This is a genomic window from Ruegeria sp. CDSC045 (genome assembly GCF_059610725.1).
In genome coordinates this window covers 168,980-268,119 of record NZ_JBXWOE010000004.1, presented here as the reverse complement: position 1 = coordinate 268,119, position 99,140 = coordinate 168,980, and the positions used below count along the sequence as shown (strand labels likewise).

Genomic DNA, 99,140 nt, shown 5'->3' with positions numbered 1-99,140 from the left:
AGTACCCTGCAAATCAGGGCGTTTTGTGGTTTAGGTAACAATAAGCAGGGTCCAAAAGCCATGCCAAGAAATCGTTTGATTGTCGGCGGCAATGTAGTGGTTTTTTACGCCTGAAGCGAACGGCAGAAATGCGGGCTGCGACCGCAGTATCATTATCGTATGCTGTATGTCCGGAAAGGGCCGTGATCCGCGCGCATAGTCCTCGCCGCCAATATGCTGCGGCGACACCGGGGGCTGCAAGAAGCCTAGACTGTCCAGACATCATCGAAGAGAGGTCGCCCGCTTTGTGGATTATGGGCGATAGACGCTTAAGAAGATCCGCTGTATCAAGTTTCTAAGGCTGCTCAAAATTGGACCAGTCATGCCCGTCACTTCGGCTCACGCTTCCTCACCGTAGAGATAGAGCTTTTCACCTGACAGGATCGCAAAGTGCAGATCCTCAAAATCCTTTGGCGACATATCCCCCCAATTAGGCGTTTCAACGACCTGCATCTGGCCAATACGTTGGCCAATTTGACTGAGGGTTTTTGCTTGTCCGCATCGTTGGGCGTCGTAGCTTTTGAGCAGGTCAGGTAAATCTTTGGCTGCGCCCGCAAGCATTTCCAGCGCCAGCGCGTCTTCTAATGCCTTTGTAGCCCCGCTTGCGGTGTGCGGGCGGGTCATTGTTCCTGCATCGCCAATCAGCAGCGTTCTTTTGCTGACATAGGTATCGACGATGCTGTCATAGATCGGCTGTATCGACACGTCTTTGTGGCGGGTTTGGGCGAGGAGGCTGCGAATGGCGGGTGGAAAGTGATCGTTCAACAGCATCTGAAGCTCGGCGAACGCCGCCATCGTGACACTGCCTGGGGGAATAGATTCGACGCCGTTCAACGGTTGTGCTTCAGGACAGGATGCGTACACCGCCCAATTCACACGGCGTTGCCCGGTCGCGGCGCTGCCGTCAAAATTCGGGATCATGTAAAGGACTCCGTGTCCGCCCGAAAAAGGGACAGTCAACCAGGCCGTCTCTTTGTCGATCGCCTCAATCAAATGGGTGTCGGCACACTCTGCCTCAGGATAGTTCCCGCGCCACAGCACATAGCCTGCGTAGTCCGTTTCGATGTGGGGATGCATCTTTTGGCGCACCGCAGAGTTGTATCCATCCGCGCCTATGAGAAGATCAAAGTCACGCGTCTCACCGTCCTGGAGGGTCACTGTGACTCCATTTGCAGTCTCTGCGAAATCCAAGAGCATCTTGCCCTCGTGATAGATGTCATCGGAGACTGTTTCCCGCAGCGCACGCCACAGGTTCCCCCAGTTATTGGCGAAGGCGGGGGTCGCTTGGGTCCACAAGCGCTTTCCGTCACGACTTCCATCGGGAAACTGCCACCAACGCGATTTCATCTCGCAACTTGGGAAATTCTTAGGAAGATATCCCTTGTCCATAAGCGTGGCGCGTAGAGGGCTCGGAATGCCGATGCCGGACCCGCGGTCCATCAGCCCTTTTGAGGATCGTTCGAACACGTCCACATTGCAGCCAGCTCGGGTCAACGCTGTTGCTGCGGCGCAGCCTGCGATGCTGCCACCGATCACACCAACTTGCAAACCTTCCAGACTCATGCATTCCTCCCAAGTCGAATTCACATAACTTTATCTTGTATATTTAATTATACAATGTAAAATAAAGAAATGCACAAACCCACTATGCGATCGAAAAAACCAAACAAACGCCGTGACTTAACGGTGGGCAAAATTGTTGAAGCGTCCCTTGTCGTTTTGAAGTCAAGCGACCCATCTGCACTTACAATGCGGCGCGTGGCAGAAGAATGCGGTGTTTCAGCCATGGCGATCTATCATCATATCGACGACAAGAACCAACTCGCCACCCTCGCAGTTGATAGCCTCTTTCTTGCAGCCGCGCAGGGTCTGCGAATAGGGGAAGATTGGAGAGACCGCTTACTCGATTTTTTGGAGGAGGTTCGAAAGCGGCTATTGGAAACACCTGGTGCGGGCATGATCTTTGTCCGCCAGGCTATCATCGGCCCCGGAACCGCTACCACGACAGAGCTGATGTTTGAATGTCTCAGGGCGGGTGGGTTCAGCGGTAGGGCCATCGCCGAAGCGAGTGACGCAATTACCATGCTACTCATCGGATCGATCGCCAACGATCTCACCCGGCCACCGCAGATACGTGAGGAGTTGGGCAAGCAACTCGCGCCCGAGGATACCCCGATATTACAAAAGAACATGCAAACCTATGCAACCAGAGACGGCGGCGAACGGTTCATGCTTGCTATAGGCTGGATTCTTGATGGGGTCACTCAAGCGGATGCAACAGGATCCAGAACCAAAACCTTATAAGCCGATCTTGATCTTTGGTTTTTGGTCGGCAACTCCGTTCTTCACACCTTAGACCGACCTGTGCTCTCAGCGTGTCCCGTGAATGTCCGGAATGCGGGCTGCGACCGCAGCATGTCGGTTGGCTGCTGGATGTCGGCTCTGGGCCGAGTCTGCTTGCGCAATGCACATAGTTGTTTCGGCGGGTTCGTTCATTGCTTCGCGTTCTCAAATTACTCAGTCATTCTTGTTTGGCCTGAACATCCAAATATCGGATTAGAACTCTTGGGATGGACGGCTAATACCTACTGTGATCCTATGCTGTCGCAGTTCATGGGCATTCAATGCGATCAGCTTCGTATATTGTAGGTATTTTGGTAGCCATTGCCGCCAGCATTGGCCTTTATTTGGTTTCTTACCAGTACTTCGTTTCGGAGGAGCTTTCGAAAGCTCAGGGCCGGCTCTCTCTCTACCAAAGTTCGGTAAACAGCGAACTCGAACGATTTTCCCACCTCACATATGTGCTGTCACAGGATTCCTTTGTAATTGGAACAGCCGAAGGAGACGGCACCGGAGCTTTAAACCGACGCCTTGAGGATTTTGCGGAGCGGGCGGAGCTGGATGCTATCTACCTGATGGACGAAGACGGGATCACGATTTCCGCATCGAACTACCGCAACACAGAGAGCTTTGTTGGCCAGAACTACGCTTTCCGCCCGTATTTCCAAAGTGCCATTTCTGGCAAACAGGGCCGCTTCTATGCCATCGGGGCGACGACTGGTCTGCCAGGATACTTCATCGCCAACGCAGTGCTTGACGACCAGGGAGATTCAACTGGCGTCATAGCGATTAAGATCGATTTCTCTAATCTTCAGGATAGTTGGAAAAACTCGGGCGAACAGGTTCTTTTGGCCAATGAAGACGGTGTCGTTCTGCTTTCTTCGAACTCGGATTGGCAATATCGCGCGTTGACGCCATTGTCAGAACCACAGCGAGAGCGAATTCGAAACGCCCGGCAGTTTCCGGGGCAAGCCTTAGATGCGTTGGATTGGGTTGAGTTGCCGGGAGATCAGGCCAGAATTGCGGGGACGAAGCGCTTGCATCTTGCAGCAACGGATTTGCCTCATGGCTGGTCGCTTCACTATTTTGCAAGTGACGATCAGGCTGTAGCGCGCAGTTGGCTTGTAACTGCAGTTTTTGTCCTCTTGGCGGGGCTCACATTTATCTTCTTCCAGATACAACGTGCGAGACGTGTAAGCGCTGCCTTGGCGCGGTCCGAAGAGGAAGAAGCAATGCTGCGCGAAGCAAATGAAAGGCTTGCCATCGAAATCGACGACCGCAAAACCGCCGAGCGGAGCCTCAAACGCACCCAGGGCGAGTTGGAGCGCGCAAGCCGACTGGCCGCTCTTGGGCAACTATCCGCGTCGGTCACGCATGAGCTTGGCCAGCCCATCGCGGCGATGCGCAATCATCTGGTGGCTGCAGAGATTTCATCTTCCGGTGAAACCAAGCTGCCACAAAAAATCGGCAACCTGGTTGACAGAATGGAAGGGATCACACGCCAGTTACGGTTTTTTGCACGGTCGGAGAGTGAGGCGTTCGACGACGTAGACTTATGCACTTCGGTTAATGCCGCGTTGGCTCTGGTTGCCCCAAACATCGAACAGGGCAAGGTGAAAATCTCAATTGATGCGTCGACTGGTCCGGCGTTTATCCGGGGCAGTGCCCTGCGGATCGAACAGGTCATCACAAATCTTTTGCGCAATGCCATAGATGCTACGGATGAAGCGGATGCGCCTGAAATCCATATCGCTGTCATGGCTTCTGATGATGAGGTCGTGTTGGAAATTCAGGACAACGGTCACGGGTTGGGCGAGGCAACGCTGGCAGAGTTGCAAGAGCCATTTGTAACCACAAGAGAGAGCGGGAGAGGCATGGGCTTGGGACTGGCCATTTCCACCAGCATTGTCAAAGATCACGATGGCACAATGACGGCCCGAAATCGAAATGGCGGCGGAACAATTTTCCGTGTCACCTTCCCGATAGCCTCAAATACTGAAGAAACGGACGAATGACCCAGCAGCAACCCTTCAAAGTCTTGGTCGTTGACGATGACAAATCAATGCGACAGTCCCTTGTTGAGTTGCTCGAAGCCGCCGACTGGACTGTCAGCGCCTTGCCACGTGCGACTCAGGTGACGGAGCATCTGGCTAACGCCTCGCCCGATGTCATTCTGTCCGATGTGCGTATGCCCGGCATGTCGGGACTTGAATTGCTGGCCAGCCTGGACAGGCATGTGGCGCCTCCGGTCGTACTGATTTCGGCGCATGGTGACATCCCGATGGCCGTTCAGGCCATACAGGACGGGGCGTATGGGTTCATCGAAAAGCCATATGAACCACGGCGATTGCTTACGGTGCTGAGGCACGCGGCTGAACAAAACCGAATGCGAAAAAGCAATGCCCGCCTCAAAGACCGGCTGTTCAAACTGTCAGGCCTTGACCGCATCCTGCTGGGACAAACAGACGCCATTACAGACTTGCGACAAGATGTACTTGATCTTGCTGATACTTCGGTTGCGGTTTTGTTGCAGGGGGATACCGGCACCGGGAAAGAGCTGGTTGCCCATGCTTTACATGATTTGGGTCGCTCGCCGGAGGCACCGTTTCTGGCGTTGAATTGCGCCGCATTGTCTGCCGATACGTTTGAAGCGGAAATGTTCGGCGTCGCGGGTGAATCCGACGGAAGGCTTGTGGCGGCATCGGGTGGGACCTTGTTTCTGGATGAAATCTGCTCGTGCCCACCAGCGGCGCAGGCCAAGCTACTGAGGGTCATCGAAGATCAGCAGGTGCTGCCGGTGGGGGCTGTGTCGCCAGTGCCAGTAAGCTTCAGGGTCGTGTCAGCAACCAACGAGGACATTGTATTGGCAGCCGAGGAAGGCCGCCTGCGTAAGGACCTTTTGTTTCGACTGAATACTGTTGTCCTGTCTTTACCTCCGCTACGTCAAAGACGGGATGATCTGGTTCTGTTGGCAACGCATTTCTTGAACGAATACGCGCAGATTTATGAGATAGACGCACCAGAACTCGATCAGGACGATTTGGCTGCTCTGCTTGCACATGATTGGCCCGGCAATGTGCGTGAATTGCGCCATGTCTGCGAACGGCGCATTTTGGCGGCCCGGCGCGGAGGAGGGTCAGTGGCGCAGGCGATCCAAAGCGATCAGCATTTCGACGATGTGCCGGATACGCTACGCGAAGCGGTTGCTGCTTTTGAACGCGAGCTCATCGGCAAAGCCGTCAAGGCGCATAAAGGCCGCATGGATGCCGCCGCCGAAGCGCTTGGGATTGGCCGCCGGACGCTCAACGAAAAGATTGTTAAACTTGGTCTCGATAAAGAGGCGCTGTTGTAGGAGAAATCACTCTGCGGATATCCGCAGGGACTCCGAAACTTCACGCGCATTTTCCTTCATAGGCAGGCTGCCGTGCATCCTGAATACTCTGCCCAAACACATTGCGTGATCTGGGAGGAGCCATTATGCGCAAACATCTTAACCGGGCGGCCATTGCCGCCCTGTCGCTGACCGTTGCATCCGAGGCACTGGCTGTCGAATGGAACGTATCCCTGTGGGGCAAGCGTCGTGCTTTCACAGAGCATGTCGAAAAGCTGGCTGAACTGGTGAACGAAAAGACCAACGGGGAGTTTACCCTGAACATCAGTTATGGTGGCCTGTCGAAGAACAAAGAAAACCTCGATGGGATTTCGATTGGCGCGTTTGAAATGGCCCAGTTCTGCGCTGGCTATCACCGCGACAAGAACCCCTCGATCACTGTCTTGGAACTGCCGTTTCTGGGCGTGACATCCCTTGAACAGGAAATTGACCTGTCGATGGCCGTTTATCAACATCCAGCCGTTGTCGAGGATCTGGCCCGCTGGGACGCGACTCTGCTGATGCCGTCTCCGCTACCGCAGTACAACCTTGTCGGGGTAGGTGACGCGCCGAAATCTCTGACCGATTTTGAAGGTCTGAGTGTGCGCGCCACCGGCGGTATCGGTAAAGCGATGGAGACGGTCGGCGCAGTTCCGACTTCGATGTCCGCATCCGAAGTACGTCAGGCAATGGACAGCGGCATCGTCAAAGCCGTCAGCTTTGCACCACACGCCCATATGTCCTTTGGCACTATTGAGAACGGTACGTGGTGGACGACGAACCTGAACCCCGGAACAGTCAACTGCCCGGTCGTCGTGAATACTCTGGCACTGGAAGATCTGTCCGATGAACATCGTAAAGCTCTGCTGGGGTCGATAGACGAAGCGCTGGATCACTACGTTTCCCAATACCAGACCAAAACGATGGAAGCTTGGGGCCCCGAGCTGGATCAACGCGGCATCGAACGGGTCACATTCAGCGATGAAGAAATCGCGGCATTCAAAGAGGCCGCCGCCGCACCCGCAGCAGAAGCCTGGATTGCGGAAAACACCGAACGCGGTCTTCCGGCGCAAGAGCTCTATGACCTCGTGACCGGCAAGATCGCCAACGGTAGCTAATCCACTCACCACCCGACGTCGGCCAAGCTGGCGTCGGGTGCCTATTCCCCTGATAGCGGAGCACAACGATGGCCGGGTCATCCCTGGTGCTGTCCGACGACAGCCGTCTCAGCATTCTCGATCAACATCTCTACAAACTGGAGAGCTTTCTGGCTTTGATCAGCGGTCTTGCGGTTTTCTCTCTGATGGTCATGGCCGTTGTCTCCGTCGGTGGTCGGAACATCGCCAATGCGCCGCTTCCCGGGTATGTCGACTGGATTGAACAGGCCATGCCGTTGATTGCCTTCATGGGGATATCTTATGCGCAGCGCGATGGCGGCCACATCCGAATGGACATGTTCGTTGGTGCACTTAAAGGCCGAACGCTCTATATCGTTGAATTCGTGACAACCGCCGTCATTCTGGCGCTGATCGTCTTGCTGATCTGGGGGAGCTGGGCGCACTTCGCGCGCAGTTTCGACTATGGTGCCCCACTGTGGAGCCGCGACAGTTCCATTGACATCAGTATCCCGCTGTGGCCCGCCAAGCTGTTGGCACCCGTCGCCTTCAGCGTGCTTTGCATAAGGCTCTTTCTGCAGCTCTGTGCCTACGGTCGTGCGATTCGCCATCCTGACCAGCCGCCTATCGCCGTCCCGTTGATTCCCGATGCCGCCACCCAGGCTGCAATGGAAGCCGAGCATGTCTCGGGCCACGACAACTGAGGTAAATTCTGATGGAACCCATTGAAATTGGTCTGATCGTCTCGGGCGGAATGCTTGTTCTTGTGGTGCTGGGTATGCGCGTGGCATTTGCTGCCGCAACGGCCGGAATGGTTGGCCTGATCTGGATCTTCTGGGCCAAGTTTGGGTACGACCCGGCGCGGTTCGGCAAGGCTGTGACTGTGGCCGTCAAAACAGCGGGGCAGGTGCCGCATTCCAAGATTTCGAGCCAGGCGCTGAGCCTTATCCCGACCTTCATCCTGATTGGCTACCTCGCCTATTACGCGGGCCTGACCAAAGCACTGTTCGAGGCCGCCAAGCGATGGCTGGCATGGGTTCCTGGCGGGCTGGCGGTGTCGACCGTCTTTGCCACCGCCGGGTTCGCTGCGGTTTCAGGAGCCTCGGTTGCCACATCCGCCGTTTTCGCCCGCATCGCCATCCCCGAGATGCTGAAGATCGGCTACGACAAGCGCTTTGCTGCAGGTGTCGTCGCTGCAGGCGGCACATTGGCGTCGCTCATCCCTCCCTCGGCTATTCTGGTCATCTACGCGATCATCGTGGAGCAAGACGTGGGCAAACTGCTTTTAGCCGGTTTCATTCCGGGCATGTTCTCTGCTTTGATCTATGGCTTGCTGATCATTGGCATGGCTGTTGTGATCAAAGACTTTGGCCCCCCAGTCTCAGGCTTTACATGGAAAGAGCGTTTCATGTCTCTTCCGCCTGCATTGCCTATCTTGTTTGTCGTCGTGACGATTATCTTCTTTGTCTACAACCCATTCGGAGGCGATGCTTGGGGCACGCCAACCGAGGGTGGTGCAATCGGTGCTTTCGTTGTCTTTCTGATGGCTCTTTACCAAGGCATGCGCTGGTCTGAGCTGAAAGACGCGTTGCTGGAGACAGCCAAGCTGAGCGTCATGATCTTTACCATCATCTGGGGCGTGTTAGTTTACGTCCGGTTCTTGGGTTTTGCCGAACTACCCATCGCGTTCTCCGACTGGATCACCTCGCTTGAGATGTCGCCAATGCTGATCTTGGTCTGCATCCTTCTGGCTTATGCCGTTCTGGGCATGTTCATGGATGCGATCGGAATGTTGTTGCTGACGTTGCCGGTTGTTTATCCCGCAGTCATGGCGCTGAACGGTGGCGAGGCCGTAAGCGCAGCCGACAGTACCTTCGGTATGTCCGGACCGATGTGTGCCATCTGGTTCGGTATTCTGGTCGTAAAAATGGCCGAATTCTGCCTGATCACCCCACCTATCGGGCTGAATTGCTTTGTAGTGGCTGGCGTGCGTGATGACCTAAGCGTTCAGGATGTTTTTAAAGGTGTAACGCCTTTCTTTCTGGCGGATGCAGCGACGATCGCAATGCTCGTTGCGTTCCCTGCTATCGTCCTGTGGCTTCCTGGACAGGTTTGAATTGCAGGGGATGATTTTTGAGCGCGGTTTGCCGGTGCGGCTTAGACAAAGATGCAAGATGCGTGCCATTCATGAATAAGCAACGGCGACCAAAAGCATAGATAGCTGGCGTCATTATCTGTTCAGTCGTGTAAAGGCGTGTCGACTGATTTGGGCCGTCCGCATGATCAGCTATTGGTGGGGCAGGGGACCTTTCTGCAACGGCACCGGAGCCTGTTGTGAGTCCAAAGCAGAATCTTGAGAGATAGTGGAAAGAGCACTCCGCCGTCACCACGGCGAAGTGCTGAATAGTGTGTGTCTAGCTGCCGTTCGTCGAGCGTGCGAAATCCTGTAGAACGGTAACTCACGGTCTGCAGGGCTAAGCCGCCACTCGCCGCACCGTCCACTAAGAAGCGCTGCGCGAACTTTGCGGACCCTGGAACAGCCTTTGACACAACAATTTGGAACGTCGCAGTTAACCGCGTGCACACCAGCATTGATTTCGAAAAGGTCCCAATGCCATCATCTTCTAAAAGTGGGAGGGGATTAGATGTGGAAACCAATCATATTAGCTTTTTTGATTGTCGTGACTGGTGCCGCAGCGGCTATGTCGCACGATGTGCGGGATCCAGCGACTTTGCAAAAACCGCTTATTCAGGACTTGCTAACCGAGTCGCTCAAAAGCACTGAGGGCTTGGAGGTTGTCGTGAGCCATGTTGCCCTACCACCAAACCTCACTTTACCAATGCATTGGCATCCCGGTGAAGAATTTGCCTACATTCTGCAGGGCAGCGTCACCCTCATCCTAGACGGCGAAGGCGAACAAGAAGCTTTTTCAGGTGACGTAGGCGTCGTTCCGTTGAAAAAAGTGCACACCGCTCGCTCAGGGGACGAAGGGGCAACCATTTTGGTGTTCCGTGTCCATGAGGAGGGCCAGCCAGGCAGAGTTTTGGTCAGCGACTGATTTTCAAGACAAAGGCGAAATATCCTTTACCGAATGCATGGTTGTCGGAACCGGGGGGGGTGCCGTTTGCCTTCACACTTGCAACCCTGCTTTTTTCCACCCGCTGCGCCAGCGATCAGCGCAGGTTGGAATAGAGAATAATGGTAAACGTGTTGTCTCGGTTATCGAAGCCGCATTCGGAGCGATCTCGTTCAATTTGACAGCCGCTGTTTTTGCCGCATCTATGTCATCGAGCTCAGCGAGCGAGGCAATCAGCATCAGGTGGCTCATCAGGAAGGTTGCACGCACAGACAAGGCTTCGCGACAGGCCTGCGCGGCTTCCTCATAACGTCCCAAGTGAAACAAGGCGGCACCCTGTCCCATGAAAGCGGCGTGCCGCAATGGATCACCCGGGCTGAGTTCGACAGACCGGACTGCATGTTCCAGCGCCTTGTCAGGGCGATTCAGCAAATAAAGATTTGCAGCGGCGAGCATGTGGACCGTCGCCGCGTTGGGATTTTCCGACAATGCTTCCTTAAAGGCTGTCCGCGCGCGGGACAGGTCCTGTGCCAGCATAGAGATCGAATGTGCGGCATAAGCCTTTGCAATGCCGTCCGCGCGATCGCTCCGCAGCACCTGCTCTGCGGCCGCGACAGCTGACTTGGGTCCCTGATCTACAGGCTCCAAACCTTGCACAAGACGTTGGATATGAAGCCATGCTAGCAAGCCCGCTGCGGAGGCGTATTCCGGATCTCGATCCAAAGCCAGTTTTGTTAGTCGTATTGCCTCTATGTTGTCTTGGTCAGTCAGCAAGTGGAAATGTGATAATGCTCGGAGGTAGAGCTCGTATGCCTGTAAGTCCTTGGTGGGCTTTGCACGCGCACGATTTGTTTCAGCGTGCCGCACCGATGGTTCAATAGCTGTAACTACGTCTTCGGTGACTTGATCTTGAAGATCAAAGATGTCGTCGAGCACACCGTCAAAGCGGTCCGCCCACAAATGGCTCCCATTTTCGGTATCTATGAGCTGTCCCGTGATGCGGACGCGCTGCCCGGAACGCCGAACGGAGCCTTCCAGTACATACCGAACCCCTAGGTCGCGGCCCACGTCGCGGATGTCCGTGCTTTTCCCCTTATAAGCAAAAGAAGAGTTTCGTGCGACGACCATCAACCAACGAAACCGAGATAGCTCAGTTATGATGTCTTCCGTTATGCCATCGGCAAAGAACTCCTGCTCCGGATCACCCGACATATTGTCGAATGGGAGCACTGCGATTCCTGGCCTCACATCCGCTTTGATCGCGAGATTGGCTTTCGTACCCTTTGGCCAACACCAGATTCCAACATGCCGCGTGATGTTTTTCAGTTCGGTTTGCTCTCCGCCGTCGAATAATCCCGCATCGTTACGGTCAAGGCTGTTATGTGACGTATCCGAAAAGAGCACTTGTCCCGGCTTCGCGAGAGCCTCCAGACGCGCCGCAACATTGATGCCGTCGCCGAAAATGTCATCGCCATCGGTTACCACTTCCCCTGTGTGAACCCCGATGCGCAGTTTGATGTGGTCAGGTTTGAGGGCGGACTGAACTGCAATCGCGCAAGCTGCTGCTTCAGATGGTGATTGAAACTCGACGATCCAGCCGTCACCCATGCTTTTGATCAGTGAACCATTGGTATCTTCCACGATCGGGAGAAACGTGTCCTCACGGAAGGTCTTTAATGCAGCGACTGTGCCAGTACGGTCCTGATCCATCAGCGCGGAATAGCCCACAATGTCGGCGGCCAATACCGTCGTGAGACGTCTTCCCATTCACCCCTCCTCTTTGCAATGAAGTTAGCTCGGTGGGTTGCTTCTGTCAGCCCATTCGTCAGATTTTGAAAAGCCTTAATGAATAGAAAGCATAGGTACAGGCATACACGCACAACTAAAAAGGTAATGCTCAAATACCTGTCGCGCATTCAGCAAACGGTCACCTTCATATCCGCGGAGTTAGTTACTTGCGTTTCTTTAGCTGCCAATGTTCGTGGCAAAGCAATTCCGCTTTGGGCTCAAGGCAGACGTTCCTCTAAACTCGTTGAACGTCTGCTGAGCGGGACGAAGCTGCCGTTTGCGCTTGAAAGATCAATGTCCGCTCAGCAAATGGCCACACCTGCTGACGACATCTTCTTTTCAGCGCTTTCCGTCGGTGCGGCTGCGAGCGCCCCCTCTTTCACGACGGTGACGTCATAGCCTCGTTTTCTGGCCGCCAGCGCCGTCTTTTGCACACAATAATTCAAGTCCAAACCAACAAGGCGCAGCCTGCCGACGTCGTAACTCTCTAAAAGAGCATCCAGTTCGCCCATTTCGAATGCGTCCTGCACGCGCTTAACAAGCACATGGTCGGGTAGAGATGTAAAAACCTCGGCAATTTCGGTCCCGTCGCTGCCCTCTATCGCCTGCCCTTTCATCAAGAGTTTTGCCACTGCCTTGGTTGAAGGGATCGACCATTCCTGACGCACGGCGATGACGGGATGGCCTTGCGCTTTCGCAGCTTCTACTTCCGAAAGAATGACACCTGCGGCGGCTTCTTTTGCGGCGTTCGAGTACGGACCGCGCTCCCAGAATACCGACTGTAGATCAATCAGCAGTAGTGCTGATCCATTCCGGTCCGATATCGTTTCTCCTACACTGACCGCGCCAATGCGTCTTATACCGTTGGCGAGCCAGAGAATTAGGAGCAAGACCGCGGTGGCCAAGATAACACCGAAAGTCATTCGCTCTCTCCCGCTTGGGTTTTTAGTCTGTCCGTCACTGTGAGCACGACCTCAAGCGCCGTGGAAATGCTCTCACTGCGTAGGTTCGCACCAACCCTCTCCATAAGCTTCATTTCGTTCGAAATGATCTCTTCAATGAGGGTGCGACCGTGATCGGTCAACGTCAGGACAGGAGACCGCTTGTGGCGAGGATTTGGGCGGTGCTCGACCAGACCTGAGGCCAGCGTCTCATTGCACATGATCTGAACGTATTGCCGTTTGATTTCGAGTCTTGCCGCAATCTCTGGGACGGTCTGCTCTCCGTATTTGTCCAGCATCTCCAGAACGGCGCGCATCCGGACTGTTAGGTTGGTTCCGACCAAGCCCGTTTCAACGCAGGCTTCTGCGGCCTGCATCAAGGGGCGTGACATCCAAATCAGTTGGTGAAGTTGTTCTGCCTTCATAACGACATTATACATGTCATTTTGACAAGTGCAATGTCATCTCTAAAAAGCTGACATTAGTACATCGTGCAGCATCCGGTAAGTCTGGGCTCAAAACGGAAATCCCTTTTCGGGAGCACTGCAATCTTTCTTTAATTCTAGATTTATTCCTGAACCAACTGCCTCCACTACTACTACTGCAGTTGCAAAATATCCGGGACGCAGAGTTTTCTTTTGGCAGGCATTTTGTCTGCACCATCTGATCGTTTCAGTCGCTTCGGGCCGTCCTTGACCTTGATTTTCGGCTTAGCTAGCGGGCCTTTTAGAGTCACTGGCCAGGGGCTTTTCGAAAGAGGTTCGCCAATCTTGCGGGGCTGTAGATCTAAATCCAAGACCTTGCCAGCCACATCGACCCCGCCAAAAACGACAACTTGGACATGATCCGTTTCCAAGGTGGTTTGTTTCGTCGAAATACTTCCATTGGAGATACTAATCGGCGCGCGCAAGCATACGATCGGAGCAACCTTTTGTTTTTCTTTGGTAAACACCCAAGGTAGCACACCCAGCCCCGCCAAATCCAAAAGCTGGGTCTCGATCGAGCCATCACGCAATGAAACTGTGGCGTTGCCGTTCATGCTGTTGGCAAAGTGCTTGGGTGAATCGGTTCCTCCTGACACCGAAAAATCTGCATAGATCGTACCGCTTGCACCTTTTTTGAAGTTCAGACCGTGAAGAATATCATCCAGCTGCCAGCCGCCTGCCTTGCCGGTCAACGTGAGCAGGTGCGCGTCGTTCGATAGATCCATTTGCCCGCTGACGTCGAAATGAGCGCCACCGTATTCAAATTTCAAAGGTCCGGCCTTAAGCTCATTTTTGTTAAGCGTCAGTTCGCTCTGCAAATTGCTAATGCCTTTGGCGCCCTCTATGTGCCGAAGGTCAATGTCGACATCCATATCCATACCGGACAAAAGAACTGAACGCCCTATTGGTTTAAGCGTAACATTTCTCAAAGGGCCAGTGTCATCTGCTTCTTGATTGACGTCTTCCTCGTCGAGCCCCGTACCGCCTAGCTTCCGCAACTGTGCGGCGGCCTGAATGATAGTTCGAATATGATCTATCTTTATCAAGTCACTCTCTATGGAACCTTTCAGCACAGGATCACTTGTTGCATCATCAAGATCGGCGACAATTTCCAGGACAGATTCAGAAACCTCGACATTGGCACTCGCGTTCCAATCGGTGCCTTCGCTAGCGAGGTCAATCTCAAGGCGAGCCCGCCCGGTTTCCACGCGATCAAGCGATAGTGCCTCCAAAAGGTCTGCACCTGATGGGACTTCAACATCAATTGCCAAATCCAGGTCCTCGAATTTGAGTACATTCTTGACAGTGCCATGTACTTCGAGGTTCCAGACTTCCGTTTCGCTTGTCCTGCCATCCAAATTCGTCAGCGATAGCTGATTGATGTCGCCATTCAAATGAAAGTCGCCGGAAAATCTGCCGAGTTGGTCGTCCGGTCCTAACAGTTCTGGTGAGATCAAACTGCTTGCCGGAATATCCATTAGACCTTCTGCTGATATTCCTTGTAACTGCAGCGCGTCATCGACCGAACCGTCCAAAATGATAAACGGATCAGCCGGGTTCCCAATTCTCAAGTTGATGCTTCCGACCCTTAAGGCGCCCTCTGGTGTTCTGGAAAGTTCGGAGAACTTGATCGGAGGCGGACCCTCGCCAGACGTGTCCAATGTGAATCCGTTGGTCTTAATGACCATTTGCCGCTGCGGAATCTGCCCGGGGACGCTGTCGATAACCATGTCGACCGCGATAAGTTGAAGATCATACCGCGATGCGGCTGTGCCCGGTTCAGCATCTTCAGGGTACAACCGAATGCGGGTTGTCAGCGATACGTCTTCCGGGTTCCCCAATTCTCCGATTTGTCCTGTCAGCGAGAGGCTTTGCCCGCCATCCAACTCCGTCAAAACACTTAGATCATCAATCCGAGCAACGCCGTCGACCGAATTGAATGTTGCACTAATACTCCCTGAACCTTCCAGGACACGGTCAAGCTTCAGGATCTCGAGAAGCTGGCCAAGTTCTACAACCTCTAGGGTCGTCTTCACTTGCAGCCCGTCTTCTATGGGGGATTCCTCTGCGGTAATCGAAATCTGTTCGAAGTTCACCGCTACCTGAAACGGGTCTTCCGCAGGGAATGTCGCGTTCAGATCAAACCTCTCTCCATTTAGCGAACCGGCCCCAACTGCGGTCGCAACGTCGGTTTCCGTATCGCGTTTTAGAAGCAGCTCAGAAAGCTTCAGATCCAGCTCAAGCCCGTTTAGATCATTTCGGTAGAAAACGGTGATATCGGTCAGGTCAATTTTATGGTCCGTTAGAACTCCAGCCAAAGGCATTTTAGGAGACTTAGCAGCTTGCCCGGCTTCTACATCTGATTGGGAAAGGGACTGCCAGTTTCCGACGCCGTCTTTGCCTGTGATCAGGTTCAGGTGAACGCCCGAGAGAGAAAGGTTGCTCAGCGATAGATTACTGTTCCAGAGGTCGCGCGTGGAAATTTCGAACTCTATTTCGTCGATTGCTGCCAGATTCTCGTTCGCTCTCCGCGAACCGGGTAGTACCAGCCCCGCCGCTGACACCTGCAAGTGCCGGCCAAGGCCTAGACGCACTTCATCCTCTATGATGACGTCCTGACCAAGTTTCTTGGAGATCAGGTTTTCAACGAAGGTGGTCCTTACAGAAGAAAACAACGTAGAAGACAGGAAAAGCCAAGCTGCTAACACAGCCACAAACGCGACAGCGCAACAAACAAATACACCTTTTGCAACGTACCGCACGCTTTTCTCCTAATGTTCCGATTCATACCTTGGGCAACCTAAACCATTTATTTGTTAGGTTAATGGATTATATGGTCGGTAAATTTCCCGACCTCTGAATGATCTTGACCGTACAGCTGATAACTCTCGCTGATTTGGTCGGACAGCTAAATCACGGGTAGATGACAAAATAACTTTTGTACCGCTGACCCAGCTTCCAATCAGCTGGCTTGAAGCGAGTTTGACCGACCAGAACTGGACACGTTGCAGGGGTTGCGACTTCAGCGGCTCGACGCATTCCCAAGCTATTGGCAGCCAGATTTCTTCGATTTCCCACATTTATCTAATTACTGTTATATGTGAATTCTTCAAACGACGAGGACAGGATGAACTCACTAACTAGAATAACACGTGGGATAGGTGTCGCTTTCAAAGACGGTAGAGTGAAAGGCATTCTTGCCTTCACGGTTGGAATGATTTTATGGGCCTCGGTCTTTTACCACTTTGTCGAGGGTTGGAGTTGGCTCGACTCAATCTACTTTTCTGTAGTGACAATTTCGACCGTAGGGTTTGGTGACTTCTCACCTGAAACCGCGGCAGGGAAGATCTTCACAATGATTTACATCATCGTGGGCCTCGGTGTCTTCGTGACCGCGGCGACCACAGTGGCAGATACAATCTTGTCCCAAGACGACAAAAAAGCGGACTAATAGACTACACTCAAATGAGCCAAACCGAGTTCCTGAACAGGCATTGGCCCGTCTGTGCATCTCAAGCCGCGGCCTGGATTCATTTGCGCCTTCAAGCTGATAGATGATCACTAAAACTCAAAAAAATATACATATTATGTTTTTTGAGTATAACATTCAAAAAAATAAATGGAGGGATGGAATGGAAAAGACACAGGACGCAAAGATTGTCGATCTAGCGATACGATTGCTCTTTCTCGGACTTTTCCTCTACAGCGCTCTGGTCATGGTGGCCCCGCTTGCAAGCGTGGTTATCTGGGCAACTATCCTCTGTGTGGCGCTTTACCCGGCATTTGATTGGCTGCAGTCCAAGCTGGGAGGTCGGAAAAAGCTTGCAACGACGATCTTGGTTTTGTTGGGCCTTGTTTTGACCCTCGGGCCTGTCGCAACTGCGGTGTCTGGTGCTGCAGAACTAGGGGCTGAATTCGCGGAACAAGCTGACAAGGGTGAGTTGAAAGTCCCCCCTGCGCCCGAGGGCCTCAAGGAATTGCCATTGGTTGGAGACAAAATTTCCGATGTCTGGGGGATGTTTGAGCGCAATCTTGACGGCGCGCTTACGAAATATGGCGCGCAAATCCTTGAGATCACCAAGTCGCTGTTTGGAAAGGTGTTGGGCATCGGCATCGGGCTTCTTGGCTTAGCTCTGTCCGTATTGATTATGGGGGCGTTGTTCAGCCCCGGGCCAAATATGGTCCAGGGTCTTCAGCGCTTTGCCAACCGTGTTTTCGCTCCGCGCGGTGGAGAATTCGTAACACTGGCAGGCGCAACAATTCGGAACGTTACAAAAGGCGTGATTGGCGTAGCTGCCATTCAAGCGGTCTGCGTTTGGATACTGTTGGCTTTGTTTGGGATTTCTTCGGCCGCCACGTTGGCATTCATCTGCCTGATACTCTCGATTATCCAAATCGGGCCCGGATTGGTTCTTATACCGGTAATTATCTACGCATGGAGTTCCATGTCCGGCGGAACTGCTTTGATCTTCACCATACTGGCTGTTCCCGTCACTATAATGGACAGTTTCCTAAGACCCGTGTTCATCTCAAAAGGCCTCGAGACTCCTATGTTGGTCATCCTCATCGGTGTTCTCGGAGGTATGATGGCGTACGGTTTGATCGGTGTCTTTATGGGGCCGGTTCTCTTTGCTGTCTTCTATGAGCTGTTCAAGGTTTGGATTGATACCTCGCCCGAAGCCGAGGGCGTTGCTGATGGTACGACGAAATGAGGAAAACGATATGGACAACCCTGGCTGTCATTCTGATTTTCCTTGTCTGGTATTTGGTCGCTGATCGGAAAACGCCATTTACCGGGAACGCCAGAGTAAAAGCCGTGGCGACTCAGATCGTCCCTCAGGTGACTGGCACCGTGACTGAAGTATTGGTCGAAAATGGTCAGATTGTCTCGGCCGGAGATGTCCTTGTCCGGATCGATGCGCGACCCTACGAGATTCAGCGCGACAAAGCGGAAGCTGATCTCGAAGCAGCCACTCAAGAAGTCGGCGCATCTTCGGCAGAAGTAAGAGCGGCACAAGCCAAACTAGCAAGGGCGCAGAGCGATCTGGATACGATGCGCATTCAAACAGAACGCGTATTTGCGCTCGAAAAGAAAGGGTTGATTGCCGTCTCAAAGGCCGATGATGCGCGAGGGCAACTGGCAGAGTCCGAGGCAAACTATGAGAACGCAAAAGCAGATCTGGAAAAAGCAAAACAGAGACTTGGTGACGACGGAATCGAAAACCCGAAAATCCAGCGCGCGTTGGCCGCCTTGGCGGATGCAGAGCTTAACCTTGAGTGGACTGAGTTGCGCGCTCCGGCGACAGGTGTCATCTCTAATTTGCTGATAGCCCCCGGAACATATGCGCGATCCGGTCAGGATCTGTTGACGTTTCTGGACGCAACTGACGTCTGGATTGAGGCGTATTTTTCCGAGAACAACCTAGGAAGAGCCTCGATAGGGTCTCCGGTTGATGTAGTGTTGGACATGCATCCAGGTCAGGTTATTCCGGGCGTCATTGAGAGCTTTAGTTCGGCGGTTTCCCTAAGCGGCGGTGATGTGCCTGGGCAATTGGCGAGCCCGCCAAGCACCAAAGGTTTTTTACGAGAGCCTGAGAGATTCCCAGTCAGGATCGTTTTACCCGGCTATGAAGCCGGAAGCACCGAAGATGACCTTCGCTTTCAACTGAATGGGCAAGCCGATGTGATCATGTACCTAAGCGACAACTCGTTGCTGAACCTCGTAGGTCGCACCTACATCCGCGTGGTTTCAATTCTGTCCTATGCGTACTGAGGACCAACGCTCTGTCACCCGGCTTGCGCTGGGTGTTACCGGCGTCTTTTCATTGGGCCTATTTCTTGGGTGGCCGCTCGCCGTCGTCGGGGCGGTGTTCGCCGCCCTTTTTCTGCAAGCACCTGCCGCATTGCCTTTGGCCGCATTTGCTAAGCTCTTTGTCTTCTCTATTGGATTGATGTTCATTTCGTTCCTGATGTCGTCAATCTTCTCACCATATCCGCTTGTATTTCTGATGCTGGTGGCGATTGGAATAATCCTGTCTTTCATGTGGTCAGTTTCCGGCGCCGGAGTATTACCCGGTGTCATAGCTCTCATGGGGGCATTGATGATCCCAAACTTGGTTCTGCAATCCCAGGATCTGGCCTTGGTGCTTGTGTATTGGATACCTTTGAATCTGCTGTTTGCGGGCTTCGTATCGACGCTAATGTTCGCGCTGATCCCCGCCGAACCTCAAACAGCGGCCCAGAAGAAGGCCGCATCGTCGCCGAACTTCGACCCACATCGCCGAATAGTCAGGATGTCGCTTGTAACAGTGCCGTTTGCCTTGGCGTTTTTTGTTTCCGGCGCATCTGCACTACTTGTTTTGTTTTTTGTCGCCCTGCTGAGCCAGCAACTTGCGGCAATGCCCGCTGCAGGCAAAACAGTTGCAAAAGCAATGCTGACGGCAAACCTTCTTGGGGCGGCAGTATCCATCATTTGCTATGAGATAAACGTAATAGCTCCGGTTATTCTAACGCCCATTCTGCTGTGTTTTTTCTTTTGCCTGACACTCGGAGCACTCGGTAAATCTCAAGCCCCACTCGCCGCCGCTGCCGGCTCTGCTATTACAACGGCTCTGATTGTATACGGCGGGTCGGTTGCGCCGTTTTCAGACGAGGCTGACGTCAAGAGCATCATTCGAGTTTTGCAAGTTGCCAGCGCCGCCTTCTTTGTAATCATCGCATATGTCGTGGTAGATGAATTCTGGCCGGAAAAAGAGCGCCAGGCGGCTCAATGAAGTTAGTTGCAACAAGGCTTGGCGCTGAAACCGACAGTGTTCTCAACTTGACCAATTCTACTTAGGGTCAGGATTCATAACCAGTACATAACGGTTGCCTCGAGTGCGAAGGCTGAGAGGAAGACCTTGGGACTACGGTCATAGCGTGTCGCCACGCGCCTCCAATCCTTGAGCCTGCCGAACATGATCTCGATCCGGTTGCGACGTTGTACTTTCGCTTATCGTATTTGACCGGTGTCTTGCGTTGCATACGGCCTGGGATGCAGGCGCGTATCCTTTTGTCTTTTAGCGCTTCACGGAACCAGTCGGCGTCATAGCCGCGATCCCCGAGCAGCCAATCCACGTTTAATATGCTGCTGAGCAGAGCCCGAGCATCGATGTAATCGCTGACTTGCCCGGCAGCAACAAACAGGTTGAGCGGGCGACCTTAGCTATCACAAATAGCATGCAGCTTGGTATTCATGCCGCCTTGGTTCTGCCAATCAGGCGGCCACGCCCCTCTTTTTGACGCCCAAGCTGGACGCCGTGCGATGGGCTTTTAGATATGTGGCGTCGATCATGACCATCTTCTTTTCACCGTGCTCGGCAGTCAGACCAGCCTTCATCCGTGCGAAGATGCCTTTCTCGCTCCAACGCTTCCACCGGCTGTAGAGCGTCTTTTGAGGTCCGGATTCCCAGGGCACATCTCGCCAACGCAACCCATTGCGATTGATGAAGATAATCCCGCTTAGCACCCTTCTATCATCGACCCGTGGCCTACCGTGCGACTTCGGGAAGAAAGGGGAAAGCTTGGCCATCTGCTCGTCTGTCAGCCAATAAAGGTCGCTCATGTCATCGCTCCGTTTTTGGAGCTGTGAATCACGCAGCGCAGCGAAAATCAATGCATCCTGAGCCTAACATAGATCCAAGCGAAAGCTTCCTTCGCACCAAAAGTCAATTCATGGCAAGCGTTGTTGAATGGCCGCTAACCGAGACTGTGAATGCTTTTTATGCGAGAGTAGCGAACGGCGGGTAGGCTCGCATCAACGAAACTGCAAATTCCTGTCTTGAAGGTCCGCTTTGGGCTGCTAGCGGCCTATCATGCTTGCTGCGGAGAATGGCAACACTGAGCCCAAGGTGTTCATGTTGCAATAGGAATGAGCGGCAGCGACAAATCAGGGTACAGACATCAACGTTGTGAGTAGCGGTTCGTTTTGACCATGCGACGTGCTGATGTCACGCAGCGAACGTAGCCTCACCGCGATCTTGGAGATCGTTAGGCTTCTTGGTCGCTTTGTCTGCAAATTCAGGCGATGTTCAATGTCCCGAATTGGTTTTCGCTATATTGCAAAGCAGATCAACATGTTGATCCAACCAATCTTCGTCCAGTGCCTCGTGACGTATGAGTTTGCGGAAATAAGGTGCAGCGACTGCTAGTTCTATGAGTTGGTCAACCGGGACGTCAGCGGTGATCTCACCGCGGCCTATTGCGGCTGCAAATACTGCTTCAACACTTGCGAATCTGTCTTTCATAAATTCAGTGATCACCAACCTCGCTTCTGCATCGTTGGACGCAGCAGCGACCACCTGAGGCGCGATTTGGCCCCATGGTGTGTCATTCAAGGCTCCCATCAGTACACCGAGTAGCCAGCGCAGGTCAGATCGTAGCGGGCCATCGGTTTTGGGCGGTATGTTCGGCGGTGTTGCGATGCGCCTGAACGCTGCATCACGCAGACTACGCGCATCTGGCCAGTGTCTGTAAAGTGTGCTGCGCGAAATGCCAGTTGCCTTCGATACCGAGCCATGAGTTACGTGCAGCACGCCCTCATCCATTAGTATCTTTTGCGCAGCATCAAGCGCGGTCTGTCGTGTGGCGATCAGCCTAGGATCTTCTTTCAATCACCCCTCCTATAGAACATTTTGTTGCATAGTAGAACATTTTGTCCTAAAAGTATGGCAAGCTAAAACTAAATCCCAAAATTCAATTTCGCAAACACGTCTTGTCAAAATGGGAGCGTATCAATGTTCAAAGTGGCAGCAACCCCGCTGGCGGTAATCTTATCGATGGGCGCGACAACCGCATTGTCCGAGAGTGGCACTTACGAGCTGGATCCTGGACACAGCCAGGTATTGTTTAGCTACGCCCACATCGGGTTCTCAGAAACATTTGGAATGTTCTCAGGTTTTAGCGGTGAGATAGAGTTCAACGAAGATGATCCGTCGGCCTCATCTGTCACAGTGTCTATGCCTGTAAAATCCATGATCACGGGCTGGGATGCCCGTTTGCAACACTTCATGTCCGATGACTTTTTTAGCGCGAGTGACAGTGACGTGGTCACATTCGCCTCAACCAGCATTGAAGTGACCGGGGACAACACCGCGAATATTTCTGGCGACCTTACCATGAATGGCGTCACCAAACCTGTTGTTCTGGAAACAACGCTTAACAAGTCAGCGCCATACCCGTTTGGCCCAAAAGAGGGCACGCCAACCTTGGGGCTGGCAGCCACGGCGACTATCGTGCGGTCAGAATTCGGACTTGGGGCGTTTGCACCTGCGGTGAGCGACGAAATAGAGCTCTTGATCAATATCGAAGCGTTAAAGGCTGAATGATGTGTGCAAGTGCGCTGAAACTGCTCGGAGCGCTCTTTCTTAACTTTTGACGGGGTCGCCAACAATATGGATATTTTCCCGAAAATATTTGCTGTTGTCGCAGTAGCGGCGGTCACGAGCCCTTTGGCATATGCGCAAGAGTACGCGTTCCCGGAGCGCACCTCGCCCCGTCCGGAAACAACAAGCGGCGTACCGCATACTCAGATTGGTGTCGAAATTGATGCCGATTTGTCCCAGCTATTGCTGGAGCGAGTTGCGCAATTCCCAGGGGTCACACTTGGCCCCACACGCATATCACTACCTGGCGCGATTGGCTTTCAGCTTGATCCCGGCATGTTGTTGTCTCGACCGAGCTCTATCGTCGGTGGGTTTGAGTTTGCGCATATGCATCCTGATGGCAGCTTGCACGCTTCGCTCGACCCAGCATTGGCGCGAAAAGCAATTGAGGCTGGCTGGGCCGTAGCTCACCCTTGGGCTGATCAACGCCCCGGATGGAGCGGCTTTGTCATGATCTATACTCCAACCACACCAGAAGAGTTGGAATTCGTCATCGATCTGGTCGAAAGTTCGTACACCTTCATCACCGGCAACACCTTGGGTTAAACCTGTTTTGCCCGAAAGTGTGCGGTGGCGCCTGCTTCCTTAAAGAGTGCTGTTTCAGCTTGCTTGCTTTTCACGGTCAATTTCTTTCTTACATTCTTGCCGTGGCGAAGCGCTCGGAGCGTGCGTTCAAACCTTCAGCACCAATAGTAACTCCCGTCCCGCGCAGTTGAATTTGCAAAGCTCAGTGGCAAATGCCCGCTTTGGGCTGCGACCAACTAATTGAACTGATCGCAGAGAATGGCGTATCTGCGCCCAAAGCGACCATTCCGGTATCTAATTACAAAGTGGGTGTTCATGTCTTTGGGCTCACTTCACGGGTTTTTCGGTGAACCGGCGAACTGCGAGGACCGAAGCAGCATAATCCCCCAATGAAATCCCTCTGAAAGCAAAAGCCGCCGGTTTATTGCGTGCTCGGACGTCGACTTTGCCAGCGACCAATTCCGTCAAGTCGCCAGCAATTTGCTCGTATGGCAACATCGGCTTGTCGCTTTCCAGCTCCTGCAAACGGTCGTCGACAATTACCGTTTTGAAACCAATCATGTGCGCCGGCACCCACGGGATGCACGCATCAGTTATGGTGGCGAAGGCAGTCGGCTTCAGCCATCGGGCATCCAAGAAGGGTTCAATGGAGTAGTCCAACGTTATCGATGTCACTATCAGATCGGCATCACTCAAGGCGTCCTTGGCATCGGCGCATGTTTCAGCTTCGAGACCCATGCCCCTAGCATAACGACAAAGCTTGTCGGCATTCTCTTTACCTCGCCCGAACACGCGGATTCGTTTCAAGGGAAACAGTTCTGAAAACGCAGCTAGATGGGAGTGAGCCTGCACGCCCGCGCCCACAAAAGCCACTGTCTCGGCATGAGGGTCAGCAAGCCGACGCGCTGCCACCACTGACAGAGCCGCAGTTCTGTTTGCCGTAATCCAATTCGCTCCCAAGACCGCGCGAAGCAGTCCGGTTTGCGCATCCATAACCATGATGGCACCGTTTATCGCGGGAAGACCCCTCGCCGGATTTTCCGGACACACTGTAACCTGCTTGGTCACGATGAATCCATCATCTCCCATTGCCAATGTAGACATTGCGTAGCGCCCATCGCCGGGCAAAATGACTGTCTTGGGAGAAGTGTGAAGCTTTCCGTCTGCCTTGGCTATTAAAGCAGCCTCGATGGCATCGGCAACTTCCAAAGGTTGGATGCCTAAACCCCCGAGGTCGTCGTCAGACAGATAAATTAAGGCGTTCTCAGAAGTCACAGAGTCCCTCACTTAAGCAATTTGGCTTTTTGACTGAATACATTGTCTTCGGCAGTTCTTCCTATCGGTTTACCTTCACAGAAGTATTTTGGCTGTAACTTTTGATCGCCCTATCCAATGCGCAGAAAAAAAGTGCCTTCATTTTTCTGAAAATGTGAACCCAGTCGAACGCCTGCTTCGTCCATTAGGCCGACTTTGTGCGGTCTGAACCAACCCGATGACCTACTGAGATCGTCAGACGACAGGTTCGGGCCCATTGGTAGTTAAAGTTGCGAATTGTTCAAACGACACTTTGCAGATCAGATTCCGGGCGACTTCAGGTCGGGATCACAATCCGACACAACAACCCACCCAGCGATTCAGAGCGGTCCAGATCTAGTCTGGAATCGTAGGCTTTCAGTAAGTCGACCGCGATCGCCAGCCCAAGCCCGCTACCAACGACCGAGGTGTCCAGTCGTCCGCCGGATCGCAAGGCTTCGCGGTGGGCGTCTTCTGGAATTCCGGGACCGTCATCCTCGATACTGATTTCGATACATTTCTGCTTACGTTTCGCGGTCAGCCGTACCGCGCTTCGACACCATTTGACCGCATTGTCCAGAAGGTTGCCCAAAATCTCTTCTATGTCCTGCGTATCCATGCGCACCCAAAGACCCGGATCGCCATCGATCTGCAGCGATTTACCTTCGCGGTCCGCCATGGCCGAGAACAGCCGCGCCAGGCGCTTGATGGAGTTAGACAGATCGGTCCGCGAATGGGTCAGGTCAGCAGCGTTCAAAGCCCGCAGCCTGGCCAGAGATCGACCAAGTTGAGCATCGATCCTGTCCAGCGCCTCTTGTGCGGTATCTGTCACCGCTCCGGCGTTGGACAATGTCACAAGTTCATTGCGCAATATGGCTGTAGGAGTTTTCAATGCGTGTGCCAGATCTGCGGCCTGGCGGCGCGAACCCGAGACAATCTCGCGGTTCCGACGCAACAGCTGGTTCAGGTCCTCGACCAATGGCGAGACCTCTTCGGGGTAATCTGTTGGCCTAAGGTCTTCGTCTTGATCCCAGCGATGGGCCACATCCGTACGCAGCTTTCGCAATGGTCCCAGAACAACTGAAATCAGAAACAACGAGCCGGCTAAACCGATCAGGCCAACTAGGCCAAACACCGGCAGCAGGCTTTTCTGCGCCGCGCGCCGCTCGGCCACGAGTTGAGCCTGACTTTCGGCGACGCTGACGCCCCATACCGTGCCATCTTCATAAGTGATCTTCTGAAAAGCGCTGCGCAGCACTTCATTCTCCGGGCCGCTTGTGTCCCAGAGTGTGGGGAAATCGGGAATGCCGGGGGGTTCCGCGATGACCTCATCAAACAGCGAGCGAGAGGTGAAGACCACACCGTCGGCGCTGCTGACCTGCCAGTACCGTCCGGAATAGGGGGTGCCATAAGCCGGGTCAAATATCAGATCCCGTAGGGCATCCGGGTTTTCGGTTGTGACATTCAGCCCGACAACCAGCTGTGTGTGACGATCCAGCAGCGCAGAGTCGAACCGGTTGGACACCCGTGCATCAATGTATGAGAAAACCGCCAGTGTGCCTACGCCCACAGACACTGCCCCAGATGCAATTCCCCCCAGCAATGCCCGTTGTCGCAGCGATAACATCAGGCCGAATCGATCATATATCCACGACCCCGAACCGTTGTGATCAGGTCAGTGCCAAGCTTCTTGCGCAGACGGGTAACAAATACGGCGATAGTGTTCGAATCCCGGTCTCCATCGTATTCATAGATATGCTCTGAAAGTTCTGATCGTGAAATCATCCGACCAGAATTATGCGCCAGATAAGTCAGCACCGCGATTTCTTGAGCAGTCAGGTCAACCGGCACGCCATCGGCTGTCACCCGGCCGTTACGGGTATCCAGAATGACGTTTCCCATTTCAATCACGGGATTTAGCTGTCCACTTTGCCGTCGCAGGATGGCGCGAACACGCGCGGCCAGTTCGGGCATGTGGAACGGTTTGGTCATATAGTCATCTGCGCCCGCATCCAGGCCGTCGACCCTTTCGCTCCAGCCATCGCGGGCAGTCAGAATCAGCACCGGTGTTTTGACACCCTCGTTGCGCCATTCGCGCAGAATCGAAATGCCGTCGCGCTCTGGAAGGCCGAGGTCAAGGATGATCATGTCATATGGTTCGGTCGCACCCAGATGCAGGGCGTCGAGCCCACTATTGGCGACATCCACAACGCGGCCTTCTGCGTTCAGGAGTTTTTTGATCTGTTCGCAGAGGTGCGGTTCGTCTTCTGCCAGCAATACTCTCATACTTAAGGACTATAGGCGAGCAAATGGAAGTATAACCATTACTTTTTGCCCCCGCCGTTACCTCCGCCATTACCACCGGAGTTACCGCCGCCGTTGCCACCGGAATTACCGCCACCGTTACCACCGGAATTACCGCCACCGTTACCACCGGAATTACCACCACCATTGCCACCGGAGTTACCGCCGCTGTTGCCTTTGTTTGCAGATTTCCCCTGCGAAGCGCCCTTGCCGGATTTACCCGGCGCAGCGCGGGCAGCTTCAGAAATCTGGCGGCCAACAACGGATCGGTTGGACACAACAACACCCGTCTGAGCGTTGACGATGACACTGACGATTTTACCATCCGGTTTCTTGACGAGAATACGGTAATATAGCCTGTCAGCCTGAAAGGCTCGCGCGTCAACTGGCGTTCCACCAAAAGCCTTTTCAACGCCTTTGATTACTTTTTTCAAACGAATGGCACTGCCTGAGGTTGTCGCCTTGCGCAACTCGGATTGCGTCAACTCACGTGCAGCAGCCTGTCCCTCTCCGGGGTGGAGAAAGGCAAGTAGACAGGCAATGGCAATAAGCTTTTTCATCCTTGTCACTCATTACTGCGAAAACGCCGGCTCAATCTACCGATTTCTATGTGAACCTACGGTGAACAGCCAGTTACGCGTGGGTTCAACGATGATGGGTTTAGATCAGGGGTGTCGGATTCTGTTTTCGACACCCAGTTTTTGCGTCTGCTCGCCGCTGATTACCGTGACAGACGAGAATCGCACCTGATGAACGAGGACCATTATGAACACCAAACCGATCAACCTGCTAAAAGCCTCTGCTATTGCCATCGCCCTGCTGGGCTCGACCGCGATTGTCGGAGCTGTCGCGTTTCCTGATGCTGCTTATGCCAAAGGAGGCAACGGCGGCGGTAACGGAAACGGCGGCGGCAATGGCAATGGCAATGGCGGTGGAAACGGCAATGGTGGTGGAAACGGTAATGGCGGATCTGGTGCGTCCATTAGCGATAGTGATAAAGCGGCCGGAAAATCTAACCGGAAATCTTCCAACGCTGGTAAGTCAAAGTCATCGGGAAAAAACAAGTTTTCCTTGAAAGACCTGTTTGGGGGCAAAAAGACCAAAGCCAAAACCGCAGCCGTAAAGACCGTACGCAAAAGTCAACCAGTGGATCAGGTGACCAAAGCAATTCGCCCCGCCCCGAAACCAAAAGGGTACAAGATGGCGGATCTGCTGGGCGTGCACCCATCTGAACTAGGCGCACTGAACGCCGCCAACGCTAATGAGAATGCTCTCAAGAACGCCTCTCCTAATTCCCGTGTGGGCCGCATCGCCGCATTTCGTGACGCAGTTCTGGCCGGAGATGAATTGCGCGAGGAGCTTGCGGAAACACAGGCACAGCTGGATGGCATGACCCCGCCGGACCGCCCGGTCTCTGAGATCGAAGAGGACCTTGATGCGGCTCTGACAGATGTTCAGGACAAACAGGATCGCGTGAACGAGCTTGAGGACGCTCTTGCCGATGCCGGGGGCACAGATCCGGATATAGAAGCAGAGCTTAAGGACGCCAATGACGAACTTCAGGGAGCCCTCGATACGGCCGAAGACCTAGGCGCCGAACGGCAGGCTGCGGTCGACTACAACGATACGGTGGCAGAAGTCGATGCGCTGACTGAGGCTGTAGAAAATCAACCGCAGACCGAGCGTGAAGCGTTGGAGGCTGCCGCCAACAAGCCTGTGACGGATGAGGTCGAAGCTGCCGTAAAAACTCTGCTTGGTCTTGATAGCTGATTGCTGATTGTCCAATCAATCACCAGGTCAAATAGACCCGAGCCAGCAGGCATAACAACATCACAAATAAAAAAACCCGCTCCGATCCGGAGCGGGTTTCACTACATCCCAGACAACACCACGTGACTTGGGATATACGCAGACGTTCTGTTGAGAGATCAGACGCCTCGTTTCGCCTCTTTTAGCCGCTCTTTGTTGAATAGTTCAGACAGTGCATTTTCGATAGGAGGGAAGCGACCGTTGCTCGAATTCGTGATGCTTGACAATTCACCGCCTGAGACGGTGCGCGAGGATTGCATTGCTGTAGGAATGCTAGGCGCACCCTCATTGGCAGTATTGATCATGCTGTTCCCCTTCAGTGCATCCGGGCACGCATTGATCGGCCCTGAGTAAGGAAGTATGAACGATAACGGTTGAACACTCTGAGAATACATTGTTCACGTTCGGTTAATGTTGTTGCGTATGAGTGGACAAACTGGGGGGGCATTGACCGCCATATAAGAAAATGCTGCCATTTTGGTTTTATTTCCCGATGGCAGCTTTGTCCGTATAGCCACTGTCCAAAGCTCCACAACACTGCATCTTGGATTAAGGGTCTGCTTCAAGTGCATTGCCGCCGTTTGTAGGGCTTGTTGATGCAAGCGCGGAGAAGGTCTGCCGTGTGGCCTTACTGCCAAGCAGCCTGTGGCACGGCGATTAGAGGCCATCGGTTTGGATGCACGTTGTCAACAAGATTGGGCGGCAACTTTATTGGGATTCGCGCGGCAATTCACTGGGAATACGCAGAGCAGGCAGAAAAAGGCCTGAAAAGGGCGTTGGATCGTGAAGAACACCACAAACGGAAGCAAAATCGCGAGTATCAATCTCATCTTAAATGACCTTCTGATAGTTGGACCGCTATGTTCGCACGAACATGGGCGTTGTTGCATATCTCTCGCAGCGAGGGATTCACAACGCGAATCCATAAGGTTAAACGGTGTGGATGAGTAAGCCATCTTCCGCCCGTTAACGCGTCACGAATTGGTCCGACTACAATGCTGCGCTTAAGGAGCGCGGCTCATTTCTTGTCTGGCTGGACAAGGACATGACCTGGCTCGCGGCGCACGAAGGTCGGCCTTGTCACAGCCGGTCTTTTCGAATGCGGCGATCCAATTCTGCCTGTCGATCAAGGTGCTATTCAAGCTGCCGCTGAGACAGACAGCGGGGGTGACCGCCGGCGTTGATCAGCTTCGTTTCGTAGCCGGCTTCTCTGACTACATCGTTGATAAAATACGCAATCTTAGCCGTTTGGCCTTCTAGGGTACCGTAGGCAATCAGCACAGTCATTCCGATCCTCCTGCAAATTGGTTCGAAAAACGCACCAACTATGTCGAAACAGCTCGTTTCGGCCCTTGATCCCAATCAAAAGTGCCTGTCTTGCCAAGTTATTTGGGCGCGGGTGAGGCACCCATTGGCTGGCTTATGCGGTTTTGGAAAGCGCGAAAGCTAAAGTTAACCAGAATGCACTGCGTATGGTCATTGCGCCGACCGTTCGCCATTCAAACGGCGTTCCACTAAGTGCCACTAGTATCAGAACAACGAACACCAATAGTGTAGATAGGCCAAGCAACCAGGCAATTCGTTGTGCCCAGATTGTGGATTTATGGAGCGCGAAAGCGCCTAGCAAATAGATAAATCCAGCCAGAAAATTGAACCAAAGCACGAATAGAACTGCATCTCCGACTGCAGCTCTGGCAGCAGCCCCCCCAAACAGGGCTGTTCCTCCTGAGAAAATGGTAAGGAGACCAAAGAGTAATGCGGCTATCGTAACTGGGCGAACCCAAGGCGGAGAGGAAGGCATCTTTGTATTCCCAGAAATAAGATTGAAACTCATGTCGTGGGCAATCTGCCGTCCTTGCCAAACGAAATGAAACGCACGTCCCTAATAGCAAATCTTCTCGCCATTTCCCTTGATCTTTATCATTGGGCTTAACTTGATACCCTTTGAAAAAATGCAGCGTCTGCGCGAGGTTTTTCGCAATAATTATGCGCTCTTGCCCCTTTGGGATGACCCGTTTGCAACTCCTAACATTTTTCAAAATTGGTTCAGTTACCGTGTATCTTCTGGAAATAGACGGACGACTACGCTCGAACCTGCAGTGAAAAGTGTTGATTTGAGTCAAAGTTAACTACTGCAAGCTCGCCCATACTAACTCCTCACTAAGGAGGGAGTGCAACATGTTCAAAAAGATCGTAGTTGGCTTGGATGGATCTGAGGCGTCAGAAGCAGCTCTGCGCGTTGCCTGTGATATTTCAAGCAAATATGGCTCCCAAATTCACCTTGTTCATACACCTCAGCCCCAAACCGTGGCGTTCGCAATGGGCGCATTGGCTGGCTATCACGCCGTCACGACAATGCCTTCAGACGAAGAGGTGCAGCAGGCAGCAAACAAGATTATTTCCTCTGGTAGAGAGATCGCCGAAGAGTACAATCAGACGGTTTCGCAAACGTATACCCAACGCGGTGATCCCGTCGACCAGATCATCGCATGTGCCGAGCAATGCAAAGCTGACCTGATTGTGACGGGCCGCCGTGGATTGGGAAGCATTAGTAGCCTAATTCAAGGGAGCACCTCTCTAGGCATCAGTCGGAATGCCACTTGTGCTGTTTTAACCGTTGCCTGAATTTCAAACTTGGCCCCAATCGGCGCTAAACGATGAGGATCGAAAAGTTCTGCGTTGAGATCTCGCGAAAGCGGAAGCTGAAGTAGACCTCATGGGTACCTATGGCCATGACCGCGCGCCAAACTGTGTTAGGTGGAACTATCCGAACTCAGAGGGAACAGATAGCCTTCCGGTTTTATTTGCGCGTTAGTTCAAGGTCAGAAGACAGGCTTAAACTACCTGCTACGTAAACTCGTGCCAACTCTGGAGCGCCACATGAACCCCCCGGCCCTGTTCGATGCTCATAAACCCGCTGAAATTGCAACGTTAGTTGAGACTGCCGGGGTCGCAAAGGCAAAGCTGCCACTAGCACCCATGTTCGTTCTTGCGATGCTGGCTGGAGCATTCATAGGGTTTGGCGCAGCGGCCTATACGATGGCGGTCACGGGGGCAGACAGCGCTTCAGGGCCGATCCGCGTTCTGGGAGGAGCAGTGTTTTCCCTGGGCCTTATCCTGGTGATCACAGGTGGTGCGGAACTGTTCACCGGCAATGTCCTGATGGTGATAGCAGCGGTCGATCGCAAGATACCGCTGCGGCTGCTTTTCCGAAGCTGGGGCATCGTCTACGTTGGTAACTTCGTGGGTGCCGTTGGGCTTGCATTAGCTTTCGCCCTGACCGGCTTGCTTGATGGGCCGATGGGTAGCACTGCCATAAGGGTAGCCGATGCCAAAGCGGGGTTGGAACCGATGGAGGCTTTCGCCCGCGGCGCATTGTGCAACGGGCTGGTTTGCCTTGCCGTATGGCTGTCCTTCGCCGCCCGCAGCGTCGCTGGAAAAATTCTAGCGGTCTTGTGGCCCGTCTCTGCATTTGTGCTGCTGGGGCTCGAGCATTCGATTGCGAACATGTATTTCTTCCCGCAGGGCTGGGCTGCGGGAGCAACTGTGCCGGTTTTCGCAGCGGCGGCCAATCTGCTATGGGTCACTCTGGGTAACATTGTCGGCGGGGCGGGAGGAGTTGCCTTGGCCTATTGGTTTGCTTATCTTGGCGGATCCAAACGGTAAGATCCGCTTCTTCGATTTCAGCACCCGCCCGAGAGAAATGATCGGAAACAGTTGGTTCTGAAAGCGTTGTCTAATAGCGCACTGGCTGAAGACGGCGCCGGGAATTGGGCCGCTCATTTCCACTGTGCAAGTCGTCCTCTCGATCCCGATCTGAATCCTTCGCGAACCTCTAACTTTATTGATCCCTGTCAAGATTGGCAAAGGTATGATGTGATAAAGTTGAGGCTGAAATTGGGGGGCTATCATGGAAAAATTAGTCGAGATTGGACGAACATTCGTTCAGGCAATGCGTGATCGCAGAGGTCTTGCAAACGTTGGTGAAATGTATGCCGAAAACGCTCAATCTATTGAGGCGGTTGTGCCTCCGGTTCGACAGTTTCGCATCACCAAGGGCCGGGATGCTATCAAGGGAAAAAGAGAGGACTGGCTGGCAGCTCATGAAATCGTCGAATTCGACGTGGATGGCCCCTATGTTCATCCCCCAAACCGCTTCGGTGTACGATATAAGGTTAACGTAACGCAGAAGGCTACAGGGCAACACATGACCTTGAGCGAGATCGCAGTCTATTCGGTAGCAGATGGAAAAATTGTACTTGAAGAGTTCTTCATGTTGCCGAAGTAGGAAAGACAGCCAGCAACGCTGACGCAGTGTTGGTTTTATCTGCACGTTGGAAGCGTGACTCGTAAGAGCTTTGACACGACAGATGGACAACTGGGCATTTATTTCGACTACGGGATGCTTGCCCTTGCGCATCATTGCGACCAATTCGGCGCAGCCGTCATAAAGAGTCACACCCCGAAAGCCTCATTGGGCCATGGATGTGGGTCAACAACCAGACCTGTGCCTCAATTTCGTACCCGATAAGCACTTGGACAATCATCAGATAGAACCTGTTTGATCCAACTCAAGGCATCACTTCGAGAGCGAGCTAAATTAGAATAGAAAATTAACTAATGTGCGCGGGGCCATGAGAAAGAACGTACGCGCAATTCTGATCGCCATAGCGCTCCTACTTGCAGGTGCAGCTGTTTATTTTTTCGTCGCAGAAGACAGTGATGAATTGCCGGCTGGGTTTGTACAGGGCAATGGGCGGATCGAGGCTGAACAAGTAGAAATCGCTCCAACCTTTGCCGGGCGCGTTGCTCGGGTCATAGCAGCAGAGGGCAGCCTGGTTGCTTCGGGTGAACTGCTGGTTGAAATGGATACAGATGAATTATCTGCAGCCCTTGACCGTGCCAGTGCCCAGGTTGCGCTGGCGCGCCAAACCAAGGCCGAAGCCGAAGCCGTGGTCATCCAGCGAGAAAGCCAGCAGCGTCGCGCTTCGCAGGAGCTTGACCGGGCCAAGGCGTTGCTGGCCGGTCAGAATATCTCGATGACTGTCTTTGAGGATCGTGAAACCGCGTTTCAGGTTGCGGATGCCGTGCTGGGCGCGGCCAAGGCCCGGGTTGCAACGGCGGATAGCCAGATTGCCGCCGCAGAGGCCGAGGTGCGCCGGATTGCGGCACAAATAGAGGATGGTTCTCTCATCGCTCCCATGCCGGGGCGTATTCTGTATCGACTGGCCGAGCCCGGCGAGGTCGTTGGAGCGGGCGAACCGATCTTGACGTTACTCAGTTTGGAAAACGTCTATATGGAGGTCTTCCTGCCTGCACGCGAAGCGGGACTATTGCCCATCGGTGCCGAGGCGCGCATCGTGCTTGATGCGTTGCCGGAATTTGCCATCCCAGCAACCGTAACCTTCGTCTCTCCCGAAGCTCAATTCACTCCCAAGCAGGTAGAAACTTTGAGCGAACGGGAGCAGCTGGTTTTTCGCGTTCGGGTTCGCATTCCCAGGGATTTGGTTACGGCGCGGATAGAGCATGTGAAGACCGGCCTTCGCGGCATTGCAGTGATCCGACTTACTTCCGATGGCGCGTGGCCAGACGATCTGGATAGACGAATTCCACCCGAGCTGTTCGAATGAGCGCCGAGGGGGGCTCATCGGGTTTCTGCATCAACGGTGTCAGACACACGTACCGACAGCATGTTGCGTTGGATAACCTTTCGCTGGTTCTGCCAACTGGCCAGCTTATCGGATTGATCGGGCCGGACGGGGTTGGCAAGTCAACGCTGCTGGGATTGATTACCGGCGCAAAGCAACTTCAGTCCGGGGAAATTGATGTTCTCGGGGGATCGATAGGTGACCACGCGCACCGTCACCGCGTGTGCCCGGCGATCGCATTTATGCCGCAGGGATTGGGCCGCAACTTATACGCGGAACTGTCTGTGCGTGAGAATCTCGAGTTCTTTTCACGTCTTTTCGGACAGGGGCAACAGGAACGTGAAATCAGGATCGCGGCCTTGCTGTCAGCGACCGGACTTGCGCCCTTTTCGGACCGGCTTATGGGCAAACTTTCGGGCGGAATGAAGCAGAAACTTGGACTGTGTTGTGCGCTGATCCACGACCCTAAGTTTCTGGTACTGGACGAACCGACGACCGGAATTGATCCCCTGTCGCGGCGCCAATTCTGGGCGCTGATAGACGCGGTCCGAGAAGAAACGCCCGGTCTCTCCATACTGGTTTCAACGGCCTATATGGAGGAAGCCGAACAATTCGATTTTATCGTAGCGATGGATGCCGGTCGGGTGATATTTCACGGCCCCCCTGCCAAGCTGAAGGGTAAAGCCCGGGATCTTGAAACATCTTACAGGCAGCTACAGGCGCGAGGAGAACCCCGGTTTGTGCCGAACAAGGTACCCATGCATCATCAAGGTGCAGACCCGGTGATCACGGCGCGTGGGTTGACCCGGCGCTTTGGCGATTTTACTGCCGTCGACAACGTCGAATTCTCGATCCACCGAGGCGAAATCTTTGGCTTCCTCGGATCAAACGGCTGCGGCAAGTCAACCACCATGAAAATGCTGACAGGTCTTCTGCCAGCAAGTGAGGGAGAGGCGCTGCTGTTCGGCAGAACGGTGGATGCGCGCGATCTAAGGATGCGCTGCGAGATCGGGTATATGAGCCAGGCATTCTCGCTTTATGGCGAGCTGACCGTTCAACAAAACCTCCAGTTGCACGCCCGCATCTTTGCGATCAAGGATCGTGTGGAACGCATTGATGAATTGGCCGAACGTTTCGGCCTGAAGGCACATATGGGCACGCTGGCGTCGGCGCTTCCGCTGGGTATCAAGCAGCGTCTTTCCCTTGCCGTCGCCGTGATCCACAGGCCTCGGGTGTTGATCCTGGATGAGCCAACCTCGGGCGTGGACCCCGAGGCGCGCGACTCGTTTTGGGCGCTGTTAATCGAGCTGTCGCGAGACGATGATGTAACGATTTTCGTCTCGACACATTTCATGACCGAAGCGGAGCGCTGTGATCGCGTTTCTTTCATGCATGCAGGCCGGGTATTAGCTGAAGGTACACCAGATGAGTTGATCGCAACGGCGCAGTCGGACAGTCTGGAAGGTGCGTTCATCGCTGTCCTGGAGGCCGTCGAGCCGCCCGCGCCGGTAGCAGCACCCAATGTTTCGGTTGATGCTGTCAACCCGGGCGCTGCCGGAAGTATCGGGCGCATACTGGCCTATGCACGGCGCGAAACAACCGAGGTTCTGCGCGATCGCGTCCGTTTGGCTTTTGCTTTCCTTGGCTCGGTGATCCTGATGTTGGTCTTTTGCTATGGGATCACTCTGGACATAGAAGACCTGGATTTCGCGGTACTCGACCTGTCTCAATCGCCTGAGAGTCGTACCTATATCGCCGAGATTTCTGGTTCGCGCTATTTCAACCCCACGGCGCCACTGGCCAGTTTTGAAGACGGCCGCGAGCGGTTGGCCAAAGGAGACATCTCGCTGGTTGTCGAACTTCCACCCGATTTTGGTCGCAAGCTGCGCGCCGGCGAGCCAACTGAAGTCTTGGCAATTGTGGACGGTGCGATACCGTTCAAGGGTGAGACAATAGAGGGCTATGTGGCCGGGCTTCACAGTACGTTTCTGGAAGTACTGGCCCGCCAAAGTGGTGAGCAGTCGGTCGAAATCGCCCGCATCGAACCGCGCTTCCGATATAATCAAAGCTTTGAAAGTATCGCTGCAATGGCCCCTGCCATGCCTGCGATCCTGTTGATAATGCTGCCGGCCGTTTTGATGGCAGTTAGTGTCGCGCGGGAGAAAGAGTTGGGCACGATCACCAATTTCTACGCAACGCCAACGACGCGGCTCGAATTTCTGGTTGGCAAACAGATCCCCTACATTGCGATAGCGTTCGTCAATTTCCTACTTTTGGCAGCGATGACGATCTTCATTTTTGGCGTGCCCCTAAAAGGAAATCCGGTGCCTCTTGCAATTGGTGCTTTCCTATATGTTTGGGCAACCACATCTTATGGACTGCTTATTGCGACCATAACGTCGAGCCAGGTGGCCGCAACTTTTGCCACCGCTATCGCGTCGGTGGTGCCGACCATTCAATTCTCCGGGCTGCTACAACCGATCTCGACGTTGGAAGGCGGCGCCCAGACAATTGGATCGCTCTGGCCTTCATCCTATTTCCTGCATCTAAACGTCGGCGCGTTCACCAAAGGTCTTAGCTGGGATGCACTTGCCCCCGACCTTCTGGCCCTAGCCTGTTTCGGGCCTGCGCTAACCTTGATCGCTGCACTGTTACTCCGAGCGCAGGAGAAGTGAATGCAACGATTGTCCCGCATATTCTGGCTTGGTTTGAAAGAAATGATGAGCCTCCGGCGCGACTGGGTGATGATGGCGCTGCTTGTCTGGTCATTCACGCTGGCGCCCGTAATGGAGGCTACGGGCGTTTCAAACTCGGTCAACAATGCATCCATTGCATTTGCCGACGAGGATGGCTCGCCGCTTTCGCGCTCGCTTGCCTCAGCGTTTTTTCCGCCTGAATTCCAACCCGTTGTCCAGATCGCACCGGGCACCGGGGCCGAAAAGATGGATGCAGGGCATTTCCTGTTTGTAGTCGCAGTACCACCAGGGTTCGAGAAAGATGTTCGAGCCAGGCGCGCGCCAGAAATACAGGTTTTGATCGATGCGACAGCGATGGAGCAGGCCGGAATTGGAGCGAACTACATCATCAATATCTTGAGCGCCGAGATCCGGCGCTTTGCCATCGGAGCAGAATTGTTAGACCCGCCCCCCATCGATATCATTGTGCGCAGCGCATTTAATCCAAACCGCGACACTGTTCGTTTCGCCGGTATCGTCGCGTTGATCGGCCAGATCATGTGGCTGACCACAATCCTTACCGGTGCTGCCATGATCCGTGAGCGCGAGCATGGAACAATCGAACACCTGCTGGCGATGCCGCTTACCCCATTTGACATTGCGGTCGCCAAGATCTGGGCAAACGCTGCGGTGGTTCTGGTAGCGACCGCCCTATCGCTGACCTTTGTTATGCAAGACTTCCTGGGGATCAGCATCGCGGGATCGAAGGTGTTGTTTTTAATTGGCACAGCTCTCTTTCTCTTCACGGCGACGGCGCTTGGGGTGTTTCTTGCGACGATTGCGCGTTCAATGGCTCAATTCGCACTTTTGGTTATGCTGACGGTGCTTCCAATGTTGATGCTGTCAGGAGGAGAGACGCCAATCGAAGGGCAGCCCGGCTGGCTTCAGATTGGAACATCTATCCTCCCATCCCGCCACTACATGTCAGCCAGTCAGTCCATCATTTTCAAAGGTGCCGGGATCGAGACGGTCTGGGCAGAGTTTGTATGGATGGCGTGCTTGGGCGCGATCCTTCTGGCAACAAGTCTGCTGCTTTTTAGACGCTCGGTTGCGCAAGAGACCTAAATAAGTTTTTGCACCTGAGCCAAACTAGGCGGCTGACAGAGCACCCGCTTGCGTAAGATCAATGGCCGCGCCCGTAATTTGGCATAATACTGCCTCGCCGGTATAGCACTAAAGGAGGAGGTTCAGGCGCTTGAAGGCAAACAGACCCAGCAAAACATCCAAATCAAGGACCATCAATTGACACTACGTGGCCAGAAGAAGATCACGCACGTTCACCATGATCGGGTCAACATGTATAGAAGGCCGGTCGGTCATTGGACCTCTCCTGATAGCATCACCTATTTGCAATTAACTCGACGGTAACAATTAACCGCCGGAGAACCGCGCCCGGGCATATTCTGATTGTGTGCTTTATTGCCAAACGTGGAAGTTTCGAGGTTGCCCATGATAGAGTGGGTATAGCGCTATTAAACAGAGATGGGCCATGCGGACACCGGACCAAGGCGACACAGGAGTTGATACAGGTAATGTCCGTGCATTCCTGGAGAGCTTGACCGGCCCGTCTCGTGGGACTGTAGTCTGGCTTGCTGACAACGCTGTGTCAGCCTCGGTTAGTCCGGACCGTACCTTGAGGCTGAGACCGAAAGAAGATGTGCCAGCTTATGACGAAGACATTGCGACTCTTCAGTGGTCAAATGACGGGTACACGTTAAACGCGTTGTCTGATCGGAATATCTGGGTCAATGGTCACAAGGTCGCTTCGGCTGACCTCAGGCACGGCGACATGATCGAATTCGGCGAAAAAGGCCCGATGTCCCGCTACAGGGTGTGCGACCACTCATTCCCTGCACATCGCACGGTCGAGGATATCCTAAGCGACGCGTACGCATATGCGAGAACAAGCCGTCGACCCTTTCCAAGAAAAATTTCCGGTGCACTGCGCGACAGTGGGCGTCGGCTAGCATCACAAACCACAATTCTCTTCAGGATCACCGTTATTGGCGCAATCCTTCTGATCGCCGTATTTGGGTATTTACTGTTTCAGAACGACAGGAAGCTGGCGGACAGCCTGGAACGAGAATCCCATAAGATCGAAGCGGTTGCCGTTATGCTGGCACAGACCCGGGAAGACTCGTTGAAGCCAGAGGATTTGGGTGCACTCAAAGATGCTTTCGAAAGTCAGGTGCTGTCCACTGAGCAGCGTCTTGGCACGCTGGAGGAACGCGCAGGCGCATCAACGCGGATTATCACAGCCTCTACACGTTCCGTCGCGTTCGTCCAGGGCGCCTATGGATTGCGGCAGATCAAAAGCGGGAAATTGCTGCGGCATGTGGTTGGCCCCGATGGAAAGAATCTGCAAACGCCATTTGGACAACCGTGGCTCGAACCAGATGCGATGGGCGAACCTGCTGAGTTTCAGTTTACCGGAACCGGGTTTCTTCTACAGGACCCGCCTCTGTTGGTGACCAACCGTCATGTCGCCTTGCCCTGGACCACTGGCGACCGTGCACAAGCCCTTCAGGCCGCAGCGCTGGAGGCCGAGATGCTGAGTTTGCTGGTCTATTTGCCTGATCAAACTGTGCCAATTAAGGCTGTCTTGCATAAAGCAAGCGAAACCGCAGATCTGGCGCTTCTCTCTATCGACGCCACACGCGTTCGGGGTCTTGGGCTGTTACTTGCAGATGAGCCACCGCGAGCGGGAGAGGAAGTTTTCCTGCTTGGATATCCAACCGGCCTGAAGGCTCTTATCGCGCAGGCCGGTCCGGGCTTTCTGAAAACGCTAGAGAATAAAGGCGCCGTGGATTTCTGGACAATTGCGACCCATCTTTCGGAACAAAATAAAATCCGACCCCTGGCCAGCCGGGGAATCGTAGCCCAGACCAGTCCCGGCGCCATTGTTTATGATGCAGAGACCACAACTGGAGGAAGCGGGGGACCTGCGTTGAACCGAAACGGTAAGGTGGTTGCGATCAACGCCGCGATCTTACCCGAGTTTGGTGGTTCGAATATTGGCGTTCCGGTGTCGCACCTCAAGAAACTTCTCAATGAAAGCGACTGATCCGCGTATTCATTCGCCTGTCCGATATGGTGAATTTTGCACAAGAAAAACCATAATCAGTGGGACTATAGCAGAGATCAGGCCCACGGTAATCAGCAAATTCCCCAAGTGGCTATAGTCAGCGATGGATGCAACTGAACCCGTTCTGGGTTCGGTCACGACACGAGTCACGACAAATACCTGGTTTAGGTATTTCGTGCCCAAGCTACTTGCCGACAATGCCATGTTGGTGAAAGACGCCATGACAGCAAAAAAGGTCGCCTTGAGATGTGTCGGGGCGTTGCGTGCGATCCAGGCCAGCATCGGGACCATCGCGATCTGACCCAGCGGTGACTCGACGGCTGTGTCGAGTATGGCGATGAACCTTGCATCCACAACCCCGCCTGTGTGCGCGGCCGTCCATTCATGCACTCCGTAGTACAAAGCAAGGTTAGGCAGGGCCAGCACTCCGGCGGCAATGGTGAGCAGTACCACCACCTGCGCGATGGAACGACTGGCCATAAACGGCCTGAGGATGATCAGGCCAAGCAGCGCTAGTAGTGAGGTCAGGAGCGCCAGAATTGCCAGAAACTGTTCGTCGAACCCAAGCTCGTCGATTTCGAACCAGGTCAATCCCGGACCAGGCAACGGGACCGCGCGAAAAACGAAAATGATTGTCGCCGTCCCGATCAGAACCTTGGCCTGTTTCGACTCCAGCTCCCTTAGCAGCCGTGACATGAGATAGAGAATGACCGTGAGCGAAACCGCAAAAACAGTCTCTTGCGCAAAGGCGAAATTTGCGGTTCCCAACACAACGCTGAATACAACAAACGCGAGACCTCCCAGCAGTATTGGCCACCTTACTTCGGTGGCTTGATCCGGTTTGTGTGGAAGGTGCCCAAGACTAACGAGGCGACGCTGTATCAGAGCATGAAGAACCACTCCGCTGATCGACAGTAAGGGGACAACAAGAGCGACGAGATAGACCTGACCGTAGAGAACCAAACGATCGCTTTTATCCAGGTCCTCCGCGCCCGAAAAAATCCAGATGTTAACCGCTGCGACTCCCGCGAACCCGGATATGATCGCAATCCTGCCCAGGGTCTGCATGGTAGTGTGGCGGGCACGAACTTCTTCATGCGTAAACGCGAACCCGTCTTGGTTGGTTTGTGGTACCGCTTCGACCGTCATGGCATCTGCCACGACGTCCTGAATGGCATAACCAGAAGGTGCCAGGATCAAGGCAACGACATACCAATGCTCAGGCAGCATGGCCCCGGCCATCTGGGCAGGCGCGGTCACAAGTCCATACATGATAAGCAACGAGGCCGTGATAAGAGACGCGCCAACCAATATCAGCAGCGATTTCCAACGCCAGAACAGATCCACCAGATGCCCAAGCGGCATTTTCAAAATCCAGGGCAATCCGGCCCAAAATGCCAAGCCCGCCACGAAAGCAGCAGATAGATTCAGATAGTCCTTGAGGAAAAACGCGCCAACGACGGATGTCAGTCCCGAAACTCCGGCCGCGAAGTACACCATTAACGGTGGCATGTAGGACCATTGTAATTGCGTGACCAGATCAACGAATGTCCGGTGCCACCAGTCAGAGAGCCGCCTTCCAAGTGTAGGTCGATCAGTGTTCATAAGTCATTCGGATCCCGTTCTGGCGACCTAACGCCGTCGGATTTTCTCTCAAAGAAACCCGGCGCCAAAAAGCAGGGTGCTGGTCAGCACACCAAGGATTGGCACGACAAGAGGTACGTGGAAATGTTGTCGGGTTGAATCCGGTTTCAACTTCAAAAAGATCAGCGAGAAATTGACTAGAACAAACACCCCCAAGACGATCTGAGATGTGCGTTCTGCTAGGGTGCCGATCGGCAGTGTTTGGGTCAGTAGAAGGATTAGCGCCACAACCAGCAGGGTTGCGACGACTGGTGTCTGGGTTACCTGCGGGACACTCGCCAGTATTTTCGGCAGATGATCCCGGTCGGCAAGGCCGTAGATTACCCGCGACGCCATTATCATCTGGATCAGGACGCCATTGACTGTTGCAACGACTGCGACTGCGGCAAACCCCTGTTTGATTACTTCGGGTGCATTTGAAAAAACCAAAGCAAGCGGGGCAGTCGACGTCGACAAGGTATCGATAGGAACAACAAGCAGGACCGTAATTGAGGTCGCCAGATACAGACCCGTCGCCAGAACGAGCGTCAGCAGAATTGCCCTAGGAATTGTGCGAACTGGGTCTTTTACTTCTTCGGCGACGTTTGCCATGTCCTCGAATCCAACAAAGGCAAAGAAAGCCAGAAGCGACGCCGCGAAAATGCCCCGCCAAGCGTTGATCTCAAAACCTGGAATCGTCTCGCTGAACGCATAGCCTTGCGGATCCTGCACGGACATGCCCCAGCCAATCACAAACAGAAGCCCCGAAATCTCGATGATTGTGATCACTGCAGCCACAAATACTGATTGCGCAATGCCCCAGAGTGCAATCAGTCCCATAACCGACACGATGCCGATCGTAAGCAACGTGGTGCCAAGGTTGGTCAGGGTGTGAAGATAAGAGGCCGCTCCAATCGCAACGGCCGAAGCCGATATCACTCCCGAAGCAGCGACGGCGAGACCCACCAACACGGCAATCCAGTTTCTTTGAAACCCCGCTTCGACGTATGCCGCTTCTCCCGCGCTTACGGGATAACGTGTCGCGAGTTCGGCGTACGACAAAGCCGTCAGCGAAACGACGAGCGCTGCAATGAGAAACGAAACAGCGGCGTAAGGACCAGCGACCTCGGCGGTAGCACCGACAAGCACATAGACTCCCGCACCGACGGTGACACCTAGCCCGTAAAGCGTAAGCAACGGGGCAGTAAGCGCGCGTCGGAGTTTAGGTGTCGGTGGATCGGCCGTATGCATTGGCTTCACTCCTCAATGAACAAACGCCTGTGTACCGAAGCTACAGCGCGGTTAAGTACACCAGTCACTAACGAGGGGCTCGCCACCATTCATTCTGAGCCCCTGCGGTGGAATTTCCACGCTTTTGCAATTCCGCTTATCACCATGTTTGATTTGGATGCAGGCGATGAACGGCAATCCCGCTGAAACATTCATGCTTTACTATGTAATGTACCTTTTTGAATTGATCTATGTCATTGGTCGCCAAGAACCGACCAGCCAAGCGGAACCGACTGCAGTGTACTTACTTTCGTCGCAGTCTTTCCCAGCTGGTACTCAAAGGCTGAATATGAGCGAGATCAATGAAGCGTTCATTCATTACCGCGTAGTCTAAACGCGAAATGCTGACGTTCGAGGAGGAACAGATGCCAGTTTATCGCGGACTTCTTTTGTCAATATTTGCTGCAAGTGCTGCACTGGCGCAGGATATTGACCTTCAAAACGGAAACAATCTCTACAGAACCTATTGCTGGCAATGCCATGGTTTCGAGGCCACTGGAGATGGTCCAATGGCGGAGATGCTGGCAATAAGGACGCCTGATTTGACCAGGCTTGCGGCCCAAAACGACGGTGTTTTTCCGATTGAGGCGGTGGCGCGTCAAATCGATGGTCGCGCACCATTGCTCGCGCATGGCGGAGAAATGCCCATTTTTGGACCGGCTTTGGATTCGGACCAAAAAGTTGCGCTGACCATGCCTGACGGCCAGCCGATGTTCGCAGGTGTGCCGTTGGCAAATGTGATCTATTATCTGGAGTCTCTTCAAATCGAGTAGGTTGGTACAAATGCTGCCATTAGATTGTAGAGGACCACTGCCCACGTTTGTTGACGCCGGTTGATCTACATTAAGGTTATTTTCTACGGGATTTGGTAACATTCAGCATTGGGAAGATGAGGAGGAATCTCCGATGCCTGAAGAGAAGCCAAAATCAAGTTACTCCAACCCACTTGTTGATGTTTTCAAGCAGATGCAGCCGACTACTACGGCCAATCCGTTTTTAGGCGCTCAGCTTGAGCAATTCTGGGACACGCAGGAGAAATCACTGAAAGAGGCAGAGGCCTTTGCTCAACATTGGTTTGAGAGGCGTCACGAGGCTGTTCGAACCGCGCTAGAAGCTGCGCGCTCGGCGTCTGCTGCAGACCCGACTGATCCGGCGAAAGCACTGCAATTCATAGCAGAGTGGCAGAAGCATTCAGCCGAACGGCTCGTGGCTGACGCTCAGGAATGGTTCGAAACAGTTGCCCGATGTGCAGCATTTGCAGCGGAAACCGAAGCCGAAGCTGTGGAAAAAACAATAGATGATGTTGCAAGCACAGCAAAGAAAGCGGGTAAGTCTTCGAAATCCGAACCGGTTTAGAGTGCCGTATCACCGCGGAGGCCGGAATGATCGTAGCTGGAGCAATCGAAGGTGACTAACATGTATAAGAACATTCTGATTCCAGTCGCGCTGGACAACGATCACGATACACAGGCCTCATTTGAAGCTGCTCGTTTGCTGGCGAGTGCCGATGCGGAATTCACAGTGCTCCATGTGCAGGAGCCGATCCCTGCATATGTGGCATCCCAGATACCCGAGGAAGTTCTGGCCAACACGCGAAAAGAGCTTCAGGAAGGCTTACATCGGAACGCTGCAGAGCTACCGGGGGCGAAACCGCGGCTTATCTCGGGGAGCGCTGGCCGAGCGATCGTTGATTTCGCAAATGAAAATGGCATCGATTGCATCGTGCTGGCCTCACACAAGCCGGGGATCGAGAACATGTTTATTGGGTCGACTGCGAACCGGGTCGTTCACCACGCCAATTGTTCTGTCCACGTGATCCGCTGAGTCGTTTTGTGGCAGGTGCTCCAAGTCGAATGCTGGATGCCCAGCATGGGACACAAAGACGACGGAGTGAAATTGGCGTTGCGAGCACGCGCAGCGTGAAAATCGTATTCACGCTATGGGCTCGCTGCGGCTGATTGCCAATGCAGCAGGCAACTTGGCGCAGATGGAACGGAACCAGCCATCGGCAGAATAGGTCAAGCTTCTGATCTTCCACTGTCACGGTCGATGTGCTGTAGTTCGCATGGCAGGAGCGAACTTTGGCGCCGCAAGCGGCGAAACCTGGCTCTGCGCCCAATTTGCACAATGCTGCACTAAACACTTATGACTGCTTTGCGTGGCAATTGAGCTTTGCAGGGGCTAGTGCTTCCTTTTAAAGGCCAACTACAATTGCATTTGATCTATAGGTTTTCAGCATTCGAAAGCACATCAAGGCAAAACCTCAATGGGGTGCTTTTCGGCATCGAGCAGAAACCTTTTGATTGCAACGGGTCCAGAGGAGAGTTTCCTCCTCCGATCAGAATAAGAAGGAAATCCTCCAAAGGCGGCAAAAGCTCATGTGAGATTGCTGCCGTCTCCTCCAATGACAGTGTTTGGAACACGCCAAAAAGTGGAATTTCGATAGTCCCGTCAGCGCCCTCGGGGTACTCGTGCAGGTATTGCCGCGTTCCCCAGACAGGCTCAGTGAAAAAATCGCGATAGTAAGCCCGGTCCAACTGACCGAACTGAATCTCTAAACCTTCTTGTTCAATCTTCCCGCTGCGGACACTCTGATAGATTTCCTTTATTTTCTCATAGATCTCTGGCCATCTTACCGCCTCAACTGTTGCGCTCAGTGAGATAATCGCCTTTCTCTTCCCCATGACAACGAAATCTGAACGTGGATCGTAAGCCGCACGCATTTCCTGGCGGATTATCCGAAACATCTCAGACCCTTGGTTTGCGCCAATGTAATCCACCAAGACATTTGTTCCAACTTGGTCAGCCTCGTCCGCAAACTCCTCTGCTTTGACAAAAAGGATCAGCATCTCGGAAGAGTCGGGATCGGCAAAGTGAATGACACCCGCTGGAAGGGTGAAGTCATCCACATCCGTGCCAATCAACGCTTCAGCCCATTTTGCAAAAGGCAGTTCCCACTTTCCCTTCGGGCGGGGAAGATTGTTAACCAGTCGAATGGTGCGGCGTTCTACTTCTTCATCTCCAGATCTTAGGATTGCCTGAATGGGTTGACCGAAACGAAATTGGCCATCCCAAACCTCGGTTTCTGCTTCGTCAGGTTCGTACTCTAGGAAATCCGCCACTTCATCCAGAACATGTTCTGGCATTCTGGTCCTGGTAGACTTGATTGGGCTGGAATACCGCAGCTCTCTTGCATACCAGCCGTCGGAGTATTCCGGCTCAAGCAATAGATTTTCGAGGTGGACGATGGTCTCTGGAAAGACTTCATTTGGCGCCGAAACAGTGAGCATCAGACTATGGCGACTTGTTTCGACGTAATACCTGATCCCCTTCAACTGCTTGTATTTAGCAATTTTGTGGGAGGAACGGCTTGATGTTCCTCCTGACACGATACTTGCGAGACCAGCGCGCAACGCGGCCACCCGTTCTGTTGTTGGCCGATCAATTGGCCAAACCAAGGTGAGTTCTGAGATGCCGTTTTCTAGTGGCATCAGATAAACAATATTCGCATCGCCAGTCGTTGCGATCAGCTCTGCTCGGACCTGCTGCGCTGACAGCAGGCTGAGAACCATTAAGAGAGAGGAAGTGAACCGGCTTTTGAATGCTTGCATGTTACTCTGCTTTTTCGGCCAACACGACTGATGTGGCTGATGGCTTGATGACCTTTTCGGCAAAATCAATAACGTCCTGATCTGTCGTATCGTTCAAGATCTCGACAAATACTGACGGTGTGACAGGTGGGAAGCCATCAGAAGCCACATTCTTCAGAAATGATAGAAACTCTACGGGTCGGCGCGCGGCATTCCGGGCTCCAACGACCTGCGTCTGGCGTGCTTGATTGATTTCGTCCCTGGTGATCGGTTCGTTCAACAAATTCGCCAGAGTTTCTGTCAGATGGCTGTGCGCCGGGTCCAAGCTGAAGCCAGGCATCAGGTGCAAATCTATGGTAAGTTCCAGATCAGCATTCTTGGCAAAATACCAGTCAGCATCGACGCTGAAAACACGCTCGTCTTGATAGTACAGGGCCTTGTATAGCCTTTCGTTCAAAATATCGATGGCGATGAAAAATGCGCCCTGCATCTCGATGCTGGTTGACCGATCTTCGAAGTCCACGAATTTCGCAAACTGGACTGTGTCATGCGCCAGCTTGTCCGACCTAATGCGCTCAATAAACTTGAGCTCGGGATCCGGTTTGTGGTCTAACCAGGGCTTCTGAGGAACCTCAGAAGGTTCTGTGTCCCCAAATATACGTGCAACGAGTTCTTCGGCTTTATCAGGGTCAATTTTCCCCGACACGATTAACGTCACATTGGATGGCACATAGTGTGTTTCGTGAAACTGATAGGCCTTCTCAAGGTTCAATTTGGGAAGATCTTCAATGGTGTTATTTGCCCGACCACGCAGAGTGCCATAGAGGTTTTGAAGCGCAATTCTTCGGAGCCAGCGAAGCGGAGACTGTCTTTCGCGTAGCAGTGTTTCACGCTGAACGATATCTATTTCGCTTTCCGCAAATCCTTTCGGCAGTGTTGGGGTGTCAAGAACCGCCCGAGACAGCCGCAACAGCATTTCTATGTCGGAAGGAACGCCAGAATTAGTGTAGACAGTAGATACGTTGTGCGTTGTCGCATGGATATCACGCTCTCGGGGCTTTCTCAGAATGGTAGCATCCGCTGAAAACGCGGCCAGATGTTCAGTCAGATGCGCCGTACCGGATGGTTCCGGATCGTCATACGCCCCCGAGAGAACAATTAGCTGCACGTCCACACGGTCGAGGTCGTCTACCGGAACTACGTAAGCTGCGTGTAATCCGCCTTTCTCAGAAAGAGTGATAACGCTCTGAGCTTGAGCAGCTCCAGCAAACACCAAGAGGACAAGCGAAAAAAACAAAACGACTGCGTGCATTATTATCCTTTAAACTATTTCACTTAAGCCAAATAACGTCCGTCGTTAGGCGTTCAACGAAAGCGAAAATGATTTGCTGAATGCTTGTGGGATACGAGTTGTTATTTCAAGTCGCCAATTGAAAACTTGTCGAAATGTTTTCGGTTTGCTGCAAATCAACGACCGCGAACGACTGGTTCGGCGACATGCGCTGCATCGTATCAATGGTGGTGCCGCACGTGCGAGAGAATGCTGCATCAGCAAAGCAGGAAAATCCAATGTCGGCATTGTCCTGCATAGCAGGCCTTCATACTGTCTGAACCGAACCGATGACCTACTGAAACCGTCAGATGACTGGTTTGAGCCCCCACCAGTCGTTGCTATTTTTTTCTGCGTGCGCTCGCAGCTAGGATTTTTCGGCACCCGCGCAACTTCTCATGTTGCGGTGCGGCGGCCATTCTGGCCGTTCGCGCACCGCGCAGCATTCTTTAAGGTGGGAATTTACAGGTCGCAGACAATGCCGACTTTTGCTGAAACGGTGCCAAAGTCAGCAACTGACTTCGGTTGGGGCATACCAAAGTGGCCTGGATCGCTATTTCTCCCAATGGGGCACCCAGTCACCATCCGTACGCAGTGACACACCGGCGGCATCTTCTTCCAGCTTGATTACGTGCAGTTCGCCCTTGTCGCCGCCGTAGGTTTTTCGCGCTTCTTCAAATTGCGCGCAGACCAGACGTGTCGCGGGGGCCGGTGTTCCTGCGTCATCGCAGGCCTCGACAATGAGCCCCAAGTCTTTTTGGCACAGGTCTAGCGTGAAAGATGGATCGTAGTGCCCTGCAAAGACCGACGGCGCATCATGGTGCATACACCAGCTATCGCTGGCCCCAATTTTCAGAGCTTCCCATGCTCGGGGCAATTCAACGCCGGATTTTACGGCCATGACCAATGCCTCTCCCATCGCGGTGGCGTGGATCGCCCAAAGTTGGTTGCTGGCAAGTTTGGTGATTGACCCGTTGCCGCTTTGGCCCATGTAGTGCATCGGCCCCATCAGCTCCATCACGGGGCGGATACGCTCGATCGTGTCCTCGTCGCCGCCGGCAAATTGCGGCATATTGCCTGCACGTGCGCCATCAACCGCGCCTGATACCGGGGCGTCGACCGGCTGGACGCCCTTGGCTGCCAATGCGCTTCCAAGTGCTCGTGCCAGGGTCGGTTGGTTGGTTGTCATATCAACCCAAACCTGCCCCGCCCCCATCGCCGACAGTAGACCGTTTTGACCCCGAACCACCTGTTCGATCTGCTTGGGACCAAACACCATAGTAAAGACGATATCGGCATCTTTGGCGGCCATGGCGGGCGTATCAGCCCACGTTGCCCCAAGCGCCAGATGCCGTTCGGCGCGCTTAGCGTCCAGATCACAAACGTCCAGCTGATGCCCGCCATTGATCAGGTTCAGGGCCGCCGCCCCACCCATCGTGCCAAGCCCGATAAAACCAATGCGCATGTGTGTGTCTCCTGAAATCAAGCGGCGAGGATTTCGTCGGTCGATTGGACCGCACCAAATTCGCCGTGAAGGTTTGCAAGGGTCATCGAGTGGATTTGCGCGGCGGTATGGGCAACCCCGTCTGGACCGGTTGCGTCATAGGCCCAGACCGCATCAGAGGCATAGATCATATCAAACCCAAGGCTGCTGGCCGAGCGTGCGGCGGATTCAGCACAATGATTGGCGGTCGCACCGCAGATGACGACCCGTTCAATGCCCGCGCCCTGCAAATCAGCTAAAAGCGTGGTGCCACCAAATGCACTAGAGGCGTGTTTGACGATCACTTGTTCGCCGTTCTGAGGTGCGGCAAACGGTTGAACGGCAGAACCCGGTGCATCTGGGTGAAACGGATCATCCGCATCTGTGCCGTGGTGGTGGATGTGGATGATCTTGTCACCAGATGCGCGGAATTGCGACAGCAAACGTCCAATATTGTCAGACGCTTCAGGGCAAGACCGCGCGGCCCCAGCAGCATCGTCATGGGCGAGCGCCATTTGCACATCAATAACGAGGAGAGCGGTTTTCATTGTGATATTCCTTTAGCCTGCGCCAGTGCGGCCCTACGATCCTCAAGGATTTTTTCAACGCGTGTGCCATAGATGCGTACGTTGATGTCGTCGCTGATGACACGACCTTTTTGTTCATCATAGGTCATAATTGCCGTCATTCTGGGATGCGCGCCGAACACTTCGGTCACACCGTGCAAGGAATATCCGCCACGGAACAGTGTAAACGTCCCGGCCCCACGATCGAATTTATGCGCATGGGACATATCCCCCGCCAATAACCGGTCCACGGCGTCACGGTCTTCGGCCTCATCTGTGCGCGAATTTGGCAAGAATGCAAAATCGCCACCGCTTTCAGCTGCTTTCAAAAGCAACGTCACGGTACATTCGGTTGTATCATAATGCCATGCATGCCAACTGCCGGGGTAAAGTGCGACAACATTCAGTGCCTGAAACTCATCTGCACAACGATGCAACACGGTCTTTTTCTGCACACGGCGAACGAAGTCCGTCAGGACATCCGACTTATATAACTGCTGGATCAACGTATCTGCCGGTATCTGGTCATCGGCAAGCTGAGTAGCCACATGGGTGTATTCGCGACGTCGCGGATCATCTTCTGGCAAGGACGGATCAATCGCACCTTGATAGATGTTGCGTTTGATTGTCAGCACCTCGGCACCGGGCAAAAGGCTGCTGGATTCGTCCTCAAGGGCGGCCAATGCGTCCGCGCGAATGAAGCCATCCAGATTGCACCAGCCGTACGCCTCCATGTGGTCCTGACAGTCCTTCAGGAACGCCGCACCCGCGCCCTTACCCAGATCAGCAATTGGATAACGCGCAAGATCGACGAGGTTCAGGGCCATGTCAGCATGGGTTCCAAAATCGGTCTTTGACATCGCACTCTCCTTTGGAAATCGGGCAGACGCGGGCCCGTTACCCATTGATAGACGAGCAGTTGGCAGAAGATAAACGAAACGAATTGCCCTCAAGCACATAAATATCTTATGCCACACGGGTGAAACAGAATCTCAATCTGAATTGGCTGCGCACGTTTGAGGCCGCGGCCCGCCACCAGAGCTTTACCGCCGCAAGCCATGAATTGGGCCTGACGCAAACCGCCGTCAGCCAACATATCAAGGCGCTGGAGACCAAGCTGGGGCAAAACCTGTTCATCCGCCGCGCCAAAAGCCTGCAGCTTACGGATATCGGGCAAGCCTATCTGATTTCGGTGCGTGAGGCGCTTGAACACATCGCGTTTTCGACCAGCGGGCTTTTTGGGCCGGAGCTAGAAACGACCATCGTTGTGCGCGCCTCTGCGGCGATGATCATCTGGCTGACGCCGAAGCTGTCCACCTTTCAAGATGAACACCCGCAAATCGTGATCAAGCTTGAAACGTCGCTGTGGCAAAATGTGCTGGAAAAACACCCCGTCGATGTCGAGATTTTGCTCGCCGCGCAGACCCACGCAAACCCACGCATGGTCAAGCTGTCGGACGAGAGAATCCTGCCCGTCTGCGGGGTGCAGACATCAACGAAAGTCCAAAGGCCCGCGGATCTGATGCAACTTGATGCCATTCACGTTCTGGGCTTTGACGACCATTGGGCGCGTTATTTATCCGCCAACGGCCTGCCAATTGACAGGATTTCTCCCCGCATCATTGTTGACACCTCGGTCGCGGCCTGTGAATTGGCCGCCGCGGAGAACGGCTGCGCGATTATGTTCGAACGGTTCGCACAACAGGCCATCGCCGCAGGGCGCGCCATCAATATTGTCGGTGACCCCATCGCGAATGGTCAGTCACATTATGTCATCCAACGAAATACGGGCCTCCCCGAAAAACAGGCGTCAGCGGCATTTTGTGAATGGTTGGCCGCTTGCTTTTGACGTTCGCCTCGGAGCCAAAGGGGCTTTTCTGCGAACGGTTGGAAACATCTCTTTAAACCCCATGAGCAAGCCGTTCGTCGACTTTGCAGCCTTGGCCGAACTGGGCTCTTCACGGCCATGCGGTGCCAAAGAAACCCGGGGTCCCTTCGCGGTCTGATAGCGTCCCTTCGCGTAGACAACGCATTTCCGTCCGAACCACCTGTATAAATTCGTGATTCTCAGGCCGCAAAAGTGAGCATGCGTCGTTCGCTGTCTGGCAGCGGGAATTCCGGCAACGGGTAGCGAACCATCGCTCAGAGCCCAACCTGTACCTTGGATTTTTTCGCTGCGTGCGCTCGCAACACGGAAAATTCTGGGCACGCACAAATTCTTGTGTCACGGCGCAGCGCTGAATTCGGCCATTCAAATATTGCATAGCAAGAATGTGCGCCCGGATTCACAGGATGTAGACTAAAGCAGTGATCCGTGAAAATCCGTGCAAGCGTCGGCCCACCGGACCGGTGCTTCCACGGTGGGGCTGACGCGCCTTGATTCCGTTCTGGGGTGCATCACAACCTATGTCCGCCAACGAACTCAAAGCGGTTCAATGCCTGCACCGAGAACTCAAGTAGAGTGGGCTTCGGACAGCAGGCATCCGATTCGATTGTACAAGTGCCTCGTTGGCGCGGTGCCGATGATTGGGTGCGGAGGGCGGATTGGAGGGCACATTATGCCTAGAGCTCAACTTCCCGCAGTCACCCCAAAGCGCAGAGCATGGAACAAGGGGCGGATCATCGGCCAGAAACGCCCCTTGTTTCCCAAGCAGGTCTGGGCGATCCGTGCTCGGCTCGAACTCGCCGGAAATCTGCGCGATCTTGCGCTGTTCAACGTCGCCATTGATAGCAAGCTGCGTGGATGCGATTTGGTTAGGCTTGCCGTGACCGATCTGGTCAAAGATGATCGTGCTCGAGAACGGGTTTCAGTGGTCCAGAGCAAAACCAAGAAACCAGTACAATTCGAACTGACGGAAAACACACGGGATACGGTTCATGCTTGGGTCAAGTCGCCAAAGATGATGGGCTGTAGCTTCATGTTTCCGAGCCGTTTCCTCGAGCGACCCCATATCTCAACGCGTCAGTTTGGTCGGCTTGTCCGGGATTGGGTGACAGCGATTGGATTGGAACCGAGCGGTTACGGAACCCATTCACTCCGCCGAACCAAAGCAGCGGAGATTTACCGTAAGACAGGGAATCTCCGTGCAGTGCAGCTTTTGCTGGGTCACACTAAGATTGACAGTACAGTGCGTTACCTTGGCGTTGAGTTGGAAGATGCTCTCACTATTGCGGAGCAGATTGAAATCTGACCCGCGTCGGTGAATGGCACTTGCCGTTCGCCGGTTTGGAACAGACTTACGGCCTTGACGCGGCGAAACCGGTTATGAAGGGAAGAATAGTATACAGATCACCCTGCCATTGCGTACTACAAAGACGTGCTTGCGGTCAGCTTTTCGAGTGATAGTTCCGGCTTTCGCGCGCTCAGTTTGACGGCACCGCGCTCCATCACGACGAAGGCATCCCCAAGATCATAGGCGAAGGACAGATACTGTTCGACTAGGACGATAGCGATGTTCCCGCGTTCCTTCAGAATGCGGATGGTGCCGCCGATCTGCTGGATGACGTTCGGCTGGATACCTTCGGTCGGTTCATCCAGAAGAAGTACTTTCGGGTTCGACACCAGCGCGCGCGCGATCGCCAGTTGCTGTTGCTGGCCGCCTGAAAGGTCACCGCCCCGCCGTTGCAGGAACTTCTTCAGAATGGGGAACAGATCAAAAATCTCGTCCTTCACCTTGCGTTCGCCACTTGGCAGGCAGGCAAATCCCGTCTCAAGGTTTTCCTGCACCGTCAAAAACGGAAAGATCTCGCGCCCCTGGGGCACATAGGCAACGCCCTTCCGCGCAAGGTCAAAGGCCTTCAGCTTTCCGATGCTTTGGCCGTCCAGATCATAGTCGCCCCCCGACCGGGGATGGGTGCCCGCCAGCGCCTTTAACAGCGACGTCTTGCCTACGCCATTGGTGCCCATCAAGCAGGTGACCTCGCCCTGGGCCGCGTCGAAATCCACGCCGTTCAGAATTTGGCTGCCGCCATAGTGCAGCGTCAGATCGCGGATGCTGAGGAAACTATCGGCCAAGGTACACCTCGATGACTTGCTGGTTCTTGGTGACGTGATCGATCGAGCCTTCGGCCAGAACCGAGCCTTCGTGCAGCACGGTCACTTTGCAATCCAAACGCCGCACGAAATCCATGTCGTGTTCCACTACGACGACAGCGCGGGTCTTCGCCGCGTCCCGCAGAATTTGCGTGGTCTTCTGACGTTCTGCGGTCGTCATGCCTGCCGCAGGTTCGTCCACCAGCAACAGCTTCGGTTCCTGTGCCAAGAGCATCCCGATCTCCAACCATTGCTTTTGCCCGTGGGACAACTCGCCAGATTTCCGTGACAGAACCGCGTCCAGCCCAATGACATCCGCCAGTTCTTCGACCCGGGCAAAGTCCGGTGTTTCGGGTTTGAACAGCAGCACGGCCAGCGGCGACCGCGACTTTTTCAGCGCCATCATCAGGTTGTCTTGAACTGTCTGATCCTCAAACACCGTGGGTCGCTGGAACTTGCGCCCGACCCCTTCCATGGCGATCTTGCTTTCCGATTTGCCCAGCAAGGACACGGGCGGTTCGCCCCAAAGCACATGGCCCTCGTCAGGCCGGGTTTTACCGGTCACCACATCCATGAAGGTGGTCTTGCCCGCGCCGTTCGGGCCGATGACCGCCCGCAATTCGGCCCTGTCAATGCTGAACGACAGGTTGTTCAGCGCCTTGAACCCGTCAAAGCTGACCGACACGCCCGAGACTTCAAGAAGCGCGCTCATGCATCTGCCTCCTTTTCTCTCAAAGAACCGTGGCCCGGCCCCAGGTCGCGCCCATGCCGATTGGGGTTGCGACGCGCTGCCAAGGCGTCGACCAGCCCTCCAATGCCTTTCGGTGCGAAAAGCGTAACCGCCACGAAGGACAGCCCCAACAGGACGGTCCACCAATCGACCCATTGAATGCGATACCCGGCGATGTTCAGGTCAGGGGCTTGCCCGCCGGTAAACCAGGTCGACAAGAGCGAGACGAAAGCCGCGCCGATCACGGCTCCGTACAATCGCCCACGCCCGCCGATGGCCACCCAGACCGCCAGATAGATCGAGGCAATCGGCGCCAGTTCCGCCGGGTTGATGATGCCCGCCTGTGGGTAGTAGATTGCGCCTGCAATGCCAGCGAGCACGGCCGATACGGTGAAGACAAACAGCTTGAACGCCTCGACTGGATAGCCAAGGAAGCGCACCCGCGCTTCGTCGTCCCGAATGCCCCTGAGGACCGAGCCGAACTTGCCCGACACCATCCATGTCGCCAGCAGGTATCCAAGCCCCAAGGCCAGGGCCGAGGCCCAAAGGAACCAGACCGAAACGATGGCCTGACTAGTGCTCTCCAACCCCGGCAGGTTCTGCAGGCCTGACAGACCGTTGTTGCCGCGCAATCCGCTGTCGTTTTGGAACAGGTACAGTGACAGCGCCAGCGTCATCGCCTGCGTCAGGATCGAAAGGTACACACCTGTCACCCGGCTGCGGAAGGCCAGCCAGCCAAAGACCAGCGCCAGAAGCCCCGGCGCCAGTACGACGGCGGCCAGTTGCAGCGGCAGAGAATGGGCAAAGGCCCAGATCGGCGGAAATTCTGAGGCTCCGACGACACCGAAGATCTGGCCAGCGATCCCGCTGGAGACCTCTTCGGGCGTTGGCGGCAGCCCTCCGGCGGCGAGGCTCTCGACGACGATCAGACGCGTCCGCTCGTACATCAGCCACATGCCTATCGCGTAACCGCCCATTCCGAAGAAGGCCATATGCCCAAGGGACAGGATACCGCAATAGCCCCAGACCAGATCCATCGCCAGCGCGACGAGGCAGAGGCACAGGGTCTTGCCCAGGGTCTTGACGAAACTGGTCGAGATGACGCCGATACCGAACCCTTCGGACAGGATCGTCACGCCCAGGGTGAACAGCCCCAGACAGGCCAGAAAGATAAGCACCGACGGATAACGCACCATGAAAGGTGTGCGACGCACAGGGCCTGCTGTCAGTTCCGCCATGCTCATGCCTCCGCCGCCCGGCCTTTAAGCGCGATGATCCCGCGCGGCCGGAATTGGATGAAGAGGATGATGAAGAGGATCATATAGGTCTGTGCGGCCAGTGTGTTCGAGGGGTTCAGCCATTCGATCCCTTTTTGCAGCGAGCCAACCATGGTCGCGCCCAGAAGCGTGCCCCAGATGTTGCCAACGCCGCCCACGACCACGGTCATGAAGCTTTGCACGATATAGTCCGCGCCCATCTCGCTGGTCACTTTGGCGTAAAGCCCAATCGCCACACCCGCAATCCCGGCAATACCCGAGCCGAAGCCGAAGGTCAGCATGTTGAGCCTGTCGGGGTTGATTCCCATCGAGGCCGCCATGCGGGGGTTCTGCGTCACCGCCCGCACTTCCAGCCCCAATCGAGTGCGGTTCATGACGAAAAGGAATAGCGCCATGAACAAAAGCGCCAAAACGAAAATTGCGATCCTGATATAGCTGATCGACACGATGTCATTGAACACCAGCGATCCGTCCAGCCAGCCGGGCGAGGTGAGGGGCCGCGCTTGCGTGCCGAAGATGTTCTTGGCGATCTGTTGCAGGGCAATGGAAATCCCGAAAGTCGCCAGAAGCGTCTCCAGCGGGCGATGGTAGAGGTGGCGGATCACTAGCCGTTCCATCGTGACCCCTGCGCCGAAGGTGACGGCAAAGGCCAGCGGCAAGGCGACGATAATGGAAATCGTGTAATCCGGGATGATCTGCTGGACGACGTAGCCGGTGTAGGCGCCCATCATGATGAACTCGCCATGGGCCATGTTGATCACGCGCATCACGCCAAAGGTGATAGCAAGACCGATGGCGGCAAGAAAGTAGATCGAAGCGAGCGACAGGGCGTCAAGGCCAAGGTCAAATGCCTGGTTGAATGCCACCTTGTTTTCGATGCCCGTCAGCACCGCCGCCGCGGCAACGGCCACTGAAGGCGAGCCGCTGTAGCGTTCGTAGAACGTGTAGCCTGCCAGCGTTTCATCCACCTCGGCTTCGGTGGCCACAGGGTCTACCACGCCCTGTTCGGCCAAAGCTTCATAAGCAAGGTCGCGTGCGTCTTCGCTGTTCAGGGTCGCCACCTGAACCCCCGCGACCGATCCCTCCGAGATGTTGGCCAAAAGCGCGTTCCGCTTGTCGTACCGGCTGATCCGGGGTTTCGCCAGATCGGCGGCAACCAGAAGGTCATAGGCGGACTCGCGCGGCAGGTCGTCGCTGCCGACGGTCAGGATGCGGGCGATGTCATCGCCCTCGGGTGCTTGTGCCGAAGCCTCGACCTCCACGGCCAAAAGCGGGTTCAATGCGGCCCGGACATCGACACCAAGATCGCCGTCAAACCGCTGGATGGCAGCAATCCTCTCCTCGTCGGTCGCACCGAAGCGGATTGTCAAAAGTCCCTGAAGGCGTTCCATGCGACTTTGCACAGACTGGTCCGTTTCGTCGGGCAGAACTTTGGTCAGGGCCGCGAGATGGGACGTCTCCGAGTCACGCTCGATCGCATTCAGGGCCTGCATCTTTTCGGCAACGGACCCTGATAGTTGGAATTGCACCAGGGCCGCGCCGATCATGCCGCGAATGCCGCTGTTGGGTTTCAAATGTTTGAAGTCACGGGCAACGAAAGTGCCCAGTTCCGCGCCATCGGCAAAGTCGAACGCTGTCAATTCCTTGCCCGAGGCTTCGCCATAGACGAAAAGCCCGGTGTCCTTGTCGCGCCACATCTCTTTGTTTTGCCAGCGTTCCAGCACGACCTGGGCCTCGGCCAGACCACTGGCGGCAAGCGCGTCGATGGCAGGACCGATGGTCTTGCGCGATGATTTGGCGATGATTTCGCCATGTTCTTGCAAAAGTTGCTGGATCGGCGCCTCGGCGTTCTGCGCCGAAAGTGGCAAGGCAAGAGCGCACAGAAGCACCGACATGAAACCGATGTTGAACCGACGTATAAGCGACATGGATAGTTCAGCCCCCGTAAGGCGTTCTGGGGGCGACATGCGCCGCACCCGTAGGGTGGGTTTTCAACCCACCATGCTTAGTAGTTCGACTTGATCTGAACGCAGGACGACGTTTCGGTGTTGTACATCCCGCAATCGAGTTCCGCCCAATCGGATTTCAGCACCGCCGATTCCGGCAGGAAATCCGTCCAGGCATCGCCCGGAACTTCCTCCGTCTGGCTGATGATGTCGAACTGACCATCCTCGGTGATCTCGCCGATCAGAACCGGCTTGGCCAAGTGGTGGTTCGGCAGCATGACAGCGGTGCCACCAGTCAGGTTCGGGAATTCCTGCCCGTACAAGGCGGTGCGCACGGCATCGACATCGGTGGTACCTGCTTCGGTCGCCGCATTCACCCACATGTTGAAGCCGATGTAATGCGCCTCCATCGGGTCATTCGTCACACGCTCGTCGCCCATGCGGGCTTTCCAGGCCTCGACCCATTCGGCGTTGGCATCGGTATCTGCTGACTGGAAGTAATTCCAGGCTGCGAGGTGACCAACAAGGTTGGTGGTGTCGAGACCCGACAATTCTTCCTCGCCGACCGAGAAGGCCACGACGGGAATGTCGTCGGCGCTGATGCCAGCGGCCGCGAGTTCCTTGTAGAAGCCCACGTTTGCGTCGCCGTTGATCGTTGAAATCACGCCGACTTTCTTGCCGTCCGCACCAAGAGCCACAACATCCGAGACGATCTTGGACCAGTCAGAATGACCAAAGGGCGTGTAGTTGACGAAGATGTCGTCCTCGGCGATGCCCTTCTGCTGAAGATAGCTTTCCAGGATGTTGTTCGTCGTCCGGGGGTAAACATAGTCGGTGCCCAGAAGCGCGAATTTCTCAACGCCAAGTTCTTCCAGAAAGTAATCCGTCGCCGGGATTGCCTGCTGGTTGGGGGCGGCGCCGGTGTAGAAGACGTTTTTTGAGGATTCCTCGCCTTCATATTGAACCGGATAGAACAGAAGTCCGTTCAACTCTTCGATCACAGGTAGAACCGATTTCCGCGACACGGATGTCCAGTTGCCGAAAATCACGTCAACCTCGTGTACCGAAATCAGCTCGCGCGCTTTTTCGGCAAAGAGCGGCCAGTCCGACGCCGGGTCGACCACGACGGCCTCCAACTCGCAGCCCAGAACGCCGCCTTCGGCGTTTTGCTGTTCGATCAGCATTTCCATCGTGTCTTTTAGTGTTGTTTCCGAAATCGCCATGGTTCCGGACAGGGAGTGCAGCACTCCCACCTTGATCGGGCAGTCTTGCGCCATGGCCGGCAGCATCGAAGCGGCCAGGACGGCAGCAGAACTAAGAAGTGTCTTTTTCATCGCAGTTTTCCTTCAGGCACTGCGCGGGGAAGCGTTGCTTTCAAGGGTGTGATCCCCCATATGCCCCCCACGCAATCTAATTGCGGAGTGCGGTGGTGTTTTGGAATTGCAAGGCCAGCACCATCGCACGTTCAACGGGATTTGTGTGATCCCGGAAGAAGTCGTTCCATGGAAATTGCTGCGACTGCGAGATCGGCGGGGGTTGAAAAACGGCCCCTGGCGTCAATCCGTCAAAAATTGCGCAGACTTTCGCGGGTTCGCCATTTTATTGTGCGAAAGAAACGCCAAATCTTTGGGCGTTTCAGCTTTCAAGCAAGAATCCTGTGCAATAGTCGATCTCGGCCCGGGCACGCCGCACCGCCCATTTGGAGCGATCCGCATCGCGTGAGAAGCTGGCGGCGGTCAGCAATTGCGCATGCGCCATCTTGGCGTCGATACGCAGGTGAAGCGCATGACGTCGTTGATCGTCGGGCACCGTCGCGTTCAGAAGGTCGATGAACTGCGCCCGGCGATGCGCGATCTGATCCGTGCGGTCATCATTCATAAGCCAGGCATGTTCCAACTCGGCCGAGAACCGTCCTGCACATGCCGCGAATGAAGACATCAGGGGATCATCTGCCGCCGGACTTTGCTTCGGCAGGATAAGAAGCAGGACCAGAAAGGTTTTCAAACTGCTCATGATCCGATCATGAACGACCTAAAAGTCAGCAATCAAGCTTTCTGCCACCTTATGGCTAACGCACACTTAACAGACGAAGTCCCTGTCACCCGTTCGACACGTCATTCAGGCATTTCCGTGTCGGCATCTCATCATTGCTGAACTTCTGGGCGAGTGGGGTCACTTTCGCACAGCAAATAGGCAGAACTCCGGGATTGGTCTTTTTCCCGGCGCGCAGCGGTGGATCACACCCCAATGTGCATGGTGAACCATGCGGGTCGAGTACCGGGGGCGACAAACGCATGGGTCAACCACATCTGGCATCACGAGAGGCGAACACCGCCCCGAGATCCATCGGTGCCATGACCTTGTCGACCAAATGCCGTGACGGGCGCACAGGCATTGACCGCTTCAGAACCTCGGGCGCGAGTAAGGTGGCCTTTCCGCGTCGCAAGGATGCCGTCGAAGCCATTGTGCTGAACACCTCGGGCGGTTTGACAGGCGGCGACCGGTTTGAGGCTTCGGCCAGCGCCGGGCCGGACAGCCGCCTGATCCTGACAACCCAAGCTGCAGAACGTGCCTATCGCAGCACTTCTGGCGCTGCGTGTGTCAGCACGCGCCTGTCTGTCGCCAAGGGCGCGGTACTGCATTGGTTGCCGCAAGAGTTGATCATGTTTGACGGCGGTTGTCTCAACCGTCGCCTTGACGTGGACGTCACCGACGGAACCGAGGCCGTGCTGGTCGAACCCGTTGTCTTCGGTCGCCGCGCCATGGGCGAAACCCGTATCTCGGGCAGTTTTCGCGACCGGATCACCCTGCGCCACGATGGTCGCCCGATCTATTGGGATCGCATCAACCTGACCGGATCAATCAGCGCCAGTCTTGACCGTCCGGCCATCGCAGGCGGCATGACCGCCCTTGCCAGCGCCCTTTACTTCGGCCCGCGTGCCGAGGCGCATTTGCCTATTGTCCGACAACTTTTGCCAAAGACCGGCGGCGCAAGCCTTGTCGCGCCCGATCTTTTGACCATCCGACTTCTTGCCGCCGATTCCTATCTGTTGCGCCAATGGCTGGTGCCGGTGCTGGAGCGCCTGACCGAAACCACCCTGCCGAAATCCTGGAGCCTCTGACCCATGCAACTCAGCCCCCGCGAAAAAGACAAACTGCTGATCGCCATGGCTGCCGAAGTGGCCCGCAAGCGCCTTGCCCGTGGCGTCAAGCTGAACCACCCCGAGGCCATCGCGCTGATCACCGACATGGTCGTCGAAGGCGCTCGCGATGGCCGCTCGGTCGCCGACATGATGGAGGTAGGCGCCGTGGTCATCACCCGCGATGACTGCATGGAAGGCATCCCCGAGATGATCCACGAAGTGCAGGTCGAAGCCACCTTTCCGGACGGCACCAAGCTGGTCACCGTCCACAATCCCATCCGATAGGAGTCTCTCATGCGTTACGCTATTCCCGCCTTGTTTTTGGCCTCGCCCGCCTTGGCCCACCCCGCAAGCTTCCCACATGAGCATTCGGGGGATTGGGCTGTGCCCGTCGCCTTGATGCTGATCGGCGCTGCGGTTGTTTTGGCCAAGCGCAAGGCGGTCCGTGTCCGCAGACGCCAATGATCCCCGGCGAACTCTTTCCGGCGGAGGGTGAGGTCACTCTGAACGCAGGGGCGGAGCCGATCACACTAATGGTCGCCAATACGGGCGACCGACCGGTGCAGGTCGGCTCACACTACCATTTCGGCGAGGCCAACGCGGCGCTCGATTTCGACCGCGACGCCGCACGCGGCATGCGTCTGGATATCGCAGCCGGGACAGCCGTGCGGTTTGAACCCGGTCAACGGCGCGAGGTGCAACTGATCCAGATTGGCGGCGCACGGCGTGTCTTCGGGTTCAACCAGCTTGTGATGGGAGATCTCTGATGGCCACCCAAATCCCCCGCTCTGACTACGCCGCCATGTTCGGCCCCACCACCGGCGACAAGCTGCGGCTGGCCGATACTGACCTGATCATTGAAGTGGAAAAGGACCTGACAGGTCCCTACGGCGAAGAAGTCAAATTCGGCGGCGGCAAGGTGATCCGTGACGGCATGGGTCAGGCTCAGACCACACGCGCCGAGGGTGCGGTGGATACCGTCATCACCAACGCGCTGATCGTGGACGCAACCGGCATCTACAAAGCGGACGTCGGTTTGAAAGACGGCAAGATCCACAAGATCGGCAAGGCGGGCAACCCAGACACACAACCCGGCGTCGACATCATCGTCGGCCCTGGCACTGAAGCCATCGCTGGCGAAGGCAAGATCCTGACGGCCGGTGGGTTCGACAGCCACATTCATTTCATCTGCCCGCAACAGATCGAGGATGCTCTGTATTCTGGTCTAACCACAATGCTGGGCGGCGGCACTGGCCCGGCCCATGGCACGCTGGCCACGACCTGCACACCGGGACCGTGGCACATTGGGCGGATGCTGCAGGCGGCGGATGCGTTTCCGATGAACCTCGCCTTTGCGGGAAAGGGGAATGCGTCGCTCCCCGCCGCTTTAGAGGAACAGGTCAAGGGCGGTGCCTGCGCGTTGAAGCTGCATGAGGATTGGGGCACGACGCCCGGCGCTATCGACTGTTGCCTATCTGTGGCGGACGACATGGACGTTCAGGTGATGATCCACACCGACACGCTGAACGAATCCGGCTTTGTCGAAAACACCATCGCCGCCATAAGGGGCCGCACCATCCACGCCTTCCACACCGAAGGCGCAGGGGGCGGCCATGCCCCTGACATCATCAAGATCTGTGGCGAGGCCTATGTTCTGCCGTCGTCGACCAACCCGACCCGACCTTTTACGGTCAATACAGTGGACGAACATCTGGACATGCTGATGGTCTGCCATCACCTGGACAAATCCATCCCAGAGGATGTGGCTTTCGCCGAAAGCCGCATCCGGCGCGAGACCATCGCCGCCGAAGACATCCTGCACGACATGGGGGCGTTCTCGATCATCGCTTCAGACAGCCAGGCCATGGGGCGTGTGGGCGAAGTGATCATTCGCACCTGGCAAACCGCTGACAAGATGAAGAAACAGCGGGGCGCCTTGGCCGAGGAGGTCGGCGACAACGACAATTTCCGTGTCCGTCGCTATATCGCGAAATACACGATCAACCCGGCCATTGCACACGGGCTGTCAAAGCACGTCGGTTCGATCGAAGAAGGCAAACGCGCCGATCTGGTCCTATGGAACCCGGCGTTTTTCGGTGTGAAGCCTGAGATGATCCTTATGGGCGGCAGCATTGTGTGTGCGCAGATGGGCGATCCAAACGCTTCAATCCCGACACCGCAGCCGGTCTATACTCGCCCGATGTTCGGGGCCTTTGGCCGCTCTCTGGAAGCCAATGCCGTGACCTTTGTTTCCGAGGCGGCACACTCCGAAGGACTGGGAGATGCGCTTGGATTGGCCAAGACAAGTTTGCCGGTGGAGAACACGCGCGGTATCGGCAAAGCGGATCTTGTCCTGAACGACGCCATGCCCGAGGTCGAAGTGCACCCCGAAACCTATGAGGTGCGGGCTGATGGCGAATTGCTGACCTGCCAACCTGCAACCGAGCTGCCCATGGCGCAGCGGTATTTTCTATATTGAGGCCCCATGACTGATCTTCCACTTGCACAAACGCTCCATCCCGTTGGCACATCAGACAATGCGATAGCGGACTGCGCGTTGACCTACGACGCCCGATTTTTCCGGCGAAAGAAACTGACAACGACCGAAGGCTGGTCCTTTGTCGCGGACTTCGAACAGACCGTATCTCTGAACGATGGCGACGTGCTGGAACTGGGCGATGGACGTCTGGTTAAAGTGACGGCGGCACCCGAAAACCTCTTGGCCGTTTCCGGGCAAGACCTGCCCCGCCTCGCCTGGCACATCGGCAACCGCCACACACCTTGTCAGATCGAGGCGACCCGCCTTTTGATCCAGGATGATCCCGTCATCGCTCATATGCTGAGCCACCTCGGTGCCACAGTGACCCAAGTCACCGAACCCTTCACTCCGGAAGGCGGCGCCTATGGTCACGGGCGCACCCATGCGCACGATCACGGACACTCGGCCCATGCCCACGCCCATTGATGCGCACTTACTGACGCTGACCCAATGGCTGTCGCCCGCGTTTCCAGTGGGGGCATTCGCCTATTCGCACGGACTTGAAACAGCGATCAACGAGGGTTGGATTGCCGACGCGACCAGTTTGGAAGACTGGCTGAGAGATTGCCTGAGTGATGGCTCAGGTCGCGCTGATGCGATCTGGATGCGGCTGGCTTATGCTGCCGACGACCCATTGGAGATGGACGCGAAAGCACGATCCTTTGCCACCGCTCAAGAGCGTCTGCGCGAAGCTGAAAGGCAGGGCGCTGCCTTTGTTGCGACGGTTAATGCTGTCTGGGGTTTGGCGCTGCCTGACATGCTGTTGCCCGTTTCCGTCGGTCGCGCCGCTAGATTGGCAGAGCTGGATATCGATACGACTGCCGTTCTCTATCTGCAGGCCTTTGTCGCAAACCTGACCTCCTCGGCCATCCGCCTGAGCCCCATCGGGCAGACGGCCGGTCAACGGGTGATCCTGAACTTGCAGCCCTTTTGCCTTCAGGTCGCCGAAGACACGAGAAATGCGGACACCACGGACGTTTTTGGCAATGCCTTTTTCTCAGACATCTCCGCGATGGCCCACGAAACTCTTGAACCGAGGCTCTTCCAATCATGACACAACTCAACGGCCCCTTGCGCATCGGTATCGGCGGCCCGGTCGGTGCAGGAAAGACGACCCTGACCGCGAGGCTTGCCGAACTTTTGAAAGACGATCACTCGATCGGCGTCATCACCAACGACATCTACACACAAGAAGACGCCGAAGCTCTGATGCGCATGCAAATCCTGCCTTCGGATCGCGTGATTGGAGTGGAAACCGGCGGCTGTCCTCATACGGCGATTCGCGAAGACGCGTCGATCAACCTGGCTGCCGTGGCCGAGATGCGGCTGCGTCACCCCGACGTAGAGGTCGTCCTGATCGAATCCGGTGGCGACAACCTATCGGCCACCTTCAGCCCGGAGTTGGCGGACCTGACAATCTATGTGATCGACGTGGCCGCAGGCGAGGAAATCCCACGCAAGGGTGGCCCCGCAATCACCAGGTCAGACATCCTAGTCATCAATAAAACCGACCTTGCCCCTCATGTGGGGGCATCTTTGGACGTCATGCGCCGAGACGCCGCGAGAATGCGGGGCGATCTGCCGGTGGTATTTGCCTGCCTGAAAGCCGGCCACGGTTCGGACGAGGTCGTGTCGCACCTTAGATCTCTTTCGGGCATTTGATGAGAGCCTAGCCGGCAAGAACGGTGCTTGGTCCACTTTGCGGGACTTTGAGAGTTTTCGAGTATGTGCTAACGCAACGTTTCGGGACGTTTGCTTCTCCCCCCACTCAAATGAACAAGCGAAATCCCCTGACTTCACCAACGATTTCTGCGGCTTGGGAGGAGGGCGATGACCAGTTTGGATGCAAAACGGCTTTAGCAACGCCCTGATCGATGCACAGCCGAGCATTGTGCTTTGCTGCAAGATGCCTCATGCGGCGGTTCTCTCGCAGGCACATCAATTCAATTGAACTGATGCTCCACTTCCGCGCGATTGCGATAATGCGCTCGAACAGCGCATCACCAATTCCGATGTTTTGCCAATCAGGTTCGACAGAAAAGGCGGCTTCCGTCTTTGTAGATCCGGTCTGGTCGTCACCGCGGAGTTCGGCGACGCCCCTCCGACGCCCTTTTGCAAACGCGCCACAGAGAATGCTGTCATAATGAGGAATGCTCTGAACGTAGGTCGTCAGACTCTCGTCGCTGACAGTCCACCAGAACCGCGCGCGCCGAGCTTCGGCGTCGAGCCGTCGAAAGTGCTCGCAGATCTCGTTTTGCTCGGCTGGATAGAGTCGGCGAATGGCAAAGTCTTGATGATGTCCGAGATGGACCATCGCCTTGTCGCTCCGATTGCAGACTTGGATTGGGCCTGCATCTTCGGGAGGAGGTGAAGATGCTGGCCCAAAAGCATTGGCGGTCCCTGTTGATGTTTTTCGGCGCCGCTGCTTTTGCTGCTTACTGTGGGAAGAGCGAGGTCCAGCAATTCCTTTTCAAATTTGCACGCAAACCCGGGATCAGGACCCGTCGCGTTGGTCCGGGTCTTTCCCGCCGGTTTCCTGTGCCATCAGCTTTTCCGTATATTGAGTGTCCGTCGTCAGAGTTTTTGGAACCAAGAGCGGCGTAAACTAAGTGAGTGTTCGGCTCATCTGATTTGTGTGATTATGCTGCGCGCTGGCTGTGATGCAAACGCCGAGCTTCGAACGTCTTCCGTTTGATCCTTTCTCGTTATTCCAGAATGGCTTGGTCACGCCGAAGTAGACATCGGCGGGTGTGACGTTGTTTAGGCTCTCGTGATATCGCTGATGGTTGTATTGATCGACGAAGGCTTCGATCTGGGCTTCGAGATCACCTGGCAGGAAGTAGTTCTCCAATAAGATGCGGTTCTTCAAGGTTTGATGCCATCGTTCGATTTTACCTTGGGTCTGCGGATGATACGGCTTACCCCGACTGTGTTTCATGCCTTTGTCCTTCAACCATTCAGCCAAATCGCCAGAGACATAACTTGAGCCGTTGTCACTGAGCAGTCTTGGTTTATGGACGATATAGGCCTGATCACATCCGGAGGCCTGCAAGGCTAAATCGAGGGTTCTGTCACATCCTCAGCCCGCATGTTCGTGCAGAGCTTCCATGAGATGATGTAGCGGCTGTAATCGTCCAGAATTGTGCTGAGATAAAACCAGCCCCAACCCAGAACCTTGAGATAGGTAAAGCTGGTCTGCCAAAGCTGGTTGATGGCTGCTGTCTTATGCTCAAACGCATTCGCGGCTTTCAGCACGATGATGGCAGGGCTGGTGATCGGGTCATGCGCCTTGAGCGTGCGATACACTGTAGATTCCGACACAAAATAGCGCTCTTGATCGGTGAACGTGGCGGCCAGCTCGCGCGACGACAGCTCCGTCTCTTTCAGAGCGAGATCCACAACCTTGCGCTTCACTTCGGTGGGCACCCGGTTCCAGACATGATTTGGCTTTGGTGATTGATCATGCAAACCAGCCTCACCGCGCTGCAGATACCGATCATACCAGCGGTAGAATGTGGTGCGGGGGATAAGCCACCGCTATCTCCATTTGCAACACATAGCTTTCGGCACAAGGGGCGGAAATCGGACTTTCGCTGCGGTGGCGAACAAGGCCAACACTCTAGCGATAGCGGTCATTCATGGTAAGTATTAGGCTGATTGCGCTGGGTTAGCAGCCCGATAGAACTTGCGTCAGGCTCAACAGCACATTCCAAAGATGTTTGGTCGCACCAATACGGCAGTCGACGTTGCTATCCCCACAACAAGATCAAACATTTGAGAGCTCCTTGCTGCTTTCTTTTGCCAAGCGTTAAGCTGGCGTTGCAGATACCCTAGTCCGCAACATTTGCGTGGTTGACAGGATCAGTTTCTGTGAAAGGCGGGAAAAACCGCTGACCCGCAATTTGTTCATGCGGTTTTTTTAAACTACTCGATATTAATATGTATGAATTTAGACTAGGGCAATGAGGCGAAAAGCCATCCGATATCTAGCCACCTATTCATCAAAGTATGCGTTATGCGTTGTGTAGATCGCCTGAATGGTTGGCGTCAAACGGTCAAGATGCGTACGAAGGACTTGATCCGCCGCCCACGCATCCCCGCTGAACAGGGCCTTTAAAAGAGATTGATGATCCAGATACAAATCATCCATTGCTTCTTTGCTGGTTAACGCCAGCATGCAAAGGCGGTCAACCTGCGCTTTGTTTTCGGCGATGATTTCAAACGCAAACGCCTGTTTGGCCGAGGCGCAAAGCAGTTTGTGAAACTGGTAGTCCAGATCATGGAACAAATTGACATCTTCTGCTGAGATTGCATCCGCCTGTTCACGAAGGTTGGCTTTTAATGCCGCGTCTACCGACTTGTCGCGATCTGACACGGCAGTGCGGATGACCTCCAATTCGACTGCGGCACGCACAAAGCGGGCATTCGCGATGAGCTGGCGTGAGAACGGTCGAACAACTGTCGCGCGTTGTGGCCGCACCAAAAGGAGATTGAGGTTGGAAAGTCGCGTGAAAGCCTCGCGCACAGGCTGGCGTGAAAACCCGAATGATTTCGCAACATCCGTTTCGGATATCTTTGTCCCTGGAAGCAGCTCCAGGCGGGTGATTTGTCCAAACAGTTCGTCAAAGACAACATCGCTACTCGTCGTGCGTTCAAGGGTTCCCAAAGCTGCCATTTTTTGTATTCCACCTCTGTTTGGCGACATTGTGGCAGATCAGAGAGAGAATTAATAGAGCAAATTAGGATACTAGGTTACATTATATTCATTGTTCTAAAAGGAAAATATCACATATCTAAAGAGCATATAGAAAATTTATGTTGACTAGTATCCCAGTTATCGTGTTGGGTGTGCCCATCAACGAGGGCGGAGCAAGTGTGCTAGCTGGGAGGAAATCAGATCATCCAAATTGGGGTGAAGGCTGATCTGGCGTGAACACTTGTAAGGTTTCGAACACGATCGCCGGTCAAAGACGACTGGAAGAAAACAAGACCTGAACCTGATCTGGGAGGATAGAATGTTCAATTTTTCACTAAAGACGTTGGCTGTGACGGCTGTTTTGTTGGGCGGGGTTTCGACCGCGCAAGCTGATGTCACACTGCGCGGGGCAAGCATGTTTGATGAAGAACATGCATTCACTAAGACCTTGCGCGAGTTTGAACGACTGGTCGCAGAGAAATATGATGGCGAGGTCGAATTTGATCTGCGCCTGAATGGTGAGCTTGGGGTTGAATCCGATTACGTCACCTACCTCAACCAAGGTGTCGCCGTAGATTATACGATCCTTGCCCCGTCCAACATGGCGGTGTTTTCAGAGTCCATTCCTTTGATGGATATGCCTTTCCTGTTCCGTGATCTTGAACACTGGGATGCGGTGCTTTCATCGGATGCGCTGAAACCTCTTGAGGATGATCTGCGCGAAGCCGCTGGCATTGTGATTGTTGGGTATCATGGCGGCGGTGTGCGGAACCTGGCCTCAGCCGAGCCCATCACAAACATGGATGAACTTGCCGGACACCGCATGCGCGTAATGGGGGCCCCAATTCAGGCGCAGACTTTCTCAGCTGTTGGCGCGGCACCATCTGCCATTGCCTACAACGAAGTCTATAACGCAATCCAAACAGGCGTTATTGCCGGGTTCGAAAACGAAGCAGCCTCGATCCAGAACCTGAAGTTCTACGAAGTCGCGCCGCATGTCTCATTGACCCAGCACACGATCACTGTGCGCCCAATTGTGATGTCAGCAAAAATCTTCGATGAACTGCCTGCTGAGTTGCAAGCCGCTATCATGGATGCCGGCACCGAGGCCGGTGCTTTTGGCCGCGCGTTGGAGAGCGGTCAGGACGGCGAAAAACTTCAGGCAATGATCGACGCAGGTCAGATCGAAGTGCATGAGTTTGAGGGTCGCGAGAAAATGCTGGAACTGGTTCAGCCAGTGCAGGACGCCTATGCCGAAGAGCTGGGCGCGACAGAACTGCTCAACAACGTTCGCGGAATGTGATCTCCCAGCTGACGGGCGAGTAAGTAATCAAACTCGCCCGTTGGCATAAATCCCGGTGCGCTTGGCGCGTCACATTGCGATGTAGGGTGGAACATGCTTGGAAAATATCTGGATAGGTTCTGCACTGGGCTTCGTATATTGCTTGGCGTGATGATGGGGGCATTGGCGATACCGGTCGCGATGCAAGTTGTCTCTCGCTACACCGGTTTGATCCCAACTTATCTTTGGACCGAAGAACTGGCGACGTTCCTGTTCGTCTGGATTGTGATGATCGGGTCTATTGTCGCTGTTTGGGACGGCACGCATTTTGACGTGCGGATCACCCGGGATGCGACTGGCTCACTCCCGCGGCTCCTCCAAGACGGTGTTGTGCATGTTGCCATCATGATTTTTGGGGGCTTCTTCCTATTTTACGGCATCGAGTACACCGAATTTGGGGGCAACCAACGATCTGTAATGATGCGTGCAAACCTCGCGATCACGCACGTATCGGTCCCGATTGCTGGAGGGTTTTGGTTTCTCCTGTCAGGCTACCGGTTGTCCGAAACCATCGCGAAATATCTAAACCGAGAGAGCAGCCAGACATGATCCTCGATACTGCAACTGCAGCCACGATGCTTATTGCTGGCTTTCTGGTGCTGATTTTCATCCGCATCCCAGTGGCATTCGCATTGGGTTTGGCGACCCTCCCGGTTGTGTTGCTTGAGCTGCGGCTGACCCCGTTCATCGTGCTGGATCGGATGTTCCAATCCTATAACTCCTTCATCTTATTGGCCGTTCCATTCTTTCTACTGGCGGCCAACCTGATGAATTCCGGCAAAGTAACCGACCGGCTGATCGAACTGGCCCGTGTGCTAACCGGCTGGATGCCCGGCGGATTGGGTCATGTAAATGTCGCTGTGTCGATGCTGTTCGCTGGTATCTCCGGATCTTCCACAGCAGATGCGGCGGGTATCGGAAAAATCCTGATCCCAGCCATGCAGAAAGAGGGGTACGACACGCGGTTTGCCGTTGCTATCACGGCCTGCTCTTCGGTGATGGGGGTCATCATCCCGCCGTCGATTTTGATGATCGTTTGGGGCGGTGTCATGCAGGTCTCTGTCGGCGCATTGTTTTTGGGCGGCGCGATTCCGGGCCTGATGATTGGCCTCGCCTTGATGGCTACGGTCTATGGTTTCGCAAAAGCCCGCAATTACCCGGTGACGGCGACGCCGAACTGGGGTGAATTCTGGGCCGCTTGGAAAGGCGCCGCACTGGCCCTTTTGACACCGGTCTTTGTGATTGGCGGTATTGTAGGTGGTCTTGTCACGCCAACTGAAAGTGCAATCATTGCGGCGGGTTATGCGCTGATCTTGGGTATGTTTGTCTATCGGACGGTCACTGTCAGAGATTTGGGTACGATCCTCTATGACACCGCACGATTTGCAGCCATCTCTCTGTTTGCGATCGGCACCGCCTCGGCATTCGGATGGCTACTGTCGTTCTACGATGCGCCGCGCCTGATTGTCAGCGTTCTGACTGCTTGGGAGTTCGGGGCATTTGGAACGGCTATCTTGATTGCCCTTCTGTTTCTTCTCTTTGGCCTGTTCATCGATGCAATCCCGACAATCATCATTCTTGGCACGGTTCTGATGCCGGTGGCACAGGCGGGTGGGGTCGATCCAATCGCATTTGCCATCATCGGTATCGTTTCGCTTGCCTTCGGGCTGGTGACGCCGCCCTACGGCTTGTGCCTGCTGATCTCAGCGGCAATTGGCGGCCTGAATGTTGTGCAAGTCCTGCGTGAGGTCGTGCTTATCCTTGCCCCAATGCTGGTCATCCTCATTCTGTTGGCGGCATTCCCCGAAATCATTCTGTGGCTCCCAAAGGCAGTTATGCCGGGGGCGTTCCGATAATGGCGTCTCAACTTGCGCTGTGAGCGCTCTGAGAGGGCCGCCAACTGAAACCCGTGACACAAGCGAAGCTGGCGCTTTGTAATAGGAAGGACCGACATGAAACTTGCAGGTAAAACCGCCATTGTAACCGGAGGAGGCCGTGATATTGGCCGCGCGGTTGCGATCAAACTCGCCTCTGAAGGCGCAAATGTTGCGATCAACTATTTTTCCAGCTCAAACGGCGCGGATGAAGCTGTTGCCGCAATCGAAGCCAACGGCGGTAAGGCGATTGCCGTGCAGGGCGACCTGAACAAGAAGGCGGATGTTGACGCGCTTGTGTATCGCACGGTCGAAACCTTTGGCGGCGTCGATATTCTGGTCAATAATGCAGGCGGTCTGATCGCCCGCAAAACCATTGCGGAAATGTCTGTTGAACATTGGGACGCCGTGATGAGCCTGAATCTGACCAGCACATTCCTGATGACGCAGGCTTGCCTGTCCAGGATGACGTCTGGAACTATCGTCAATCTCGCCAGTCAGGCCGGGCGCGATGGTGGTGGACCGGGTGCCGTCGCCTATGCCACAGCCAAGGGCGCGGTCATGACCATGACACGCGGTTTGGCAAAAGAGGTCGGCCCAGACATTCGTGTGAATGCACTTTGTCCTGGCATGATCGATACCGATTTTCACAATGTTCATACACCTGATGCTGGTCGACGCGGCTTTGAAGCCAACGCACCGCTAAAGCGTCAGGGTCATGTCGATGACGCTGCAAATCTCGTTTTATTTCTGGCCTGCGAGGACAGTGCCTTCATCACGGGCGCAAACATTGATCTCAACGGTGGCATGCTGTTTTCCTAACAAGCAAGGAGAGAACCTGTGCCCAATTTCCCGATCGTCTCTACAGGTGAACATGTCACGCGGCAGGTGCTATCTGATCATCCTGACCTCATGGTTGTTGCCTTCCGGTTTTACGCGACCGGGGCGATTGGTGCTCTACACAGCCATCCGCATGTGCAGGCGACCTATGTCGAAAGCGGTCGATTTCGGTTTACGTTGGGTGAGCACGAACAAGAGTTTGGCCCCGGTGAAAGTTTTGTCATCCCGCCCGGCCAAACCCATGGCTGCACATGCCTGGAACCTGGGACATTGGTCGACAGTTTCACGCCCCGCCGCGATGATTTTCTGTAACTGATATGCGTGTACTGGCAATCGGCGAATGCATGGCAGAACTTGCCCCATCTGAACGGTTTGGTGAATTCAAGCTTGGTTTTGCGGGCGATACCTTCAATACAGCATGGTATCTTGCACAAATCGCCGCAGATATCGACGTCAACTATCTGACGGCTGTCGGAGATGATGCGATTTCGCAGGATCTGCGGGCGTTCATGAAAGACAGCAGGATATCCGACACGCACGTCCAAGTCATTTCGGGCAAAACGATTGGGCTATATCTCATCCATCTCAGCAATGGTGAGCGCAGTTTTTCATACTGGCGCAGCGACTCTGCCGCCAGGCAACTTGCGGTCGACGAGATTGCACTCGGGCGGGCAGTTAAGGGCGCAGACTTAATCTACTTTTCTGGAATAACCCTCGCTATTCTCGATCCACAATCACGCGAAATGCTGTTCGATGCGTTGCGTCGTGCACGTGCATCCGGAACGACTGTTGCCTTTGATACAAATCTAAGACCACAGCTTTGGTCTACGCCGCAGGAAATGACAGACACAGTTATGAAAGCTGCTGCGCAATCCGATATCGTTCTGCCATCTTATGATGACGAAGCCGTATGGTTCGGGGACGGCGATTCAATTGCGACGCTGGATCGGTATGCAAAGGCTGGTGTCGATCAGATTGTCGTCAAGAACAGCGCGCAGCCTGTGGTTTTTCAAAAAGCAGGTCAACGTGGAGAGGTAGGCGTTGATCCAGCGAGGGGCATTGTCGATACCACTGCGGCAGGGGACAGTTTCAATGCAGGTGTCTTGGTAAGCGTTGTTAGGCAGGATGATTTGGCAACAGGCATACGCAAGGGGTGTCGTCTGGCAGGCCATGTCGTCCGTCACAAAGGCGCACTCGTCCCGGTTAACTTAGATCTTGGTAAGGATGAGATGGGTTAGTGATACCTCTTGATCAAGGAGTAGCAAGATCATGAAACAGACTTGGCGCTGGTTTGGCCCTTCTGATGCGATCTCCATTGGCGAAATCAGGCAAACCGGTGCAACCGGCATCGTCTCAGCCTTGCACCATGTTCCAACAGGAGAGGTTTGGTCAGTCGAGCACATCAAAGAGCGGCAGCAACAGATTGAGCAGCCCGGAGGCGTTCCATCTGGATTGACCTGGGACGTTGTTGAAAGCGTTCCGGTGTCCGAAGCGATCAAATCGCAAACCGGCCCGGTAAGGCAACACCTTGAAATGTACAAGGAAAGCCTACGTAATTTGGCCGAATGTGGCATTCACACAGTCTGCTACAACTTCATGCCAGTTCTGGATTGGACGCGCACAGACCTGAGCCATCCGCTGCCACATGGTGGGCACGCAATGCGGTTTGATCTCTTGGATTTTGTCATGTTCGATTGTTTCATCCTATGCAGGCAACGCGCGGAGCAAGATTATTCAGCGGTGATCATAGAAGCCGCACGGGCCCGGTTTGCAGATCTGGGTGATGGAGATCGCCTGAAACTGTCGAACAATATCGTCGCTGGTTTGCCGGGGGCGAACGACAATTGGTCTCTTGAGGACGTGAAACGAAACCTCGACGCATATGTTGGCGTGACGCCCGAAACCCTCCGCTCCAACCTGGTTGATTTCCTTTCCGAGGTTGTTCCAACGGCCGAAGACCTCGGCGTCCGGCTCTGTTGCCATCCAGATGACCCACCTTTTCCACTGCTTGGGCTTCCACGGGTCATGTCGTCGCAAAGTGATTACGCGACCGTGTTGGATGCCGTTGACAGCCCGGCAAACGGAGCAACGCTATGCACCGGGTCATTGGGGGTTGCCGAAGACTTCGACCCAGTATCCTTCATTGCTCAGCACGGCCATCGGATCCACTTTGTACATCTTCGCAATACCGTGCGGGACGGTTCAAGCGACCGCAATCGCCATAGTTTTTCCGAGTCTGAACATTTGGCAGGAGACACAGATATGGTTGCAACAATTCGCGCCTTGATGGTCGAAGAAACGCGGCGCCGCAATCAGGGGCGATCAGATTATGAGATTCCCATGCGCCCGGACCATGGCCACGCTTTGCTGAACGATCTCACTCGTCCTTCCCAGCCCGGCTACCCGCTCATAGGCAGAATGCGCGGCCTCGCCGAACTGCGCGGTGTTATGCACGGTTGCACTTTGATTTCACCTGGGTCCGATGCCAATATTCGCGGCATTTAAGCGAGCGTCTGCTCCTCCGGACAGATCAGACCTTTTGCCGGGCTTGATGATACCGGTATGTGATCAGAAGACGATAGTAACCTATCGGCAGAAGTCCGCTTTGTCCGCAGTGCGTAAATTCAGTCCCTGATCCTTGCTGCACTCTGCATGAATGGCGGCTTTTCCCGCTGCCCGACAGCACCATACTTTACGCTACCGCAGCATTTCCCACGCCGCGAGCGCACGCAGCATGAAAACCGGACTCACAAAATGGGTTCATTGCTGACGTTCTCTGCATACACGATCAATGGCTGCTATTGGGCAAATTAAGGACCTTTACGATGCAGCAAATGCAATGGTCGGCCATTTGCGTTGTGGACTTGGGGTCGCCACGATCCTCTCCTGCACCTATTCGCAGCCATTTCCGGTTCGTCTGTAGCCACAGCACTTAACTATTGGCTCGACCGCTATCCCGCAGATGAAGCGCTTCAACTACAGCCCCAGCTATTCCTACGGTGTGATTGCAGCGGGCGGTACGCTCGGGATTCTAATTCGTCCCTCTGGGCCTCTTATTCTCTATGCCATTGTAACCGAGGCCTCGATCGGAGCTCTTTTCCTAGCCGGGTTGGTGCCGGGTATCATGACGGCTGTCATATTCGCGGTTTGGGCGATGGTCAGCGCTGGGTTTGGGGCACAGTTGTCTCTCAACCATTTGCAGGTATGGGCGTTATTTGGTCACGTATGAGACAGTCGATCTGGGCCTTGTTGATGCCACCGGTGGTTTTGGGCGGGATCTACCTCGGAGTATTTACTGCCACTGAAGCAGCTTCTATTGGCTGCCTTTACGCGCTGTTCATCAGCGTAGTTGTTTACCGCAATTTCGGTCTGAACGACCTTTGGGTGACTGCGTTTGAGACTGTAGGCACAACGGCGATGCTGTTCATGATCCTGGCTGCTGCGGCGCTGTTTGGTCACGCCGTAACCATTATTCGCCTGCCCATAGAGATCGTCGAACAAGTGACGGCAATGGGCCTCAGCCCCGCCATGTTTGTCGTAGCCGTCATGCTACTCATTCTGGTGCTGGGCATGTTTTTGGAGACCATCTCGATCATCCTGATCACGACGCCAATCGTTTTTCCTGTCATGCTGGCATTGGGGATCGATCCAATTTGGTACGGCATCCTTCTAATGATCAACCTCGAACTTGCGCTGATCACACCTCCCGTGGGGATGAATCTCTTCGTCATCAAGGGCATTGCCAAAGCCCCTTTGTACGAGGTCATTCGCGGCGCCTTGCCATATGCAGCGCTAATGCTGCTGGGCCTGATCCTCGTCTTTGCATTCCCATCTTTATCCACGTGGCTTCCCGAGGCGGCGGGGTTCGGCGGCTAAGCAACGCGTTCATGAAACTCCTTGAGTATTACCCTTTTCATCCTTAACGCCATGTCTCAATAGGATTGGACCCCATGGCTAGGGCTCATTTGAGACTCTAACCGTATACTTTCTGGGTCAGAAATGCCCAATGTTTAGGTTAGAATTGAATGACGTGATCCTCCGACTCATTGAGGTTTTGGCTGTCAATTGAGTCAAAGGTCAGTGGCGTTCCACATTTCTTGGTGTGGTCGTCATTTTGTGGATCAGTGTCGGAAAAAGTGAACTCTCTCCCCGTATTTCCCAAGTAGCATACCTTTGACAGCGAACGTTGTCAGTCACAGAAGCTGTCAAACGGGCCCGACCCGGAGCAGTTTTTAGACCGGTGTCGTTACCGAAGGGAGTTGGCCATGGCGAAACTACTTGATCCGTTTCAGCTCAAGCACCTGACGCTGCGCAACCGTATCGTCAGCACCTCTCACGCGCCCAATTACGTCGAAGATGGTCATCCGCGAGACCGTTACAGGCTGTATCACGAAGAAAAGGCCAAGGGTGGCGTCGCCCTGACAATGATCGGAGGATCGACGAATATCGCTGCCGACAGCCCCTCGGTATTCGGCCAGCTTTATGCCGGCGACGACAGTATCGTTCCCTGGTTTCGGAAGCTCACGGATGGTGTGCACCTGCATGGGGCCGCTATCATGTGTCAAATCACTCATATGGGACGCCGCACTGCTTGGGATGATGGGCATTGGTTACCGGTTATTGCCCCGTCCGGCGTTCGCGAACGCGCACACCGCGCCTTTCCCAAAGCAATGGAACAAGAGGACATTGAACGAGTGATCGGCGATTATGCCGCTGCGGCGCGACGTTGTCAGCAGGGCGGGTTCGATGGGATCGAGCTTCTGTCCCACTCGCATTTGCTGGGCCAGTTTCTGTCTCCGCTCACCAACCAACGCGACGATGCCTTTGGTGGAACGTTGAAGAACCGCATGCGCCTGACCCTGCAGGTATTGGATGCGGTGCGCGCAGAGGTCGGTCCGAAGTTCATACTGTCCATGCGCATCACCGGCGATGAGTTGATTGAGGGCGGGCTGAGCGCCGAGGACTGCATTGCCGCCGCCCGGATGCTGGAAGATAGTGGCCATGTCGACCTGCTCAACATCCTGGTCGGGGCGCCCTACGATGACCTTGGCCTTGCTGAATGGGTGCGTCCTATGGGTCTGCCAGCCGCTCCGCATATTACTGTGGCCGGACGCATCCGCGAAGCCGTCAACCTGCCGATTCTGCATGCAGGCGGCATCGCAGACATTGCAACGGCTCGCCACGCGGTCACAGGCGGCCATGTCGATCTGGTCGGCATGACGCGCGCCCAAATGGCTGATCCTTATTTGGTGGCAAAACTGGCACGCGGGGAAGAGGATCGTATCCGTACCTGTGTTGGCCTCGGGTATTGCGTGGACCGGGTCAATCAGGGCAAGCCCGCCGTGTGCGGACACAATGCCGCCACCGGGCGGGAGCAAACTTTACCCCATGTCATTCCTGCCAGCCGCACCCGAAGGAAGGTGGTTGTCGTCGGCGGCGGACCTGGCGGGCTGGAGGCAGCGCGGGTCAGTGCCTTGCGCGGTCACGATGTGGTTTTGTTCGAGGCGTCAGATCGGCTGGGGGGGCAGCTTGTTTTGGCAGCCAAGGGCGGGACACGCAGGCAGATATGGGGTGTTGCCGATTGGTTGATTTCCGAGGTTACCACCCTTGGTGTTGATCTTCGCATGAATACCTATGTCGAGGCCGGTGACGTGCTTAGAGAAGCCCCGGAATTAGTCATTGTTGCTACCGGAGGATGGCCCGAGCCAGTATCCATTCCGGGCGGCGATCTGGCGCTCTCCAGTTGGGAGGTTCTGTCAGGAGAAGCGCGTGTCTCGGGCGAAGTTCTATTGTTCGACGAGATTGGAGACCATCCCGCGGCAGTCACTGCCGACATGTTGGCAGGCGCTGGCCACAGCGTCGAACTTGTGACCCCCGACCGGGCGATTCTGCATGACCTTGGCCCAACGACCTCTGCCGTTGCTTTGCGCGATCTGGCAGCCAACGGGGTGACCTTTACCTGCCTCCACGAACTCCGTGCTCTAAGCCAAGAGGGAAACCGGGTGTGCGCCAGCCTGCGCAATGTCTTGACCGGTGATATCACCAAGCGTCTTGTCGACCACGTGGTTGTCGAGCAAGGTCTAATCCCGACGGACGCGCTCTATCACGATCTAAAGCCAAGTTCGCGAAACCTTGGGCAGGTTGATCACAAGGCGCTGATCAATGGTTCATTCCCGTTCAGGGAAGACGAGCCGGATGGCCAGTTCTATCTGGCCCGAATTGGTGACGCGATCGCAGGCCGCAATATGCACGCCGCGATTCTCGACGCTATGCGTATTTGCTGTTCAGCCTGAGCTGCGCTTCGAGCATTTTTCATCAGTTGCGGCGAAGGCAAAGCTGTACCTCGGCCCGCATCGAAAAACCTTCAGGAAAGCAGAAGTTCGCAGCACTCGCACAGAGACCTAGTTTGCAGACGAAAAGCAGATCTTAAGTTCGAAATACGATGCTTGCTCTACGCTGGAGGAAGCGGCCGCCTCAGCAAAGGGCTGCCTAAACAATGCGGCATCAAAATACGCTCCCGATACTCAAACTTGGTGCTGTAAACAGGCTTGGCGGTTCAATACCCAACGGTGCAAAAACCAATGCTCGTTGAATTTTCTTGCAGAACCAGCAGTACAGTGTTGAGATTGCTTCTGTCATTGGGAGGCTGGTCGGGTGTTGATCTGGCCAACGCAATTAGATCAACTAGCGACTTAGAGCGACCGCCACTAGCGACGAATTGACGAGTATCGCGCTGAAAATTTCGGCACGACACATAGGGGAGGAAAGAAATTGAAAAATCTGACAACGACGCTGGCGGGATCGCTGATAGCATTTGCGGCTTCGCTAACTGCGGCCCAAGCTGAGAAGCTGACGTTTTACTGCTCGGCACAGGAAGATTGGTGTCAACTCATGGCGCGCAGTTTCGAGGATGCCACCGGTATAGACGTCAATATGACCCGCAAGTCCTCGGGCGAGACGTTTGCACAAATTCGCGCGGAAAGTTCTAACCCTAAAGGCGATGTATGGTGGGGCGGTACCGGTGATCCCCATTTGCAAGCCGCCGAAGAAGGCTTGACGATGGAGTACGTGTCGCCGATGCGTGACCAGCTTCACGACTGGGCGATCTCGCAGGCTGAAAGTGCAGGAAACAAGACCATCGGAATTTATTCAGGCGCACTCGGCTACGGTTATAACTCCGACCTCTTGGCCGCGAACAGCTTGCCCGAGCCCGCATGTTGGAAAGACTTGCTGAAGCCCGAGTATAAAGGGCACGTGCAAATGGCAAACCCGAATTCCTCGGGCACCGCTTATACGACGCTTGCCTCGATGGTTCAGATATTTGGCGAAGACGACGGCTTTGAGTTCATGAAGGGCCTACATTCGAACATCAACCAATACACCAAGTCGGGTTCTGCCCCAATCAAGGCCGCCGGCCGGGGTGAGAACACCATCGGCATCGTCTTCATGCATGATGCGGTCAAGCAGGCCGTATCAGGTTTTCCAGTCAAGGTCGTGGCCCCATGCGAAGGCACAGGCTATGAGATCGGTTCGATGTCGATCATTGACGGCGCTCGAAATGAAGAAGAAGCCAAAAAGTTCTATGACTGGGCGCTCAGCCCCGAGGCCCAGAACCTTGCGCTTGAGGTTAACGCCTTCCAGGTTCCGTCCAACAAAAATTCGGAGACCTCTGAAAGCGCACCTGACATGAGCCAGATCAAGCTTATTGACTATGACTTCAAAAAGTACGGCTCGTCTGACGAACGCAAGCGTCTCTTGCAGAAATGGGACGAAGAGGTCTCAGTACTGCCACAGTAAGTGACTGACACCACACCAAAAACGAACCACCCGGTTCTGATCTTCTGGATTGTTGCCGGGTGGGTAGGTTTCTGCCTACTGCCATGGTTCATGGTGGAGGATGGCATTTGGTCATTCGTATGGCTGGTCGATGGATATCCGTTCGATGAAGATTATGCGCCCGCCGTTTTCCTGATCGGACAGGGCGAAAAGCTGTGGCTTACGCCGCTTTTGGTCCCGCTTACCTTGCCTTTGTTGATACTCGGCAAACCGAAGTCCGATCCACAATACGCACGTATCCTGATTTTGGCTGGTGCCTTGGGTTTTGGCTGGCTGATTGCGCAAGGGTTCTCAATTGGCATTCGCGGATTCAATTTCGACTGGATGAAGGCGCTGTTCGGAGAGCCGAAGATCCGCCAGTTCGGCATGGGATACGGCGCGATGATCTGCGCCACAGCTTTCCTGTTCCTTTTAACTCAGGGTATTGCGGCGCGCGGTGCCATCAACGGCGACGTTTTCGTCGTCAGTGCAATTGGCGGCGTAATCACCATTGTTACAATTTTCGTCTTCTTTCCAATTGCGAAGATGTTGTTTGCCGCCTTCGTTACCGAAGATGGTGCCTATTCAGTTTCGGTTTTTGCCTCGAAATTCTTTGATGACCGACTTTGGGGTTTGGGCTGTTTTGCCGGTGCCAAATGCGGCGCCGCGTGGAACTCTCTGTTTCTTGCAGTTCTTGTGGGCTTCATCACGACGGCACTTGGACTATGTTTTGCACTTGTCGTCACACGGTCAGGTTTTCGTTTTAAACGCGGGATGCGCGCGCTGACAGTTTTGCCGATTATCACACCGCCCTTCGTGATTGGTCTTGCACTGATCCTGCTGTTTGGGCTTTCCGGTTCGGTCACCAAATTTGTTGCTGAGATCTTTGGTGTGCAGCCTACGCGCTGGCTTTATGGCATGCCCGGGGTGCTGATCGCTCAGACTCTGGCATTTACGCCGATCGCCTTTCTGGTTTTGATCGGGGTGGTCGAAGGGGTGTCACCTTCGATGGAAGAGGCCGCCCAAACCCTTCGAGCCAATCGTTGGCAAACATTCAAAACCGTGTCCCTGCCTCTGATGCGCCCCGGCCTGGCCAATGCCTTCCTGCTTGGGTTCATCGAATCCATGGCCGATTTTGGCAACCCGCTTGTTTTGGGCGGGAATTTTGATGTGCTGTCGACCGAGATTTTCTTCGCCATCGTCGGAGCGCAATACGATCAGGGCCGCGCTGCTGTTCTGGCCATGGTGCTCTTGTTCTTCACACTTTCCGCCTTCTATGCGCAACGCGCGTGGCTGGGGAAAAAGAGTTATACCACCGTTTCCGGCAAGGGCGACGCGGGTGTGCACCCCTTGATGCCGCGCGGCCTTGCCATACCGGTTCTGGGCATTGCAATTGCCTGGGCAGTTTTCACTGCCGTGGTTTACGGGATGATCATCTATGGAAGTATCGTCGAACTGTGGGGCGTCGATAACTCGCTGACGTTCAAGCACTACGTCACAGCCTTTTCGGTTCGCTTCGAAGAAGAAGGTATTCGCTGGACCGGAGCCGCCTGGGACAGTTTCTGGACCACAATCACCATTGCTGCCATTGCCGCACCGTTGACGGCCGCCGTGGGGTTGGTCACTGCCTATCTGCTGACACGGCAAAGTTTTGCGGGAAAGAATGCGTTTGAGTTTGGCACGATGCTCTCTTTCGCTATTCCCGGCACGGTTATTGGCGTCAGCTATATCCTGGCATTCAACGTGCCGCCGATCGAGATCACTGGCACGGGCGTTATCCTTGTGGTCAGCTTTATCTTCCGCAATATGCCGGTTGGGGTTCGCGCGGGTATTGCGTCTATGTCACAATTAGACAAGTCGCTTGACGAGTCTTCGCTGACGCTCGGTGCAAATTCCTGGCAGACTTTCAGGCGGGTAATTCTTCCTCTTTTACGGCCCGCTATCCTAGCTGCGCTGGTTTACAGTTTTGTCCGGGCCATGACGGCGATTTCGGCGGTGATATTCCTTGTTTCAGCAGAGTATGACATGGCTACCAGCTACATTATCGGTCGGGTCGAAAACAACGATTACGGTCTTGCAATCGCATATTCCACAACGCTGATCTTCGTGATGTTGGCGGCAGTCGGGATGTTACAAATCCTCGTGGGCCGTGTTCAGATCGGGCGACGTACACAACTCGGGACAGAGAAAACGACATGACCGAAACGACTATAGCAAGTAAGGCCGCGCCTGTTCGTTTCGACGGTGTTTCGAAAGTGTTCGGCAAGGATGTGGTGGCCGTCGACAGCATCGATCTGCACGTCCAAGCGGGCAAGTTGGTGACGCTATTAGGCCCCTCGGGCTGCGGTAAAACGACGACGTTGCGCATGATCGCAGGACTGGAAATGGCGACCACGGGTCGAATTCTGATCGGCGACCGAGACGTGACCAAATTACCCGCTACCGACCGTGACGTGTCGATGGTATTCCAATCCTACGCGCTTTTTCCGCATATGAGCGTGCTAGAGAACGTCATGTATGGGTTGACCTTTTCCGGCTTTGACAAGCGCGAGTCCCGATCGCGCGCGCTGCATGGGTTAGACTTGGTTGGCCTGAAGGGCTTCGACAACCGTTTGCCAAGTGAACTCTCCGGGGGGCAGCAACAGCGCGTTGCCGTCGCTCGTGCATTGGTTTTGGAACCGCAGGTTTTGCTCTTTGACGAACCTCTCTCAAACCTCGATGCAAAACTGCGCCGCCAGGTGCGCGAAGATATCCGCGCCATTCAGCAAGATCTCGGTTTGACCGTCGTCTATGTGACTCACGATCAGGAAGAAGCCCTTGCCGTTTCAGATGAGATTGTCGTCATGCGCAACGCTGCCATCGCACAGATCGGCACGCCGCGTAAACTATATGATGCGCCGGTTGACCGGTTCGTGGCCGATTTCATTGGTGAGGCTAACCTGATCAGTTGCACTATTCTTTCCGTTAAAGGCGATTTAGCCACGATCGAAATCGAGGGCTATCAACACACGCTCCCCTCTCGTGGCCTAACGCCTGGTCCCGCAACGCTGGCCGTGCGCCCGTCACGGATATTGATTGGATCTGATATCGGCATCCCGGCCAAAGTTGCCAAGGCGACCTATGTTGGCGTGCGGATGGAGTACACTCTGGCCGGTGCCTTCGGGCAGGTATTTGCTGTGCAGGACGACGTGGACGAGCCACTGGAAATCGGCTCGGAAGTCAAAATGTCTTTTGCCGAACGTGGCCCCGTTCTGTTGCCGGAAGGGTGACGTGGGTAAACTTTTAGCCGTCTCTCAACCGGAGGTCGTCCTTGAGCCAGAGACACCGGTCACCGAATGGGGTTTGAGTGAAATTGGCCGCGCCCGAGCCGACACATTTTCACAAAGTAAGGCCATGTCTAGCGCGACAGATATCTGGTCCAGTACCGAGCGAAAAGCGTCCGAAACAGACGCTATCCTTGCAAAGCCTTTGGGGCTGGTCGCGAATTCCGAGCCTGGATTGAGTGAGAACGACCGAAGCACTACCGGATCCCTTCTTCCCTCGATATTCGAGGTCCGCCGCTGACACTTTCTTCAAGGCACCCAAGTCCAGCTTCTGCAGTTGGGAAACAGCCCATGCCGCGCAACTGCGTATCGTTCGAACAGTCCTGTCAATCGTCAAAAACCACGACAGAAGAGACTTGGCCATTTTAACCCACGGCGCGGTCGGAACACTGCTTTGATGCCATCTTGCAGGGCAGAAAATCGATCGTCGGATTGTTCAACCTGGTCTGGGCCACTTCAGGCGTGCGGATATTAATACTCTTCAACCTGAATTTGGGTCGAGCCCGATTGCCTGAACGACGTCATTCGTTCCAAGCGTCGTCGCAGATCATTTTCAAGGTCTCGAACACGGCCGGTGTACCAGCGATCACGCGACCACCGTCCCGGATCATCCCGTCGGCGTCTTGATCCTCGATCTCGCCACCTGCTTCGGCAATCATCAACTGACCGGCGAGGCAATCCCAGGCGTTCATGTGCTCTTCAATGTACCCCAATAGACGTCCCGCCGCGACATAGGCCAGCGAAAGCGCACCGCTTGCATTGCGATGATAGAGAGCGCCACGTTCGATAAGGGCCGCAATCACCGGAATGACCTTTGATGCTTCGACCCGGTTCGAATAGCCAATTGAGACGGTCCCACTTGCAAGTTCCACGCTTGAGGCAACCTGCATGGCGTGTCCATTCAAAGTGGCACCTTCGCCTCGGACCGCCACGTAAGTTTCACCAACGTTTGGCTCGAAAATTACGCCGACCTGCGTCTGACTGTCTGAGACGCCCGCTAAGACAATCGTCCAGGCCGGAATGCCATTGACGAAGTTCGTTGTCCCATCAATCGGATCGATCACCCAGTCAAAACCGCTGGAGCCAGCTTTTTCGGCGTGTTCTTCGCCATAAATCCCATCATCGGGAAAAGAGTTCATAATCTTTTGACGAATGAAGGTTTCGACGTTGCGATCCGCCTCGCTGACCCAGTCTTGTGCGCCTTTTTGATCAATGACCAAGGTGTCTCTGGAAGCAAAATACTCTAGTGCAAGCGCGCCCGCCTCTTCGGCTACCGCAACGGCGAAGTTTCTTCGTGCAATGATGTTATGCATAGGTCGGCTCGCTTCCTGCTAAATGCAACACCATCCCTAGTGGATAGGGTGTCAGAACACAAAACAGTGTTTGCCAGACAGAAATCCACTTTCTTCGAGTCACCCGAGTTTCTGTCGAAAGAATATGCCAATAAAAGCACTCATTCACTTCCGTGCAGTGAAGTCGCATATTGCTCGTGACCATCGCCGGATTTTGAGAACACTGCATCGCAGCACTTGAAGTTGCGATGACGGTCCGCATCGGGCTGCCTGCGAGAGCGGCCCAGAGATATTGTATTTCAATGGCTTCAGCAATAGCCAGGGCATCTTCAAGTTCAACACCAAGATACCTGACCGTGCTGTCCATCTTTGTGTGCCCCAACAGAAGCTGGAAGGCGCGAAGCCCAAAGCTCCATATGCTGCGCCCTGCATCATAGTCCGCTTTCGTTCAGTCGATCCAATGAGTCAAATCACATGATCACTATTGTTCCCTTCATATGTGGATGAAACGCACAGAAATATTTTGTTTCCATACCTTTAGTAACCTCAACTTTGGCGCTGACACCGTTTGGGATCTCCCCAGTGTCCCATCCGAACTCATCTGCCGTGGCCGTATGTGGCGCCAGATCTTCATTGGTCCATTGAATGGTATCACCAACAGACACGTTCAGAAGCTTTGGCGTGAATGCGAATGCTTTGATGCTGACTTCGTGGACTACTGGTTCTGCCGCCAGGGCCCGCGTTCGGGTTAAAGCGAGAACGGCCGCCGATGCGACCGCTCCAACCATTACGCGACGGCGTGAATGGGCTTTTCCCATCACTGCAGTGCCTCGACCATCATTTCGGCGTGGCCTTCATGGGCTTTAAAGATCTCAAGTCCCTGCTCGAACAGAGCCTTCACCTCGGCATTGTCGATATTGGGGATCATTGTGTTCTCCACCAGATCATTCACCGCCTGGTGATAGGCCAATTCATTGGCTGCATAAGCGGCATCAAACTCTGCTCCACGCAGCTTGACGAAGCCATCGATGATCTCTTCGGCATTGGCATTCAGCGTTTGGCTGAACGCATTGTCCTGCGCTGACGCGCCCAGTTTTTCGAGCAGGCCCAAGGCCGCTTCGTTCACGGCAGTATGGTCGCGGATCATCGTGTTTGCGAATTCATGGATGTCGGGGTTCGACGACAAAGCCAGCGCCAGATAGGCATACCGAATGTCGACGTTATCGGCCGTATAGGCAATGTGAGCGTATTCGAGATCGCTCATCTCGGCGACGTCCTGCGCAGAGGCTTGAGCGCCAGTCATGGCAAGTGCCACAGCAAATGCGGAAATCAGTTTCTTCATTTTGGAGACTCCACTGAGTGTTACGATGGCAATAGGAGTAATCCGAACCGGGAAGTGAGATATATGCGGGAACGTTCGATTTTCTGTGCAGATCGTTCAAGCTACTGTACAAAAACGCCAAATACTGCCATGAAAATGCATGCTTGATTTGCTTAGCGATATCCTTACGAAACTGTCTGTTCAAGGCGCGCTCTATTTTCGAACTTCGTTGACCACCCCTTGGGGGATTGAAGTTCCCAAGTTCAATAACGTCGCCCGATTTCATTTTGCTCATAGGGGCAATTGCCTGATCGAAGTTGAAGGATATGAAAAAGTGGTGGGGCTGGAGCAGGGCGATCTGTTGATTGTTCCGCATGGCGCGTCACACAAGTTGTACTGCGCGGCTGAAACGAGAGATGCAGTTTTGCCGCTGGACACGGTCATCGAACGGTCGGGATACACTGGGACTGGGGTTCTGGTTTACGGCGGCGACGGCGATGAACGTGACACGCAACTTATCTGCGGCCATTTTTCATTCGACCCTCATGCAAAACATATACTGTTGGAACGCCTTCCACCGATCATTCACCTCAGGAATTACGGGGAATCCGCTGGAAAATGGATGGAGGCGACACTGCGCATGATCGGAGATGAGGCCGGGGGTCTTCGCCTCGGTGGCGATCTCATTGCTTTGAAGATGTCAGAAGCCATACTTGCGCAGGCCATACGTTCGTTTGTGGAAAGTGACGAATCCTCGAGGTGGGGCTTGAACGGATTCTCTGATCACCATCTGGCTCGGGCTCTTGACGCGTTTCACAAGGATCCAAGCGCATCCTGGACGATAGAAACAATGGCGCGCATTGCAGGCATGTCACGAACAAACTTTGCCGTTCAGTTTCAGAAAAAGATGGCGATGTCGCCAATGCAATACGTAACAGCTTGGCGGCTGGAGATCGCCAAACGCTGTCTTACTGACCCATCAAGTTCTGTTTCGGATGCGGCAGAACGCGCTGGATACGCATCGGATTCTGCTTTTGCACGCGTTTTCAAGAGGGAAATTGGCCTCTCACCTGCCGGCTTCCGTCGGCAAATCAGGTTATCATCGGTGCAATAAACCGGACGGGATCTGTTGCGAAGTTTTAACTTGCCACAGTGATATCTTTGCACCGGCGGACTAAGCCGACAGCTCCTTAAATTGCCGAAACGGACAGACACCGGGCGTGATTTGTCCTTTGCGGATTATGTGAACCACTTCTATTCCGTCGAGCGTTTTGCCGTGGTTGTCGACGGCTGGGTAAAGATAGACCCACGCGCCTTTCCCCTTGATGTAGGTCGTACCATTCACACGATAATAGGTATTGACAATACCTATTATCGTGCGCAGATAGTGAGGCGTATCGTTAAGGTAGATCCGATGACTCGTACCATGCCAATTCGGCCACATATGTTTGACATCACAGCGGATGAAATCGCGACTTTGGTCAACCGGTTCTATGCGCGCATCAGAGTGCATCCTGATCTGGGGCCGGTATTTGACAGGGCAATCGAAGATTGGCCGGAACACGAAGAAAAGATCGCAGCCTTTTGGCGCGGCGCCATTCTACGAGAGACAGGCTATTCGGGTAACCCGATGCAGGTTCACCTGGCGAACTCTGAAATCCTGCCAGAACATTTTCGCCTGTGGCTCGACCTGTTCGAAGACACCGCAAAAAAAGCCCTTAAACCTGCAACCGCCGAAGCGTTCTCACATTTGGCCAGGAGGATCGGTAAGGGCTTGTCATTCGGAATTGAGAACTTTTGTCGAGAGGCTGACGCTCCGCCGGTGTTGTCATGACGGTCTCTGTCTATACCAAAGCTCAGGTCATTTCTGATCCTCCGGCACGCGTTGTCAAACGTTGGCTGCAGGCGGGCTGGGGCGACGTGAAACGCAACCCGGGATATTCCTTGCTTTACGGTGGTTCACTCGTAGTTCTGGGGTGGATTTGCGTTGCGGCCCTGATGCTCAACGATCTTGGTTGGGTTTTGTTGCCTTTGCTAGCTGGCGGCGTTTTGGTCGGACCACTTGCAACGATTGGTCTTTATTCTGTAGCAAGCGGTAAAACAGGGCTCAGAGCGGCCACGGGTCAGATTACGTTGGTGGGCGTCATACTGATGGTTTTTGCCCTAATCTGGATTCGCGCGGCCACAGTTATGTTCGCCATAGTCTACGGGCTGCGCCCATTCTCTAGCTTCGCAGATACGCTGCTTTTGCTGATTACTACGTCATCAGGATGGGCGCTGTTGATCGCAGGATCATTCGTTGGCGGGCTGTTTGCGGCATTAGGGTTTGCGGTGTCAGCGTTTTCATTGCCAATGCTGATCGACCGCCAGATCGATGGCTTCTCGGCTATGGGGCTCAGCTTTAACGCCACCACTCACAACTTCAAGCTTTGCTTGTGCTGGGGAGCCATCATCACTCTTTTGACTTTGGTTGGAATACTGTCCGGGCTACTGGGTTTGGTCGTGGTGTTCCCATTGCTCGGGTACGCGACCTGGCATGCTTATGCCGAGCTTTTTCATGGAGATGCATAAATGACCGAAGCGCTTCCAAAAGGCGTGGTGCACTATGCGACCTCGCGGTTCACGCATGAGACATTGCCAGAAAAGCTGCGCAAAGATCACAGCACCAAAGCGGGTGTCTGGGGTCAATTGGCTGTGCAACATGGGCAGCTTCTACTATGCCGGGATGACAAGGATGACCTACTTCTGGGCGCAGGGGATACTGCTGTGTTCGCACCACAGGAAACTCATTCGGTGAATCCGATTGGCGAAGTCGAGTTTGAAGTACGCTTCCACCGGCAGGAGGCGCCCGATGCAGCGTGAGAGTTTTCTTGAGGATGCTGCCGTCCTGTGTGCCCTTGCTTTGATCTTTGTCGGTGGCGTAGCCATACTTGGCTGGGGGGTTCCTACCGCCTACGTGCTGCATGGTTGGTTGATCGCAATAGCCGCTGGTTGGGGGTTGATGTGGATGATCAACCGTTTGAGCGAGGCCCCAAAGGACATCCCTTTAGAATACAATGACAAGGTCATTCGGTTTGGTGTCATCGCCGCGCTGATTTGGGCAATCATTGGGTTCACGGTTGGCGATATCCTCGCCTGGCAGTTGGCGTTTCCAGCACTGAACGGCGATATGTTCTGGTCGAACTTCGGCCGTTTGCGCCCGGTTCATACATCTGCCGTGATTTTTGGTTTTGGCGGCAACGCGTTAATCGCGACGTCGTTTTATGTGGTCCAACGTACCTCGCGCGCCAGATTGGCCAGTGAATCGCTGCCCTGGATGGTGTTCTGGGGGTACAATCTGTTCATGGTCCTTGCTGCGACCGGCTACCCCTTGGGGATCACCCAATCCAAGGAATATGCCGAACCGGAATGGTATATGGATCTGGTTTTGCTGATCGTCTGGGTTGGTTATCTTGGTCTGTACCTAAAGACGCTCTCTCGCCGGGCAGAACCGCATATCTATGTGGCTAACTGGTACTACATGGCCTTCATCGTTGTCATCGCGTTGCTGCATACGGTGAACAACCTCTCGGTTCCGGTTTCCATTGCCTATCCCAAAAGCTACTCGCTATTTTCCGGCACACAGGATGCAATGACGCAATGGTGGTATGGGCACAATGCTGTTGGCTTCCTGCTGACCGCCGGGTTCCTAGGGATGCTGTATTACTTCTTGCCCAAAGCTGTGAACCGGCCAATCTACTCTTACCGAATGTCAATTGTTGGCTTCTGGGGGATCACCTTCCTGTATCTTTGGGCTGGTTCACATCACCTTCACTACACGGCATTACCGGACTGGGTTCAGTACCTTGGCATGACCATGTCGATCATCCTGCTGGTCCCCAGCTGGGCCTCTGTGTTCAACGGAATCCTTACGATCAACGGGGCTTGGGATAAGGTCCGGACGGATCCGGCGGTCCGGTTTATGATGGTCGCGATTCTGTTCTACGGACTGTCGACATTCGAAGGGTCGTTCATGGCGATCCGTCCGGTCAATTCGCTGAGCCACTACACGGATTGGACCGTCGGCCACGTACATGCCGGCGCGTTGGGCTGGGTCGCCTTCATCACCTTTGGTGCCATGTACAAACTGGTGCCCTGGATATGGAAGCGGGACGGCGTGTATTCCTTGCGGCTGGAGGCCTGGCACTTCTGGCTCGCCCTGAGCGGGACACTGATTTACGTCGGCGCAATGTGGAACAGTGGCATCACACAATCGCTGATGTGGCAGACCTATGATGCGGATGGTGCGTTTCTTTATTCCTTCCTCGACAGTGTGATCGCGATGCATCCTTACTATGTCGCCCGTGCGATCGGGGGGCTGCTGTATCTAATCGGAGCGTGCATCGGTGCATACAACATCTACATGACGGTCAGTGGGCCGCGGCAAGCCGAGACCAGGCAATCCGGACCTTTGGTCCAGCCGGCGGAGTAGCAGCCCATGAGTACACAACACCAAAAGCTCGAACGCCACTCACTTGGCTTTGCCATGGCCATCCTGCTGGTTGCATCAATCGGTGGCATTGTTGAAATCGCCCCTTTGTTCACCATCGAAAACACGGTGGAAGAAGTCGACGGTATGCGGCCCTACACACCGCTGGAACTGGCCGGGCGCGATATCTATGTGCGCGAGGGCTGCTATGCCTGCCACAGTCAAATGATCCGCACCCTACGGTCGGACATCGAACGCTATGGGCACTACAGCCTGGCCGCCGAAAGCATGTATGACCACCCGTTCCAATGGGGCTCGAAACGTACAGGGCCGGACTTGGCGCGAGTTGGCGGTAAATACTCTGACGCATGGCATGTGGCGCATCTGGAAGCGCCGCGAGAGCTGGTGGAAGGCTCGATCATGCCTGGTTATGCGTTTTTGTCTGACGCGCGGCTGGAAACAGGCCACCTGCCCGCCTCTTTAAGAGCCATTAGCCGCGCCGGGGTGCCTTACACAGATGCTCAGATCGAAAATGCGGAAAAGGATGCTGCATGGCAAGCAGATGCCGAGCAATATTATGAAGGTGAACTGCAAGAAAGTTACGGTGAAAACGTTCAGGTCAGGGATTACGACGGGCACCCGAGTGAGTTGACGGAAATGGATGCCCTTGTGGCCTATCTGCAGGTTCTTGGCACATTGGCCGATCTGGATTCGTTAAACCTTGAGGAGGTTCAACGATGACACATGATACGGTTCTCGTTTTCTCCAAGACCTGGGGTGCAATCTACCTGCTGGTCGTCTTTCTTGCCGCAGTTGTCTGGACCTACTGGCCCTCACGGCGAAAAGTCTACGATGACGCTGCGCAATCTCCGCTGGACCATCAGGAGGATCAGCCGTGGCGCTAAAGGAAAAGGATCCGATTTCCGGTACTGATCTGACCGGCCACGAGTGGGACGGTATCAAAGAGTTGGACACACCTGTTCCCTGGGCGGCCCGATGGGCTTTGTGGATCAGTATCATCATCGCAGCACTGTTTTGGGTGTTCTACCCATCCTTCCCAGGTGCGCGCGACTATGCAAAAGGGCTGTTGGGGTATTCATCCCGATCAGAGGTTGTTGCAGAACTTCAGCAAGCGAATGCTGATCGTGAAATGACATTTGCGCCTTTTGCGTCACAGGATCTCGAAGAACTGGCCGCAGACCCAACACTGGAGGCAAGGTATAGCGCGTCGATTTCCAAGCTTTACGCTGACAATTGTGCCGCTTGTCACCGGAATGATCTGAAAGGGCAGCCTGGTTTTCCCAATCTGGTAGACGGACATTGGCTGTGGTCAGGCGCACCGGAAGAGGTTGAGGCAACCATACGCTATGGAATCAATGCGCAGCATGACGATACACGGATTGCACAGATGCTGGCGTTTGGCGCAGACGGCATGATCGAAAAGCAGCAGGTTGAAGAGGTTACAGAATTTGTCTTGGCCCTCTCTGGAAAGCAGCATGATGCGACGGCGGCTGGCGCCGGTAGATTGATCTTCGAAGAAAACTGCGCGGCCTGTCATGGCGGTGACGGGCGCGGGGGCTATGAAATCGGCGCGCCCGATCTGGGTGATGAACGCTGGATCTATGGAGGCGACCGGGATGAGATTTACCATAGCATTTATCACGGTCGGCAAGGTGTGATGCCTGCGTGGGAAGGACGTCTGAGCGACGCCCAGATTCGAATGCTCACGTTGTATCTACTGTGGAATGCAGAAGATGCACCAAGTTGAAGAAAATCCACGATTCCGAAGGGCAATGTATCTGATGATACTGGTCCTTCTGGTCGGCTACATCGGGTTCAAGGCATGGCACCTGTCCATGGCTTTCGAGGCATGGGAAGGGCAGGCGATTGTAAAGGCTGTGCCTGGCGCGGCCAAGTAACAATCAAATTATTATAGGACTACAGTTTGCGTATTAATCGCTTGATGCCAGCGCATGACTGACTTCCAACGCTCGGATCAGGTTTTTCATGCCACGGTTCCCTTCCAATACGTCCTGTAAAGTCTTGGTGTCCAAGGCAGCAAAAAACGCCTCCTGAGCTTCGTTCAGAATTGGCAACAATCCACAAGCGGGCGTCATTACACAACAGCCGCCGTCTTCCTTCATGCATTCCACCAAAGGTGTGCCGCGTTCGGATTTTCGTAGTAGGCCGCCAATCGATATCGCATTGGGAGGTAGGGCCATACGCATACCACCGTTGCGCCCACGCATGGATTCTACATAGCCCTCGTGTGTAAGCCACTGCGAGATCTTGGCCAGGTGATTAAAGGGCAAGTTTTGCATAGCCGCGATCTCACGCGTCGACATCAACCCTTCTTCGTGGGTGGCAAGATGGATCAGGATGCGCAGGGCATAGTCGGAGAACTTGGTAATTTGCATAGTTATTTTTCCCATAAAAAATAGGCTTTGAAAATGCCTATTTTATTGACATCTTTTTCTTACCTTTATAATGGGTATTTATAATACCTAATATAGGAGATGGCTCATGCAGCCCGTTGTGTTATTGATCTCGCTGATCCTGATGGCAGTGCTGTCACTTGTCTTCTGGTTGGCCGTGCGGGCTTCGGATGGGTCGGAACCCGGACCCAAGGCCAACTCGAAACGTTCGGGCTTGATCTGGGCAATGACGATTGTCGGCGTAATTGTTGCGGTTGGCACATTGCGACCGTGGCCGCATGCCGTAGCCAGCACAGACGACGCCTTGACCGTCTCTATCACCAGCGGGCAGTGGTGGTGGGATATCGACACCGTCGAGATCCCCGCTGGAATACCCATAAATTTTAGCGCCACGACCGAAGACGTTACCCACGGATTGGGCATTTACACCTCAGATCTTCGCCTTCTGACGCAGGTCCAGGTGATCCCGGGCTACACAACCGAAGTCACGTATACGTTCGATGATCCGGGCTCCTACCAAATCCTGTGCATGGAGTTCTGCGGAGTGGCGCATCAGGACATGGTCAACGAATTCGAAGTCGTCGCGGTGGAGGACTGAATGAGCACTGCATCTGAACCTTTTGCGGGGAAATCAATCGCCGCTGAACCTCAAACCGGAGCGGTCAAGCTCACGATGATCCTTTCAGGCGTGGTTTTTGCCTTGATGATGGTCTTTGGCCTGATCATGCGCGCCGCGCAGGGTCAATGGATCGAAGTGGATCCTGCATTGTTCTATCAGCTCCTGACGGCCCATGGTGCCGGAATGGTCGGTACAGCGGCGCTGTCTGGCGCCGCGATCATGTGGTATTTTTGCGGACGTCACATTGTCCTGACAGCTGCAATTTTCTGGGCTTTCCTTGCCCTGTTCCTGTTGGGTGTTGTCCTGATCCTAGGCTCGATCTTCATCGGCGGATATGGCGGCGCATGGACATTCCTGTTTCCGTTGCCCGCGATGTCCGGCGGAGCGTGGGAAGCGGGTGCGGCTGCTGCGTTCATGCTTGGATATGTTTCGATCGGCGTTGGCTTTCTGCTGTATTATCTGGAACTCGGTCGTCAGATTCATGCACGCTATGGTAGCCTTGTCCGGGCACTGGGCTGGAACTTGATCCTTGGGCGCGAGGACAAAAATCCTCCGCCGCCAACCATCGTCGCGGCGGCGGCGGTGACTATTTTCAATTCGATCGGGATCATCCTTGGTGCTGCCGTATTGGTGGCGAGCTTTGTCCACCTGCTGGTCCCAGGATTTGAAGTAAATGCGCTGCTGGCCAAGAACCTGATCTATTTCTTTGGCCACGTTTTCATCAATGCCTCGATCTATATGGCAGTGACTGCGGTTTATGAAATCCTGCCGGAATACACCGGCAAGCCTTGGAAATCGAACCGACTGTTTGCGATAGCCTGGAATGCCGTACTGATATTCGTGATGGCTGTTTACTGGCACCATCTGCTGCAAGATGTTGTCATGCCACCCTGGATGCTGGTGATCGGGCAACTGGTTTCGTACTTCAGCGGCATTCCCCTTATCGCGGTCACGGCGTTTTCCACATTCCTCTACGTGCGCGGCTCAAAAATGACCTGGGATCTGACGTCCTCGCTGCTGGTTCTGTCCGTGGCAGGCTGGGCGGTTGGCTCAATCCCCGCGTCGATCGATGGAATGATCAGCGTGAACAAGGTGATGCACAACACTATGTGGGTCCCCGGGCATTTCCACACCTATCTATTGCTGGGTGAAGTGGCGATGGCTTTTGGTTTCATGGCCTGGTTGGTCCGTGGCAAAACCATCGCCCAGATGAGCGGGCTGGACCGTGCCGCCTTTGTGACCTACCTCGCGGGTGCTGCTGGGTTTGTGACAGTGTTTCTGTTCTCTGGCGCGGCTTCGATTCCCCGCCGTTGGGCGGTGCACTACGAAGAATGGCTGACCCATGACCGCATTGGCACTTTGTTCAGCGGGCTTGTTGTGTTGGGAACGTTGCTCTTTGTTCTGCGCTTTGTGCTGCGTCTTGGGCGGAGCAACGGCTGATGATGGTCCGCGCTCTTCCCTCGGTTCTTGTCGCAAGCATAGGCTTGGGAACACTCTGGCATGCCACTGACGGAGTGCAGGCATTCACTAGCGAAGCCGCGCGGAGACTGGATGTGGAACGCGCTCCACGTCCAGTTCCAGCCCTGCAACTGGAAGATATGTCAGGTCAGTTGCTGCCGCTGTCACCGCAAGGGAAAGAGGTGGTTCTGGTCGAGTTCATCTACACTGTCTGTGGCGACATCTGTCAGATTGCTGCAGCGGATTTTGCCGAGATCCGGGATCAACTGGAGCTGCGTGAAATGCCCGTCCGGATGATCTCGGTCAGCTTCGATCCTGAGCGGGATACACCAGAGCAGATGGCAGTTTATGGAGAGGCCCATGAGGCGGACGGCAAAATGTGGACCGTCGCGCGGCCGAGGCCGGAAGAGTTGCCGGCATTGTTGAAGCTGTTTGACGTGACCGTCATCCCGGATAAATGGGGTGGGTTTCAGCACAATGCCGCAATCCATGTGATTAACAGAGACGGCCGCTTTTCGGCGGTCTTTGATACCGATGCGATCGACGCTGTTCTAACCCATTTGGAGGAGCACAGCTCATGAAGTTGCTTGGCCTTGCATTACTTGCGGCTGCTGAAGCTGTCGCACTTCGTTATGCGGTGATTGAAAGCCCGATCCAGCATGTCTTGGTTCAGATGCCATTGCTGGTTTTGGCCGGGGTTTTGTTGGCCTGGAGCAGGCAGGTTCGGCAAGAATGGGCGGTTCCATTGCTGCTTGTCGCCTTAACCGTCTTTCTGTTCTGGATGCTTCCGCGAAATGTCGATTGGGCGCTGACATCGACTGGCGAAATTGCCAAATACCTAAGCTTGCCACTGTTGTTGGGCGTTCCTCTAAGGGTGTCCTGGCCCAGGCTGGACCCGGTCCTGAGGGGGTTTCTGAAGGCTAACGCGTTGTCGATGCTGGGCGTGCTGGGATTTCTGTACACGCATGCACCTGTCAGGATCTGCAACTCTTACTTGGTCTCGGCTCAGAAGGATCTGGGCATGGCCTTTCTCTACCTCGCTGCTGGCTTGAGCTGTCTCTGGGCTATCCCGATCCTGTTTGGAATTCCAAGTGGCCAAAGGTCGATCGCGACCAGCTGCGCAAGCTGTGGAGTGTAATACGAAATGACCTATGCTGACACAGTCATTGGGTTTGCAGAACTGGCGCAAAAGAAAAGCGTCAACCTGCGAGCAGATCCAATTGCCTTTCTGATCCTCGCTGTGAAGGCGGGTGCGTTTGTTGGGGCGGGCATCCTGCTGATCTTTTCCGTGGGGCAGGGCGCGGATCCATCCATCCGTCCCATCGTCATGGGGGCTAGCTTCGGTATCGCCTTGACCCTTGTGGTCTTTGCAGGGGCCGAGCTGTTCACCGGTCACACCATGTACATGACGCACGGATTGCTTGCCAAAAGCACTGCGTGGTCGGATGTGCTGCGGTGCTGGTTTGTCAGTTGGGTAGGAAATCTGTTAGGGGCCATATTGTTGGCATTGCTGTTCGTCGTAGGCGGTGGCGGGCTTATCCTGGGAGCAGGAGAAGACGCTTTGCTTTACAAGGTAGCCGCCAAGAAGATGCACGGCACCGAGTTGGAGCTGTTCGCCAAAGCGATCCTGTGCAATTGGCTGGTTTGTCTCGCCTTGTGGTGTTCGGCGCGCGCCAAAGACGATGTTACCAAATGCATCGTCATCTTCTGGTGCCTGTATGCATTTATCGCCGCCGGGTTTGAACACAGTGTTGCGAACATGACTGTGTTTTCACTGGCGCTGCTCTCAGATCATCCCGACAGCATCACTCTGGCTGGAGCCGCCCACAATTTGACGTATGTCACCTTGGGCAACGCATTCGCCGGTGCCGGGATCATGGGCTACGGCTATTGGCGAGCGGCGTCGAAGCCCACGGTCAAGGGTATCGCGACGCCCGCGTCAACCAGACATCCTGTCTAGTGAGGGCGTGATCATGAGCGTGACACAACCTGTCAATATCCCCGTCACCAAAGACCGATAAGCAAATGCCGGGCCTGTGTCTGGGGCCGAGCAACTCAAAAAGGTAGGATCACTCACAATCTCCAACTGGATGTATTCGCTGGAAATCGCATACTTTCTTGTTAGGGTGCAGCCGGCGCAGAATTCAATCTGCAGCCGTTTGCACAGCGTTTATTGGAGCTGCCATTTGATCATTCCATTTCATGTGCGGGAGATGCTGCGGCGCATCAAAATGCGATATGATGTTGAACGCACGCCACAGCAGATGGCCCCAAGCGACGAAGTGTTTTCGCCTTTACGCCCCTCTCGCAAGGCTGACCGTAAGACTGTTGCGCGGTTCTGGGATCATCTAAAGCCCAAGGCAAGCGACGCAGATCAGGCATTGATTGCGGATCCTGCAACAGTCGAGGCATCTGAAACCTACAGCGCCAATATTGAAAACTTCATTGGAACTGTGAAAGTGCCAGTTGGCATCGTTGGGCCTTTGCGCTTGAACGGTATGAACGCCAACGGGGATTTTTATGTGCCGCTGGCGACGACTGAGGCCGCGCTTGTTGCCTCTTATGCGCGGGGGGCCTTTGCAGCTGGTCGGTCTGGTGGGGTCAGCACGGCTGTTTTGTATGAAGGTGTTTTGCGCACGCCGGCCTTTGTGTTCGAAAGCCTTTTGCAGGCCGGTCAGTTCGTGGATTGGGTGGTCAGCAATGTCGATGAACTCCAGGCGGCGGCTGATGCCACAACCGGGCATGGTAAACTTGTCTCGCTGGAGCCTTTCATAGACACAAATATCGTCTTTCTGATTTGCCGCTACACCACAGGTGATGCGGCCGGTCAGAACATGGTAACCATTGCAACCGATGCGCTGTGCTGCACCATCACCAAAGACTGTCCAGTTCCAATTGAGAACTGGTATATTGAGGGAAATTTTTCAGGCGACAAAAAAGCCTCGGCGCTTGGATTGGTAACGGGTCGTGGCCGAAAGGTTAGCGCGTCGGTAACCTTGCCTGCGGACGTCGTGGAAAAGACGCTTGGCACCACCGTGGATGCCATGCTGGCTTATGGTCGGGTCGCCAATCTTGGGTCACATCTGTCGGGTCAGCTTGGAGCTCAGGCCCATTATGCCAATGGGCTTGCGGCCTTTTACATAGCAACTGGGCAGGACGCGGCCTGTGTCGCTGAAAGCGCGATGGGGGTGACGCGGATGGAGCCCAGAGGGGATGATCTTTTCTGCTCGGTGACGCTCCCGAACATCCTTGTCGGCTCCGTGGGCGGTGGTACCGGTTTGCCCAGCCAGACTGCGGCACTGAACATTCTGGGATTGAAAGGCGCCGGCCACGGCACGGCGCTGGCCGAAGTGGCTGCCGCCATATGCCTGTGCGGAGAAATATCGATTGTCGCTGCAATCGCTGCGGGGCATTTCACGCGAGCCCATGAAAGTTTGGCCCGCCAAAGATGACTTTGCTGGCTCGACTGTGGATATATCAATCCGAACGCTTCCCACTGAAGAAAACTGTTCCGCTTTTGCTGGTGTTTTCAGCAGCAAGTATCTGTGTATCGGCCCGGCTTGCTGATCGACCATTGCCCGAGTGGTCTGCCTTTGTGGTGGGGTTCGTACTGGCGATGGCGCTGTTTTTCCAGATGCGCGTTTGCGACGAATTCAAGGATGCCGAGGACGACCGCCGCTACCGGCCCGAGCGACCGATACCCCGAGGGCTGGTGTCCCCGGCTGAGGTGCTTGTCCTTGGCTTGCTGACTCTACCCATGGCCGCCGCCGCTGCATGGTTTTGGTACCTCCCGGTTCTGTGGTGCCTTTTTTTGGTTTGGGTATGGCTGGCGGCAATGACGGCCGAGTTCGGGGTGCCAACCTGGTTAAAGGCGCGCCCAGTTCTTTATCTCGTCAGTCATATGGCGATCATGCCGCTGATTGACTTGCTGCTGACCAGCATCGAATGGCTTCCGGCCGGAAGGGCCGCATCAAAGCTGTGGTTATTTCTGGCGTTGTCTTTCGTGAATGGCTGCGTTCTTGAGATCGGTCGCAAGCTATGGTCGCCCGAAAACGAAATTGACGGGGTGGACACCTATTCCGGTCTTTGGGGGTATCGCCGCGCCGCTATCATTTGGCTGTGCTGCGTTGT

92 protein-coding genes and 6 pseudogenes (1 of these 98 cut by a window edge) are annotated in these 99,140 nt (G+C 54.6%); 63 read left to right on the top strand and 35 right to left on the bottom strand.

Features of this window, described 5'->3' with window-relative positions; translation table 11 throughout:
* Nucleotides 1-378: 378 nt before the first annotated feature.
* Together AC2FH6_RS10590 and AC2FH6_RS10585 are read right to left on the bottom strand one after the other, a co-directional pair.
* Entirely contained in the window at nucleotides 379-1,428 is a 1,050-nt protein-coding gene (locus AC2FH6_RS10590) for an FAD binding domain-containing protein (protein ID WP_496702462.1), read from the bottom strand.
* Nucleotides 1,429-1,503: 75 nt separating this feature from the next.
* Nucleotides 1,504-1,602 (bottom strand): annotated as a pseudogene (locus AC2FH6_RS10585) (hypothetical protein); the annotation flags it as partial.
* A 69-nt stretch (nucleotides 1,603-1,671) separates the two neighbouring features.
* Between AC2FH6_RS10585 and AC2FH6_RS10580 the strand changes: the two are divergent.
* From AC2FH6_RS10580 to AC2FH6_RS10550, 7 genes are all read left to right on the top strand, one after another.
* Nucleotides 1,672-2,343, top strand: a complete 672-nt coding sequence (locus AC2FH6_RS10580; RefSeq protein ID WP_496702455.1) for a TetR/AcrR family transcriptional regulator — start codon at nucleotides 1,672-1,674, stop codon at nucleotides 2,341-2,343.
* A 320-nt stretch (nucleotides 2,344-2,663) separates the two neighbouring features.
* Nucleotides 2,664-4,394: a sensor histidine kinase gene (locus tag AC2FH6_RS10575; RefSeq protein WP_496702453.1), complete on the top strand. Its 1,731-nt coding sequence runs from the start codon at nucleotides 2,664-2,666 to the stop codon at nucleotides 4,392-4,394.
* Complete coding sequence (locus tag AC2FH6_RS10570) at nucleotides 4,391-5,731, top strand: sigma-54-dependent transcriptional regulator (protein ID WP_496702451.1); 1,341 nt, start codon at nucleotides 4,391-4,393, stop codon at nucleotides 5,729-5,731. Before AC2FH6_RS10575 ends, AC2FH6_RS10570 begins: the two co-directional genes overlap by 4 nt.
* Before the next feature lie 125 nt (nucleotides 5,732-5,856).
* A complete protein-coding gene (gene dctP / locus AC2FH6_RS10565; protein WP_496691966.1) occupies nucleotides 5,857-6,867 on the top strand; it encodes a TRAP transporter substrate-binding protein DctP in 1,011 nt (336 codons plus the stop codon).
* Between the two features lie 68 nt (nucleotides 6,868-6,935).
* Nucleotides 6,936-7,568 carry a TRAP transporter small permease subunit gene (locus AC2FH6_RS10560; protein WP_142637619.1) on the top strand — a complete coding sequence of 211 codons (633 nt, stop codon included), beginning with the start codon at nucleotides 6,936-6,938 and terminating at the stop codon, nucleotides 7,566-7,568.
* Between the two features lie 11 nt (nucleotides 7,569-7,579).
* The gene (locus AC2FH6_RS10555; protein ID WP_496702449.1) at nucleotides 7,580-8,980 is read left to right on the top strand and encodes a TRAP transporter large permease; all 1,401 of its coding nucleotides are present in this window, start codon (nucleotides 7,580-7,582) and stop codon (nucleotides 8,978-8,980) included.
* Nucleotides 8,981-9,509: 529 nt separating this feature from the next.
* Complete coding sequence (locus tag AC2FH6_RS10550; RefSeq protein ID WP_496691968.1) at nucleotides 9,510-9,923, top strand: cupin domain-containing protein; 414 nt, start codon at nucleotides 9,510-9,512, stop codon at nucleotides 9,921-9,923.
* Between the two features lie 72 nt (nucleotides 9,924-9,995).
* On the opposite strand, the gene AC2FH6_RS10545 is transcribed toward AC2FH6_RS10550, so the two are convergent.
* The 4 genes from AC2FH6_RS10545 to AC2FH6_RS10530 all read right to left on the bottom strand — a co-directional run bounded on the left by AC2FH6_RS10545 (nucleotide 9,996) and on the right by AC2FH6_RS10530 (nucleotide 15,917).
* Nucleotides 9,996-11,684 (bottom strand): adenylate/guanylate cyclase domain-containing protein, encoded by a 1,689-nt coding sequence (locus AC2FH6_RS10545; protein WP_496691969.1) that lies wholly within the window; start codon nucleotides 11,682-11,684, stop codon nucleotides 9,996-9,998.
* Between the two features lie 347 nt (nucleotides 11,685-12,031).
* Nucleotides 12,032-12,652: a cysteine hydrolase family protein gene (locus AC2FH6_RS10540; protein ID WP_496691970.1), complete on the bottom strand. Its 621-nt coding sequence runs from the start codon at nucleotides 12,650-12,652 to the stop codon at nucleotides 12,032-12,034.
* Nucleotides 12,649-13,062, bottom strand: coding sequence for a MarR family winged helix-turn-helix transcriptional regulator (locus AC2FH6_RS10535; RefSeq protein WP_496691971.1), 414 nt, complete (start codon nucleotides 13,060-13,062; stop codon nucleotides 12,649-12,651). The genes AC2FH6_RS10540 and AC2FH6_RS10535 overlap by 4 nt, the downstream gene beginning before the upstream one ends.
* A gap of 206 nt (nucleotides 13,063-13,268) precedes the next feature.
* The gene (locus tag AC2FH6_RS10530; protein WP_496702447.1) at nucleotides 13,269-15,917 is read right to left on the bottom strand and encodes an AsmA family protein; all 2,649 of its coding nucleotides are present in this window, start codon (nucleotides 15,915-15,917) and stop codon (nucleotides 13,269-13,271) included.
* A 422-nt stretch (nucleotides 15,918-16,339) separates the two neighbouring features.
* On the opposite strand from AC2FH6_RS10530, the gene AC2FH6_RS10525 reads away from it, so the two are divergent.
* The 4 genes from AC2FH6_RS10525 (at nucleotide 16,340) to AC2FH6_RS10510 (ending at nucleotide 19,928) form a co-directional block, all read left to right on the top strand.
* On the top strand, nucleotides 16,340-16,606 hold the full coding sequence (locus AC2FH6_RS10525; protein ID WP_246097203.1) for a potassium channel family protein: 267 nt from the start codon (nucleotides 16,340-16,342) through the stop codon (nucleotides 16,604-16,606).
* Nucleotides 16,607-16,709: 103 nt separating this feature from the next.
* Nucleotides 16,710-17,867, top strand: a complete 1,158-nt coding sequence (locus AC2FH6_RS10520; protein WP_496702445.1) for an AI-2E family transporter — start codon at nucleotides 16,710-16,712, stop codon at nucleotides 17,865-17,867.
* The gene (locus tag AC2FH6_RS10515; RefSeq protein WP_496701438.1) at nucleotides 17,864-18,928 is read left to right on the top strand and encodes an HlyD family secretion protein; all 1,065 of its coding nucleotides are present in this window, start codon (nucleotides 17,864-17,866) and stop codon (nucleotides 18,926-18,928) included. The genes AC2FH6_RS10520 and AC2FH6_RS10515 overlap by 4 nt, the downstream gene beginning before the upstream one ends.
* Nucleotides 18,918-19,928 carry a DUF2955 domain-containing protein gene (locus AC2FH6_RS10510; RefSeq protein ID WP_496701436.1) on the top strand — a complete coding sequence of 337 codons (1,011 nt, stop codon included), beginning with the start codon at nucleotides 18,918-18,920 and terminating at the stop codon, nucleotides 19,926-19,928. The genes AC2FH6_RS10515 and AC2FH6_RS10510 overlap by 11 nt, the downstream gene beginning before the upstream one ends.
* Nucleotides 19,929-20,002: 74 nt before the next feature.
* On the opposite strand, the pseudogene AC2FH6_RS10505 reads toward AC2FH6_RS10510, so the two are convergent.
* Both AC2FH6_RS10505 and AC2FH6_RS10500 read right to left on the bottom strand, forming a co-directional pair.
* Nucleotides 20,003-20,758, bottom strand: a pseudogene (locus AC2FH6_RS10505) (IS5 family transposase).
* Between the two features lie 466 nt (nucleotides 20,759-21,224).
* Nucleotides 21,225-21,806 carry a TetR-like C-terminal domain-containing protein gene (locus AC2FH6_RS10500; protein ID WP_496702442.1) on the bottom strand — a complete coding sequence of 194 codons (582 nt, stop codon included), beginning with the start codon at nucleotides 21,804-21,806 and terminating at the stop codon, nucleotides 21,225-21,227.
* A gap of 123 nt (nucleotides 21,807-21,929) precedes the next feature.
* Here AC2FH6_RS10500 and AC2FH6_RS10495 point away from each other — a divergent pair, with 123 nt between their 5' ends.
* Nucleotides 21,930-22,520, top strand: a complete 591-nt coding sequence (locus AC2FH6_RS10495) for a YceI family protein (RefSeq protein ID WP_496702440.1) — start codon at nucleotides 21,930-21,932, stop codon at nucleotides 22,518-22,520.
* 66 nt (nucleotides 22,521-22,586) lie between these two features.
* Complete coding sequence (locus AC2FH6_RS10490) at nucleotides 22,587-23,123, top strand: luciferase domain-containing protein (protein ID WP_496702438.1); 537 nt, start codon at nucleotides 22,587-22,589, stop codon at nucleotides 23,121-23,123.
* A 306-nt stretch (nucleotides 23,124-23,429) separates the two neighbouring features.
* On the opposite strand, the gene AC2FH6_RS10485 is transcribed toward AC2FH6_RS10490, so the two are convergent.
* The 4 genes from AC2FH6_RS10485 to AC2FH6_RS10470 form a co-directional block, all read right to left on the bottom strand.
* Complete coding sequence (locus AC2FH6_RS10485; RefSeq protein WP_496702436.1) at nucleotides 23,430-24,377, bottom strand: ornithine cyclodeaminase family protein; 948 nt, start codon at nucleotides 24,375-24,377, stop codon at nucleotides 23,430-23,432.
* Nucleotides 24,378-24,693: 316 nt separating this feature from the next.
* Complete coding sequence (locus tag AC2FH6_RS10480) at nucleotides 24,694-25,965, bottom strand: sensor histidine kinase (RefSeq protein WP_496702434.1); 1,272 nt, start codon at nucleotides 25,963-25,965, stop codon at nucleotides 24,694-24,696.
* A 56-nt stretch (nucleotides 25,966-26,021) separates the two neighbouring features.
* Nucleotides 26,022-26,681, bottom strand: a complete 660-nt coding sequence (locus AC2FH6_RS10475; RefSeq protein WP_142636050.1) for a response regulator transcription factor — start codon at nucleotides 26,679-26,681, stop codon at nucleotides 26,022-26,024.
* Nucleotides 26,682-26,719: 38 nt separating this feature from the next.
* Nucleotides 26,720-27,259, bottom strand: a complete 540-nt coding sequence (locus AC2FH6_RS10470; RefSeq protein ID WP_496693701.1) for a PepSY domain-containing protein — start codon at nucleotides 27,257-27,259, stop codon at nucleotides 26,720-26,722.
* Between the two features lie 205 nt (nucleotides 27,260-27,464).
* Between AC2FH6_RS10470 and AC2FH6_RS10465 the strand changes: the two genes are divergently transcribed.
* Entirely contained in the window at nucleotides 27,465-28,469 is a 1,005-nt protein-coding gene (locus AC2FH6_RS10465) for a hypothetical protein (protein WP_496702433.1), read from the top strand.
* Nucleotides 28,470-29,451: 982 nt separating this feature from the next.
* A pseudogene (locus AC2FH6_RS10460) lies at nucleotides 29,452-29,699 on the top strand (transposase); the annotation flags it as partial.
* Here the strand turns inward: AC2FH6_RS10460 and AC2FH6_RS10455 are convergent.
* A complete protein-coding gene (locus AC2FH6_RS10455) occupies nucleotides 29,643-29,795 on the bottom strand; it encodes a hypothetical protein (RefSeq protein ID WP_496693808.1) in 153 nt (50 codons plus the stop codon). The pseudogene AC2FH6_RS10460 and the gene AC2FH6_RS10455 sit on opposite strands and share 57 nt — an antisense overlap.
* Nucleotides 29,796-30,686: 891 nt before the next feature.
* On the opposite strand from AC2FH6_RS10455, the gene AC2FH6_RS10450 reads away from it, so the two are divergent.
* From AC2FH6_RS10450 to AC2FH6_RS10420, 7 genes are all read left to right on the top strand, one after another.
* Nucleotides 30,687-31,133 carry a universal stress protein gene (locus AC2FH6_RS10450; RefSeq protein ID WP_496691984.1) on the top strand — a complete coding sequence of 149 codons (447 nt, stop codon included), beginning with the start codon at nucleotides 30,687-30,689 and terminating at the stop codon, nucleotides 31,131-31,133.
* Nucleotides 31,134-31,388: 255 nt separating this feature from the next.
* Nucleotides 31,389-32,174: a formate/nitrite transporter family protein gene (locus AC2FH6_RS10445; protein WP_496702432.1), complete on the top strand. Its 786-nt coding sequence runs from the start codon at nucleotides 31,389-31,391 to the stop codon at nucleotides 32,172-32,174.
* Between the two features lie 244 nt (nucleotides 32,175-32,418).
* Complete coding sequence (locus AC2FH6_RS10440; protein WP_496701419.1) at nucleotides 32,419-32,796, top strand: SnoaL-like domain-containing protein; 378 nt, start codon at nucleotides 32,419-32,421, stop codon at nucleotides 32,794-32,796.
* A gap of 346 nt (nucleotides 32,797-33,142) precedes the next feature.
* Entirely contained in the window at nucleotides 33,143-34,138 is a 996-nt protein-coding gene (locus AC2FH6_RS10435) for an HlyD family secretion protein (RefSeq protein WP_496702430.1), read from the top strand.
* Nucleotides 34,135-36,831: a ribosome-associated ATPase/putative transporter RbbA gene (gene rbbA / locus AC2FH6_RS10430; RefSeq protein ID WP_496702428.1), complete on the top strand. Its 2,697-nt coding sequence runs from the start codon at nucleotides 34,135-34,137 to the stop codon at nucleotides 36,829-36,831. The genes AC2FH6_RS10435 and rbbA overlap by 4 nt, the downstream gene beginning before the upstream one ends.
* Complete coding sequence (locus AC2FH6_RS10425) at nucleotides 36,832-37,956, top strand: ABC transporter permease (protein ID WP_496679684.1); 1,125 nt, start codon at nucleotides 36,832-36,834, stop codon at nucleotides 37,954-37,956.
* A gap of 424 nt (nucleotides 37,957-38,380) precedes the next feature.
* Nucleotides 38,381-39,955, top strand: coding sequence for a trypsin-like peptidase domain-containing protein (locus AC2FH6_RS10420; RefSeq protein WP_496702427.1), 1,575 nt, complete (start codon nucleotides 38,381-38,383; stop codon nucleotides 39,953-39,955).
* A gap of 9 nt (nucleotides 39,956-39,964) precedes the next feature.
* Here the strand turns inward: AC2FH6_RS10420 and AC2FH6_RS10415 are convergent, their stop codons facing one another.
* Both AC2FH6_RS10415 and AC2FH6_RS10410 read right to left on the bottom strand, forming a co-directional pair.
* Nucleotides 39,965-41,581 (bottom strand): MFS transporter, encoded by a 1,617-nt coding sequence (locus tag AC2FH6_RS10415; RefSeq protein WP_496702426.1) that lies wholly within the window; start codon nucleotides 41,579-41,581, stop codon nucleotides 39,965-39,967.
* Between the two features lie 48 nt (nucleotides 41,582-41,629).
* A complete protein-coding gene (locus tag AC2FH6_RS10410) occupies nucleotides 41,630-42,850 on the bottom strand; it encodes an APC family permease (protein WP_496702424.1) in 1,221 nt (406 codons plus the stop codon).
* Between the two features lie 380 nt (nucleotides 42,851-43,230).
* Between AC2FH6_RS10410 and AC2FH6_RS10405 the strand changes: the two genes are divergently transcribed.
* From AC2FH6_RS10405 to AC2FH6_RS10395, 3 genes are all read left to right on the top strand, one after another.
* Nucleotides 43,231-43,662, top strand: coding sequence for a c-type cytochrome (locus AC2FH6_RS10405; protein WP_496691992.1), 432 nt, complete (start codon nucleotides 43,231-43,233; stop codon nucleotides 43,660-43,662).
* Nucleotides 43,663-43,795: 133 nt separating this feature from the next.
* Nucleotides 43,796-44,245, top strand: a complete 450-nt coding sequence (locus tag AC2FH6_RS10400; RefSeq protein WP_496702422.1) for a phasin family protein — start codon at nucleotides 43,796-43,798, stop codon at nucleotides 44,243-44,245.
* Nucleotides 44,246-44,305: 60 nt separating this feature from the next.
* Nucleotides 44,306-44,713, top strand: coding sequence for a universal stress protein (locus AC2FH6_RS10395; RefSeq protein WP_496702420.1), 408 nt, complete (start codon nucleotides 44,306-44,308; stop codon nucleotides 44,711-44,713).
* A 398-nt stretch (nucleotides 44,714-45,111) separates the two neighbouring features.
* On the opposite strand, the gene AC2FH6_RS10390 is transcribed toward AC2FH6_RS10395, so the two are convergent.
* The 6 genes from AC2FH6_RS10390 to AC2FH6_RS10365 form a co-directional block, all read right to left on the bottom strand.
* Complete coding sequence (locus tag AC2FH6_RS10390; protein WP_496702418.1) at nucleotides 45,112-46,500, bottom strand: peptidase M16 family protein; 1,389 nt, start codon at nucleotides 46,498-46,500, stop codon at nucleotides 45,112-45,114.
* Nucleotide 46,501: 1 nt separating this feature from the next.
* Nucleotides 46,502-47,791, bottom strand: a complete 1,290-nt coding sequence (locus tag AC2FH6_RS10385; RefSeq protein WP_496702416.1) for a M16 family metallopeptidase — start codon at nucleotides 47,789-47,791, stop codon at nucleotides 46,502-46,504.
* A gap of 106 nt (nucleotides 47,792-47,897) precedes the next feature.
* Complete coding sequence (locus AC2FH6_RS10380) at nucleotides 47,898-48,068, bottom strand: hypothetical protein (protein WP_496691997.1); 171 nt, start codon at nucleotides 48,066-48,068, stop codon at nucleotides 47,898-47,900.
* A gap of 294 nt (nucleotides 48,069-48,362) precedes the next feature.
* Nucleotides 48,363-49,274 (bottom strand): NAD(P)-dependent oxidoreductase, encoded by a 912-nt coding sequence (locus AC2FH6_RS10375; RefSeq protein ID WP_496702414.1) that lies wholly within the window; start codon nucleotides 49,272-49,274, stop codon nucleotides 48,363-48,365.
* A gap of 17 nt (nucleotides 49,275-49,291) precedes the next feature.
* A complete protein-coding gene (locus AC2FH6_RS10370) occupies nucleotides 49,292-49,840 on the bottom strand; it encodes an isochorismatase family protein (RefSeq protein ID WP_496702412.1) in 549 nt (182 codons plus the stop codon).
* Nucleotides 49,837-50,718, bottom strand: a complete 882-nt coding sequence (locus AC2FH6_RS10365; RefSeq protein WP_496702410.1) for a HalD/BesD family halogenase — start codon at nucleotides 50,716-50,718, stop codon at nucleotides 49,837-49,839. Before AC2FH6_RS10365 ends, AC2FH6_RS10370 begins: the two co-directional genes overlap by 4 nt.
* 119 nt (nucleotides 50,719-50,837) lie before the next feature.
* On the opposite strand from AC2FH6_RS10365, the gene AC2FH6_RS10360 reads away from it, so the two are divergent.
* Nucleotides 50,838-51,707: a LysR family transcriptional regulator gene (locus AC2FH6_RS10360; RefSeq protein WP_496692001.1), complete on the top strand. Its 870-nt coding sequence runs from the start codon at nucleotides 50,838-50,840 to the stop codon at nucleotides 51,705-51,707.
* A gap of 709 nt (nucleotides 51,708-52,416) precedes the next feature.
* The gene (locus tag AC2FH6_RS10355) at nucleotides 52,417-53,049 is read left to right on the top strand and encodes a tyrosine-type recombinase/integrase (protein WP_496702408.1); all 633 of its coding nucleotides are present in this window, start codon (nucleotides 52,417-52,419) and stop codon (nucleotides 53,047-53,049) included.
* Between the two features lie 116 nt (nucleotides 53,050-53,165).
* Here the strand turns inward: AC2FH6_RS10355 and urtE are convergent, their stop codons facing one another.
* The 6 genes from urtE to AC2FH6_RS10325 form a co-directional block, all read right to left on the bottom strand.
* Nucleotides 53,166-53,873: an urea ABC transporter ATP-binding subunit UrtE gene (gene urtE / locus AC2FH6_RS10350; protein WP_142639074.1), complete on the bottom strand. Its 708-nt coding sequence runs from the start codon at nucleotides 53,871-53,873 to the stop codon at nucleotides 53,166-53,168.
* Nucleotides 53,863-54,603, bottom strand: coding sequence for an urea ABC transporter ATP-binding protein UrtD (urtD, locus tag AC2FH6_RS10345; RefSeq protein WP_142639072.1), 741 nt, complete (start codon nucleotides 54,601-54,603; stop codon nucleotides 53,863-53,865). Before urtD ends, urtE begins: the two co-directional genes overlap by 11 nt.
* Complete coding sequence (gene urtC, locus AC2FH6_RS10340) at nucleotides 54,600-55,859, bottom strand: urea ABC transporter permease subunit UrtC (protein WP_496702406.1); 1,260 nt, start codon at nucleotides 55,857-55,859, stop codon at nucleotides 54,600-54,602. The genes urtD and urtC overlap by 4 nt, the downstream gene beginning before the upstream one ends.
* A 2-nt stretch (nucleotides 55,860-55,861) precedes the next feature.
* Nucleotides 55,862-57,793 carry an urea ABC transporter permease subunit UrtB gene (gene urtB / locus AC2FH6_RS10335; RefSeq protein ID WP_496702460.1) on the bottom strand — a complete coding sequence of 644 codons (1,932 nt, stop codon included), beginning with the start codon at nucleotides 57,791-57,793 and terminating at the stop codon, nucleotides 55,862-55,864.
* Nucleotides 57,794-57,903: 110 nt separating this feature from the next.
* Nucleotides 57,904-59,178 (bottom strand): urea ABC transporter substrate-binding protein, encoded by a 1,275-nt coding sequence (urtA, locus tag AC2FH6_RS10330; RefSeq protein WP_496702405.1) that lies wholly within the window; start codon nucleotides 59,176-59,178, stop codon nucleotides 57,904-57,906.
* Nucleotides 59,179-59,479: 301 nt separating this feature from the next.
* Nucleotides 59,480-59,857 carry a hypothetical protein gene (locus AC2FH6_RS10325; RefSeq protein WP_496701386.1) on the bottom strand — a complete coding sequence of 126 codons (378 nt, stop codon included), beginning with the start codon at nucleotides 59,855-59,857 and terminating at the stop codon, nucleotides 59,480-59,482.
* Between the two features lie 281 nt (nucleotides 59,858-60,138).
* Between AC2FH6_RS10325 and AC2FH6_RS10320 the strand changes: the two genes are divergently transcribed.
* From AC2FH6_RS10320 to ureG, 8 genes are read left to right on the top strand one after another with little or no spacing between them, the layout of a single operon-like run.
* On the top strand, nucleotides 60,139-60,966 hold the full coding sequence (locus tag AC2FH6_RS10320; protein ID WP_496702402.1) for an urease accessory protein UreD: 828 nt from the start codon (nucleotides 60,139-60,141) through the stop codon (nucleotides 60,964-60,966).
* A gap of 3 nt (nucleotides 60,967-60,969) precedes the next feature.
* The gene (locus AC2FH6_RS10315) at nucleotides 60,970-61,272 is read left to right on the top strand and encodes an urease subunit gamma (RefSeq protein ID WP_496702400.1); all 303 of its coding nucleotides are present in this window, start codon (nucleotides 60,970-60,972) and stop codon (nucleotides 61,270-61,272) included.
* Nucleotides 61,273-61,281: 9 nt separating this feature from the next.
* Nucleotides 61,282-61,452 (top strand): hypothetical protein, encoded by a 171-nt coding sequence (locus AC2FH6_RS10310; protein WP_496702398.1) that lies wholly within the window; start codon nucleotides 61,282-61,284, stop codon nucleotides 61,450-61,452.
* A complete protein-coding gene (locus AC2FH6_RS10305) occupies nucleotides 61,449-61,754 on the top strand; it encodes an urease subunit beta (RefSeq protein WP_142639060.1) in 306 nt (101 codons plus the stop codon). The genes AC2FH6_RS10310 and AC2FH6_RS10305 overlap by 4 nt, the downstream gene beginning before the upstream one ends.
* Nucleotides 61,754-63,466: an urease subunit alpha gene (ureC, locus tag AC2FH6_RS10300; RefSeq protein ID WP_496702396.1), complete on the top strand. Its 1,713-nt coding sequence runs from the start codon at nucleotides 61,754-61,756 to the stop codon at nucleotides 63,464-63,466. The genes AC2FH6_RS10305 and ureC overlap by 1 nt, the downstream gene beginning before the upstream one ends.
* A 6-nt stretch (nucleotides 63,467-63,472) precedes the next feature.
* Complete coding sequence (locus tag AC2FH6_RS10295; RefSeq protein WP_142639057.1) at nucleotides 63,473-63,952, top strand: urease accessory protein UreE; 480 nt, start codon at nucleotides 63,473-63,475, stop codon at nucleotides 63,950-63,952.
* The gene (locus AC2FH6_RS10290) at nucleotides 63,936-64,580 is read left to right on the top strand and encodes an urease accessory protein UreF (RefSeq protein WP_142639055.1); all 645 of its coding nucleotides are present in this window, start codon (nucleotides 63,936-63,938) and stop codon (nucleotides 64,578-64,580) included. The genes AC2FH6_RS10295 and AC2FH6_RS10290 overlap by 17 nt, the downstream gene beginning before the upstream one ends.
* On the top strand, nucleotides 64,577-65,188 hold the full coding sequence (gene ureG / locus AC2FH6_RS10285) for an urease accessory protein UreG (protein ID WP_142639053.1): 612 nt from the start codon (nucleotides 64,577-64,579) through the stop codon (nucleotides 65,186-65,188). The genes AC2FH6_RS10290 and ureG overlap by 4 nt, the downstream gene beginning before the upstream one ends.
* Before the next feature lie 106 nt (nucleotides 65,189-65,294).
* Here the strand turns inward: ureG and AC2FH6_RS10280 are convergent, their stop codons facing one another.
* The 3 genes and pseudogenes from AC2FH6_RS10280 to AC2FH6_RS10270 all read right to left on the bottom strand — a co-directional run bounded on the left by AC2FH6_RS10280 (nucleotide 65,295) and on the right by AC2FH6_RS10270 (nucleotide 68,201).
* A complete protein-coding gene (locus AC2FH6_RS10280; protein ID WP_496702394.1) occupies nucleotides 65,295-65,840 on the bottom strand; it encodes a GNAT family N-acetyltransferase in 546 nt (181 codons plus the stop codon).
* A gap of 325 nt (nucleotides 65,841-66,165) precedes the next feature.
* Nucleotides 66,166-67,054: pseudogene (locus tag AC2FH6_RS10275) on the bottom strand (IS3 family transposase); the annotation flags it as partial.
* Between the two features lie 466 nt (nucleotides 67,055-67,520).
* On the bottom strand, nucleotides 67,521-68,201 hold the full coding sequence (locus tag AC2FH6_RS10270) for a GntR family transcriptional regulator (protein ID WP_271952726.1): 681 nt from the start codon (nucleotides 68,199-68,201) through the stop codon (nucleotides 67,521-67,523).
* A 340-nt stretch (nucleotides 68,202-68,541) separates the two neighbouring features.
* Here AC2FH6_RS10270 and AC2FH6_RS10265 point away from each other — a divergent pair, with 340 nt between their 5' ends.
* From AC2FH6_RS10265 to AC2FH6_RS10205, 13 genes and pseudogenes are all read left to right on the top strand, one after another.
* Nucleotides 68,542-69,525: a TRAP transporter substrate-binding protein gene (locus AC2FH6_RS10265; protein ID WP_496701379.1), complete on the top strand. Its 984-nt coding sequence runs from the start codon at nucleotides 68,542-68,544 to the stop codon at nucleotides 69,523-69,525.
* 93 nt (nucleotides 69,526-69,618) lie between these two features.
* Nucleotides 69,619-70,113 carry a TRAP transporter small permease gene (locus AC2FH6_RS10260; protein WP_496701377.1) on the top strand — a complete coding sequence of 165 codons (495 nt, stop codon included), beginning with the start codon at nucleotides 69,619-69,621 and terminating at the stop codon, nucleotides 70,111-70,113.
* Nucleotides 70,110-71,420 (top strand): TRAP transporter large permease, encoded by a 1,311-nt coding sequence (locus AC2FH6_RS10255; protein ID WP_271952730.1) that lies wholly within the window; start codon nucleotides 70,110-70,112, stop codon nucleotides 71,418-71,420. The genes AC2FH6_RS10260 and AC2FH6_RS10255 overlap by 4 nt, the downstream gene beginning before the upstream one ends.
* A gap of 96 nt (nucleotides 71,421-71,516) precedes the next feature.
* On the top strand, nucleotides 71,517-72,260 hold the full coding sequence (locus tag AC2FH6_RS10250; RefSeq protein ID WP_271952733.1) for an SDR family NAD(P)-dependent oxidoreductase: 744 nt from the start codon (nucleotides 71,517-71,519) through the stop codon (nucleotides 72,258-72,260).
* A gap of 18 nt (nucleotides 72,261-72,278) precedes the next feature.
* The gene (locus AC2FH6_RS10245) at nucleotides 72,279-72,590 is read left to right on the top strand and encodes a cupin domain-containing protein (protein WP_281973965.1); all 312 of its coding nucleotides are present in this window, start codon (nucleotides 72,279-72,281) and stop codon (nucleotides 72,588-72,590) included.
* A gap of 5 nt (nucleotides 72,591-72,595) precedes the next feature.
* Nucleotides 72,596-73,516 (top strand): sugar kinase, encoded by a 921-nt coding sequence (locus tag AC2FH6_RS10240; protein WP_496702391.1) that lies wholly within the window; start codon nucleotides 72,596-72,598, stop codon nucleotides 73,514-73,516.
* A 31-nt stretch (nucleotides 73,517-73,547) separates the two neighbouring features.
* Nucleotides 73,548-74,783 carry a mannonate dehydratase gene (gene uxuA / locus AC2FH6_RS10235; RefSeq protein ID WP_496702389.1) on the top strand — a complete coding sequence of 412 codons (1,236 nt, stop codon included), beginning with the start codon at nucleotides 73,548-73,550 and terminating at the stop codon, nucleotides 74,781-74,783.
* Between the two features lie 286 nt (nucleotides 74,784-75,069).
* Nucleotides 75,070-75,507: pseudogene (locus tag AC2FH6_RS10230) on the top strand (TRAP transporter large permease subunit).
* Nucleotides 75,504-76,154, top strand: a complete 651-nt coding sequence (locus AC2FH6_RS10225) for a TRAP transporter large permease subunit (RefSeq protein WP_496702387.1) — start codon at nucleotides 75,504-75,506, stop codon at nucleotides 76,152-76,154. The pseudogene AC2FH6_RS10230 and the gene AC2FH6_RS10225 overlap by 4 nt, the downstream one beginning before the upstream one ends.
* A gap of 389 nt (nucleotides 76,155-76,543) precedes the next feature.
* On the top strand, nucleotides 76,544-78,571 hold the full coding sequence (locus AC2FH6_RS10220) for an NADH:flavin oxidoreductase (RefSeq protein ID WP_281995475.1): 2,028 nt from the start codon (nucleotides 76,544-76,546) through the stop codon (nucleotides 78,569-78,571).
* A 478-nt stretch (nucleotides 78,572-79,049) separates the two neighbouring features.
* A complete protein-coding gene (locus AC2FH6_RS10215) occupies nucleotides 79,050-80,075 on the top strand; it encodes an ABC transporter substrate-binding protein (protein WP_142637631.1) in 1,026 nt (341 codons plus the stop codon).
* Nucleotides 80,076-82,292, top strand: coding sequence for an ABC transporter permease (locus AC2FH6_RS10210; protein ID WP_142637633.1), 2,217 nt, complete (start codon nucleotides 80,076-80,078; stop codon nucleotides 82,290-82,292).
* The gene (locus tag AC2FH6_RS10205) at nucleotides 82,289-83,362 is read left to right on the top strand and encodes an ABC transporter ATP-binding protein (RefSeq protein ID WP_496702384.1); all 1,074 of its coding nucleotides are present in this window, start codon (nucleotides 82,289-82,291) and stop codon (nucleotides 83,360-83,362) included. Before AC2FH6_RS10210 ends, AC2FH6_RS10205 begins: the two co-directional genes overlap by 4 nt.
* A gap of 575 nt (nucleotides 83,363-83,937) precedes the next feature.
* Here AC2FH6_RS10205 and AC2FH6_RS10200 read toward each other — a convergent pair.
* The 4 genes and pseudogenes from AC2FH6_RS10200 to AC2FH6_RS10185 form a co-directional block, all read right to left on the bottom strand.
* Entirely contained in the window at nucleotides 83,938-84,729 is a 792-nt protein-coding gene (locus tag AC2FH6_RS10200; protein ID WP_496701367.1) for an inositol monophosphatase family protein, read from the bottom strand.
* Between the two features lie 274 nt (nucleotides 84,730-85,003).
* Nucleotides 85,004-85,111 (bottom strand): annotated as a pseudogene (locus AC2FH6_RS10195) (integrase); the annotation flags it as partial.
* Between the two features lie 67 nt (nucleotides 85,112-85,178).
* Nucleotides 85,179-85,526, bottom strand: a complete 348-nt coding sequence (locus AC2FH6_RS10190) for a cupredoxin domain-containing protein (RefSeq protein WP_496702382.1) — start codon at nucleotides 85,524-85,526, stop codon at nucleotides 85,179-85,181.
* Nucleotides 85,526-86,050, bottom strand: a complete 525-nt coding sequence (locus AC2FH6_RS10185) for a DUF4142 domain-containing protein (protein WP_496702380.1) — start codon at nucleotides 86,048-86,050, stop codon at nucleotides 85,526-85,528. Before AC2FH6_RS10185 ends, AC2FH6_RS10190 begins: the two co-directional genes overlap by 1 nt.
* Before the next feature lie 139 nt (nucleotides 86,051-86,189).
* Between AC2FH6_RS10185 and AC2FH6_RS10180 the strand changes: the two genes are divergently transcribed.
* The 8 genes from AC2FH6_RS10180 to ccoP all read left to right on the top strand — a co-directional run bounded on the left by AC2FH6_RS10180 (nucleotide 86,190) and on the right by ccoP (nucleotide 92,265).
* Nucleotides 86,190-87,143, top strand: coding sequence for an AraC family transcriptional regulator (locus tag AC2FH6_RS10180; protein WP_496702378.1), 954 nt, complete (start codon nucleotides 86,190-86,192; stop codon nucleotides 87,141-87,143).
* Between the two features lie 81 nt (nucleotides 87,144-87,224).
* Nucleotides 87,225-87,863 carry a group III truncated hemoglobin gene (locus tag AC2FH6_RS10175; protein WP_496702376.1) on the top strand — a complete coding sequence of 213 codons (639 nt, stop codon included), beginning with the start codon at nucleotides 87,225-87,227 and terminating at the stop codon, nucleotides 87,861-87,863.
* Nucleotides 87,860-88,600 carry a DUF2189 domain-containing protein gene (locus tag AC2FH6_RS10170; protein ID WP_496702374.1) on the top strand — a complete coding sequence of 247 codons (741 nt, stop codon included), beginning with the start codon at nucleotides 87,860-87,862 and terminating at the stop codon, nucleotides 88,598-88,600. Before AC2FH6_RS10175 ends, AC2FH6_RS10170 begins: the two co-directional genes overlap by 4 nt.
* A complete protein-coding gene (locus AC2FH6_RS10165) occupies nucleotides 88,601-88,891 on the top strand; it encodes a TehB family protein (protein WP_496702372.1) in 291 nt (96 codons plus the stop codon).
* Nucleotides 88,881-90,500, top strand: coding sequence for a cytochrome-c oxidase, cbb3-type subunit I (gene ccoN / locus AC2FH6_RS10160; protein WP_496702370.1), 1,620 nt, complete (start codon nucleotides 88,881-88,883; stop codon nucleotides 90,498-90,500). The genes AC2FH6_RS10165 and ccoN overlap by 11 nt, the downstream gene beginning before the upstream one ends.
* 6 nt (nucleotides 90,501-90,506) lie before the next feature.
* The gene (gene ccoO, locus AC2FH6_RS10155) at nucleotides 90,507-91,238 is read left to right on the top strand and encodes a cytochrome-c oxidase, cbb3-type subunit II (protein WP_496702368.1); all 732 of its coding nucleotides are present in this window, start codon (nucleotides 90,507-90,509) and stop codon (nucleotides 91,236-91,238) included.
* Nucleotides 91,235-91,402, top strand: coding sequence for a cbb3-type cytochrome c oxidase subunit 3 (locus AC2FH6_RS10150; RefSeq protein WP_281973918.1), 168 nt, complete (start codon nucleotides 91,235-91,237; stop codon nucleotides 91,400-91,402). Before ccoO ends, AC2FH6_RS10150 begins: the two co-directional genes overlap by 4 nt.
* Entirely contained in the window at nucleotides 91,393-92,265 is an 873-nt protein-coding gene (gene ccoP, locus AC2FH6_RS10145) for a cytochrome-c oxidase, cbb3-type subunit III (protein ID WP_496701353.1), read from the top strand. The genes AC2FH6_RS10150 and ccoP overlap by 10 nt, the downstream gene beginning before the upstream one ends.
* Nucleotides 92,266-92,449: 184 nt before the next feature.
* Here ccoP and AC2FH6_RS10140 read toward each other — a convergent pair whose 3' ends face one another.
* Complete coding sequence (locus tag AC2FH6_RS10140) at nucleotides 92,450-92,914, bottom strand: RrF2 family transcriptional regulator (protein WP_281973916.1); 465 nt, start codon at nucleotides 92,912-92,914, stop codon at nucleotides 92,450-92,452.
* A gap of 106 nt (nucleotides 92,915-93,020) precedes the next feature.
* Between AC2FH6_RS10140 and AC2FH6_RS10135 the strand changes: the two genes are divergently transcribed.
* From AC2FH6_RS10135 to AC2FH6_RS10105, 7 genes are all read left to right on the top strand, one after another.
* Nucleotides 93,021-93,530 carry a cupredoxin domain-containing protein gene (locus AC2FH6_RS10135; protein ID WP_496702365.1) on the top strand — a complete coding sequence of 170 codons (510 nt, stop codon included), beginning with the start codon at nucleotides 93,021-93,023 and terminating at the stop codon, nucleotides 93,528-93,530.
* A complete protein-coding gene (locus AC2FH6_RS10130; protein ID WP_496692029.1) occupies nucleotides 93,531-94,991 on the top strand; it encodes a cbb3-type cytochrome c oxidase subunit I in 1,461 nt (486 codons plus the stop codon). It abuts the gene before it with no gap.
* Complete coding sequence (locus AC2FH6_RS10125; protein ID WP_496702363.1) at nucleotides 94,991-95,590, top strand: SCO family protein; 600 nt, start codon at nucleotides 94,991-94,993, stop codon at nucleotides 95,588-95,590. Before AC2FH6_RS10130 ends, AC2FH6_RS10125 begins: the two co-directional genes overlap by 1 nt.
* On the top strand, nucleotides 95,587-96,147 hold the full coding sequence (locus AC2FH6_RS10120; protein WP_496702361.1) for a hypothetical protein: 561 nt from the start codon (nucleotides 95,587-95,589) through the stop codon (nucleotides 96,145-96,147). Before AC2FH6_RS10125 ends, AC2FH6_RS10120 begins: the two co-directional genes overlap by 4 nt.
* 6 nt (nucleotides 96,148-96,153) lie before the next feature.
* Nucleotides 96,154-96,969, top strand: coding sequence for a formate/nitrite transporter family protein (locus AC2FH6_RS10115; RefSeq protein ID WP_496702359.1), 816 nt, complete (start codon nucleotides 96,154-96,156; stop codon nucleotides 96,967-96,969).
* A gap of 271 nt (nucleotides 96,970-97,240) precedes the next feature.
* The gene (locus tag AC2FH6_RS10110; protein WP_496702357.1) at nucleotides 97,241-98,461 is read left to right on the top strand and encodes a hydroxymethylglutaryl-CoA reductase; all 1,221 of its coding nucleotides are present in this window, start codon (nucleotides 97,241-97,243) and stop codon (nucleotides 98,459-98,461) included.
* Nucleotides 98,458-99,140, top strand: the 5' portion of a protein-coding gene (locus tag AC2FH6_RS10105) for a UbiA family prenyltransferase (RefSeq protein ID WP_496692034.1). Its footprint extends 229 nt past the window's final position; 683 of the gene's 912 nt are visible here — the first part of the coding sequence; the start codon lies at nucleotides 98,458-98,460; its stop codon lies beyond the right edge, outside the window. The genes AC2FH6_RS10110 and AC2FH6_RS10105 overlap by 4 nt, the downstream gene beginning before the upstream one ends.

Excerpts from the sequence above, each read along its gene's own strand:
- AC2FH6_RS10590 (WP_496702462.1), bottom strand. The coding sequence starts at position 1,428 with ATGGACAAGGGATATCTTCCTAAGAATTTCCCAAGTTGCGAGATGAAA.
- AC2FH6_RS10580 (WP_496702455.1), top strand. The coding sequence starts at position 1,672 with ATGCACAAACCCACTATGCGATCGAAAAAACCAAACAAACGCCGTGAC.
- AC2FH6_RS10575 (WP_496702453.1), top strand. The coding sequence starts at position 2,664 with ATGCGATCAGCTTCGTATATTGTAGGTATTTTGGTAGCCATTGCCGCC.
- AC2FH6_RS10570 (WP_496702451.1), top strand. The coding sequence starts at position 4,391 with ATGACCCAGCAGCAACCCTTCAAAGTCTTGGTCGTTGACGATGACAAA.
- dctP (WP_496691966.1), top strand. The coding sequence starts at position 5,857 with ATGCGCAAACATCTTAACCGGGCGGCCATTGCCGCCCTGTCGCTGACC.
- AC2FH6_RS10560 (WP_142637619.1), top strand. The coding sequence starts at position 6,936 with ATGGCCGGGTCATCCCTGGTGCTGTCCGACGACAGCCGTCTCAGCATT.
- AC2FH6_RS10555 (WP_496702449.1), top strand. The coding sequence starts at position 7,580 with ATGGAACCCATTGAAATTGGTCTGATCGTCTCGGGCGGAATGCTTGTT.
- AC2FH6_RS10550 (WP_496691968.1), top strand. The coding sequence starts at position 9,510 with ATGTGGAAACCAATCATATTAGCTTTTTTGATTGTCGTGACTGGTGCC.
- AC2FH6_RS10540 (WP_496691970.1), bottom strand. The coding sequence starts at position 12,652 with ATGACTTTCGGTGTTATCTTGGCCACCGCGGTCTTGCTCCTAATTCTC.
- AC2FH6_RS10535 (WP_496691971.1), bottom strand. The coding sequence starts at position 13,062 with ATGTCACGCCCCTTGATGCAGGCCGCAGAAGCCTGCGTTGAAACGGGC.
- AC2FH6_RS10520 (WP_496702445.1), top strand. The coding sequence starts at position 16,710 with ATGATCACTAAAACTCAAAAAAATATACATATTATGTTTTTTGAGTAT.
- AC2FH6_RS10515 (WP_496701438.1), top strand. The coding sequence starts at position 17,864 with ATGAGGAAAACGATATGGACAACCCTGGCTGTCATTCTGATTTTCCTT.
- AC2FH6_RS10510 (WP_496701436.1), top strand. The coding sequence starts at position 18,918 with ATGCGTACTGAGGACCAACGCTCTGTCACCCGGCTTGCGCTGGGTGTT.
- AC2FH6_RS10495 (WP_496702440.1), top strand. The coding sequence starts at position 21,930 with ATGTTCAAAGTGGCAGCAACCCCGCTGGCGGTAATCTTATCGATGGGC.
- AC2FH6_RS10490 (WP_496702438.1), top strand. The coding sequence starts at position 22,587 with ATGGATATTTTCCCGAAAATATTTGCTGTTGTCGCAGTAGCGGCGGTC.
- AC2FH6_RS10475 (WP_142636050.1), bottom strand. The coding sequence starts at position 26,681 with ATGAGAGTATTGCTGGCAGAAGACGAACCGCACCTCTGCGAACAGATC.
- AC2FH6_RS10470 (WP_496693701.1), bottom strand. The coding sequence starts at position 27,259 with ATGAAAAAGCTTATTGCCATTGCCTGTCTACTTGCCTTTCTCCACCCC.
- AC2FH6_RS10465 (WP_496702433.1), top strand. The coding sequence starts at position 27,465 with ATGAACACCAAACCGATCAACCTGCTAAAAGCCTCTGCTATTGCCATC.
- AC2FH6_RS10455 (WP_496693808.1), bottom strand. The coding sequence starts at position 29,795 with ATGACTGTGCTGATTGCCTACGGTACCCTAGAAGGCCAAACGGCTAAG.
- AC2FH6_RS10450 (WP_496691984.1), top strand. The coding sequence starts at position 30,687 with ATGTTCAAAAAGATCGTAGTTGGCTTGGATGGATCTGAGGCGTCAGAA.
- AC2FH6_RS10445 (WP_496702432.1), top strand. The coding sequence starts at position 31,389 with ATGAACCCCCCGGCCCTGTTCGATGCTCATAAACCCGCTGAAATTGCA.
- AC2FH6_RS10440 (WP_496701419.1), top strand. The coding sequence starts at position 32,419 with ATGGAAAAATTAGTCGAGATTGGACGAACATTCGTTCAGGCAATGCGT.
- AC2FH6_RS10435 (WP_496702430.1), top strand. The coding sequence starts at position 33,143 with ATGAGAAAGAACGTACGCGCAATTCTGATCGCCATAGCGCTCCTACTT.
- rbbA (WP_496702428.1), top strand. The coding sequence starts at position 34,135 with ATGAGCGCCGAGGGGGGCTCATCGGGTTTCTGCATCAACGGTGTCAGA.
- AC2FH6_RS10425 (WP_496679684.1), top strand. The coding sequence starts at position 36,832 with ATGCAACGATTGTCCCGCATATTCTGGCTTGGTTTGAAAGAAATGATG.
- AC2FH6_RS10420 (WP_496702427.1), top strand. The coding sequence starts at position 38,381 with ATGCGGACACCGGACCAAGGCGACACAGGAGTTGATACAGGTAATGTC.
- AC2FH6_RS10415 (WP_496702426.1), bottom strand. The coding sequence starts at position 41,581 with ATGAACACTGATCGACCTACACTTGGAAGGCGGCTCTCTGACTGGTGG.
- AC2FH6_RS10410 (WP_496702424.1), bottom strand. The coding sequence starts at position 42,850 with ATGCATACGGCCGATCCACCGACACCTAAACTCCGACGCGCGCTTACT.
- AC2FH6_RS10405 (WP_496691992.1), top strand. The coding sequence starts at position 43,231 with ATGCTGACGTTCGAGGAGGAACAGATGCCAGTTTATCGCGGACTTCTT.
- AC2FH6_RS10400 (WP_496702422.1), top strand. The coding sequence starts at position 43,796 with ATGCCTGAAGAGAAGCCAAAATCAAGTTACTCCAACCCACTTGTTGAT.
- AC2FH6_RS10395 (WP_496702420.1), top strand. The coding sequence starts at position 44,306 with ATGTATAAGAACATTCTGATTCCAGTCGCGCTGGACAACGATCACGAT.
- AC2FH6_RS10390 (WP_496702418.1), bottom strand. The coding sequence starts at position 46,500 with ATGCAAGCATTCAAAAGCCGGTTCACTTCCTCTCTCTTAATGGTTCTC.
- AC2FH6_RS10385 (WP_496702416.1), bottom strand. The coding sequence starts at position 47,791 with ATGCACGCAGTCGTTTTGTTTTTTTCGCTTGTCCTCTTGGTGTTTGCT.
- AC2FH6_RS10380 (WP_496691997.1), bottom strand. The coding sequence starts at position 48,068 with ATGCAGGACAATGCCGACATTGGATTTTCCTGCTTTGCTGATGCAGCA.
- AC2FH6_RS10375 (WP_496702414.1), bottom strand. The coding sequence starts at position 49,274 with ATGCGCATTGGTTTTATCGGGCTTGGCACGATGGGTGGGGCGGCGGCC.
- AC2FH6_RS10370 (WP_496702412.1), bottom strand. The coding sequence starts at position 49,840 with ATGAAAACCGCTCTCCTCGTTATTGATGTGCAAATGGCGCTCGCCCAT.
- AC2FH6_RS10365 (WP_496702410.1), bottom strand. The coding sequence starts at position 50,718 with ATGTCAAAGACCGATTTTGGAACCCATGCTGACATGGCCCTGAACCTC.
- AC2FH6_RS10355 (WP_496702408.1), top strand. The coding sequence starts at position 52,417 with ATGCCTAGAGCTCAACTTCCCGCAGTCACCCCAAAGCGCAGAGCATGG.
- urtD (WP_142639072.1), bottom strand. The coding sequence starts at position 54,603 with ATGAGCGCGCTTCTTGAAGTCTCGGGCGTGTCGGTCAGCTTTGACGGG.
- urtC (WP_496702406.1), bottom strand. The coding sequence starts at position 55,859 with ATGGCGGAACTGACAGCAGGCCCTGTGCGTCGCACACCTTTCATGGTG.
- urtB (WP_496702460.1), bottom strand. The coding sequence starts at position 57,793 with ATGTCGGTGCTTCTGTGCGCTCTTGCCTTGCCACTTTCGGCGCAGAAC.
- urtA (WP_496702405.1), bottom strand. The coding sequence starts at position 59,178 with ATGAAAAAGACACTTCTTAGTTCTGCTGCCGTCCTGGCCGCTTCGATG.
- AC2FH6_RS10325 (WP_496701386.1), bottom strand. The coding sequence starts at position 59,857 with ATGAGCAGTTTGAAAACCTTTCTGGTCCTGCTTCTTATCCTGCCGAAG.
- AC2FH6_RS10320 (WP_496702402.1), top strand. The coding sequence starts at position 60,139 with ATGGGTCAACCACATCTGGCATCACGAGAGGCGAACACCGCCCCGAGA.
- AC2FH6_RS10315 (WP_496702400.1), top strand. The coding sequence starts at position 60,970 with ATGCAACTCAGCCCCCGCGAAAAAGACAAACTGCTGATCGCCATGGCT.
- AC2FH6_RS10310 (WP_496702398.1), top strand. The coding sequence starts at position 61,282 with ATGCGTTACGCTATTCCCGCCTTGTTTTTGGCCTCGCCCGCCTTGGCC.
- AC2FH6_RS10305 (WP_142639060.1), top strand. The coding sequence starts at position 61,449 with ATGATCCCCGGCGAACTCTTTCCGGCGGAGGGTGAGGTCACTCTGAAC.
- ureC (WP_496702396.1), top strand. The coding sequence starts at position 61,754 with ATGGCCACCCAAATCCCCCGCTCTGACTACGCCGCCATGTTCGGCCCC.
- AC2FH6_RS10295 (WP_142639057.1), top strand. The coding sequence starts at position 63,473 with ATGACTGATCTTCCACTTGCACAAACGCTCCATCCCGTTGGCACATCA.
- AC2FH6_RS10290 (WP_142639055.1), top strand. The coding sequence starts at position 63,936 with ATGCCCACGCCCATTGATGCGCACTTACTGACGCTGACCCAATGGCTG.
- ureG (WP_142639053.1), top strand. The coding sequence starts at position 64,577 with ATGACACAACTCAACGGCCCCTTGCGCATCGGTATCGGCGGCCCGGTC.
- AC2FH6_RS10280 (WP_496702394.1), bottom strand. The coding sequence starts at position 65,840 with ATGGTCCATCTCGGACATCATCAAGACTTTGCCATTCGCCGACTCTAT.
- AC2FH6_RS10270 (WP_271952726.1), bottom strand. The coding sequence starts at position 68,201 with ATGGCAGCTTTGGGAACCCTTGAACGCACGACGAGTAGCGATGTTGTC.
- AC2FH6_RS10265 (WP_496701379.1), top strand. The coding sequence starts at position 68,542 with ATGTTCAATTTTTCACTAAAGACGTTGGCTGTGACGGCTGTTTTGTTG.
- AC2FH6_RS10260 (WP_496701377.1), top strand. The coding sequence starts at position 69,619 with ATGCTTGGAAAATATCTGGATAGGTTCTGCACTGGGCTTCGTATATTG.
- AC2FH6_RS10255 (WP_271952730.1), top strand. The coding sequence starts at position 70,110 with ATGATCCTCGATACTGCAACTGCAGCCACGATGCTTATTGCTGGCTTT.
- AC2FH6_RS10250 (WP_271952733.1), top strand. The coding sequence starts at position 71,517 with ATGAAACTTGCAGGTAAAACCGCCATTGTAACCGGAGGAGGCCGTGAT.
- AC2FH6_RS10240 (WP_496702391.1), top strand. The coding sequence starts at position 72,596 with ATGCGTGTACTGGCAATCGGCGAATGCATGGCAGAACTTGCCCCATCT.
- uxuA (WP_496702389.1), top strand. The coding sequence starts at position 73,548 with ATGAAACAGACTTGGCGCTGGTTTGGCCCTTCTGATGCGATCTCCATT.
- AC2FH6_RS10225 (WP_496702387.1), top strand. The coding sequence starts at position 75,504 with ATGAGACAGTCGATCTGGGCCTTGTTGATGCCACCGGTGGTTTTGGGC.
- AC2FH6_RS10220 (WP_281995475.1), top strand. The coding sequence starts at position 76,544 with ATGGCGAAACTACTTGATCCGTTTCAGCTCAAGCACCTGACGCTGCGC.
- AC2FH6_RS10205 (WP_496702384.1), top strand. The coding sequence starts at position 82,289 with ATGACCGAAACGACTATAGCAAGTAAGGCCGCGCCTGTTCGTTTCGAC.
- AC2FH6_RS10200 (WP_496701367.1), bottom strand. The coding sequence starts at position 84,729 with ATGCATAACATCATTGCACGAAGAAACTTCGCCGTTGCGGTAGCCGAA.
- AC2FH6_RS10190 (WP_496702382.1), bottom strand. The coding sequence starts at position 85,526 with ATGGGAAAAGCCCATTCACGCCGTCGCGTAATGGTTGGAGCGGTCGCA.
- AC2FH6_RS10185 (WP_496702380.1), bottom strand. The coding sequence starts at position 86,050 with ATGAAGAAACTGATTTCCGCATTTGCTGTGGCACTTGCCATGACTGGC.
- AC2FH6_RS10180 (WP_496702378.1), top strand. The coding sequence starts at position 86,190 with ATGCTTGATTTGCTTAGCGATATCCTTACGAAACTGTCTGTTCAAGGC.
- AC2FH6_RS10170 (WP_496702374.1), top strand. The coding sequence starts at position 87,860 with ATGACGGTCTCTGTCTATACCAAAGCTCAGGTCATTTCTGATCCTCCG.
- AC2FH6_RS10165 (WP_496702372.1), top strand. The coding sequence starts at position 88,601 with ATGACCGAAGCGCTTCCAAAAGGCGTGGTGCACTATGCGACCTCGCGG.
- ccoN (WP_496702370.1), top strand. The coding sequence starts at position 88,881 with ATGCAGCGTGAGAGTTTTCTTGAGGATGCTGCCGTCCTGTGTGCCCTT.
- ccoO (WP_496702368.1), top strand. The coding sequence starts at position 90,507 with ATGAGTACACAACACCAAAAGCTCGAACGCCACTCACTTGGCTTTGCC.
- AC2FH6_RS10150 (WP_281973918.1), top strand. The coding sequence starts at position 91,235 with ATGACACATGATACGGTTCTCGTTTTCTCCAAGACCTGGGGTGCAATC.
- AC2FH6_RS10140 (WP_281973916.1), bottom strand. The coding sequence starts at position 92,914 with ATGCAAATTACCAAGTTCTCCGACTATGCCCTGCGCATCCTGATCCAT.
- AC2FH6_RS10135 (WP_496702365.1), top strand. The coding sequence starts at position 93,021 with ATGCAGCCCGTTGTGTTATTGATCTCGCTGATCCTGATGGCAGTGCTG.
- AC2FH6_RS10130 (WP_496692029.1), top strand. The coding sequence starts at position 93,531 with ATGAGCACTGCATCTGAACCTTTTGCGGGGAAATCAATCGCCGCTGAA.
- AC2FH6_RS10125 (WP_496702363.1), top strand. The coding sequence starts at position 94,991 with ATGATGGTCCGCGCTCTTCCCTCGGTTCTTGTCGCAAGCATAGGCTTG.
- AC2FH6_RS10120 (WP_496702361.1), top strand. The coding sequence starts at position 95,587 with ATGAAGTTGCTTGGCCTTGCATTACTTGCGGCTGCTGAAGCTGTCGCA.
- AC2FH6_RS10115 (WP_496702359.1), top strand. The coding sequence starts at position 96,154 with ATGACCTATGCTGACACAGTCATTGGGTTTGCAGAACTGGCGCAAAAG.
- AC2FH6_RS10110 (WP_496702357.1), top strand. The coding sequence starts at position 97,241 with ATGCGATATGATGTTGAACGCACGCCACAGCAGATGGCCCCAAGCGAC.